We start from the raw sequence: 87,558 nt of genomic DNA, 5'->3' as shown, positions 1-87,558 counted from the left end.
ACGTCTTTGGAGGATCGTTCAACCGATCATTTTAGGCTTAACTGATCGGCATTAGGCTTAAGCCTCTATTTTTGTATGTGAATAGTCTCAATGACTTCAATTTTGCCCTGCCTCGGATCAATTTGCATTCAATATGCAACTAAGTACTATTTTTATCTAAATTGATCGGAAACCACGCCAGCGATAATTCCTGCCCACACACTCCGTCACTACTCTCTCCCTAACTCAGTCTTTTACCCACGGAGAGAAACAATGCAAACTTTACAAGGTCGCAAAACAAGAGGCTTTACTCTAATTGAATTAATGATTGTGGTCGCAATCATTGGCGTACTGGCTTCTATGGCGATTCCTGCTTACAAAGACTATGTTAGAAAATCTGAGGCAGCTTCAGCACTAGCGACGTTAAAAAGCCTCATAACACCCGCTGAAGTTTTCTATCAAGAAAACGGCACCACTTCTGCTGCAACCCTATCCAATTTAGGTATTGATAGTGGTGCCAATAATTTGGGAACCATAGCTTCAACAATTTCAGGTACCGGCTCTGCAGCCGTACCAACGCTAAAATTTACATTCGGCTTAGATAGCACAATGGGAAGCAGCGACACCATTACTTATTCTCGCAACTCTAGTACAGGCTGGTCTTGTTCAAAAGCGGGAGCTGTCCCTTCTTTAGACGGTTGTTCATAATCTATATGCAAACCAACCTTCCCGCTATCTTGCGCCAAGCAGAGCTTCTTGATACTACTCAGAAAGCTTTGCTGGATGAACGGCTTAATGTTTCAGGTCAAACGGCCCCTGAAGTATTGTTGGAGCTAGGTTGGTTAACGCCCACACAACTGCTCTCTCACCTTTCGAAAATATTTGCCTTACCCGTTATCGATTTCGCTAACTATGACTATCAAGCTGTGTGCAACAAGCTCGGCTTACGTGAACTCACTCACCGCTATTGTGCGGTTCCGCTTCGGCAAAGTAAGCACCAACTGCTCGTTGCAGTTGCTGATCCAACTAATGCAGCGCTCGAAGAGGAATTTCGCTTTGCGACCGGAAAACAAATAGAACTGGTGCTGGCAGATATCAAGCAACTCAAGGGGGCAATTCGTCATCTATATGGCACGGTAATATCCGGTGAGGTCTCAAGTCATACCAAAGAGATTAATGAGCAAGAGCTTGCCAGCCTAGTTGAATTGTCTGACGACGAACTAAGCAAGACTGAAAACCTAAACACTGACAACTCCCCCGTCAGTCGCTATATAAACCAGATCTTGCTTGATGCGATCAGAAAGCGCGCTTCAGACATACACTTTGAACCTTATGAAGCCTCTTACCGTGTGCGATTTCGTTGTGATGGCATCTTAATTGAGACTCAACAGCCAAGTCATACACTAAGCCGTCGCCTTTCAGCTCGATTAAAAATCATCGCAAAACTGGATATTGCAGAGCGACGCCTACCGCAAGATGGCCGAATCAAATTGCAGCTAAGCCCTGATACCGCTGTCGATATCCGTATCTCAACACTTCCGACATTATGGGGGGAGAAAATCGTTCTACGTCTACTCGATAGCAGCAATGCCGAATTAGATATCGACGTCCTTGGCTACAATCAACAGCAGCAAGCCTTATACCATCAGGCGCTTGCTAAACCACAGGGGATGATATTAATGACAGGCCCAACTGGAAGTGGCAAAACGGTTTCACTCTACGCAGGGCTAAAGCTTCTCAATACCCCCCTCGTCAACATTGCAACGGCTGAAGATCCTGTCGAGATTAATCTAGTGGGAATCAATCAAGTTCAAATCAATCCTAAAATTGGCCTAGACTTTGCGCAAGCACTTAGAGCTTTTCTGCGCCAAGACCCAGATATTGTCATGGTCGGTGAAATACGAGATCTTGAAACCGCTGAAATTGCAGTTAAAGCAGCACAAACAGGTCATTTAGTACTTTCAACTTTACATACTAACTCTGCCGCAGAAAGCATCATCCGCTTACAGCATATGGGTATATCCCCATTCAATATCTCTTCCTCTCTCAGCTTAGTCATTGCTCAGCGTCTAGCAAGAAAACTATGTCGGCACTGCAAGATTGAACACGCCTTACCTAGCGCGCTGTGTCAGCAGTTAGGTATCGCGGTACAAAGTGAAGTATTTACAGCCAATGAACAAGGGTGCAGTGAGTGCAATCAAGGTTATTCAGGTCGAACCGGTATTTATGAAGTGATGGACATAGACAACACCTTGCTACAACTCATTAATCAAGACGCAAATGCCAAAACCATCGAAGATGCTGCCAAAAAACGTGGGATGCAAACCTTAAAAGAAGCCGGAATTGAAAAACTACTCGCCGGCATCACTAGCTATCAAGAGCTGCAACGCGTGCTCTACTTATCGGTAGACTAGATGAAACCGCACTCTCGCAATCAACTTAAGCGCTACCGCTGGAAAGGGGTTAATCACAAAGGCAAACTCGTCTCTGGTTACACACTTGCTTTAAACGATCACGAAGTTAGAGAGCGGCTTAGTGAACAATCAATTCGCCTGAAAACACTAAAAAGGCGTTCGCTTTCTGTATTGACTCGTCTTACGCAAAAGATAAACAGAAAAGACATTACCTTATTAACCAGACAATTAAGCACCATGCTTGCGACAGGAATTCCTATTATTCAAGCATTAAACATCATCACTAAGGGGCACTCTAAAGCCGAGATGAGATCAGTCCTGAGTCACATCACTAAGCAGATAGAATCTGGGCATCCCTTATCTGAAAGCTTACGTAGTGCAAATCCCCTGTTCGACTCACTTTATGTCGACCTAGTCGCAACGGGTGAGCAATCCGGTAACCTGGCCGAAGTGTTTGCGCGAATCGCCAACTACAGAGAAAAATCTGAGCAACTCAGTGCTAAAGTTGTCAAAGCACTCATCTACCCAACGATGGTTATTTTGACTGCTTTATCCGTTGCCTACCTGATGCTCACTAAGGTGATTCCGCAGTTTAAAGGTATGTTTAATGGCTTTGGTGCACAACTACCTTGGTTCACCCAACAAGTGTTGCTCCTATCTGACTTTGCCCAAGCATATACAGGAATGGGACTAATGCTTCTCGCAGTAATATTTTATATGCTCAGAGTTGTCTTAAGAAAGTCGCGTCGAGCTCAGTTAATCCTGAGTCGTTTAACACTTAAAGCCCCTGTTATTGGCAAAATAATCATCAAAGCTTCAATAGCAAAATTTAGCCGTACACTAGCAACAAGTTTTAACGCAGGTATACCAATACTGGCAGGGTTAAAAGCATCGGCAAAAACCGCACAATGCAAGCACTATCAAAATGCTTTAGAGAGGGTGTTACTCGATACCACAACAGGAATGCCGCTCTACGTTGCGCTGCGCCATACTCACTGCTTTCCTGAGATGGTTCTACAGATGGTGATGATAGGTGAAGAATCAGGACGGTTAGGCGAAATGCTGCACAGAATTGCTGATGTTTACGAGTTTGAAATCGATAACACCGTAGATAATCTAGGTCGGATCCTCGAACCGATATTAATCATTTTTCTCGGCGTGGTTGTCGGCGGTCTCGTTGTCGCGATGTATTTACCTATCTTTAATTTGATGAGTGTCATAGGATAAGATACAGAGTTAACCTCTTTGAACTGAATGCTTTAAACCTAAGAGCTGCACCTATTTTATGGACATTTTTCATTACTACCCTTGGCTTTTTCCTATATTAGCAACGCTTTTCGGTCTTATCGTAGGCAGCTTTTTGAATGTTGTGATCCATCGCCTTCCCGTGATCATGGAACGCGAATGGCGAGCAGAATGTGCGGATAGCTTCCCTGAATACCAAATTACACCGCCACAAGGGACGTATAACCTTAGCGTGCCAAATTCAACCTGCCCGAAATGCAAGGCTCCTATTCGAATTATCGACAATATTCCGGTTCTAAGCTGGCTAATTCTCAAGGGGAAATGTCGTCAATGCAGCAACAAGATCAGTGCTCGTTACCCGCTAGTCGAACTTCTGAGTGCTGGGCTCTGTTTTGCTATTGCTTATCAATTTGAGTTCAGCTATTTCGCAATTGCACTCCTATTTTTCACCTTTACTCTCATCGCCGCCACCTTCATCGACCTCGATACCATGTTACTGCCGGATCAACTGACACTACCTCTGACATGGGCGGGAGTCGCACTTGCTCTATTTCAAATAAGCCCGGTCTCGCTGCAAGATTCGGTCATTGGTGCAATGGCAGGCTATCTCGCCCTATGGTCTGTGTACTGGCTTTTTAAACTTGCAACAGGCAAAGAAGGTATGGGTTATGGCGACTTTAAACTGCTTGCGGCGTTAGGGGCTTGGCTGGGTTGGCAGTATTTACCAATGATCATCCTCCTCTCATCACTGGTCGGTTTAGTCTTTGGTTTAATCCAACTAAAACTGAAAAGCCAAGGGATAGACAAAGCCTTTCCCTTTGGTCCGTATTTAGCCATTGCAGGCTGGTTAAGCATGATGTGGGGAAATGACATCCTCAACTGGTATTTCAGCAATTTTCTAGGAATCTAACATGACTCTAGTTATTGGTATAACGGGGGGGATTGCCAGTGGTAAAACAACCGTTGCAGACCTGTTCCATCAGAATTTTGGCATTGAAATTGTGGATGCAGACATCGTGGCTAGGCAAGTTGTTGAACCCGAGAGCCAAGGCTTAAAAGCCATTGAACAGCACTTTGGAGACAGTGTCATCCAACAAGACGGCACGCTAGATCGCGCTAAGCTTAGAAAAATTATCTTTAGTAACCCGAGCCAAAAAAAGTGGCTAAACCACTTGCTTCATCCGATGATTAGAACCGAGATGATGACTCAACTTGCTGAAGTTAAATCGGACTATGCTTTATTAGTCATACCTTTGATGGTTGAAAACAACCTACAATCTCTTGCAGATAAGGTACTCGTCGTCGATGTGGATGAAAAAACTCAAATTCAACGTACGATAGAACGCGACCATGTAGACGCAGCGCAAGCCAAAGCGATTCTCTCTTCTCAAGCATCACGAGAGCAGAGATTAGCCATTGCGGATTATGTGATTAAAAATAATACAGAAAACCAAAAACTTTTGTCTCAAATCACAGAATTACATAAAAAGTTCCTAGAAATCGGTAGGGAAAATCGGTGAGAATAAAGATTGAAAAATACAGAGCTGCATATTGATGACCACGCATTATTTTGAACATCCACTAAACGAGAAAACTCGCATCTACCTCCGCGTTGAAGCCTTGCTGAACCAACTGGATGTTGCTGCTCAGTTTAGTGATGATACGCAGCACCTGATTTTCTACCGCTCCTTATTCGATCTGTTAGAGATTTTCGAACAAATCCAACTTAAAAGTGAGCTGGCTAAAGATATTGAAAAGCAAAGATTAACATATCGCTCATGGCTCAATGTCGAGGGAGTTGATCAAGATATGCTGCAAAATATCTTAAATGAAGTCGATGCTGTACACAGTGACCTAATGGGTGCAGAGCGTTTCGGACAAAGTCTTAAGGAAGACAGGTTCCTAAGTGCTATCCGACAACGTTTCAATCTCCCAGGAGGTTCATGTTGCTTTGATCTGCCAGCACTTCATCACTGGCTTCACCTGCCACTTGAAAATAAAAAATCCGATGCATCCCAGTGGCTTTCAACCCTAAGACCACTTGCTGAAGCCCTTAAACTCTGGCTTAAGCTCACGCGTGAAACGGGTCACTTCCGCGTAATTCAAGCCAACTCTGGCTTCTATCAAAGTGATGCAGATGAAGCCAATATTCTCCGCTTAGAAATCCCAATGCACTTTGGTGTCTACCCTATGATTTCTGGGCATAAGAACCGCTTCGCTATAAAGTTCATTGAGTTTGAATCCGGTCAAGCATCAGTAGCTAACGTTGAGTTCAAACTCGCCGTGTGTAGCTAACAACATATTTCATATTCAAGCTATACTAAGCCCACACCTTTGTTTAAGTTCAGAGAAACACCATGTCTAAGATTACCATCGTCCCTTGCCCTCAATGCGGTCAAGACGTTAAATGGGGCGAGCAGAGCCCTTTCCGCCCGTTTTGCAGTAAGCAATGTCAGATGATTGATTTCGGTGAGTGGGCTGATGAAGAGAACACTATCCCTGGTGCACCAGATATGTCTGATGCAGACGGATGGTCGGAAGATCAGTACTAATAGATTCGAGAAGCGAGAACGCTGCGCTACGGGATTAAAGAGAAGCTGATGTGATTAGAGCATCGGCTTTTTTGTTTTTTGGAGAACTGGAGAACTGGAGAACTGGAGAACTGGAGAACTGGAGAACTTTTGGAAGGTTGGCATTTAGCATCAACCCTTTGATTTCAACAAGTTACCATATCATCTTCTAGAACGAGGTACGAGTCAGTTGAGGATCTCTTCAAGCTAGTCGATGAGTTATAGAGATTCCCACTCCTTCCTCCGTCAATATTCCCCCTCGTAGGGCTAAGCCCGCTCCCGCTTTCCAAAAGCGAAGCGTTCCATAGGACGAAGTCCGTTCTCGAATCTCGCCTCTCTATGCGAAGCGCAAAAAAAAGCGGAGACCAATTGGTCTCCGCTAATACTATGAGAACGCTAGTTATAGCATTACTTCTTAGCAAGTTTCTCTTTAATACGAGCAGACTTACCAGAACGCTCACGTAGGTAGTACAACTTGGCACGACGTACTGCACCACGGCGTTTAACTTCGATGCTATCAACAATTGGAGAGTGTGTTTGGAACGTACGCTCAACACCTTCACCGTTAGAGATCTTACGTACAGTGAAAGCAGAGTGTAGACCACGGTTACGGATTGCGATTACAACGCCTTCAAAAGCCTGTAGACGCTCACGTTCACCTTCTTTTACCTTAACTTGAACTACAACAGTGTCACCTGGTGCAAATTTAGGTAGGTCTGATTTTAGTTGCTCTTCTTCAAGAGCCTTGATGATGTTACTCATTTTAATAAATTCCTAGAATAAACTGATACTAAATTTAATAGGTTACTTAGCTCGACTCTCTTTAATGAATTCGGCCAGTAATTGTTCCTGTTCGTCAGTCAGAGCTAGGTTTTCCAGGAGTTCTGGTCTTCTTAGCCAAGTGCGGCCTAACGACTGTTTTAGTCGCCAGCGACGAATGTCCTTATGGTTGCCAGACTTGAGTACCGCTGGTACTTCTTTTCCATCTAACACCTCAGGGCGCGTATAGTGAGGGCAATCTAACAAGCCATTAGCAAAAGAGTCTTCTTCTGCTGACGCGAAATCTCCTAATACACCCGGAACAAACCGAGAGACAGAATCAATTAACGTCATGGCTGGTATTTCACCACCCGTCATCACAAAATCCCCAATTGACCATTCTTCGTCAACTTCAGATTGGATGATGCGCTCATCTACCCCTTCATAACGACCACAAATAAGAAGCAAGTTCTCGTTTGTCGCCAGCTCTTCTACCCCTTGCTGGTCAAGTTTTCGACCTTGAGGAGACAGGTAGATGACTTTCGTCTTACCTAGTGAGGCATGCTTGGCTGCCTGAATAGCATCGCGCAAAGGCTGCACCATCATTAGCATACCAGGGCCACCACCATAAGGTCGGTCATCAACAGTGCGATGTTTGTCGTGCGTGAAATCACGAGGATTCCATGTTTCAATCGACAAAAGACCTTTTTTAACCGCTTGACCTGTTACTCCAAAGTCAGTAACAGAACGGAACATTTCTGGAAATAGGCTAATTACGCCAACCCACATGTTTATCTCGCTCTGGTAGTTTGGAGTTTAGAATCCAGGATCCCAGTCAACTTCGATCCGTTGAGCTTCACGATCAATATTCTTGATCACTTGCTCTTCAAGGAACGGAATTAATCGTTCCTTTTGCCCAAAAGCATCTTTTAGATTTGCTTTAATTACGAGAACATCGTTGGAGCCCGTTTCCAGCATGTCAGAGACGATGCCTAGATCGTAACCTTTATCAGTTACTACGTGCATTCCAATCAAATCACGCCAATAGAATTCATCTGATGGCAATTCTGGTAATACGGCAGGGTCAATTGAGATTTCAAAGTTGGTCATGAGCTGCGCTTCTTCACGCACATCAAGACCTTCAAGCTTCACCACCAAACCTTTGTTATGGCGCTTCCAACTTTCTGCTTTGTACTCGACCCACTTTTCACCTTGCTTAATAAACCAAGGCGAGTAATCAAATATGCTTTCGGCATTGTCTGTGTAGGAAAAAACCTTGAGCCAACCGCGAATGCCATAAGTAGCACCAAACTTGCCTACAACAATCTTGTCATTGCTCATTGTTTCTTTACCTTTCATCGACATAAGCTAATTTCTACTTCTTAAAATAAGAATTAAGCCGCTTTTTGAGCGTCTTTAACTAGCTTAGCTACGCGGTCAGATAGAGATGCGCCTTGACCAACCCAGTGGTTAACACGATCTAGGTCTAGACGTAGACCTTCTTCTTGACCTTGAGCTGTTGGGTTGAAGAAACCAACTTTCTCGATGAAACGGCCAGTTGCTGCATTGCGGCTGTCCGCTACTACGATTTGATAAAATGGACGCTTCTTAGCGCCGTGACGTGCCAAACGAATGGTTACCATGTCGTCCTCTTTGCTTTCTCAAAAATAAAATTAACCCCAGAAACCATTTATCGCTAAACAGTTTGGGGCTCGTGCCAAAATAAAGCTCCGGAATTTTACTCTTATTCCGAAGCAATGCAAGGTATTTAGCTACTTTTTCACCAACAACTTTTCTTCTTCCAAAACAATTGGGGGATTCTAAGTTTGTGAGCTAGCTAACACCTTGAAATTTTTATTGCTGGGTGAAATTAGCGACCAAATGGATTGAAGCCACCGCCTCCCATACCGCCACCCATCATGCCTTGCATATTACGCATCATGCCTTTCATGCCACCCTTCTGCATTTTCTTCATCATCTTCTGCATCTGAGTGAACTGTTTTAGTAAGCGGTTAACATCTTGCACCTGAGTCCCAGAACCCGCGGCGATACGTTTTTTACGAGAACCTTTAATCAGCTCTGGACGCTGACGCTCTTTCATCGTCATTGAGTTGATAATCGCTTCCATCTGCTTAAACATCTTGTCGTCAACTTTATCTTTAACGTTGTCCGGTAAGTTGCTCATACCAGGTAGCTTATCCATCATACCCATCATGCCGCCCATGTTTTGCATTTGACCTAGCTGTTCACGGAAATCTTCAAGGTCAAAACCTTTCTTTTCTTTGAACTTCTTGGCTAGCTTCTCGGCTTTTTCAGTATCAACGTTGCGCTGTAGATCTTCGATAAGCGACAGCACGTCACCCATACCAAGAATACGAGATGCGACACGATCTGGGTGGAAGGGTTCTAGCGCGTCGGTCTTCTCACCAACACCCAAGAATTTAATTGGTTTGCCAGTGATATGACGAACAGACAACGCTGCACCGCCGCGTGCATCACCATCAACTTTGGTCAGAACCACACCCGTTAGAGGTAAGGTATCACCGAAAGCTTTAGCGGTGTTCGCCGCATCTTGGCCTGTCATCGCATCGACGACAAATAGTGTCTCAACAGGGTTAATCGCAGTATGTAGCTGTTGAATCTCAGCCATCATCTGCTCATCGACAGCTAAACGACCCGCCGTATCGACAAGCAGCACGTCGTAGAATTTCTTCTTCGCGTGGTCGATGGCGGCATTAGCGATATCAATCGGCTTTTGATCTGCTGAAGATGGGAAGAAATCAACACCCACATCTGAAGCAAGTGTTTCTAGCTGTTTGATCGCTGCAGGACGGTAAACGTCGGCAGAGACCACCAGCACTTTCTTCTTATCGCGCTCTTTTAATAGCTTTGAAAGTTTACCAACCGAAGTGGTTTTACCTGCACCCTGCAGACCTGCCATCAAGACTACCGCAGGGGGTTGAGCTGCTAGATTAAGCGCTTCGTTAGAATCCCCCATCACCGCTTCAAGTTCAGCTTGAACGATCTTAATGAACTCTTGCCCTGGAGTGAGGGATTTAGATACCTCAACACCTACGGCACTCTCTTTAATACGCTTAATAAACTCGCGTACAACAGGAAGTGCAACGTCTGCTTCAAGAAGTGCCATACGCACTTCACGCAACGTCTCTTTAATATTGTCATCGGTCAAACGACCTTTACCGCTGATGTTTTTCAGCGTTTTGGATAAGCGATCCGTTAAATTCTCAAACATCTTAGTCTCTTTACCCACACGGTTTGCAAGGGGCTCGCCAGTCAATATTGGCGAAAAATTACTATGAGTATACCTTAGCCAACCCATGCTTGACACCGCCTAGATGAACTTTGATATCTCAAGTCACGCAATTGAAAGTGATAAGTCATAGCTCAAGCCGTTGATGCAAGGTATAATTTGTTAAAAATTCACCAGCTCATAGAGAATAATGGACAACTTAATCGCCATTGTTGCCGCAATACTGTATCTACTAGCGATTGCAACCATAGTTCCGGGACTTGTACATCAAACAGGTATCCGCGTAAAAACTGTCTTCGTTAGTGCCATCCTAGCGTTGGCGTTTCATGCGTGGCTGCTCAGCGATCTTATCTTAGGTAGCTCCGGCCAGAACCTTAGTATTCTAAATGTCGCCTCACTGATTGGTTTTATCATCTCCTTAGTAATGAGTGGTGCTATGCTGAAAACTCGCCTTTGGTTCTTACTACCTGTGGTGTATAGTTTTTCAGCACTTAACCTCATAGCTGCTGCCTTCTTACCGAGTACTTTTATTACCCATCTAGAACAAGATCCTAAGCTGCTGATTCATATTTCTTTTGCTCTGTTTTCTTATTCAACCCTTACTATCGGTGCACTATACGCACTGCAACTCGCTTGGTTAGACCACAAACTCAAAGCGAAGAAGGCACTGGCAATAAATCCAAACCTGCCACCGCTTTTAATGGTCGAGCGACAGCTATTTAATATCATCTTGATTGGTAATTTATTGTTAACAGGTACATTGCTGACTGGCTTTGTTTTTGTGCAAGATATGTTTGCCCAAGGGAAAGCACATAAAGGCATCCTTTCTTTTATCGCGTGGGTGGTCTACTCAGTGCTACTTTGGGGGCACTATCAAAAAGGTTGGCGTGGCCGAAAAGTCACATGGTTTTCTGTCGCAGGTGCGACGTTGCTCACTTTGGCCTATTTTGGTAGCCGATTTGTACGAGAGATCATTCTTCGTTAGCTTCACTCGTATCAGCAAAGGTACGTTGAACGCACCTTTCTTTTACAATATCCAGTTCTATTTTGAAAATTGACTTAACCCCAAAATTAGGTCATAAATTAACCAAACATAACAAGGAAAAGATTGGCTTTGGACGACATTTCAACGGGTATCTTGTTTACGCTCCTCGCGTGTCTTATTGTTATTTCAGGATATTTTTCAGGTTCCGAGACAGGGATGATGGCTCTGAACCGATACCGCCTCAAGCACCTAGCGAATACTGGCCACAAAGGGGCAAAACGAGTTGAAAAACTACTCGATCGCCCTGATCGTTTAATCGGCTTGATTCTCATCGGCAACAACCTCGTCAATATACTTGCTTCAGCAATCGCTACCATTCTTGGTATGCGTCTATTCGGTGATCTCGGAGTCGCCATCGCGACAGGTGTTCTCACCTTAGTCATTCTTGTCTTTGCCGAAGTGACCCCTAAGACACTCGCAGCCTTGTACCCTGAGAGGGTTTCTTACGCGAGTAGCATCTTACTGACTATTTTAATGAAGGTTCTATCTCCATTGGTAATGTTGGTTAACTTTATCACCAATGGATTTATTCGCTTATTAGGGATCAACGCAGATCATGGCGGCGATGATCATTTAAGCTCTGAAGAGCTGCGAACCGTCGTGAATGAAGCGGGTAGCCTGATTCCACGTCGTCACCAAGATATGTTAATTTCGATTCTCGATTTAGAGCATGTCACGGTAAATGACATCATGGTGCCTCGTAATGAAATCACTGGTATCGACATCAACGATGATTGGAAATCGATAGTCCGTCAGTTAACTCACTCACCACATGGCAGAGTAGTATTGTATCGCGATCAAATCGATGAAGTAGTCGGTATGCTGCGTCTGCGCGAGTCTTACCGCTTGATGCTAGAGAAAAATGAGTTCACCAAAGAGACCTTATTACGTGCAGCCGATGAAGTTTACTTCATTCCAGAAAGTACTCCTCTGAACGTACAACTACTGAAGTTTCAACGTAATAAAGAGCGTATTGGTCTTATTGTCGATGAGTATGGCGACATTATTGGCCTGATAACATTAGAAGATATTCTAGAAGAGATCGTTGGTGAGTTTACTACCTCCATCGCGCCAAGCTTATCTGATGAGATCACTCCACAAGGCGATGGTAGCTTCTTGATTGAAGCCAGCGCAAACATTCGCGATATTAACAAGGGACTGAAGTGGACACTACCTACCGACGGACCAAGAACCCTCAATGGTTTGATTCTTGAGCATTTAGAAGATATTCCTGAGAGCCACCTTAGCGTTCAAGTCTCTGGTCACCCAATGGAGATTGTGGAACTAGAAGAGAACCGGATCAAACTGGTTAAAGTGTTCCCAGCATTAAAAGCCGAATAATTAGCTATTCTCTCACAACAAAAAAGCCTTGGAACAACTCCAAGGCTTTTTGCTATCAGCCTCAGGATTAATCTTCAGTCACACTAAATAGATTTTCCATATTTAGCCCCTGTTTGATAAGAATCTCTCTAAGTCGACGTAAACCTTCCACTTGAATTTGGCGTACGCGTTCACGAGTCAGATTAATCTCACGTCCTACTTCTTCTAAAGTCGAAGGCTCATAACCAAGAAGGCCAAAGCGACGTGCTAATACTTCTTTTTGTTTTGGATTCAGCTCATCTAACCAGTGGATCAACGAATTCTTAATGTCGTCATCTTGGGTAGAAACTTCTGGGTCAGAATTGTTGATATCCGGGATGATATCAAGCAACGCTTTTTCACCATCACCACCAATAGGGGTATCGACAGAACTGATACGTTCATTAAGACGCAGCATCTTACTTACATCGTCAACTGGCTTATCAAGTTGAGTCGCAATTTCTTCTGCTGTTGGCTCATGGTCAAGTTTTTGTGACAACTCACGTGCAGTACGCAGGTAAATATTCAACTCTTTAACTACATGAATAGGTAAGCGAATCGTGCGGGTTTGGTTCATCAACGCACGTTCAATGGTTTGGCGAATCCACCATGTGGCGTAGGTTGAAAATCTAAAACCTCGTTCTGGATCGAACTTTTCAACCGCGCGGATCAAGCCCAAATTGCCCTCTTCAATCAGATCAAGAAGTGCTAGGCCACGGTTGCTGTAACGACGAGATATTTTCACTACTAAACGAAGATTGCTTTCGATCATGCGTTTACGCGCTGCTTCATCACCACGTAATGCACGACGCGCATAGAGAACTTCTTCTTCAGCGGTAAGTAGTGGAGAAAAACCGATTTCACCTAGGTAAAGTTGTGTGGCATCAAGGCTTTTTGTCGATGCGTCAAACTCTTCTTTGGCTTCTTCAGCTTGAGTGGGTTTTGCTGGTTTTTCGGCTCGAAACGTTTCCATCGTTTCTTGACCGATTTCGAATTCTTCGACTTTCGTTGCTGTATTGCTGATACTCATAGCGCCTCCCCCTGGCGAGCTAGCAAGACATTACTACGTCTAATGTCGCTATTTTACCTAACAGTAAATTATTACGGTAAGTAGCGTTTTGGATTCACTGACTTACCTTGATAGCGAATTTCAAAGTGCAAACGAACGCTGCTTGTTCCTGAGCTGCCCATTGTTGCAATCTTTTGGCCTGCTTTTACACTTTGTCCTTCGTGTACTAGCAACCTGTCATTGTGTGCATATGCACTGAGGTAATTGTCGTTATGTTTTATAATCACAAGATTACCGTAACCACGTAGCGCATTGCCTGAATAAACGACGGTGCCACCTGCTGTTGATACGACGGATTGACCTCGCTGTCCTGCGATATCAATGCCTTTATTCCCTTGATCTCCAGCAGAAAAGTTTTTGATTACTCTCCCTTTTGTTGGCCATAACCACTTGGAAATTTTTTTATTGTTGGTCGTTGGTTTGCTAACAACCTTGTTAACATTTTGTTTACCTGTAGAACCAACATACTCCTTTGATTTCGATTGATCAACCTTCTTAGGAGGATCTTTTTTGGTCGTTTTGTGACCTGTCTTTGCTTGAGTTGAGCTAACCTTTTGATTCGAGTTTTTACTCGAACTTGACTTATTACTTGGAGTAGACGGTGTGGCTACCGCAGCGGCAACAGCCCCCGCCCCAGTGCCACCAAACGCCGGTGCAGTATAAGCAGGCTGCCAAAGCTTTAGTTTTTGACCAGGGTAGATGGTGTAAGGCGACTGTAATCCATTGTAATTAATAATTTCTTTTACATCTTTGTCTGTGACATAGGCTATAAAATACAGCGTATCGCCCTTTTCAACTTGATAGTAACTGCCTCGATAACTACCGCGCGAAACGGAACTGTAGTCTTTCTTTAATCCAGTTACTGGCGCAGGAGAGTGAGCAGCACATCCTATTAATGCACTGCAAAGAACCAAAACCAGAAGAAAACTAGACCATTGCTTCATTGTTACGCTAAATCACCCGCAACCAAAGGAACAAACCTCACCATCTCTATCACTTCAGAAAGGTACCCATCACCTTTTCGGGTTATCTTCAATAGCTGCTGCTCTTCAAGCCCGACTGGAATCACCATCACCCCACCTTCTGTTAACTGCCCCAGCAATGCCGAAGGTACAGATTCAGCGGCTGCCGTGACAATAATGGCATCAAATGGTGCGTTTGCACTCCAGCCTTGCCATCCATCACCGTGCTTAGTTGAAACATTATAGATATCGAGCTGTTTTAAGCGGCGTTTTGCTTCCCATTGCAAAGCTTTAATCCGCTCAATAGAAAATACGTGCTCCACCAACTGAGCCAATACTGCGGTTTGGTAACCGGAACCCGTCCCGACCTCCAACACCTTACTTTGTCTGGTCAAAGCGAGCATTTCCGTCATCTTAGCAACAATATAAGGCTGAGAGATGGTTTGCCCTTGCCCAATCGGCAATGCATTGTTGTCATAGGCTTGATGCATCATCGCTTGAGAAACAAACTGCTCTCTCGGTAAACGATAAATAGCATCGAGCACTTTCTGATCTTGAATGCCACTCGCGACAAGAAAGTCGATTAATCTGTCAGCATGTGGGTTTAGCATTGTTATTGTTCCTTTAACCAGTTATCCATACTTGTCAGAGATTCGTGCGCAGTCAGGTCAACTTGCAGCGGTGTTACTGATACGTAGCCTTGCTCAATCGCAAAGAAATCCGTCCCCTCTCCAGCATCTTGTTCTTTACCTGGAGGGCCTAACCAATAAATATCATGACCACGCGGATCTTTCTGCTTAATCATCGCTTCAGCGTGATGACGCGCACCCAGTCGCGTCACCTGAGTACCTTTTAACTGATAAAGCTCAACATCCGGAATGTTTACATTAAGTAGCCTATTGGTTGGGATGGGCTGGTTTTCGTGCTGGGTAACAAGCTGACGCGCAATCGCCGCAGCGGTATCAAAATGATGCTTGCCCACCAATGAAAATGCTATCGCTTGTACACCAAGAAAATGGCCTTCCATTGCTGCGGCAACTGTCCCTGAATAAAGCACATCATCACCTAAGTTGGCACCGTGGTTAATTCCGGCCAGTACGAGATCAGGTAAATCATCTTTCATCAACTCATTGAGTGCAAAGTGGACGCAGTCTGTTGGTGTCCCTTGAACTGAAAAAATCTTCGGTGAAATTTCAGTTACGCGTAAAGGTTGTTCTAAGGTCAACGAGTTGGAAGCACCTGAGCGATTACGATCGGGAGCCACTATGGTCACTTCAGCGATATCTCTTAACGAATCAGCCAAGGCATGAATCCCTTCAGCATGCACACCATCATCGTTGCTAATTAAAATTTTTAGTGGCTTATCATTCATTGATAGTGACGCTCCACTTCGAGCTCTTCAATTAGCTCTCGAACAATGGCAGTCGCAAAGCAGCCTGCATCTAAGGAGAACTTCAAGGTCACTTGGTCACCATTGACTTCCCAAGTGAGATCTTGAGGCATTAATGAAATCTCACGTCGCTCATGACGCATGCGATTACCACGAATCAAAGCCATTAGGTCAGGCTCTGCATCCAAATGCGGCTGCTCAAGCTCTAGTGCTTGTTCTTGAGTCGGTAAAGCATTGTCGCCCGCCATTGCGGCAGTAATTTGCGCTTGGCCTAAACTCAATTGCTCCGTCACACTAGCTAGATTGTCCTGCGTGATAGTCACTCGCTCATCACCTTGCAAAACAATGTCACCAATCACTGGTTGAGCGAAAAGGTCTTTCTCAATACGCTCTGATAGAATCGTGTTGAAGATCCAAGATCGGGCAGCAGACAAATAAAGGCTACGTTTGTTCTGGTTGCGAGTACGGACGTTATCCCGCCCCCAACGGCGAGCTTCGTTAAGGTTATTCCCCTGATTGCCAAAGCGTTGGCTACCAAAATAGTTTGGTACTCCTGTTTTAGCCACAGACTCTAAACGTGACACAACATCTTGCACATCGCTCACTTCAGTGATGGTCAGCGTAAATTCATTGCCAACCAAGTCACCCGGGCGCAACTTCTTGTTATGTCTGTCTGTCGCCAGTATTTCAATACTCGGATACTGAGTTAGGAAAGCACTAAAATTTGGCGTGTCTCCTTTTGGCAAATGGACACTAAGCCACTGCTCTGTGACTGCGTGGCGATCTTTAAGACCAGCCCAGCTCACATCTTTAGATTTGACACCGCATACTTTGGCTAATTCGTTAGCGACAAAGCTAGTATTTTCACCCGTTTTACGGATACGCACCATAAGGTGTTCACCGCTACCAGTGAAGTCAAAACCTAAGTTTTCGTTCACTTGAAAGTGTTCAGGCTCTACTTTTAGTTTGCCCTTTGCAACTGGCTTACCATTTAAGTAAGACAATGGAGATAAAATATCAGACATAGTTTTTTCCGTTACTTGGCAGCCTAAACAACTCAAGGCAACCAGTAATCTATTTATACTTTAATCAGCACCACAACCGCTGCAGTTGCAATACCTTCTTTGCGCCCTGTGAAACCCAAACGCTCAGTCGTCGTTGCTTTCACGTTCACGTTACCGATATCTGTTTCCAGATCTTGGGCAATCACCTGACACATGGATTCAATATGCGGCGCCATTTTAGGTGATTGCGCCATGATAGTGACGTCAGCATTACCAAGAATATAGCCTTGTTCTCGCACTCGGCGGTAAACATCGCGCAATAAATCTCGGCTATTGGCTCCTTTCCACTTGTCATCGGTATCAGGGAAATGACGACCAATATCACCAGCAGCGATTGCACCCAGCAACGCGTCACACAGTGCATGCAGAGCAACATCACCGTCCGAGTGGGCTATCAGCCCTTGCTCATAAGGAACATCAACACCACCAATTATAACAGGGCCTTCGCCACCAAATTTATGCACATCAAAGCCATGGCCAATTCGAATCATGAGTTATCCTTTGTTTCTATTTAGATAAAACTCAGCTAACGCTAAATCTTCTGGTTGGGTTATTTTTATATTGTCAGCGCGTCCTTGAACTAAGGCGGGCTTTTCTCCTAACCATTCCATTGCTGACGCTTCATCAGTGATGGCAACACCACTTGCGAGCGCCTTCGTCAATGCTTCTGTTAGCGGCTGAGTTTTAAACAGTTGTGGAGTCAGTGCATGCCACAATGCTTCTCTTTCGACAGTATGATCAATATTTTGCTCACTATCCGCTCGTTTCATCGTGTCTCTCACTGGCGCCGCGAGAATACCGCCCAACTGATTGTTATCAGCTTCTGTCATCAAACGATCGACATCTTCTAGCGCGAAACATGGCCGCGCCGCATCATGAACTAACGCCCATTCGGCAAGTTGATTTTGCTCGATGTACTGCAAAGCGGATAACACTGAATCTGCCCGCTCTTTCCCACCCGGCACTCGAATAACATTCGGGTTCTCTGCTAATGAAAGTTCTGGATAGTATGGGTCACCGTCTGTAATCGCGACGACAACTTTATTGACCATAGGATGGAGCAAAAGTTTTTCAACAGTATGCTCTAATACTGTATGACCTTGGATCTGGAGGTACTGCTTAGGGCGGTCCGCTTTCATGCGACTACCCACACCAGCGGCTGGGACAACAGCTACCACAGACATTTGACGGGTCGAAGACATTTAATTGTCCTCTCCAACGATACGATAGAAAGTTTCCCCTTCTTTGATCATACCAAGCTCATGGCGAGCGCGTTCTTCAATCGCATCAAGCCCTTGGCGTAAATCATCGATCTCCGCAAACATTTCATCATTGCGAGTTTTTAAGTTGCCATTAACTTGGTGCTGAACTTGAGTTTCAGCATTCACGGCCTGAAAATCGGAAATGCCATTCTTGCCGAACCACAGCTCAAATTGTAGCCAGCCTAAAACTAGGGTTAGGGTCAGTGCAAAAATCCGCATACCGTCAATCAAAGAAGAGAGATAAAGAAAGACCACATATATATCACAATGTCGCGGTGCAAGCGAGATTGGACTATGTGGTCTTAGTAAAGATTGTGTATCTGTTTGAGAGACTTAGTTCATCATCAAAAACGCGAACAAGCCGACACCTAAAATCAAACGGTAGATAACAAATGGTGTCATGCCCATGCGCGAAATAAGCTTCAAGAAGAAATGGATACAGATGTAGGCACTAATAAAAGAGGTCACTATACCTGTCAGCAAAAAGCCTAAGTGGATGGGTTCACCGCTAGTCACCAACTTGAGGCCTAGATATCCTCCAGCCAATAATATGATTGGGATAGACATTAAAAATGAGAAACGTGCTGCCGCTTCTCGAGTAAAGCCTAAATAAAGTGCTGCTGTGATGGTTGCCCCAGAGCGAGAGGTTCCAGGGATCATAGCCAAGGCTTGAGCAATACCAATAAATAACGCTTTCTTCCAGTCCGCCTGGTACTCATCATCTGCAAGCTTGGAATGCTTATCGACATACCAAAGCAGTATGCCAAACACGATAGTGGTCGTTGCTATCACCCAAGCACTACGTAAATACAGCTCAATGATATCTTTCATCAGCAAGCCAAATACACAAGCAGGAATAGTTGCCAAGATAATCATCCATGCTAACTTGGCTTCTTTGCTGCGCTCGCCTTTAAAAATCGAACCTAAGAATGCTGAGAGCAGGCTGATCACTTCTTTGCGGAAATAGATCACCACCGCAGCTAAAGTACCAACATGCACTGCGACATCAAACGCCAAGCCTTGATCTTCCCAACCCAGAATGGCCGATGGAAGAATCAGATGCGCAGAACTAGAAATAGGCAAAAATTCAGTTAGTCCTTGAATCAAAGCAAGAACAAAAGCTTCAAAATAACTCATTAAAATCTCATCACGTTTTCAGGTCTTGTGACCTTAGTCAAACCATAAGGGAATGGCTTCTAAATCAGTATCAAACGAGGCCTGTTGCCAAATTTGTTCAATCGTCCGACCATCCTGAGGTACCACTAATTGCGGACAAAGCTCAAACAGTGGCTTGAGTACAAAGGCATATTTGAAAATATCACCACGCGGTATCTCAGGCTTAGATGAACAAGTTTGATCACCAAATAGGATAATATCGAGATCGACAGTGCGAGGCTCAAACTTGCCAGCGTTCTCAGCTCGGCCCCATTTGAGCTCAATTTTACGCAGTTGTCGTGAAAATTCCGTTAAAGTTAACGAAGTTTTCATTTCTACGACAAGGTTGTAGAAAGCATTGCTATCAAAGCCAATTGACTCACACTCATAGATAGTCGACAAACGAATATCACAGCCTATCGCGCTTAGCTCAGTAATCGCGGCTTCGATATGTTTACGCCGCTCTATATTTGAACCAATACCGATATAGGTAGTGATCATGCAATGCCTCGCTCAATCACAACACCCACTCCCGCCGCCTGCGGGACTGCGCCTGGCTTGGTTAGACGAATCTTAATCCAAGGCACATTGAAGCGAGACATAATCAGTTCAGCCACCTCTTCTGCAACACGCTCAACCAACAGGAAGCGGCCAGCTTCAATGTGTGATAGTACCGCTTGACTAACCTGGGCATAATCGAGCGCATCAACCACATCATCACTTTTACCTGCAGGGCGATTGTCATGAGCCATTTCGATATCAAGCACCAGTTTTTGCTTGATCTCTTGCTCCCAATCATACACGCCGATTGTGGTAATCACTTCGAGTTGCTCAATAAATACTTTATCCATTTGTTGCTTCCTGTAGGGTCAGATACCATAGAGGTCGGATACCCAAGTTAAATAAAAAGTCGTACTATTTGCAGCTCAAACTGGACAGATTTTGTAGTTTGAGAGCGTCAAGCGCGATATGATATCAGTTACTTGCTTGGCTAACACCTGTTTCGGACGAGTTACTCTACTATGACCCCACTAGCACTGATAATGATCATCTTTGCCTACCTTCTAGGCTCGATCTCGAGTGCTGTGCTTATTTGCCGCGTATTGCGCTTACCAGATCCTCGCGGCGTCGGTTCCAATAACCCAGGGGCGACTAACGTACTGAGAATTGGTGGAAAAAAGGCAGCAGTCGCTGTTCTTCTGTGTGACATGTTGAAGGGCACTATCCCTGTCTGGGGGGGGTACTTCTTAGATATTGATCCTATCATTCTCGGAGTTATTGCGATTGCCGCTTGTTTAGGTCACATGTATCCGCTGTTTTTTCACTTCAAAGGCGGCAAAGGGGTTGCGACTGCTTTGGGTGCCATTGCCCCTATTGGGTTGGATCTAACTGGGATGATCATCGCAACATGGCTAAGCGTTGCCTTTTTGTTTCGCTACTCATCTCTTGCCGCAATTGTCACTGTCTTACTTGCACCGTTCTATACGTGGATGGTTAAGCCGCAATACACACTGCCCGTTGCAATGCTGTGCTGCTTGATAATTTTCCGCCATCATCAAAACATCAAGCGCCTGTTTGAAGGAACGGAACCCAAAGTGGGTGAAAAGAAATCGATATAGCGATATCGAATAAGTTTGAAAAACAGAGACTCCCGATCTCCTCCCTTATCCAAAGATTCACTTAGCCACTAATTACAAACAAGTAATTTAAAGCATATGAAACTTTGTATTTTATTGACTATATAGCACTTTATTCTAACCATTACGCTTGCCCTCAACAGCACCAATTCTATGCTCAAAAGGTTACCTCGACTCGGCCTAACCTAGACCTAAAGTTTATTAATTAACCAAGTATATGTTTCGTTAACATTTGGAGGTTTTATGAAACCGACAGCCCTAGCCTTTGCTATAAGTGCACTATGCGTTTCCGCTACGTACGTTCAAGCTAAGCCAGCAAAACCTGCCTTAGTCGACATTGAACCTGTAAGCTGTACTACTGACGTCGATGACCCAGTGTCAATGGTGGATGTGGAATGGATGTGGAGCTGGGAAACGGGTGGTGAAGACAGCCCCCCTCACACTAAATTTGGTGGTGACGCTGATCTCAATGTCACAGTCTCTGCAACAGATAATCTTGCAGAACCGACGGTCACCCTAACAGACTACCCGTTCTCTATTTCTTTCTCCGTAAGTATGCTTGATGAAGAAGAAGATCAAGCCAATGAGCTTGTTTATAGCTGTGAAGACCCTGAAATAGTCGATGATGTCATGAGCGCTAACTGTACTGGCTCACTCGAAATTTCAGAACTAGTCGAGCTAGCAAGCATGGGATTAAGCGATATGTTCCCTGAAGTTGAAGAGTGGGAAGAGGTGGAAGTGACCAGTGCCACATTGGATGATGTCAGAATAAAAGCAATGGATCCATCCGTTGGTGTCAAACGAATGAAGTACCAAAAATACCCGTTAGTCTCTTTATGCTTAGACGACGAGTAATCTAAAAATGCGAGCCCAGTGGGCTCGCTCTCTTTTGTTATAAAGTCTTAGCGAAAAAATTTATCAGCATTTTGCAAACAAAATCAGCTTGCTCTAGATTGGAAATATGGCCAGCTTTTGGAATCTGAATCAATTCAGATCCCGAGATAGTATCGTGCATCAGGTATGATTCGAGCACCGGGCGAGGTTTATCTTCTTGGCCTACCGCAATCAAAACAGGTAGAGCGAATTTATCGATCTCTTCAATTTGGTCACGACGGCCAAATATCATACGCCCTACACGAGCAACCTCAACCGCCTTATCACCTTTCAAACTGCGCAAAGACTCCATAAAACGTTCAACCAATTCAGGGTTATCTTGCTGTGCATTGTTAGCAAAAAACAGCGGTGTCACAGCTTCAACCAATGGTTCTGGCACGGCTTGTAGCTGGCTGATGGTATCGAGCATTCCAAAGTACTTCGCATGAGTTACTTCAGGTTCCAAGCCCACAAAGGTATCCATCAGTACCAACGATTTCACGCGCTGTGGTACTAAGCTCACTACTTCAGTTCCCCACATACCACCAACCGACAGGCCAACGATAGAGAAGGTTTCGATATCAAGATGATCCATTAAAGCCACAATCTGCTTGGCGTAGTCCGTTAAAGAACGCGTCGACTCAGGAGCAAAATCAGATTGACCATGTGCCCATAGCTCCGGAACAATACAGCGGTACTGCTGACTTAAAGCTTTAACTTGCGGTGCCCACATTTCACTATCCCAAAGATAGCTGTGACCAAAAACAATTACAGGACCTTGACCAATATCTTGATATGCCATTTCACGATTATCGACAACAAATTTTTTCATGGTTCTACCCATTGGTTATTTATATCAAACAAGAGCTTATCATTGATTGTCTTATCGACAGCTCTGAACACTAAAGTAAAGATAAACAAAAGGCCGCTACTTGAGCGACCTTCTTTATTGGGCCTGACCTTTATTTGACCGGCTCTAATTGATCAATTGGCCAGCGTGGCGTCGCTTGTACTGAAAGATCAGCCACTTCACCATTTTTCAAACGCTGCATACCCGCATAAGCGATCATTGCACCGTTATCCGTACAGAACTCAGTGCGTGGGTAGTAGACTTCACCACCGATTTTCTTCGCTAGCTGCTCAAGGTCAGCGCGCAGACGGCGATTCGCACTGACTCCACCTGCAATCACGATGCGTTTAAAGCCTGTTTGCTCTAGCGCTCGCTTACATTTAATCGTTAAAGTCGCACACACAGCCTCTTCAAAGGCTAAAGCAATATCGGCGCGAGTCTGCTCATCATCGCCATTGGCGGCAATAGTATTGGCAGTAAAGGTTTTGAGACCCGAGAAGCTCATATCAAGTCCAGGTCGATCAGTCATAGGACGTGGGAACTTAAAGCGGCCAGGCGTGCCTTTTTCTGCAAGCTTAGATAATAGAGGGCCTCCAGGATAATCTAATCCCATCAACTTAGCCGTTTTATCAAAAGCTTCTCCTGCGGCATCATCTATAGATTCACCAAGGATTTTGTACTCACCGATGTCTTTTACTTCAACCATCATCGAATGGCCGCCAGAAACCAAAACTGCGACAAACGGGAAAGGTGGCGGGTTGTCTTCAAGCATAGGAGCTAATAAATGCCCTTCCATATGATGGACAGGCACAGCAGGTACGCCCCAAGCATAAGCAATACTGCGTCCAATCGTCGCTCCAACAAGCAACGCACCAACTAAACCTGGACCAGCAGTGTAGGCAACGCCATCAATATCTTTGGGCGTTAAATTGGCCTCTGCCATTGCCGCTTTTATTAACGGTATGGTTTTTTTGACGTGATCGCGTGAAGCCAGTTCAGGCACTACTCCGCCATAATCAGCATGCAATTTAACCTGACTATATAATTGATGGGAAAGTAGGCCTTTCTCATCATCGTAAATGGCAATTCCTGTTTCATCACAAGAGGTTTCGATACCAATAATGCGCATGGTTTACCTTGGATGTCTCTGTCTATTATTCAAAATTGGCGCAATCTTACCGTGCCTTCGCCTATCAAACAAATTTTGTGCAAACTCTACCCAACAAAATACTTTACAAAGCTAGTGTGATCGGATTAAAATTCCGCACCATTTTTGATCAAGCTGAATGTAGACCTAGCTGCTAAGCTAAGTACTGTGAAGTCAGCATTAACGAATTAACCCCTGAGGTGAAAGGCATATGCCAGTAGTTAAAGTACGTGAAAACGAACCGTTCGACGTTGCACTACGTCGTTTCAAACGCTCTTGCGAAAAAGCAGGTATCCTTTCTGAAGTGCGTCGTCGTGAGCACTACGAAAAACCAACTACAGTTCGCAAACGCGCTAAAGCAGCAGCTCAAAAGCGTCACGCTAAGAAGCTAGCTCGCGAAAACGCTCGTCGCGTTCGCCTGTACTAATAGCTAAGTCCTAAAGGATTATAGTTATGGCTCTGATTGACAATCTCAAAGAAGAGCAAAAATTAGCGATGAAAGCCAAGGACAAAATGCGCCTTGGTACTATTCGTTTAGCTCTGTCAGCCATTAAGCAACGTGAAGTTGACGAACAGATCACTCTGGGCGACGACGACATTCTTACTGTGTTGACCAAGATGGTTAAACAACGTCGCGACTCTGTGGCTCAATTTGAATCAGCGGGTCGTCAAGATCTCGCCGATGCTGAGAAAGCTGAAATCACTGTACTTGAGGATTTTATGCCTCAACCGCTTACCGATGAAGAAGTCGCTGCTCTGATTGAAAGTGCATTGATTGAATCAGGTGCTGCGGGCATGCAAGACATGGGTAAAGTGATGGGTGTTCTTAAGCCTCAGATTCAAGGGCGCGCAGATATGGGTAAAGTAAGTGGTTTAGTTCGCTCTAAACTGACTTAACAGCCCAAACCAATTGCAACAAGCCGTGCTATCCTTCGGAATGCGCGGCTTGTTTGTATCTACCTTTTCTATTTGTTAGTGCGTTTTTCTAAGGTTTTATGGCAGGACACATCCCTCGAAGTTTCATTGATGACCTCCTCGCTCGACTTGATATTGTCGACATTATTGACGCTCGCGTAAAACTTAAGAAAAAAGGCAAAAACTACGGCGCTTGTTGCCCTTTCCACAACGAGAAAACCCCCTCATTTAGTGTTTCGCAAGATAAACAGTTCTACCACTGCTTCGGCTGTGGTGTGCACGGCAATGCCATCGATTTTATGATGGAATACGAACGCCTCGATTTTGTCGAAGCAATAGAAGAGCTGGCTTCTTATCTGGGGTTAGAAGTGCCAAGAGAGCAGCGCCAAGGTGGCGGCTTTCAGTCTAACCAACCCAAAGCAAACTCTGAGCAAAAGCGTAATTTGTATGACTTGATGGGCAGTATTGGTCAGTTTTATCGAGACCAGCTTAAGCAACCGAAAAGTAAAGACGCGATTAATTACCTCAAAGACCGTGGTTTGTCTGGTCAAATTGTGCAGAAGTTTGGTGTTGGCTATGTGGCAGATGAGTGGGATTTGGTTCGAAAGAACTTTGGTCAAACGCCGCAAACACAAGAGATGCTAGTCTCTGGTGGCATGCTGATCGAGAATGATAAAGGCAACCGCTACGACCGTTTTCGTGGTCGAGTAATGTTCCCAATTCGAGACCGTCGAGGAAGGGTAATTGGTTTTGGTGGTCGGGTTATTGGTGATGGCACACCAAAATACCTCAACTCTCCAGAAACACCTATTTTCCATAAAGGCAAAGAACTATACGGCCTCTATGAGGTGATGCAAGCCTACCGCGAGCCACTACAAATCTTGGTGGTAGAAGGTTATATGGACGTTGTCGCCCTCGCTCAATATGGCGTCGACTATTCTGTTGCTTCACTCGGTACATCAACCACTGGTGACCATGTACAACTGTTGTTTCGTCAAACTAACACAGTGGTTTGTTGTTACGATGGTGACCGAGCGGGTAAAGAAGCGGCCTGGCGCGCGCTGGAAAATGCGCTGCAATATCTGAAAACAGGTAATACGCTTAAATTCTTGTTTTTGCCCGATGGCGAAGATCCAGACAGCTACGTACGTAAGTTCGGCAAAGAAGCGTTTGAACAACAAATAGAGCATGCAACACCGTTATCTAGCTACTTGTTCGATAACCTGATAGAAATCCATAATTTGAATCTTGGCAGTCATGAGGGTAAGTCAGCACTACGTGCCCATGCCAGTGCATTGATTGATAAGATTCCCGATCCCTACTTCCAAGAACTACTAGAAAAATTATTGGATGAGCGTACTGGCTTTGACAATCGTCTACGTCAGACACGTAAGAAGACCAGCGAAACTCGACCTCAACCGCATAAAGAGATCAAACGTACGCCAATGCGCGAAGTGATCGCTTTGCTTATTCAAAATCCGAGCTATGCTGAAATGGTACCAGACCTCTCAACTGTGAGAGAGTTAACAGTACCGGGATTAAGTTTATTTGTTGAGGTGCTTGATTATTGTCACCAGCACCCCAATATCACTACGGGCCAGTTATTAGAACGCTGGCGAAATAGTAGCCATGAGGCACTCTTATCTCGTCTCGCTGGGTGGGAAATCCCCCTCGATGAAGATAATGAACAAGATATATTTTTAGATTCACTGGATAAGATTCTTGCCCAGTGCGTCGAAAAGCAAATTGAAAATCTGCAGGCCAAAGAAAGAAGTGTCGGTTTATCAACCGAAGAAAGAAGGGAGCTGCTAGCTTTAATGCTAGATTTAAAAGCGTAACCCTGTTCGAATAGTCAGCAATAAATAAATTTGTTAAGATGTGTGGTTTGCAACTCGCATACTAATTCCTTCACCAGATACTAAGTTGGATACCGTCTATGGATCAAAATCCGCAGTCACAGCTAAAACAACTTGTCATTAAAGGCAAGGAACAAGGCTATCTGACCTACGCAGAAGTAAACGACCACCTGCCAGCAGAAATCGTCGATTCAGAGCAGGTCGAAGATATCATTCAGATGATCAATGACATGGGCATTCGAGTAGTAGAAACTGCTCCTGATGCTGATGATCTTGCTCTGAATGATGACGATACAATTACCGATGAAGATGCAGCTGAAGCTGCTGCTGCTGCGCTTTCAAGCGTAGAAAACGAAATCGGCCGCACTACTGATCCAGTACGCATGTACATGCGTGAAATGGGTACCGTTGAGCTATTGACTCGTGAAGGCGAGATCGATATTGCGAAGCGTATTGAAGATGGTATTAACCAAGTTCAAAACTCAGTGGCGGAGTATCCAGGTACTATCCCATACATTCTTGAGCAATTTGATAGAGTTCAAGCTGAAGAGCTACGTCTAACAGACCTTATTACAGGCTTTGTAGACCCAGATGCTGATGAAACTGCTGCACCAACAGCAACGCACATTGGTTCTGAACTTGCTGAATCAGACCTTGAAGATGAAGACGCTGAAGAAGAAGACAAAGAAGAGTCAGAGGACGATGAGGAAGAAGAGGAAGATACAGGTATCGACCCTGAGCTTGCTCTCGAGAAGTTCACGGCTTTACGTAACACTTTCCAAAACTTCCAATTGGCTTGTAACGAGTATGGCAGCGAAAGCCCGAAAGCGACGCTTGCCCATGAAATGGTTATTGATGTCTTCAAAGAATTCCGTCTAACGCCTAAACAATTCGACTACCTAGTAGAAGAACTGCGTACTTCTATGGAACGCGTACGTACTCAAGAACGTTTAATCATGAAAGCGTCAGTTGAGTACGGCAAGATGCCGAAGAAGTCGTTCATTACGTTGTTCACTGGTAATGAATCAAGCGAAGCATGGCTAGACGAAATTCTATCTTCTGATAAGCCGTACGCTGAGAAGATTCGTCGTAGTGAAGATGATATACGTCGCTCTATCGCGAAACTGAAAGTGATCGAAGAAGAGACATCACTAACAGTACAGAACATCAAAGACATCAGCCGCCGTATGTCTATCGGTGAAGCAAAAGCTCGCCGAGCGAAAAAAGAGATGGTTGAGGCGAACTTACGTCTAGTAATCTCTATCGCGAAAAAGTACACCAACCGTGGTCTACAGTTCTTGGATCTTATCCAGGAAGGTAATATCGGCTTGATGAAAGCGGTAGATAAGTTCGAATATCGTCGTGGTTATAAGTTCTCAACTTACGCAACGTGGTGGATCCGTCAGGCAATCACTCGCTCAATTGCAGACCAAGCACGTACTATTCGTATCCCGGTGCACATGATCGAAACGATCAACAAGCTAAACCGCATCTCACGCCAAATGCTGCAAGAGATGGGTCGCGAGCCGCTACCGGAAGAACTGGCAGAGCGTATGCAAATGCCAGAAGACAAGATCCGTAAAGTACTCAAGATCGCGAAAGAGCCGATCTCAATGGAAACCCCTATCGGTGATGATGAAGATTCACACCTAGGTGACTTCATTGAAGATACTACGCTTGAGCTACCACTAGACTCTGCAACTGCAGGAAGCCTAAAAGTAGCTACTAAAGACGTTCTTGCAGGTCTTACACCTCGTGAGGCAAAAGTACTGCGTATGCGTTTTGGTATCGATATGAACACTGACCATACTCTAGAAGAGGTTGGTAAACAGTTCGATGTAACGCGTGAACGTATCCGTCAGATCGAAGCGAAAGCACTACGTAAACTTCGTCACCCTAGCCGCTCAGAAACTCTGCGCAGCTTCCTAGACGAGTAGTCTATTCTTTTTTAGCTTGGCTAAAATTGATGAAAAGGTGAGCACTAGCTCGCCTTTTTTGTTACTTATCGATTTAAGTGGATAAAATCTAAGCGCATTTACCCTAGATAGCGTCTAGACAGCTAGATCTGCATCCCCTATAATCATTGCCCTACATGGCCCCTTAGCTCAGTGGTTAGAGCAGTCGACTCATAATCGATTGGTCCGCAGTTCAAGTCTGCGAGGGGCCACCAAATTTAAAAAGGCGTAGCAGGTTAATACCTACTACGCCTTTTCGCTATATAGCGTTCTAATCACCTAAGTGATATTAGTTAGTAGAGCCCCTCTAAGGGATCTCTCTCCGGATAACGTTGAATAATGGATTTAAGTTGGTGCTGGTGATCACGTAAAGCATTGACGCAATCCGCATCCAGTTTGCCATCGCAGACCATCTTTTCTAACTCTAAAAGTGCATACGGTACTGACCAAGCTTGTTTGTAGGGCTTATGTGTCGTTAAAGCGTCAAATATATTAGCAACACAGACAATCTTAGCGCTAATAGGAATAGCATTGCCACTCAAGTGATGAGGGTAACCACTACCATCTAAAAACTCATAGTGATAGGAAACAACATCACGCATCAGTTGTGCACTTAGATGGTCAGATGCATTCAGATCATTGATAAACTGATTAACAATCTCTTCACCGTAAATAATATGTTTACGTAGAGTATCCGTTTCCTCCCAGGTAAGTGGCTGTTGTTTACAAAGCAGCTCTGGAGGAACCATCACTTTGCCCATATCATGATACTGAGAAAACAGAGTGAGATGTTCAACGAACTCATCATCAAATCCATAGTCGTCAGCTAACGCCAAAGCAATAATATTGGTGTAAGTGGAGACACGCTGCTTGTGGCTGAATGACTCCTTTTGGTAAACCTGAGAACGCGCAACCAGTTTGTTAGATTTATCTATTAACGCCGTGACTAACTGATACTCAGAGAATATGGCCGTTTCAAGAATTCTCAAGTATGGTTTTACAACCTCTATATCACTCGGACAAAATGCGTCTTTTTGGTGCGAATTAAGGAATATAAATCCTCTAAAGATCTGTTCTAAAAAGGTAGGAATAGCGACTGAAGAGTAGTATCCCTCCTCTATAAGGGAATTAACATGAGGAGATGGATGCAATCGACTAACGTCATTGAGAACCGCCGGAGACCTACTTTCGATACTTTTTTTTAAGTATGGTAGTGAGCTCAACGGAGCTTCATAGTGGGTTAGGCTCAGTGATAATGAAGAACTATCTGCATAGCTTCTAAGTAGGTGTTCACGCGCATCATACAGGGCAAAACACACTTTATCGAGTTTGGGGATATGGACCTGCATCCGCGTCTGAATGTCAGCTAATTGAGTGTTCAAACCGAACCGACATCTGCCAATCCCCTCAACTTTCCTTGTAGTTGTTTCCATCATGGTTCATCACTCTAGATTACATTACCGTAAGTGTAGATGTAGATCTCACTCTCATACCATGAACCTACTGATAAATTAAACACTAAATTGATCTAAAACAGATAAGCTCTTGTTTAACTGTTGATCTACTTCCAAACGGATTTGGTTTAGAGTGTAAATAGGTAGAAAGCACTCTCCTTATGCTCTCATTTTTACGATTCGCTGTTGCAATCCAATTCTGCTGATTAAAAACTTTTTGCTTTTTTTATCAAGTCATAGGCATTCTGAATTTCTTGCGCTTTTTCCTTAGCAACGTTCATCATTTCTGGTGGTAGGCCTTTCGCCATTAGCTTGTCTGGGTGGTGCTCATTCATTAGTTTGCGATAGGCACGTTTCACCGTTTTCGAGTCAGCACTGCCATCAACACCGAGTAGCTTGTAAGCATCACTTAACTGATCAGCGGTAGATGCTTGCTGCCAACTGCCGCCTGATTGATGTGATTGTCCCCCACCCGTTTGGCCTCCAAAGCCACCTTGTTGAAATCGAAACGCGGCCTCTTGCATCCGCAAACGTTGCTCAAGTTGCTCTGATGAAAAGCCGAGTCCTCGGGCGATCTTATGTAAAACATTGCGCTCACTAGGGTGAACATCGCCATCAGCAAACGCCGCTGAAATCTGCAGCTCTAAAAAAAACTGCATTAAGTCGAACCGACCTCCAGATGAGATACGCACTCGCTCTAGAACAGTCTCAAGCGGGAAGTCACTCTCTTTGCCTTCACGGAACGCATCCTGTGCCGCTCTACGCTGCTCACCATGAAGGTTCATACGCTCCATCATAGTCATGGCGAGTTGAATTTCCTCTCGCGTAACTTGACCCTTCGCTTTAGCGACATGCCCCATGACCGCAAATGCTGCTTTAAAAAACTCTTCCTGTCGTTCGGCCTGGCTTGGCCCACTGCCAAAGCTTGAGTGGAACCCTGCTTGACGTAAGCGGCGTGCTTTATCGAATTGGTGGCCTATAAATAAACCGAATGCAGCACCAAAAGGGCCTCCAAATAGGAAACCAAAGAATGTGCCGAGAATTTTGCCAAAAATATGCATTATGTGCTCTCAATCTCTGAATTTTTTCTTCACGTAGCGGTCTGATAGTGCCGTAAGCTGTAAATTACTTTATTATAAGGGCCGATTTATTTTTCATTCGGTCCCTATTCACCGGATATATCAAGTTCAACAGGATAGTAAAACTCGATGTTACGTTTCCAACGCACCTTGCTAGCCGCTTCAATCACTGCTGCTTTTGTAGTGCCTCTGACTCAAGCAGAAACTATATCAGACGATAGTGTGCAGGAACTGCCCACTATAGATCAATGCCTGATCAACGAACCTGAGGCAGAAAATCCTAATCAACTGCCTGTTAATGTTGAAGCAGACAGCTTAGAAGCCATAAACGGTGATAAAGCAACATACCGTGGCAATGTCGTTGTCGTTCAAGGCAAAAAACGCATGCTGGCTGACAACGTCACCATGCACCAACAAGAAAACATTGTTGTCGCTGAAGGCAATGTGACCTTCAGTGATGGTGAAGTAAAAACAATCTCTGAAAAAGCCACCAACAAACTCAACACTGAAGAAGTGACGCTTGAGAACACTAACTATAAATTCCTGTGTGAGCCTGGTCGTGGTGACGCGGTATACGTTGCGAAAACTGGCAAGGCAATATACGAAATTGAAGATGGTACTATCACTTCGTGTCCTGAGGGAGATAGCTCATGGCGCATGCGAGCTTCGAGCATTGATATTGACCAGAATGAAGAGCAAGCAACCTTCTACAATCCACGCTTTGAGATTGTTAACGTGCCTGTTTTTTATCTGCCATTCCTAACCGTACCGATCGGCGATACACGTAAAACTGGCTTCCTCTATCCAACAGTCTCATATGGCTCAAGTGATGGTTTCGAGATGGAAGTTCCAATCTACTGGAACTTAGCACCTAACTACGATCTAAAAACCACCTTTAAGCACATGCAGAATCGTGGCAATCAACTTGATAGCGAGTTCCGCTACTTATCCGATTTTGGTTATAGCACCCTTAAGTCTGAATACTTAGTTGATGACAAGAAAAATCCAGAGCTTGGCGACCGTTGGGGTTTTCAATGGCAACACTCGGGTATTTTCCAGCAAAACTGGAAGTTTGAAATCGACTACTCCAAAGTCAGTGACATCGGTTACTTTTCGGATATGGACTCCGGCATTGGTAAGCAAGAAGATGGACAGCTAATTCAAGAAGGCCGAGCCTCATACCGTTCAGAAAACTGGGACGCGTCGCTACTCGCGCGCGACTTTCAAGCCTTAACTCCAGGCGCAACACCCTATCGCTTACTACCGCAGCTTAGCTTTAATTACTACGCACCAGAGCTAATGCGTTATTTAGACTTCAATACAATTAGTCATATTTCTCGATTTGATACCGATGCCAAAGGCCAGCCTTCAGCAACTCGTGTGCATGTAGAACCAGGCTTGACGCTCCCGGTTGGTACAACCTGGGGAAGCTGGACAACTGAAGCGCGCCTATTGGGGACTTACTATCAGCAAGATTTAGAAGGGGTAGATACCACTTCTGGCAGCAAGGCAACCAACCCATATTACGGCTTAGAGGAAACTGTCTCGCGAATTATTCCAGAGTTTCGAACTCATGCAGGAATTGTACTAGAGCGAGATACTGTTATTTTTAACAACTACACTCAGACCCTCGAGCCACAGGTTCAATACTTATATGTTCCAGAAAAAGATCAGACTAATATTGGTAAGTACGACACCACCCTATTACAAACCGATTACTATGGCTTATTCCGTAGCCGAAAATACAGCGGCGTTGATGAGATCAAAGATGCCAATCAATTTAGTTATGGGGCTTCGACACGCTTTTTTGATGATGCCTACAAAGAACGCCTTAATCTCTCGTTTGGTCAAATTTTTTATTTAGACAGAGAGGACAAAGCGCCCGACTCTAAATCGAATTTCTCTGCTTGGGCGATAGAGATGGATTTTAACTATGACGACTACTTGTTCTATCATGGTGGAGTTCAATACGACATCGAGTCCAGTGAACTTCAATTAGGCAACAGCACATTAGAGTATCGCTTTAGTGACGGCTATATCCAAGGTAACTATCGTTATGTAACAAGAGAGTACATCGAAGCTACGTTGGGAGACAGTATTGGAAACCTCGACAATATTACTAAAGATGGTATTTCGCAAACTGGCCTATTAGCAGGCTATCAAATTACTCGTAATTGGAACGCCAGCGCACAGTATTTTTACGACTTGACAACCAGTAGCGCTCTTGAATGGATGGGGCAACTTAATTACACGTCTGATTGCTGGTATATTGGATTCACCTATAGTAAGAAGTTGCAAAGCGGCCTCCTATCCACCCCTCCACAGCCACTATATGAGAATAATTTTACTCTCAATTTTGGTATTATAGGCTTTGGTACTGCAATTGGTGCTGGTTCTGGCCTAGCAGGGCTTGATGACGCAGGTAACTCTCTAGGCTACGGTCGCCCATTCTCTTTAAGTAACTAATTTATTAGCTCGCTGCCTAACCATAGCGAGCTAATTATTTAATAGGATTTTCAATGAAATTTTGGAAACACACTTTACTTAGCTTGGTAACGGCAAGTGCAATGAGCACAGTGCAAGCTGAGCCAGTACCACTAGATAAAGTGGCAGTGATCGTTAATGAAGGCGTAGTGCTACAAAGTGATATTGACGTATCAATAAAAACGCTGAAAGCTAATGCCAAGAAGAATGGTCAACAACTACCAGAACAAGACATTTTAGTTGAACAGGTTACTGAGAAACTGATCGTTGATACCATTCAGCAACAAGAAGCGGAACGTATCGGTGTGCGTATTGACGATAACCGCCTTAATGAAGCGATTAAAGATATTGCCAAGAACAGCAATCAAACCGCAGAACAGCTTAGAGCGTCAATTGCAGAAGAGGGCTTAAGCTATGCGGAATTTCGTGAGCAAATTCGTAAAGAAATCGCTGCAAGTGAAGCACGGAATGCACTCGTGCGCCGACGCATCAATATCCTGCCAGCAGAGGTCGATAACTTAGCCAACATTCTTGCTCAAGAGACCAATGCGACAGTGCAGTATAAGATCGGTCATATTCAGTTGCGCGTCGATGATGGGGATGATAAACCAGCTATTGAAACAGAAGCCAATCGGCTAGTCGAAGAACTAAAAAATGGCGCTGATTTTAGCACTATGGCATACACCTATTCTAAGGGTCCAAAAGCACTGCAAGGTGGTGATTGGGGTTGGATGCGTAAAGAAGAAATGCCGACCATATTCGCAGATCAGATCAAACTGCAAAACAAAGGTAGTATTATTGGCCCGTTCAGAAGCGGCGTAGGCTTCCATATCCTCAAAATTGAAGATGTCAAAGGGCTAGAAACCATCGCTGTAACTGAAGTTAACGCTCGTCATATTTTGATCAAACCGACTGTAATTCTTAGCGATGAAGGCGTGCAAAACGATCTCAACGAGATCATTCGTCGTATCAAGTCTGGCGAATCTACTTTCGGTGAAATGGCTCAGCAATATAGCCAAGATCCAGGCTCAGCCGCGCAAGACGGTGAACTTGGCTACCAAACCTCTGATCTGTATGTTCCGGAATTTAAACACCAAGTCGATACTTTGCCAGTCGGTCAAATTAGCAAACCCTTTAAAACCGTTCATGGCTGGCACATTGTTGAAGTGATGGATCGCCGTGAAGTCGACCGTACTGACTCTGCACTAAAAAATAAAGCTTACCGAATTTTGTTTAACCGCAAGTTCAACGAAGAAGCCAGTGCTTGGTTACAAGAAATTCGCGCCAGCGCCTTTGTCGAAGTCATTGAGGAAGACAAGCAAGATGACCGTTAAACGCATAATTGTTACCGCTGGCGAACCAGCAGGGATTGGACCTGATCTAGTGCTCGCCCTCTCCACAGAAAACTGGAGCCATCAAATTGTGGTGTGCGCGGACAAGCAGATGCTGGCAGAACGTGCGACCCAGCTTGGTATTACAGTCGAACTGCTTGACTATCAAGCCGATAGTCAAGTCGTTGCTCAAAGAGCAGGTACACTGGTTGTCGAGCATATTCCTCTTGCTAATAGTGCTGTCGCTGGCCAACTCGATGAAGCTAACGGACAGTACGTATTAAAAACATTAGAAAGAGCCGCTTTGGGCTGTATGAATAGTGAATTTGATGCTATTGTCACCGGCCCTGTGCACAAAGGGGTGATAAACCGCTCCGGCGTGGCATTCAGTGGGCATACAGAATTTTTTGCTGAGAAATCAAACACACCACTGGTTGTGATGATGTTGGCAACTGAAGGCCTACGTGTAGCACTAGTCACGACACATATTCCACTTGCTTATGTGTCACAGGCAGTCACAAAAGAGAGACTAGAGAAAATCATCGAGATTCTACATAAGGATCTGATTGAAAAATTTGCAATCTCTTCACCCAACATCTACGTGTGTGGACTGAATCCCCACGCAGGAGAAGATGGCGTACTCGGTAAAGAAGAGATTAATACCATCACTCCAACGCTAGACAAACTGCGTCAGGAGAAAGGAATTAATCTTATTGGCCCTTTACCGGCAGATACCATCTTCAACGAAAAATATCTGCAAGATGCAGACGCAGTGCTAGGAATGTATCACGATCAGGTACTTCCTGTATTAAAATATAAAGGCTTTGGTCGCTCGGTGAATATCACCCTAGGCTTGCCATTTATAAGGACCTCCGTTGATCACGGCACCGCACTTGACCTTGCAGGGACGGGTAATGCGGACACAGGAAGCTTTAGAACGGCTTTGGCTCATGCGATAGAGCTAGTCGATAAGAAATCGAATTAACTTGAGAATACTATGAGAAACGATGTCCACTTAGGACACAAAGCAAGAAAACGCTTTGGTCAAAACTTCCTTAATGATCCGTACATCATTGATGGGATTGTCTCTGCAATCAACCCAAAACCAGGACAAAACCTGGTTGAAATTGGTCCGGGTCTAGGCGCGATTACCGAACCAGTAGGTAAGGAAGTTGATAAGTTTACTGTTATTGAGCTTGACCGAGATCTTGCTGAACGTTTACGCAACCACCCAGATTTAGGTGACAAGCTGACTATCCACGAAGGTGATGCAATGCGCTTCGACTTCACTCAGTTGGTAAAACCAAACAACAAACTACGTATCTTTGGAAACTTGCCGTACAACATTTCGACGCCATTGATGTTTCATCTTTTTGAGTTCCATAAAGACGTTCAAGATATGCACTTTATGCTACAAAAAGAGGTGGTCAACCGCTTAGCTGCTGGCCCTGGCACTAAAGCATACGGTCGTCTTACTGTAATGGCTCAATATTTCTGTAAAGTCGTTCCTGTTTTAGAAGTACCGCCAAGCGCTTTTGTTCCGCCACCAAAAGTAGACTCTGCGGTAGTGCGTTTGGTGCCTTACGAAGAGATCCCTTATCCAGTCAATGACCTAAAGTGGTTAGATCGCGTCTGTCGAGAAGGCTTTAATCAACGTCGTAAAACGGTTCGTAACTGTTATAAAGCTCTAATGAGCGCAGAAACACTAGAAGAGCTGGGCATCAACCCTAGTATGCGTCCAGAGAACCTGACGCTAGAGCAATTTGTTGATATGGCAAACTGGCTAGACGCAAAACACAGATAAGCACACTATATTAAGAGTGATAGATCTCAGATTTATCACTCTTTTTGACTTTGCATAGGAGTTTACATGGAAGCTACCCCTTGTATAAAAGTCCAAGTCCACAGCAAATACATTCCAGACCAATCTCAACCTGACGCAAAACGTTACGTTTTTGCTTATATCATTACGATAAAAAATCTTAGTCAACAAAACGTGCAACTTATCAGCCGACGCTGGTTAATTACCGATGCCAATGGGAAACAAATGACAATTGAAGGGGAAGGTGTAGTTGGGCAACAACCGTTTATTTCCGCAAGTGATGAGTACACCTACAACAGTGGCACTGTTATAGAAACACCAGTAGGTGTAATGCAGGGACAGTACATCATGCATGACGAAAATGGCAGCGAGTTCATCGCTGAAATTGACCCCTTTAGACTCGCTATCCCCAACATTCTTAATTAAGGTACAACCGTGGCAACATACATTGTCGGCGATCTACAAGGTTGTCTTGATGAACTGCTATTACTGTTAGATAAAGTCGACTTCGACTCGAAACAAGACACTTTATGGATTGCTGGAGACTTGGTCGCTAGAGGGCCAAAGTCTTTACAAGTATTGCGTTTTGTTCGATCTTTGGGTGATGCGGCCAAAGTGATCTTAGGTAACCATGACTTACACCTTCTAGCTGTCTCTTTAGGGTTGTTCAAAATCAAGAACAAAGACAAGACCGCGCCAATTTTTAAAGCTGATGATAAACAAGAACTGCTTGATTGGTTACGACAGCAACCTCTGCTCGTTGAACATAATGAGTTCATCATGTGCCACGCCGGTATTTCTCCGCAATGGTCTTTGGAGCAAGCCCGTCACGCAGCCAAAGAAGTCGAGGCAATCCTACATAGTGACGATTGGCCTTGGCTAATTGAAAACATGTATTCCAATCAGCCCGATCTTTGGACTAGCTCTTTACACGGTATCGAGCGTTATCGCTATATTATCAACGCATTTACCCGGATGCGTTTCTGCTTTACTGATGGCAGATTGGATATGGAATGTAAACTCCCTCCAAATGAAATCAACAGCGCTAAACTCGTTCCTTGGTTTAACGTTAAAAGCCGTGTCTTACTTGAAAAAACAGTGCTTTTTGGTCACTGGGCGGCGCTTGAAGGTTATGAAGGGGAAGAGGTGATTGGCCTTGATACTGGCTGTGTCTGGGGCGGTCATCTGACTATGCTGCGCTGGGAAGATAAGCAGTTTTTCACCCAAAAAGCGTTAGATAGAAAACTAGAAAACTAGAAAACTAGAAAACTAGAAAACTAGAATTGTGTCAGCTGTAGAAATCAACTCTAGTTTTCCGTAGTATTGACGTGAACTTAGTTCTTCCTCTCCAAAACTACAAAACGCATATCATAAGCATTCTTCTCGTCCGCAGCATAGCTTTCAGAGTAGATTTCAGAAAACTCATCACTCCATGCTGGGAACTGAGTATCGCCTTCAACTTGTGCTTCGATGTAAGTTACGTAAAGCTTATGTACATACGGTAGGCAAGCTTGATAGATGGTTCCACCACCAATAATCATTACCTCCTCCACACCTCCAGCGGTTTGTAGTGCTTCTTCAATAGAAGTTACTGTAGTAACGCCTTCAATCACTAGAGATGTATCACGGCTGATCACAATATTCTTCCTACCTGGCAGCGGGCGCCCAATCGAATCGTAGGTTTTACGTCCCATTACTACAGGTTTCCCCATAGTACAGCGCTTAAACCAAGCGAAATCAGCAGGAAGGTGCCACGGCATTTGATTGTCTTTTCCGATAATTCGATCCTGTGCCATTGCGGCGACCATACTAATGATCATTCACTACTCCTAAGGTTCTATACAATGGGTTTACGGCGATAGAATAGCAAGCCCGGCATAGCTAAGCCAACAGCGAGTCCAGCAATAATAAACATCGCTTTGAGGAAATTCTCCATCAACATAGCGACGAGCTCAGGACTGTAACCTCTATGGTTAAGCTCTACCAAGGCAATCATAGCTTTAAAGGCGAAGACACCTGGAACCATAGGAATTAGCGCAGCAACGGTAAACACTTTCGGGTGTGCTAAAAAGCGTGCCGACCAATGAATACCGACCATACTAACGATTATTGCCGCGAAGAAAGTTGCCCACTCAATGGGAATACCGAAATGCATCATCAAGTAACGCGAGCCATGACCAATAGCACCGCCTAATGTACAATAGATTAAGGCCTTGTGTGGAACATTGAACACTAATGCAAAACCAACTGCGGGGATAGCAGCAAACAGCATGTCATTGAGCAAGCCTAGTAAAAGATCCAATGAGATCATGCCACCCACCCCCAAACACCAACCAAGCTCATCGCTGCGACGATACCCAGACTTGTCGCCAATGTCAGTAAACTGGCCATAACAAAGCGTGCTATACCCATATTGATGTAGCCTTTGAGCATATCCGCTACAGAGTTGATCAAAGGAAAACCAGGGACGAGCATCAGAACGGAGGAGGCCATTACCAGTGAAGGAGAGTTACCCAGTTCATAGATAACGGCTTGTGCTGAAACAACAGTGGTCACAAATGCCGTAGCAGTAAAATTCATCAATGGATTGAAGTGGCGATGGCCAATTTCCTGTCTAACCACCATACCAACCGAAGAGGCAATAAAGGTCATAGTAAACACAACCCAATCTCCCCCGGCCAAACGGCTAAATGCGGCACATGACAATCCAATCATAAACACTACCAACCAACGGTTGTAACGCTCAGGACTAATCTTATCAAGCTGCTGCTGCGCCATAGAATAGTCGATAATACCACGTTCGAGCATAATGCAGATTCGTTGTACCTGCGTAATTGCCTGCATGTTGATGCCTCGATCAGGGCAACGGCGAGCAGTTGTAATGCAGTGCTCTTGATAAACCGTGGTGACCACCAATGAACTGGCTGATAGTGAAACTTCGACTTCATTCATTCCGGCGGCGAAGCCGAAGCGACGCATAAGATCGCCAACCAACGTACTTTCAGCACCATGAGCCAAAAGCATTTGCCCAGCTTGGGCGATTAAACGAGAAACGGCTCGTTGTTTGGATGCCATGATTCTATCCTACTCCTTTAGAATGCACCTATTTTGCAGACAAATGCTCAGGCATGATTTGATTTAGACACAAAAAAGCCGCAATAGATATTGCGGCTATGAATTTTATGTACTGTTAATCTCGGACGTAGACAACGTGACCGTCATCTTCTTCATCGTCCCAATCATCCCAGTCGTCGTCATCTTCGGTGATAACATCTTTACCTGCGATAGCATCTTTATGATAGTCATCCCACATGAAGTCGACTTTCTCTTCTTCAGAGATCTCTTCTTGCTCGCGAGGTAGTTGCTCCATAAAGTCAGCTAGCTTATAACAAAGCTCTTTAGTGCCTTGTTTGTTCACTGCAGAGATCTTGTAGTAGTCCTCTTCCCAGCCTAAAGCATCAAGAATATTTTCGATCACTTCGTTCGCTTCTTCTTCAGGCATCAGATCAACCTTGTTGAAGATCAGCCAACGCGGCTTGTCTGCTAGTTTCTCGCTGTATTGCTCTAGTTCATCAATAATGGTTAGCGCATTCTGCACCGGATCACTTTGATCGATCGGCATAATATCGATCATATGCAGTAAAACGCGGCAACGCTCTAGATGCTTCAAGAAGCGGATACCTAAGCCCGCCCCCTCAGCGGCGCCTTCAATCAGACCAGGAATATCAGCGACAACAAAACTCTTCTCTGGAACAACACTTACTACGCCCAAGCTCGGGATCAAAGTGGTAAACGGGTAGTCCGCCACTTTCGGCTTAGCGGCTGATACTGAACGAATAAATGTCGATTTTCCTGCATTTGGTAAACCCAACATACCGACATCAGCAAGTAGCAATAATTCTAAGCGAACTTCACGGATCTCACCTTTAGTACCTAGCGTCTTTTGGCGAGGTGCTCGGTTAACTGATGATTTAAAACGCGTGTTACCTAATCCGTGCCAACCGCCTTTAGCAACCATGACTTTTTTGCCATGTTCAGCGACTTCGGCCACGATTTCATTGGTATGAATATCAACTGCGCGGGTACCGACAGGCACACGGAGTACTTTGTCTTTACCACGTTTACCGGTACAGTTACCACCACGACCATTCTCACCGCGTTCGGCTTCATAGAAGCGCTGGAAGCGATAATCAATTAGCGTGTTGAGGTTTTCGTCAGCTTGGAGATAAATATCACCGCCATCACCACCGTCGCCGCCATCTGGGCCACCTTTCGCAACGAATTTCTCACGCCAGAAACTCACTACACCGTTACCGCCATCTCCGGCTTGAACTTTTACTACCGCTTCATCAACGAATTTCATCTCTTACTCCGCCCTTGTGCTACTTGTCGTAGCTGCGTTGCAAATATCATCTCAGTACATGACCGAATGATATAAATTCTAGCAGATTCCAATTTCAGATCGATCACCCGTAAACTGAGACCGTTCTGCCACTTAGGAATATATAATGAGGGACTTTTTTCAAAGTGCCTTAGTATCTATTCCTTTTTCCAAGCAACTGTTTGGCACCATAAATAAAAAACCCCGCCGAATCGGCAGGGCTTTTGAATTCAGCTTGAAAGCTAATAGAGTAATTAAACTAGGTTTAATTACTCAGCTTCGATGCTAACGAATTTACGGTTTTTAGGACCTTTCACTTCGAACTTCACTTTACCTTCAGTAAGAGCGAATAGAGTGTGGTCTTTACCGATGCCTACGTTAGTACCAGCGTGGAACTTAGTACCACGTTGACGAACGATGATGTTACCTGCAAGAACAGATTCACCACCGAAACGCTTAACACCTAGACGTTTGCTTTCTGAATCGCGGCCGTTACGAGTAGAACCACCAGCTTTTTTGTGTGCCATTGTTAAACTCTCCTAATCGATTAAGCGTTGATACCAGTGATTTTCACTTCCGTGAACCACTGACGGTGACCTTGTTGCTTACGAGAGTGCTTACGACGACGGAACTTAACGATTTTAACTTTATCGCCACGACCGTGTTGTACAACTTCAGCAACTACTTTACCGCCCTCTACTAGAGGAGCACCTACTTTAATTTCTTCACCGTTAGCAACAAGAAGAACTTTATCAAATTCAACAGTTGCGCCAGTTTCAACGTCTAATTTCTCTAAACGAAGGGTTTGACCTTCGCTTACACGGTGTTGTTTACCACCAGATTGGAAAACAGCGTACATATCTTACTCCGCTTTTTCCGCACAGCCGTATGCTATTTGAGCATCAAGGGTGTGCGCTAAACTAATCATCAATAGGGCGCAGATTCTACAGAAAGGTCGCACCTATGACAAGCCATATTTTGAAAAAATTGGCGAAAAGCTAATCGCCAATGAAAAGTGCCCAGATGATGCCCTTTAACCATGTATTAATCAACGTTTTTTAGTGTATTATTCAGCAATTAAAACAGATAAGAATACCTTACTCGTTCTAACTTCAGCCGGAATTACAATGGATTTTAAAGCTATCCAAGCGCTCACCGCCGATGACATGGCAAAAGTGAATGAAACAATTCACGCTCAGCTCAACTCTGATGTCTCTTTAATCAATCAACTGGGTTTCTACATCGTTAGTGGTGGTGGTAAGCGTATACGCCCTCTTTTAGCTGTATTATCAGCGAAAGCGCTGGGCTACAAAGGAGAGGCTCACACAACAGCAGCCGCCTTTATTGAATTCATTCATACCGCGACGCTGCTGCATGATGATGTGGTCGATGAATCAGATATGCGCCGTGGTAAAGCTACCGCCAATGCGGCGTTCGGTAATGCCGCTAGCGTATTAGTTGGTGACTTTATATACACTCGGTCCTTTCAAATGATGACAGAGCTAGGATCATTAAAGATCCTCAAGCTAATGAGTGACGCTGTAAACGTCATTGCTGAAGGTGAAGTGCAGCAATTGATGAACTGCAATGATCCTAACACTACCGAACAAAGTTACATGCAAGTTATCTACTCTAAGACTGCCCGCTTATTCGAAGCCGCTACTCAAATTGGAGCGATCTTGAATGAAGCCCCTGAAGAAGTAGAGCTTGCCTTACAGAACTATGGTAAATATCTCGGTACTGCGTTCCAACTGATTGATGATGTGATGGACTACACGTCAGATGGCAAAGAGATGGGCAAAAACGTGGGAGATGATCTCGCGGAAGGAAAGCCAACCCTTCCTCTTCTCTATGCAATGCAAAACGGTTCTCCACAACAGACCGAAATGATTCGCGAAGCTATTGAAAAAGCCAATGGTATGCAACGTTTGAACGAAATTCTTGAAGCGATGGAGCAGACTGGCTCCCTTGAATACACTCGTCAAAAAGCCTATCAAGAAGCAGACAACGCGATTGCTGAATTAAGCGTATTAGAAGATTCAGAATACAAGCAAGCTTTGATTACCCTTGCGCATATGGCAGTACACCGCACTAGCTAACTCGCAAAACAGAAATCGCACATACAACAACGGGAACCAAGTGGTTCCCGTTTCCCTCTATATAATAACGAGAGATTTCCAGATCAGCATAAACGAAGGCAACTTGACAGGTTACTAGACGACAAGTCTTTGTGCTCTAACGTACTATATAACCATACCCGCAATTTAAACCTAGCACTAAAGATTGAGATTTGATATCACGACAGTACATTTTGCGAGCAATATGGATTTTAGAATACCTAAATAATTCATTGTTACATGCTTTGGCAAATTCCTTCTCTAATTAGCCTTTGGTAATCAAAACGTCATAAGGTGATCATCTAACTCTCATCTCGCTGAAGCCTTTCTGCAACATCCCATACCTATCCTCATTTCGAACCACTACCATTTTGAGGATGCTATGGAAGTTTCTAGTCCGTTTCGTTTACCGAAAAAAACCCCATTTCGCTTAGGAGAGAGCTTTACTGAATGGGCAACTGGTCTCAATAAGCTCGATAAATTTTATGCTCAGCGCCCTGCTGGCTGTAATACTCAAGCCTTTCTTCGCTTCACTCTTGAAGTACTCGGTATTGACTACCAGGTGTGCAAAGGTTCGCTAAGCCATATTCCACAATCGGGTTCTACTGTGATTGTCGCCAACCATCCGCTAGGTTGTGTCGAGGGCGTGATTCTTGCCGAGCTGCTCCTTCAAATAAGAAGTGATGTTCAGATCCTAGCCAATCAATACCTAAAAACGGTTCCTGAACTTGATGAGCTCTTTATTGGCGTCGATGTATTCGAAGGACAGAATGCGCATAAAGCCAATCTAAAAGCCCTTCGAAAAGCACACCAGCATTTAAGTGAAGGCGGGCTATTATTACTGTTTCCTGCCGGAGAAGTATCACAGCTTGTGGATAGGAAAGCACTTCGTCTTGAAGATAAAGAGTGGAGCCGCTCCGTCAGCAGTTTGATCCGCAAGGCTCGCGCAACAACTATTCCCACCTTTATTGACGGTCAGAACTCACAACGCTTTTATCTTGCAGGTAAAGTACACCCACTATTACGTACCTTGATGCTTGGCCGAGAGCTACTCAATAAATCAAACCAGCAAATTCAGATCTCTATCGGCTCAGCAATTAAGTATAAAGAAGTGAACGGTCTCACCGATACACAGATCGTCAATTACCTCAGGTTAAACACCTACCTTTTGCAAAGTAGTACACTCATTCAACACCAGCTTTCTCACTCTGGCTCTGTTTTACCAATTGCCGAACCACTACCAATTAAAGATATTGAAGCGGATCTAGATGGCTTGCCCAAAGATCATTTAATGCTTTCAAGCGCAGAATTTGATGTTTACTGCACTACAGCCGATCATATCCCATCGTTAATGCATGAAATAGGGCGACTCAGAGAGCACAATTTTCGCCAAGTCGGTGAAGGAACAGGCCTAGATCTTGATCTCGATGAGTTTGATCGTGATTATTTACATCTGTTTATCTGGGATCGGGATAATCGGTGTCTAGTTGGCGCTTATCGTCTCGGATTGGTCGATAAACTCATTAGTAAACACGGAATTAAGGGCTTGTATTCACGAACCTTGTTTAACTTTGAGCAGCCTTTTATCGACACTATGGGTAAATCAATAGAAATGGGGCGTTCAGTGATCGATGAGAAGTATCAAAAAAGCATGGCTCCGTTGCTGTTGCTTTGGAAAGGAATCGCAGCATATGTTCAGAAGCACCCAGAATATACTCACTTATTTGGACCTGTGAGTATCAGTAACGACTACAGCGACCAAGCGAGACAACTTCTTGCACAAACGATGACGCTCCATCACTATGACGCCCAAAAGGCCGAGTTTGTCACCCCATCCAATCCATTACCAAGTACCAATCAAAACTGGAACACTAGCATGCTCACCGCCCTAGCAGACCTACAACTTTTGTCGCGAGTGATTGCCAGAATTGATGAAGGCAAAGGCGTGCCTGTTTTATTGAGGCAATACCTTGGGTTAAATGGAAAGCTAGTATCCTTTAATGTTGATCCAGCTTTTAATAACGCACTTGATGGCTTGATCATGGTTGATCTAAGAGATGTACCACTCAAAACCTTAGCGAGATATATGGGTGCTAACCAAGCTGAGGCTTACTTAAAATCCCATTATATTGAGATCTAGAAAATCATCACCTCCCTATTCCCTAAGTGCTGCGTGACCAAGGCAGCACTTTTGTTATCCAGATTATCTGCTTACAACACCTCACTATTCGCTCGATTACAATAGAAGCGACCTTTACGTCTAGGGAAATAAACTGGCTGGTAACATATTAATAGAGATAGAAAACCAAAATTACGTTCAGGATCAGTTAAAAATGAGATTGACGAAAAAAACAACAAGATAAAAGCTAGGTGAGATAACAAAACACCACAATAAGGAAGTCGCCTAGCTATGTTGCCATCAAAGCAGATACTGCGCTCACTAGCAGCAGGAACGCTCACTCTCACTCTTGCTATCAGCTCTTTTTCCGTGATCGCCGCAGAGAAAGTTTATCGCTTAAAACTCGCCGAAACTTGGGGCCCAAACACACCCATTCTGGGTGATGCAACCAAAAACATGGCAAAGCTTGCCGAACAGATGTCTAACGGTCGTCTTAAAATCCGCATTGATTCCGCTAATAAGCATAAAGCGCCATTAGGAATTTTCGATATGGTCAAATCTGGGCAATACGATCTTGGTCATTCAAGCTCCTACTATTGGAAAGGTAAAGTACCCAACACGTTATACTTCTCCTCTATGCCATTTGGCATGATCTCTACCGAGCAATATGCGTGGTTTTATCGCGGTGGCGGTATGGAGCTAATGGAAAAAGTCTACGCTCCACATAACCTTCTCTCCTTCCCCGGTGGTAACTCCGATATCCAAATGGGTGGCTGGTTTAAAAAGGAGATCAATTCAGTAGAAGATCTCAAAGGTCTCAAAATCCGTATTCCTGGTTTTGCTGGTGAAGTGATGGCAAAAGTAGGCGCCAAACCAACCAATATCGCTCCCGGTGAACTGTATACATCATTAGAAAGAGGTACTATTGACGCACTGGAATGGGTTGGTCCTGCATTTGATCTTAGAATGGGCTTTCAAAAAATCGCCCCATATTACTATACTGCTTGGCACGAACCTGGTTCAGAGACTCAATTCTTAGTCAACAAAAAGAAGTGGGATTCACTGCCTAAAGATCTACAAACGATCTTAGAAACCGCATTCAGAGTGGCTGCATTTGATATGTATACTCAGGCTGTCGATGCTAACGCCAACAGCTGGGCGACGATGAGTGCTGAGTATCCAAATATAAAGGTAAGAGATTTCCCACCAGAAGTGTTAAAAGCGATGCAAACAGCAACCGCCGAATTACTTGAACAGCAAGCCAGCAGCGACGCATTAGCGAAAGAGATCATTGAGTCACAAAAACAGTACTTAACTAAAGTACGTGCATGGACCGATATCTCTTCAAAAGCCTATCTAGAAAGTCACTAGTCAAAAAGGGCTGCAATTTGCGGCCCTTATTGTCGGAGGACATTAAAGTTTGAAACTTTTCTCTCGTGTAGAGTTTAGTACCAAGTAGCCTAGATAAAAGAAGGTAACAATAAAGTTTGAAACTAACTTAATGCCATAACTCTCTGCACAACAGAATTATGACAATAAAGTTTGAAACTTTAAGCATTGTAAGAGACCTTCCTTTCTAGGCACTTAGTCATTGGTCAACCCAGTCTCGCTTAGCAAACTTTTTGGATACAACGGAATAACGGACTCGTTTCGATTTAGTGCAAGAGCTCCTTTTAAATAAACAAAAGGGCTCCGCACTTACCTCAAGAGCCCAACTTCTTAATCGACTTTTAGTACTTATTATAAAGTTTCATCTGCCCTGTCTTATCAAAAGACACCACGTTAAAGCCTTTGTACTCCTGCCCTGGTCGTGCCATTCCCGGCGAATGCTGCGGCATACCGGGAGCGGCGATTCCTGAAATATTTTCAGGCCTTTCCTCAAGCAAACGCTTGATATCAGACTCAGGAACATGCCCTTCAATCATATATCCATCAATGACAGCTGTATGGCAGGACATCAGTTGACTAGGCATTCCAAACTCTTGTTTGACATAACTCCAGTCGCGAGCATGGTTAACATTCACTTCGTAGCCTTTCTTCTCCATAATTGCTGCCCATTCCTTACAGCAACCACACGTAGGCGATTTATAAAGCTCAATAACAGGCTTAGCAAAGACGTTAAAGCTCAAAATCAAAGATGAAAGTGCAATAAGTCTCAATTTTTTACTCATATAGTTACCTAACTAAAATCTATTTTACGTTAATACTGACGGCTTCATCGCCATAACTCAGCTCATACACTCCTTTTTCAGGAATCCACTCAAAGTGCTGAGTTTCATACGGCTCTACGCGCAGTGTTAAATGTTTACCAGCCAAAGGGGAGAGGTCAATTGACATTGACTCAAACGTTTTATTTAGTACCACCAATTGACTCTTCTCACCGCTATCTATAGAAACTGAGAGTAGCGCCTCTTTGGTGCCTTCATACATCCAATCCACTAACTGAAACGTTCCAAGATGCTCCATGTAATCTGCTAGATTTATCTTATCTTGTTCACTTAGTGCATCGCCTAAAAGCTTCATTGTTTGTTCATGCTCTAGGCTATATTTCAGATCATTTAAGGAGCTACCTCTGATGTTCCCACCAACGTTACCTCCCCCTTGACCGTATAGCCCATGACACGCAATACATCCATATCCACCTACAGTAAGAAAAGTGGACTCACCGGCTGAAATTGAGTCTTCTGAAGCATAGGTGAACAAACTCACACTAAACATACCCGCTAGCATGAATAAACGCTTTAACATCATCAGGTTCCTTTATAGCGTCTATAAACTCACTTTTTTAATCATGCCTGCTTCTGCATGCCCTGGAATATTGCATGCAAATTCAACCTTGCTATCCCCGTGGAAGTGCCAAATCAACTGCTTAGCTTTACCCGGTTTTACTGTAACTGCATTCCCAGAATCATGCATATGATGAGGCATTTTCTTCATCATTTCTCGATGTTCAAGTTGCTCTTTCGCTGAGCCAATAGTGAACTCATGATCAATCTTGCCAACATTCATAACCACAAATTGAACTACATCATTAGGTTCAATTTGTACTTCTTTTTTGAACTTGATTGTCATGTCATCTGCCAACACAACATGGACCACTTTGTCTGGTTTTGCACCTGTTGCTGGCATACCAACATCAGACATGCCTTCCATCGACATCATTGAATGATCCATTTTGCTGTGATCCATATCGTCATGATTCATATTACTATGGTCCATGCTCTCATGGTTCATAGAGCCGTGGTCCATCTTTGAGTGATCCATTATAGAGTGGTCCATTTCTGCCATTGCAGATGTTGCTGTAATTGACAGAAGTGCAGCAAGTAGTGTTTTTTTCATGTTCATATTGTGTTCCTTAGTAATTCATTCAAAAGTTTACGGGCCAAGTTCGTTCTTAGCCCGAATGTGTGTTTAGTCGTGTTTTAGTTCGCGTGTTTTCCAAAGCTTGAAAATCGCAGGAAGAACAAGAAGTGTGAGTAGCAGAGCCGATGCCATGCCACCAATCATTGGAGCAGCGATACGCTGCATTACCTCAGAGCCAGTCCCCTCACCGTACATGATTGGGATCAAACCGATAATAACAGTAAGTACCGTCATCATTACCGGGCGAACGCGCAAGCCAGCACCTTCTTGAATCGATTTACTCAAATCCTCTTCATTCAGTGATTTGCTCTGCTCTTTGGCATCCAATTTGGTGTAGTGCCAAGCTTGGTTGAGGTATACCAACATAATGACCCCAATTTCAACAGCAACCCCTGCTAGCGCGATAAAACCAACGCCTACCGCGATTGAGAAGTTGTAGCCGAGGTAATGCATGAGCCACAAGCCACCCACCATAGCTAAAGGCAGAGTCAGCATGATAATCATCACCTCACCTACGCGTCGGAAGCTGAAGTAAAGCAGTAACATGATGATGGCAATCGTGATCGGCACAACAACACCCAGACGCTCTTTCGCACGCTCCATGTATTCGTATTGACCTGACCATGCAATTGAATAACCAGCTGGCATATCAAGTTGCTCTGCAACCGCCTGTTTTGCTTCCTCAACGTAAGAGCCTAAGTCTCGACCATCGATATCTACAAACACCCAACCATTTGGACGAGCATTCTCTGTTTTAATCATCGGTGGCCCATCTTCATAGCGAACATCAGCCACATCAGCTAAGGCAATTCTAGCGCCACTAGGGGTAACCAATGGCAGTTGCTTTAGCTTAACGACTGAATCACGGTAATCTTGTGGATAACGGACATTAATTGGGTAACGTTCAAGACCCTCAATGGTTTCTCCAACATTCATACCACCGACAGCGGTAGAAACTACCTGTTGTACCTCTTTAATATTAAGACCGTATCGAGCTGCCGCTGTTCGATTGATATCAATAGTGACATAGCGACCACCGGCAACACGCTCTGCGTATACAGAAGCAGTGCCGGTAATATTGTTAAGAATAGGTTCTAGTTGAGCACCTATCTTCTCAATTTCGGCTAAATCACTCCCTGCGATCTTGATTCCAATTGGTGTTTTGATGCCCGTTGCCAACATGTCGATGCGTGTTTTTATAGGCATCACCCATGCGTTAGTTAAACCAGGAAATTGAATCAAGTCATCAAACTCTTTTCGTAGCGACTCAGTTGTCACGCCCTCACGCCACTGATCACGCGGTTTAAGCTGAATAACGGTTTCAATCATAGTTAAGGGAGCAGGGTCGGTCGCTGTGTCAGCACGACCGACTTTACCCCATGTTGTCTGTACTTCAGGTACCGTCTTAATTAATTTGTTTGTCTGCTGAAGCAACTCTCGCGCTTTACCAATAGAAATACCAGGATAGGTAGTTGGCATATACATCAAGTCACCCTCATCAAGAGGAGGAATGAACTCACTACCTAGCTTCGTTGTTGGGTAATAAGCAGACCCCATAAGAGCAATAGCCAATACAATCATGCTTTTCGGGTACTTCAGACTAATATTCAGTAAGGGCTTATAAAGGGCAATTAGACCTTTATTAATAGGGTTCTTGTTCTCTGGTAATATTTTACCGCGAATAAGATATCCCATGAGTACCGGCACTAAGGTAATAGCAAGGCCTGCTGCCGCCGCCATTGCATAAGTTTTAGTAAAGGCGAGTGGCGAGAACATCTTGCCTTCTTGGCCTTCCAATGCGAATACAGGAACAAAACTTAGCGTGATGATCAGTAGCGAAAAGAACAGCGGTGCACCAACCTCTTGCGCCGCATCACCAATCACTTGCCATCGGTTTTTGTCAGTCAATGGGGTTCGTTCAATGTGCTTATGTACGTTTTCTATCATAACGATAGCACCGTCTACCATTGCGCCTATCGCGATTGCAATCCCTCCTAACGACATGATATTGGCGTTGATACCTTGCCAATGCATGACAATAAAGGCCCCTAAAATACCGACAGGCAAACTTAGCGCGATGACCAATGATGAGCGAATGTGGAATAGGAACAACGCACATACAATAGCGACAACAATGAACTCTTCTGCAAGCTTTTTCCAAAGGTTCTCAACTGCTGCATTGATTAACGTAGAACGATCGTAAGTAGCCACTATCTCAACACCATCAGGCAAGCTACGCTGAAGCTCGTTTAGCTTATCCTTTACATTACTGATCACTTCGCTCGCGTTTTCTCCAAAACGCATGACAATTACGCCACCTACGGCTTCGCCCTCTCCATTTAGTTCAGAGATTCCTCGTCTCATCTGTGGTCCGAGGTCAATATCAGCAACGTCGCCTAACAATAGTGGAGATCCCTTTTTACTTACCTTGAGAGGAAGCGCTTTAATGTCATCGATACTAGACAAGTAACCAGTGGTTCGAACCATGTGCTCAGCTTCTGCAACTTCTACTACAGACGCGCCACTTTCTTGGTTACCATTTTGAATAGCCATATTGACTTGTTGTAAGGTAAGGTCATATGCGCGTAATTTAGCTGGATCAATTTGTACTTGGTACTGTTTAACCATACCGCCAACAGTTGCAACCTCAGACACCCCATCAACGGTTTGCAGCTCATATTTCAAGAACCAATCTTGTAAGCTACGCAGCTCTGCAAGGTCATGCTTTCCAGTTTTATCTTGCAATACATAATTATAAATCCAACCCACACCTGTCGCATCTGGCCCTAGTGTTGGCTTAGCGCTTGGGGGAAGGTTTGGCGCAACCTGACTTAAATATTCGAGCACTCGCGAACGAGCCCAATACATGTCTGTGTTGTCATTGAAGATGATATACACATAGGAATCACCAAAGAACGAATATCCACGAACAGTTTCAGCGCCAGGAACCGCAAGCATAGCCGTTGTCAGCGGATAAGTGACTTGGTCTTCCACCACTTGTGGTGCCTGACCTGGGTAACTTGTTTTTATGATCACTTGTACATCAGATAGATCAGGAAGAGCGTCAACTGGAGTATTCTTTACGCTATATAATCCGCCAAAGACTAAAGCAAAAGTCGCTACCAATACCAAAAAGCGATTATTGATAGACCATCGGATGATTGCACCTATCATTACTTATCCTCTCTTTTAACTAACTCTTTGAGAAGATAATCAGAGCCTTGTTTCTCCACTAGAAACCGAACTTTGTCACCCTCCTGAAAACTTGAGAGTTCAATATCACCACCGACTGAAAAGTTGAGCTCACCTGCGTCCCATGACCAATCAGCAACTGGGGCATGATTTAGTGTCACCATACCAAAGTCCGCCATTAACATAGAGACATCACCGTCTATCCATACTTCTGTATTTATGCTCAGCTCACTTACTTTGTAATCAACGATTTCATATTGACCTGATTCAGATTTTTTCATTTCAAAGTCGATCATTTTCCCTTTTGAAAGTGGTCCCATTTCAACCTGCTCTGACACCATAAAGTTCATGGTCATTCCTGGCCAATCCCACTCTGGAACAGGCTTATGATTAATCGTTAGCATCCTATGCCCAAGCATTGCATCAGTAATTTCACCTGTTGCCCAAGCCGTTTCGGCAGTCGGTTCGATGCCATTGATTCTTGATAGGTCGGCAGACTGACTTGACTCAGAGTCCAACATGAAGTGCGCTGATGTAACAACACGATCTCCTCGTTGCAATCCCTTTATGACCTCAATCTTGTCAGCGGCTTCACGACCAACTTCAATTCTGGCAGAGCGATATTTTCCTTCTCCCTCAGCCAGAACCACGCGAGTCATACCGCCAGAACGGATGACTGAGGAGCGTGGAATGGTTAACACTTCATCACTTGATACCGGTTTCAGTGCGACGTTAGCGAACATATTCGGCTTAAGTTCACCTTGTGGATTATCGAATCGAAGGCGGACACGCAATGTACGCGTACTAGGGTCAAGAATAGGATAGACATAATCCACTTCACCATTCCATTCTCCACCTGGTAAGGCATCCAACGTCATGGATGCTTGACTGCCTTGTCTAATCCAATGAGATTGACGCTCAAAGACTTCTGCATCTACCCATACTTGATTCAAAGGACCTGCGCTGATCACCGCTTGAGCTGGAGAAAGGTAGCCACCTTCACGAATATTGAGGCTTGCAATAACGCCGTCTGCCGGCGCTTTAATTTCAATGGTTTGTGACGCTTTACCTCGACGGGCGATAGATTTAATTTGATTGCGGTCAACCCCCAAAGTGATCAAACGATCGGTAGCACCTTGTATCATTCCTTTACGCTGGCTCTTATAGGCACTGATCAGTTCTTCTTGTGCTTTTACAAGCTCTGGGGAATACAGAGTGAACAGCGTGTCACCTTGTTTCACTTTTTCACCAACAGCATTGATATAAAGCTTTTCAACCCAACCCGATACTCGAACATTGGTCTGCCAAAGTTGACTCTCATCAAAGGCGACATAGCCGACAGTTTCGATGCGTGGTGCAAGCACTTCTTGCTGCACAGTATCTGTTTTAACGCCAAGGTTATTTTCAACAGCAGGATCAATTTTCACTGTTCCTGGCTTGTCGTTACTACCATTGAGATCATCAGCATAGACAGGAATAAGATCCATCCCCATAGGGGACTTTCCTGGCTTATCTCGCTGATAGTTTGGGTCCATCGGTGCGACCCAGTACAGAGGTTCATCACTTGATTTAGACTCAGAAGCTATCATTCCAACCATGTTATGGTTCATGCCTGAAAGGTAAATATTCGCTCCGAACCCCAATGCACCACCAACCAGTAGCGCTAGGCTTGCAACTTTAAATGTACTCATCTTGATTCCTTTATTATTGTTCTTTGTACTGAGTGTTTGGCGCAGAAACTTGATATTCGAAACCACCAAGTAACATGGATAACTTGCTATTGACCTGGTTCATATCGGTGATTAGGCGAGCAAGCTCCATTTGAAGAGCCAATTCATCGGTTGATGCAGTGATGACATCACCAAACTGAGCAGTATTGTTCTGATAACCGCGCTCAACCGCTTCAATGCGGGCTTTGGACTGAGGTAATAAGCGCTCTTGGTAGCGCTGAATGCGTTCAATGAGATTCATTCTGTCCGTCATTAATGCGTTTACTTGGGCGTTCATTTGAGCGAGCAGCGTATCTTTTTGATACTGCGCTGCGCCCACTTGGTATTGAGCGGCCGCTACATTTTTATCTTGGCGGTTATCAGTGAACAAAGGGATATCCATAGTAAGATAGGCACTCAGCAAATCTGAAGCTGGCTCACCTTTCATGTTGTCAGATTGACGGTAGGCATACATCACTTCGACACCAAATTGTGGTGTATAAGATTGTTCAGCAACCTCCACTTGGGTGCGATTGGCAGAGATGTTGGCGTCAGCCATTTGCGCCATAGGATGTTGGTTAAGCAGTGAGTAGTACTGAGTGTTGCTGGTTTGCTGCTCTAAAAGCGTATTCAAACGCGACCAGTCTAATTGATAGCCTGCCTGATTCGAATCAATGGAACGGTGATTTAACCACTCTGAGCCTAGCCATTCTGATAACTGAGCTACAGCTCGATTTTGCATTTGTTGATTCGATTGCAGCTTTTCGTCGAGTTTGTTGACTTTAAGTTGGGTGTTAAGCAGATCTTGCGCTTCACTCTTACCAATTGAGTAATTGGTTTGAATATACTGCTCCATCTCTACCATGAGACGTTGATTAGATTCAATCAACGTTTCTGCGTATTGAAGGTAGCCCAGCTCCAACCATAGTTGAGTAATACTATTCGCCACTTCACGTTCACGAACTTGAACCTGATAGGCCATACCATCGGCCTGTTGATTCGCTTTACGTTGGTTAAGATCTAACGTTGCACCCCGTTCAAACTGTTGCATTAATCCAACAGAAATGTTCGTCATGGGATCTTCGTCAAACTTAAATGAATCCACAGGTAAACCGCCAAAGCCCACCTTAAGTTTTGGATCCATGAGAGTCGAGCTTGCAACGCCCGTTTCACGCATCGCCTGTGACTGCGCAGCATATTGAGAGCGACTCGTATCATTTGCTAAAGCCGCTTCAATTAGTGCATTCAACTGCTGCGTCGAAGCTGAGATAGTTTGTGGAGTCGCGTTCGACCCCGAATGTGACAGGGCAGGCATTGCATAAAGTGCAATTGCAAACCCAAGGCTCAGGGGGTTAAATGCCCTGAAACCGTTTAATTCAATACTCATTGTTGTTTATCCACGATAAAACGATATGGACATACCTCAACTTCTGCCTTCCAGCAGATAGAATTGAGAGCTAAATAGTTATGATAGTTGAATTAAACAGAGGGTGGACGCAGTAAGCTCTGAATACGAGTTACTGTTACGCCTATTTTGATTGGGTGACGCAGAGCCTGTTCAGGTTCAGAGATGCTGATTAATCGAGAAGATGAGAGTGGAAAAAATACGCTAGTACACACACTTTTACAGCAGTCCCCACCAGAGGTAGATGAACCATCGCAATGAGTAGAACTATCGCTCTTTGTCATCTCTATATCCATCGGTGGGCAGCCTATCATCGCATGATGGCTTGCTGTAGTCTCAGACATTTCCATCGAGTCATGGTGAGAACGTTGGGTTTGAATTGAAGAGGACGATATTGCACTCATATCCATCATTGGCATACTCGAGACGTAGCTCGACATCAACATCGCTAAGATGCTGATAATCAAAATACTTGTTTGTCTCAAAGAGTCTGTCATATCGTACCTTTTCACTACGCGTTCATAATACATTATAAAAACTGATGAACAATAGTGATATTTCAAATTTATTGGTGTTAAAGATTATTGAAAATAAAGACGAATTCAGTTCGCTCATCCTTCGCATTTACTAAGATATCTCCGTGATGTGCTTTCATGATAGCCTTAGCTATAGGAAGTCCTAATCCAGCCCCAACACTTCCGTTATGGGCACGCGACTTATCTGAACGATAGAACCGTTCAAATATATAGGGCAAAGAGCTCAAAGGTATAGGCTCACCAACATTGCTGATTATCACCTTGTTGCTCGTTTCTGATTCGGAGATTACTACCGATATATCCGTATTATGGAAGCAGTGCCTCAACGCATTAGACAACACATTACCAAATGCTCGTTGAAGCATATCTTTGTCACCGAACAGAGTCGAGGAACCATCTAGGGTAAATCGAACATTTTTTTCTTCTGCCAACACATCATAATATTCAAGCAAAGGGTTGATTACTTCTCTCAACTCTAACTCTGCATCGGTCTTGTGCAGAAGCCTATTCTCTGATTTAGCTAGGTATAATGTATCTGAAATGGTCTTATTGAATCGCTCTAGCTCTTCGATGTTTGATACTAGAATGTCTTGATACTCTTCAACGGAGCGCTCTATACCAAGTGCCACTTGAGTCTGGGTCAAGATATTGTTCAACGGTGTTCTTAACTCATGAGCAATATCTGATGAAAACTCACTCAACCTGAGATAACCTTCTTGCAACCTCTCTAGCATTTCATTTTGAGAAATAATTAAGTTGCTTAACTCCTTTGGAAGTGAGTCACTTGGTATACGAATGCTGAGGTTGCTAGTATTCACTTGCTCGATATACTCTTTTAATTGTTTCAGTGGCTGTAACCCATTTCTAACAATGATTAATGCATAAGCACCCGATAAACTCAGTGTTAAAACTAATGTCCAAAATAGAATGGTATTTAGCTTGTCGAAAAACAGCTTGTGATGAGTCACATTCATTGCGAGCACGATCGCACCGTTTTCTACCTCAGGATAATCGAACTTAAAAGCATGAAAACGGTTGTTGCCTACACTCCATTCATATGAAGAGCTACCTATCAGCTCAGATGGAAGGTCAATAGCTTCATTGTTCGTTTGCACCACCTGTTGATTGTTTAATATCCAGGCTGAGATATCCCATGACTGGAACAAGTCTAGATCTCGCTCAACAGTACTTATTAAAGGAAGGAGTTTTGTTTCTAGGTGCCTATAGTCCTGCTCATTAAAATGGTTCTTGATAGCGTGTTGGATCGTTAAAGCAAACACGACTAAAACTACAAAAGAGGCTGTGACAAACATAAACACCAATTTGCGTGCAATTGATTGATTTAGTAATTTTTTCATTCTACGGCGTCATCAAGCTTGTACCCCATACCTCGCACGGTCTGGATAAGTTTGTTCTGATAAGGCTTGTCGATTTTCGTCCTCAATCTTTTCACTGCTGCATCAATGACATTCGTATCACTATCAAAGTTCATATCCCAAACAGCGGACGCTATCTGAGTGCGAGTGACAACTTGACCCCTCTTCGTAAATAAATATTCCAGCAAAGAAAACTCTTTTGCCGTCAGAGGGATCGTGTCATTGTTTCGAGTCGCCTTTCGTTTAAGTAAGTCGAGGCTCAAATCAGCAATACTTAGAACAGACTCAGTTTTGACCGTGGTAGTTTGGTGACGTAATGCATTTTTGACTCTTGCAAGCAATTCGACAAAGGCAAAAGGCTTAACAAGGTAGTCATTCGCTCCAAGTTCAAGTCCTTTCACTCGATCTTCAACCTGATCTTTAGCTGACAAAATAATGACAGGTGTAGATATTTCACTGCTGCGAAGTGTCTGCAATAACTGCCACCCATTCAACTTTGGTAGCATAATGTCTAAAACAATGAGATCATATTCATAAGTGGTCGCTAAGTACAACGCATCAACACCATCGGTAGATAGATCTACAGTGTAGCCTGATTCAATTAGGCCCTTTTTAAGATAAGCTCCAGCTTTCTCTTCATCTTCTACAACGAGTAATTTCATATAAGAAAAATGCCTTCATTTCCTTGGATGTTATACATCGAGCTTGTGATTATATGATGGGTTAGAAATTTGATTTTTCGTATTATTATCAAACAACAAAACGTTTTCTATGACAGACGTAACACCATTTCCTTCTTGTGACACACATAGAGTATCTAGTAATGCACCAACCAAACTCTGAGTATGGCTATGACCAATGAAAACATCTAGTTGGTAATGTGTATTTAAAGCATGGGTATCAATTAGGTTTGCATGACTTCCACGCCCTTGTACTTGATAAATCGTGAAGTTTCGCACCCCTTCCTCTGCGAGAACTGATTCAATATCCTCAAGCTTTTGTTCCTGAAATATTACCGAAATTTTATCAATCATAGTTGCTCCTTAGCTCCTAGAACAAATTGATGCTCTAGGAGCTCTGCTGAGATTAGTTGTTGCTATCTCGTTCTTGATAATGAACATTAAGATGTACTTTGGCTACATACTCTATCTGACCTTGATTATTCAATCTTTCCTGAACAGTTACATACCCTCCATCTTTCAGGTGAGTAGAATTTCGAGCACTACCATAAGTTCTTACAGGGACCAGAGCTGTACTTAAATCTCGCCCGCTCATATCCTCAAATTCTGACAGTTTTTCCAGCCCTAACGTGTATGCTTGCTGTTTAGAGCTCACGGCATCAATAGAGACAGTTTTATGATCAACTCGACTTACATAATTGCCACCGGAATACAATGGTTGTGCAAATGATGCGGCACTAGTAAGTATAATAGAGCTAGTTAATAGAGTTTTGACTAATAGATTCATTATTATTTCCTTCTCTGTTTGGATGCTCTTAGTTTATCTAAACCAGTGTGACCGTTTTCGGCACTCAAACATGACATTTTTGTCATATTAAGATTTAGGAGGGAGACAATCGATAAACTTTTAACCGCAATAAAATCAAGCAACCCCAAAAATAGCCTTGCAGTGATTGCGATGAATCCTGTGGCTCTAAACGATAAAGAGCCGCCCAGTTAGCTCTGGCGGCTCTTTTTTACTCGAAAAAGTAAAGGGGATCTCTTTTTCTGATTACGAATATTTCATTGGTTCAGCTACTCATCATTTTTTTGCACTCTTCTGGCATGTCTTCCATGTTCATGCTTTGCATCATTTGCATGTGTTCCATCATTCCTTCGTGATCCTTCACTTGATCCGTATGAGGTCGATTAGCATGTACTTTCTCATTTTGAACGGCATGGTGGTCTCGATGCTGATCATCGATGGAACTTGTTGCTAGCACTGGCATCGCAACTAGACCACTTAATAACACTGATACATATAACTTTTTCATAAAATCACCTAACCCTTACTTATGCTTTGAACTGTTGATTGTTTTCAATTTTTTCCACCGATTGCTCGTTGGCTTCGGAGCCTTTCTTTTCACTCGGCATCATCATCTTCATCATTAAACCATGCATCGCTAAACAGATGATTAATGGAACAATCGCACTACTAAGGTATGCCCAACTAAACATCTCTTGGCTAGAAGAGAGAATAAATAATGGAATACCCACCATTAGTAACGCGCATAGAACCATCATCCATCCATGACCTTTATGATGACCATTCTTGTGACAATCTGATTTTTTGCTTTTCATTCTCTTGCTCTCCAAAATAACTTTAACTCGTTTAACTGAGATTCAGTTTATCGCAACGTTTAGATCAGGAGTGGGGAGGGATTCATGACAGTTTTGTCATCTTAGCCCTTTAAAACTACCAAGCGATTGGCGTTGGACTCCACCGTAAAAGAAGAACGCGGATATTGCTGCTTCGGCAATGCTTAGCTCTACCGTCATACGGGGCTATACTTCACAATATAAATGGAGCTGTTGTGTTTTTTTATATCCACAAATAGCTTGAAAATCTGCCAACCACGAAACAAGTAAACATAACACGTGTACTTTGATTACAGATGAATCTGCACATTTCGTTACTGTTTGTTTTGTGTTCAAAGTAGAATACCAACCTGCCGGTAAAGAGCTAATCTACTCCAGTGATTTCAACTGCTATTTGGCAACAACTTGGTAAAGCTTGACCGTTCCTGATTAAGTTTTTCATTTTCGTTTAATCTTGTGCCTGCAATGAGCTTTAATAGCAAAAGTGTTTCCCGATATCAGTCAAGATTAAACGCTTTGAAGTGATCGAAAGCGTTAGAATAATTTATGGTATAGCGATTTTACAGGCATGACTGTGATGTTTTTATTTTTTGAAAATCAATGAGATAGAAAATTGTTATGATTGTTTCTTTGTTTGGGGACCTTAGCCCGATTAAGCAGGCTCAGTACTCTGTCTTTCAGACTGTCTCGCGCGGTCAATCAAAGTCCTGGCATCTGCCAGCACTACTCTTGTAGGCTTGGCACTAGACATTAAGGGTAGGCCCTTTTGCAGGTAATTGTAGGTGCTTTCTTTATCCTCATTAAGCAGCTGTTTCATAGTTAGTTACGTGAAGTTGGTTACCTTGATGATGGTGCACATTAAGTTCTGTTCTCAAGCTCGTTGTAATGGGTTCAAGGGTATTTCGCTAGAAGATGACATTTTTATCATCTTCACGTCATGTAGGCATCAGGTGTGCCTATCTATGCTGTCTCTATGTCAAAAGACAATCTAGGAAAAATTATGAAACAGCCCCAAAACCCGCTCAATCTGCCTCGGCGGCGCTTTGTACAAGGACTGGCTGCGGGTGGTGTAATTCTGGGTGTCTCTCCCATACTGGCTTCAGCCCGCTCACCCGTCCCCACTACGTTAAACGGCAGTGTACCCGAACTGTCCGGTACCGAGTTCGATCTGGTAATTGATGAAACCCCAGTCAATTTTACTGGCAAAGCTCGCATGGCTACCACCATCAACGGCTCCATTCCAGGGCCTACCTTGCGCATGCGCGAGGGCGATACCGTCACCATTCGCGTCACCAACCGCCTGAAGGAGCCTACCTCCATTCACTGGCACGGCATTATTCTTCCCTTTGAGATGGACGGCGTGCCTGGCATCAGCTTTGCTGGCATTCCGCCCGGCGAAACCTTTACCTACCGTTACACTCTGGAACAGAGCGGAACTTACTGGTACCACTCTCACTCGGGCATGCAGGAACTGACCGGCATGTATGGTGGCTTGATTGTGGAGCCAACTGATGCTGATTCCATCAGTGCCAATCGGGAACATATGGTGGTTTTGTCGGATTGGACCGACGAAAACCCCATGCGGGTGTTCGGCAAACTGAAAAACCAGGGCGATTACTACAACTTTAACCAGCCAACGGTGGTGGATTTCTTTCGAGACATGGCCAGTGTCGGCCTCAGCGCATCGCTGGAAAAGCGACAGATGTGGAACAACATGCGTATGAGCCCCAGCGATCTAGCTGACCTGTCCGCGGAAACTCTGACTTATCTAATGAACGGTACCACGCCCGCCGGCAACTGGACAGGGCTGTTCAAGCCCGGGGAACGGGTACGGCTGCGATTTATCAACGGTGCTGGCAATACATTTTACGATGTGCGTATTCCCGGTCTGAAGCTGACTGTCGTGCAGGCCGACGGTGTTAACGTGAAGCCTGTGATGGTGGATGAATTCCGTTTTGGACCTGGAGAAACCTACGATGTGTTGGTAGAGCCCACCGCCGAGGCTTATACTCTGTTTGCCCAGTCCATGGACCGAACTGGTTATGCCCGGGGAACCCTAGCTACCCGCAAAGGGCTGAGCACGATAGTACCGCCACTGGATGAACCTCAAGCCCTGACCATGGCCGACATGATGGGCAATATGGATCATGGTGCTATGAATGGTATGGATCACAGTGCCATGAATGGTATGGATCACAGTGCCATGAATGATATGGCGAGCATGGACCATGCTGCCATGACTAGTAGTTTGGCAGCCGCTAGCAAGGAAGTCCGTCACGCCCGCACCGAATATGGCCCTAGCGTCGATATGCGAGTCGAAATGCCGCGAACCAACCTTGATGACCCCGGTGTAGGCCTGCGCAATAACGGCAGACGAGTACTGACCTTAGCAGATCTGCGCACTCCTAGTGGCCCCATGGATCCTCGCCCACCCGAGCGGGAAATTGAATTGCATCTCACAGGCAATATGGAACGCTACACTTGGTCGTTCGATGGCGTCGAGTTTGGGGGATCCACACCCATTCATCTAAGCTACGGTGAGCGGGTGCGCGTCATCCTGCACAACGATACCATGATGACACACCCCATGCACTTACACGGTATGTGGAGCGAGCTGGAAAGCCCTAGCGGCGAGTTTTTGTGCCGTCGGCATACCATACCAGTTCAGCCAGCCCAGCGTATCAGCTTTCTGGTCACCGCCGATGCACTAGGTCGCTGGGCCTGGCATTGTCATCTGATGTTCCATATGGACGCGGGCATGTTCCGCATGGTGGTGGTGTCATGAGTAAACAGAGAGCGATGATGAAACATTTATTGGGCGTGTTGGCGCTGACCGCTTTTCCTGCTCTAGCCCAAGTAGATCACGGCGAGATGAAAATGCAAGGCGGACAACCGCCAGTCGATGCCCGTGATCCTCATGCTTACTCCGGCGGTTACAGTCTGGACGAAGGCCCTTATGCTCTACCAGGTCCTCGCCAACTGAAATTGGCCGACGAGCATCTGTTTTACGGGGTACTGGCTGACCGGCTGGAGCGGCTGGAGCGGCTGGACAACGGGGATGACCAAGTGCTGGCTTACGAGGTTAACGCTTGGGCTGGCCGTGACTACTCCCGCGTAGTGTTGAGAGCGGAAGGCGACATTGAACACGGAAGGCTGGCCGAAGCGAGTACCGAGTTACTGTGGCGTCATGCCTTGACCGGGTTCTGGAACCGAGACTTAGGAATACGTTATGACGCGGGTCATGGCCCAGGCCAAGGCTGGCTGGCCGCTGGTGTGTCGGGTCTTGCACCCTACTGGCTGGAGCTGGGCGCTACTGCCTATCTAGGCTACGATGGCCAGACTGCATTAGTGCTGGAGGCAGAATACGAGATTTTATTTACCCAACGGTTAGTTTTGCAACCGGCCATTGAACTCACTGCTTATGGCAGTAACGATGCTGAGCGAGGTCAAGGCAGGGGGCTCTCGGATGTGGTGACCGGTGCCCGGTTGCGCTATGAGATAAGTCGGCAGTTCGCTCCCTATTTAGGCTGGGAATGGCAGGCTTCCCTAGGTGAACGCGCGAATCAACTCAGGGAAGAACATGAGGCAACTCAGGAAAATCGCTGGGTAGCCGGGATCAGGTTCTGGTTTTAAAGCGACAAAGACTAATTTTTATTTATTAGGAGTATTAACCATGAAAACTACGTTACTGGTTTTAATTCTGTCATTATTGCCCGGCCTAGCACTAGCCGCGGGTGAACATGGCCATCATGAAGGCAATAACTCTGCTTCCATCCAACAGAGCACGCATGGAATGGGCCGGCCCGGTCAGCCGGCCGAAGTCAACCGAACCATTGTGGTGGAGATGGGCGACGATATGCGTTTCACTCCTGCCACCATTAAGGTAAAGGTCGGAGAAACTGTACGCTTCTTTGTAAAAAATGCTGGCAAGCTTAATCACGAGCTGGTGTTGGGCAACCTCGCCATGTTGAAGGAGCATGCCGATATGATGCGTGACATGCCAGGCATGCAACACGTCGAAGCCAATATGCTGAACCTCAAGGCCGGTCAGAAAGGGGGATTAGTGTGGCATTTTGATCAAGCCGGCACTGTGGACTTTGCCTGCTTGATCCCAGGGCATATGGAAGCCGGCATGAAAGGGCAAGTTCAGGTTTCACAATAGCTAATAGACCTTCCTTTAGGAGGACCTGTTAGTATGGGGGACGCTAGTCTGAAGACTTCAGTGCAAAAGCAAGTCATCGGATTTATGCCGCTGAGGATACGGTTTGGTGCGCCCTTCTGGAACGATAAAAACGACTCCAGTGCTCAAGAGGTAACGGCATCCCATCAGAATTTGTCTAAACTCGCCCTGCAGCATTCGTCATCCGGATGATATAGTGTAGCGCTTGCGGACGCAATCGGAGTTAGAAATGGAACCGGGCACTTAGCAAATAATGCCTGTCTTTTGTGGCATTCAAATCCTGTACAATTCCGCCCTCAATCACCCACTGCTGATGAACCCGCTGTAATCCAGTAGCATCCCCCAATCGGGCCGGTTAGCTGGAGACAATCGATATTGCCAAGACACATCATAACGACCACTGGCGGGGCGATCTTCAATGCCCGCCTGGTACACGGCGTCAACATCAAATGCATTGCGAGCCTGAAAGTGTGTAAACACAAATCCGGCCTGGAAAGCTCCGTTTCGACCATTTTCAGTCGGAATAATGGCACCTCCAAGCAGCCCCAACCGACTGGTACCAGACCGACGGTCTTGCTGCCACAGGATATGCCGGTACAGGATCGATAAATCACCTTGCTGATCTGTACCGCCAGGTGACAATCGATAGGGTAATCCCAGTAATAAGGTTTGGTTTGCACTCAAACCGTAAGCGACATTAGCTGATAAGACATTGGTATCAACATCCTGACTGTGTTCATACACAAAGCGGACTACTGCTCCATCTTTTTCAACCGGTAGCGCCACTAATGATCGCAACCCCATGCCATGGACAGGTGCAACAGCGCTCAACAGACAGCTTAAACCCAGGACAGCAAGAACGTTATTCTTTGTTTTCTTCATCACTGATAACCGTGACTTTGACCGGCGTAAAACCCGCATCCAGTATAGCTTGCTTAATGGTTTCAACGTTCGGTGTATCGCCATCTGTTTCAAGGCGAACTTTGTTGGCTTTCAAGCTGACCTGAACCTTGAAAACCGAAGGCATAGCCGTTAGTTTACGCTCCAGACTATCGACACAAAAAGCGCATGTCATGCCATGGACCTCGACCTCAAGCGTCTTCGCAAAAGCAGTCTGAACCATCATCATCGCTATCGCCAATAACCTAAGTGTCAACCATCGTTTCATTTTACCCCCTCCTACCAGAAAGCCTGCCGAATCGGCAGTAGTAAGTAGCTGAAGAAAAATCCAATGCTCTAGATACTGACGCTGATCCAGAATATCCACCGATTCCAACGTTTGGTTTTCTGGCAGAGTGCTGCCAACGTCGGATCGGTAGGACACCTCTGATTCGGTCGCCAAATCATCCAGGCCAGAAACAACAGTAATAGTGCCGACAAACTTAAAGTCCCTAGCTTGTGTTCGGCAAGAAATAGTAACCCCGGAACGTTGTAGTTCAGGCTGGCCATCGCAGCACCAAACCCTAAAGACACCATCAGCACCGGTAAAGCACAGCATATTAAAGTGCTGCTGGTTACGAACAGGGTCAGCCATCGTATCCAGGATTTATCTGGCAGGTTACTCTCCACGGCAACACCCTCCCATAGACTCGGATGTGCCTTGAAGTTGGATCGGTGGACAAGGCACTGAGCCATAGGAACAGAAAACACAACAGTCCCCAGACTTCGGTTTAAGTAAAACATGGCAATTTGAGCATTCGTGAAACCACTGGCACGCATCCAGAGGCATGGTGAGTATTTCCTGATATCCACAATCTGGGCAGGTCAGTTCTGATTGCTCTACAAGGTCTTTCATCAATAATCGCCTGGTTCGTTGATAGATGTCTGTTAGTATAAAACCTATAGTTACTACAGGTTCAAGGTACAATGAAATGAATTCGCCCCAATTTTCAATCGGCCAGGTCGCCGAACGTGCTGGATGTAAGGTGGAGACTGTACATTACTACGAAAAAACCGGGCTGATGCCTGATCCGCCACGAACTGAAGGCGGCCATCGCGTATATGCCTTGTCGCATGTTAAGCGGCTCAATTTTATTCGCCGCAGCCGCGAGCTAGGATTCAGCATCGAGCAAATAAAAGAATTACTGAAATTCATTGATGAGCCAGACCACTATTGTGGCGAGGTGAGAGCAATGGCAATGTTACAAGCCAGAGCTGTCCAGCAGAAAATAGACGATCTGCAAAGGCTTAAAAAGGCATTAAATACGATGGTTAGCCAATGCAAAGGAAATCGTTATTCTATTGATGACTGTCCGATTATTGATGCGCTTTATGTAGAGAAATAGCGTGAGAGAAGGGTTTTACTGTAACTCGTCGTTTTCGAGGGTGCTCCACAGCCACAATGTGCAGGCTCGAGTTCTAGTCAAAAGGACTCGCGACAACGGTAATAGCCATGATGTTAAAACCATTGCCGCAATTATGAAGTGAAAGGAATTATCTCGCGGCAAATTATCGCTTTGTTTATGGATATACTAGAGCCTGCGACTCTGGTCCGTGATGCGTTGTTGAAACAACCCAATACGAGTCGAGATGCACCAAACATTCAATACATTGAGCTAATTATACTCCGATTAGGTGGCCTCTGAACCCAATCAATCTCGAATAGCTAATAATCTTGCCTATTCAAACTAGCGAAAACCACGCCAATTAGTTGTATTAGTATTGACACTATGATTATACACCTGAAAAAAAATCAATTTCCAAGTACAGTATACTGCCAAAATAGGTGATAAAATTTTCAATGAGTATGACCTCTTGTAGCAATATGTACTACAAGAGGTGTAATATCGCATCTAATTATTACTGTCGCGTTCTTGATAATGTACTTGTAAATGGACTTGAGCGACATACTCCATTTGTCCTTGACTATTTAGCCTTTCTTCGACTGTGACATATCGCTGTTCTTTAAGGTGGGTTGAGTTTCTATTACTACCGTAGTTTCTAACTAACATAAACTCTGACTCGAGCTCTTTTCCGTTCATGCCCTCTAACTCTGCTAACTTTTCCGCACCTAATTTATAAGCGAGCTCCTTAGAGCTAGTTGCTTGTGTCAATACTGTTGCATGATTAACTCTACTCACGTAGTTACCTCCCGAATACAAAGGCTGAGCGACAGTCACTGCACTAGTGAACAAAATAGAGGTAGTCAGAAGAAGCTTGTTAAGAGTATTCATATGTCTTTCCTTTTTGGTGTTGATGAATTCAATTTAGCACCTTCGTTCTGACTCTATTGGTATCCATTTATGACATCTTAGTCATAATTGTAACTCCGACCACGTTTCCTTTATTAATACGTAAGACAAACTCAACTTAAACTAATGTAGAGGCGTCTGTCGAAAGTTACACCAATAAGCTGTAGAACCTGAATTACCAAAACTAGTAACGGTTGCTTATATAGCCTTTTCTACCTTTCCAAAAATCAGCAGCTAGTGAGCCCTTTATTTGCTAAATCTAAAGCAAAGGCTACTTTTCAGTTGTAAAGTAGCTCTTTGTCCAATGGGGATAGGAAGGCCTTCCCATTATATAAACACCCTCATGCTCTCCAAATAAATTCAACTCAGTTAACTGAACCTCAGTTTATCGCAACGCTTAGATCAGCAATGGAGGGGCGGATTTATGGCATTTTTATCTTCTTAGTTTTTTTTCTTACCCCAAAACCACCAGACTATAAACACGGTTGCTGTAAGACCTAAAAAATTAACTAACATGGTATTACTCCTCATTGGTTGTAGGGGCTGAAGGTGGGGTATATAAGCGCAATCGGTTCGCATTGGTTACGACGGTAACAGAGGACAGTGACATCGCTGCCCCAGCGATGATCGGACTTAATAGCCACCCTGTGAACGGAAACAGAAGCCCTGCAGCCACGGGAATACCTAAGCTGTTATAGATAAACGCCCCCCACAAGTTCTGCTTAATATTCTTCATTGTGGCAGTACTGATCCCAATCACATCTGAGATACCGTGGAGTGAGCTGCGCATCAAGGTAATATCGGCACTTTCAATCGCGACATCCGTACCACTGCCAATAGCAAAGCCAACGTCTGATTGAGCAAGTGCTGGCGCATCATTGATACCATCACCGACCATGCCAACAACATGCCCTTTCGCTTGCAACTGCTTAATCCAGTGAAGCTTATCCTCAGGCATCAATTCCGCGTGATATTCATCAACATTCGCGAGTGATGCCACCGCTTTCGCTGTATTGTGATTATCCCCTGTTAGCATCACGACATGGATGCCTTGCTGGTGAAAACGATTTATCGCACTTCGAGCATCATCTCGAATCGGGTCACTGATACCGAACAGCGCTTGCACTTGATCGCCTATCGCAAAATACACCACTGTGTTGGCTTCTTGCTCCCACTGAAAAGCATACTCTGCTACCGATTCAACATTGACGTTAAACTGGCTCATCAGCTTGCGATTGCCAAGCAACACGCGTTGACTCGCATACTGAGCCTGAATACCAAGTCCAGTTAATGACTCAAAATCTGACACTTCTGGTAGGCTCGCTTCATCATGTACCTCACTTTGAGTAAATGCGATTAACGCTTTCGCTAGTGGATGGTTAGATCCCTTCTCCAAAGCATTGACCAGAGGCAGCAGCTCTGAATCTTCTGACAACGAGACAAAATTGGTTACTTCAGGTTTACCTTGAGTAATCGTGCCAGTTTTATCCAATACGACGACATCCAATTCACTGGCTCTTTGCAGCGCTTCACCATTTCGGATTAGCCCGCCAAACTCGGCTGCCTTACCGACACCGATCATAGTAGAAATCGGCGTTGCAAGACCAAGTGCACATGGGCATGCGATGATCAACACCGAGGTTGCTGCCACAATCATATAAACTAAGGAAGGTTGAGGACCAAAGTTATACCAAGCCAGTGCTGTAAGAATCGATAGAATCATCACGGTTGGTACAAACACTGAAGACACTTTATCGGCTAGCTGACTGATTGGTGGCTTTGAGTTTTGCGCGTTCGACACCATGCTGATGATCTGAGCAAGAACAGTATCACTGCCCACTTTCTGAGCCTCAAAAACGAAACTTCCGTGGTCATTAATTGTCCCGGCAGACACTGAGCTGCCCACTTGTTTAACCACAGGAATAGGCTCTCCAGTGAGCATAGACTCATCAATCGTTGTTTCACCCTCTGTAATCACACCATCAACTGGGACCTTTTCACCGGCTCTAACGCGAATCAAGTCGCCTGCGATAACTTGTTCAATCGGTAAAGACATCTCTTTGCCGTCACGAATCACCATGGCAGTTTTGACTCTCAAGTCAAGTAAACGCTTAATAGCCTGCGAAGTTCTGCCTCGCGCCTTTAACTCAAGCGCCTGTCCTAAATTGATTAAGCCAATGATCATGGCTGTAGCTTCAAAGTAGAGATGCCTTGCACTTTCCGGTAGCCACTGCGGCCCAACAACGACCACCATTGAATAGAGCCAGGCGGTACCCGTTCCCAGCGCTATCAACGTATCCATGTTCGCATTACGGTTCAGAAAGGCCTTCCAAGCTCCAGTAAAAAAGTGCTTACCCGCACGGACTAAAATGAAAAATGTCACTAAGCCTACGGCCAACCATAGTAACTGCTCAGATTGCGTATTGACATTCATTGGTCCGCCGAACAGACCGTATACCATCAACGGTACGCCAAGACCAAGACCAATAACGCTTTGTTTTACTTTAAAGCGATACTCCTCAGCTTCACGCTCTTCTTTGAGGTCACTTGCTAACGCCTGATCGACAATTTCTTCTGCGTCATATCCTGCGCCTCGTATCGCCTCAATAAGTACGCTGGCAGGCTGACTTGAAACCACGGTCGCCGTGCGATTAGCAAAGTTCACGTCAACAGAGTCGACTCCTGACACCGATATAAGCGCACCTTCAATCGTATTAACACAACTTGCGCAAGTGACACCAATTAATGACAGCTCAATACTGACATCCACCGCCTGTGTTGTTTTCACTTTATTCGATTTAATGACGTCCGTAGTTTGTGGTTGTGTGTCATCGGTATTACCGCTATAACCCAGTTCGGCTAATACGCTTTCAATGTCATCGCCGTTCAAACTGCCATTCACCACCAATGTTTGTTTGTCTAAATCAACAACTACCTGAGCGGAGGCATCCAGTTCAACTATTGCTTTAGTGATTTTACCCACACAGTGTTGGCAAGTAACATTAGATACTGATGTACGATACTCTTGTTGCGTAGGTATTGAAGCTGCATATCCTAACTTTGCAATGACTTCTATCGCGCTTTCCGGCATTAACGTGGTAATAAGCTCTGCTCTATGTTTGGTATCATTAATAGTGAAAGATACATCAGGGTCTCGTTCACGTAACCCATCTACAATTTTAGCGACACATCGGCCACAATTAATGCCGGAAAGTGCTAGTGAATACTGTGTTGTGTTCATGTTAGTTTTCCTCGGGTAGTACTTGATGGTGCTTCTCAGACCAGTCTTCGATTAGGCAACACAATGCGTTGCCGTTGGGATCCATATCCGGTTTTTTATCCCACTCTGTGTAAGTCGCTTCCATCATGGCTAAATGGCGCTGGTATTCTTCGATTTTTTGCTTGGTTTCTACAATTTTATCAGTCAGCATTTGCCTTACAGCAGGGCAAGGAGTCAGTCCTTGCTCAGAGTAATCAATGATTTCTTGAATCTGACTAAGACTAAAACCAATAGCTCTTGCATGAGAAATGAACTTCAGGCGATTAACCGCACTTTGGTGGTATATCTTGTAGCCATTGTTAGGATCTCGCTCTGCATAAAGAAGACCTTTTCTGGTGTAAAACCTGACTGTTTCAGCAGTCACACCTGCTGCTCTCGCAATTTCAGTTGTCAACATAATCCATGCCTCTGAAGGTTTAGTGCACATGAAACTTTGTTCGTTTTATGTTGCTAGCCAAAAATAAATGCGACTAAAAATATAATCACAAACAACCCAATAAACAGTTTAAGTAACAACTTAGGGTCACTGCTCCCACCGTTTGGGGCTTTGTTACAACAACTCATAACTATCTCCAATTCGTTACCAATGTGTATTAGTTGTAGCTTAAAACCTATGTGTTAGACATAGGTCAAGCGTATTGAGAAAAAATTCAAGAGGAATGTTATTGGTGAGGGATAAATTGGGATCTAATTGCAATAATGTAATGAACATTAACTCTAAATGATCTGGAGGCTCTCCGGATTCAGGTAGTGCCACGAATCGCTTAACCACATAGCTAAAAACACTAGAGTTTCTCAGCAACCCTCCCTGCCCAATCTAAGATTGATTCGATTGGAATACCTGTCGGGTGCCCTTCTACTGACTTAGGGTGAGATATACCAATATGCTTTTTGAAGCCAAACATGGCATCCATTTCTTGTGTTGGCCATCCAAGAGACTTTGTCACCACGCCTATTTTAATTCGAGAAAACTGTTCTTTCCAATTACGAGTATCGTTCTGCCGCACGCATTTGGTTGAGATCCATTTATTCAGGCCTGTTACATCTATCTCAATCAAGTAATTAATATGGCCGTTCCGTTCAACGACAACGCAACGAATCGTTCTCTTGGCACCAGAGTCAATCAGGTGACATTTACTACGCCCAACCTGATCCAGCTCGTGAGTATAAGAATCAATGATTGTACAGGCGTATTTTTCCTCTAGCATTTGCACCATCATGTTAAAGGCCGTAAAGCGAGAGGCATACTCCTCAGACCTATCAGTACCATCTTGCATACCTCCACCCATGTCTGCCGAAGGTATCTCACCATTACTGCCAGGCTCATTGGTACTGACCTTATCACCAGCTTTCTTAGCTGCATCTTTGCTTCTATCTGGTCGATGACTCCTTTTGGGTGTTGTTGCTTTCGACGTTGAAAAACTATTTTTAAACCTTACTGAGCAGGTATTTTCACCTAGCAAGAAGGCGTGGTTAGCATCGGACGCCTCGCGATCATCATCGATAATATGATCTTCTGGGCGCTCATACGGTTCCGGGCCTTCACCACCACACGTTGGTTTTTGACCTTCATCTGGATGCGTAAAAGACGGGTTATGGAAGTAGACCCGAGACGGCATTTGAGCATTAATTTCAATATCTGTGATCTTTTCCACCAGAAAATAGCGACCACTTGCATCAAGCCTGCCTTCGTATTCGAAAGACCATCCAGCCATTTGTGGCGGATCAAAGTGAAATAGCCAACGCTTATACCCCGCAGACACATCTCGTTCCTTTTCGACGTTGAAATATCTAAAAATCGACTCAAATGAACGCTTTGCATTGCTATCAATAAGCAACCAGCTCAACATTGCTCTCGTTGCTGAATCATTGAATGCCGAAGGAGGAAAGTTTGATGTTTGCAACACTTCGATATTGGCATAGTCCTCCTTGGTGTTTACTTCGACCTTGAAGTCTGTAAGCAAACGAGAAGACATTAATGACGCTCGCGATAAGTACGAGCTGGCATAAAATAGGACCCTTGCCAGCTCAAGCTGAGGAATAACCAGTGTAGGGGCAGCGCCTCGGTCTAATATAAATGCATGTTGCTCTGACTCTTTCTTTCTCAAAGACTCTGCTGACTCTGAGTCAGGGAACTCACTCAAACTACTGTGTCGAAGGAACTCATTACTTCTAAATTTGTGACTTCCTCGTTTAGCGTAACTTTCTGATAACCCTCTTTGATTAATTATTTTTCCTCGATACAAAGCAGGAACGTTAGAAAATGCAGTCGCATGAAAATTATTTTTCTGCTGTGGTGGATAGCACCAAACTTCAATTGAAGGCCGGTAAGACGAATCACTTGTTCGTACTAATACTTTACCTGTATGGACTATACGTACATCATCGTCACACTTGTAAAACCTAGCTCCCATATCATTTCCTTATTTGATGTTTGATCCTATAACTACCCAGTCGAGCAAATCGTCAACGATTGGCAGTATTCTTTCTTTCGGGAGACTTGCTGAACGCATCAATTTCCAGCGACTCATTCCTGAACCTGTTTTTGATTTTGCAATTACTGCCATGACTAGCCGACGAGCTTGAAACTCAAAGACGCTTTCTTGATACCGATTCACAGTAAGAGATAGTAAGGGTAATAAGTTCAGTTTTTTGCTCACCGAGCCGTAATCATCTAGCTGCTTAAGTAAGAAATTTTTGCTTCTTCGAGGGCCATCAATAACGGTATCTAATCGTTCGACAATCCTAATAAGCTGCTTAGTTAGTGAGCGGTCTCTTGCGTTCCAATCTACTTTTTTCTGCCTTACATGAGATTGGGATTGATGGACTCGATTGAAAGCTAATAGCCAATCTCTATCATTTCGGTAAAGCCAAGCATACAGTGCACCGCCACCTCGAAGTTTGCGTGCTTTCTTAATCGGGGTCTTCCCTATTAAGTCACGCCACTGATTACGTTTTTTCTCATTAGAGTTTGGCACAAGATGAACGTTGTCCTTCGAGAAGGATATCGTCGCTCCCTCTTTTGATTTTACTTCTTTGATGATTTCACCAACCGACATTTCGGGAATAAAAGCAGACCAAACCATTAAGTGCTGTAGGTAGCTAAAAGCTTTACGATGACGGCGAAACAACGTGCGAAGCCAGTTAGTATCTCTATCAGAATTGATGGTTAGCTCAGGGGTAACGATCTTGCTTACAACTAAGTCTGCAATCTTATCGTGAGCAACCTGTTTAGGACCTTTTCCACACCCAAAGTCGTGTGCTAGATGATTGTAGAAAAGGCTCCATTGATGCTGAGTCGGGGAGTCTTGGGCTGGTAAACACATGACCTCTTTAGCTTTGCTAGCTAAGTAAGCAAACCGCTGCGCTGTTACATTATGGTCGTTACATAAAAGGGGCTGACATCGTATTCGGCTACATGCATGGTACGTGTGCCTACTGTCATGGTAAGAGGTTGTCGATTGACTTAGAAGTCCATGCTTAGGGCAGTAAGGTAAAGATGGCAAAAACCACAATCTAGACCAATAACTTTCCCCATATTTTTGCTTTTGTTCCGCGACACAAGCTGGGCAAACACAAAAGTTATCCGACGTTTTTACAATAGAAGCTGGGGATCCTAGCATTAGATGAACAGAGCCCTTAGCGCAACGTTCCATTCGCTCCATCGCTCTAATCCTAATGCTTTCATCAACAAAAGGAGCGTAAATCGGGAACATTGTATGTTCATAAATAAGCTGTTGGACGTCAAATCGTCCCGTATTAATGAGCAGCTCTGATATCGACGATAAATGACTAGGCAGATCAATTGTCGCAATCACTTTTCTGTCACCAAACACTTCACTTAGTAGCTGTTTAGAGCTTGTTATCGCACTGCGAATTCCAGCTCTAGCTACCAAGCTATAGATTAATTCATCTGGGTATGGCACAGGGAAGCAGCGCAATATTAAACCACCTTTTCTAGCAATGACTGAATGTCTAAAATCAAACCCGACTTTGACATTGCGGTGTACACTTCGCTATCAGAATCAGATTGAGAGTGAACAAACCTCAAATCCTCACTATCAAGGGTATGCCATTGCGTCTGTTTAATTGAGGATGCCCTCTTGCCCTTACTTGACTTAGCCTCTGTTTTAGATTGTGTCTGTTCAGGGCTAATGAGTTGCTCATGTACCAGTGGCAGTAAGCTGATCCACGTCAAATCAGGATGTAGATCAAATAGCTGTCGTATTACAGGAGCCAAAAACGTTGAATCAAACTCATCTTTTAAGGCCATATATACACGCCGCTCTTCATCGGTTCTGAGTTGTTGATATGCAAACTCCTCCGGCGTCTGCTGAACAGTTGTTGCTACCTGTTTTTGCAGCTCAAGCAACCTTTTATCAGTGTTGCTTAGTTTAAGATCTGAAAACTTAATCATTTCTTCGGCATCACCCGAGCGAAGAGCTGCTAGCATTGGGTGAACAGGTTTTAATTCATCCTCGTAAACCTGTTGCATTAATTTAGGTGTGATCCTTTCTACTTTTGTCGCGATTGCTCTCAGCTGACACAAGACATATAGCTTAACCACAATATCCAAGACACCTTGGCTTAGGTCATACCATAGAGAACGAATGTCATCCGACAACACCTCATCACGTTTTTGTAGCCATTGAAGAGTCCATAACTTATCCGTGAGCGCTTTCCATTCTCTTCCTTCTTCCATTGGATCCCAAAAAATCGCTCCAAGACCAGAGCCTCGCCTTGCAGATCTCATATCAGCCTCAAATATCTCGCGGGCTCGTGGTGTTCCAACCAAAATCACAGGAAGGCCAATGGTATTTACTAATGTCACAAAGAAATTAAGCATTTTCTCAGAGCCACCAGAGCGAGAACGGCTAAGGTGCTGTATTTCGTCAATAATAAGAACACCAACTGCATGAGCGTTTGCAACCTGAGCCATTGCAGCTAAAAGTGTTTCAATACTCGGTCTTTTGCTCATCGAGTATTGTCTTTCGTAGTTGGATGTCCCTAATGCTCTATCCATCGCACGAAAAAAGTTCAAGCACAGCTCTTTCAGTGATCCATCATGGGAGCAGTCAATTTTTAGATAAACGACTTGCTCAAGATTTCTGTCAGGGTGGTAAATAACTTGAGGGTATAACGACAAAAGCTGCTTGATCGCCGTTGTTTTGCCATTTCCGCTACATCCAATCAATGTCATGCTTTGGGCTGTAGAACTAACTTCCGTGAACTTTATCGCCTTCAAATCACCAGATAAAACACGCTCGTAACCATTTTGTATATGTCTTGCCCAATCACCTGTTTCGGGATTTCTTCCAACATAGCCACGCCGTATCATCAATGAAAGTCGTTCATGCAACTGTATGTGCTGACTGAGGGGCTGGAAAAAATCATCAATAACACGACAGATACTATGCGCTCTTTCGATGCCATTTCGATGGATATCTTCTGCGGCACACCTTAACGAGCCCTTCAGAGCAATCGAGTCGTCTAGGAAACTATTTATCGGTGGTAATGCCTCTATCAGCGGGTTATTTCGATAAACTGAGAGCGTAGCACTTTGATAGACGGCTACTACACGATGATCTTGGCTTTTCTTCATCAGTTATCATCCTCATCATCAAATAGCTCCGGAATGAAATCAGGCAGTTGATAACTTTCCTCCTCTCCCTTTATAGGTATCACCGACGCGACTTCTTCTTGTTTAGCCCTAACTGGCTGTATTGCTAACTCCTTTCTCTCTTGCTCTCGAACATTCCGTTTATTGCCTTTGATGTCATTTATCTTTTGCGCGTTGCTCAGTGTACTGGTTTTACGATTCTTTGTAGCTTTCTTCAGTTTCTTTTCAAGAAGATCATCAAAATCTCGTTCTACGGTTGCAAATTGATACTTAGCTTCAGCTAAAGTCTGCTTTTGAGCTGCTTGACGTTCCCATACTTGATACCAAGTTAGATCACGGAACTCTCTACTTCGACTAGAAAGATCACAAACCCAAAATGTATTTTTTCCTTCTTCAGGAAACAGATATATGTGATTAGCAGAACCAAGCTCATAGGCTGCAAATAGTTTTTTAGGTCTAGATACTTCCGAAGAACGGTGCATCCAACCTGTCTGAATAATTTCTTTTCCTGTGTAGGTTAATCCCCATAACTTTACGCCTAACTCGGATACAGTGACCTTTTGACGCGGTAACAGCAGTATCTTTGCAATATCCGTATCGATGGCTCGTAAGCGCCCAGTGCGATGCTGTAGTCCCCATCTCCAAAGCTCAATAGGGATCGATGGAAGGCCTTCTGGCATATCAGGAGCACGATCGTACTTTTCTAACGGTTTGTTTAAGTTGTGAGCAAGTATTGAATAGAGCAGTATTTCAATAAAATCTGATCTCGCCACAGCAGCTTCAACTCTATAATCTCTTTCACCATGCTTCTTAACCTTGTTACCAGTTACGACACCTGGCATATAGGGCTTAAACTTAGCTTGCAACGTGCCAAATGATCTCTCTACGATACCTTTGGCGTCACCCCGTCGAGGGGGAGCACTTTCAAGGCGAACTCCTATAGCATCAACCAAATAATTGGCTTGATGGCTCATCAATTCACCGCGATCGGCTAACAGAACATCAGGAATACCTACACATGGCCACTGCTCTTCAGAAATATCGATACCATATTCTGCACAGGCTTTTACTTTGCTATCAAAGCTGCATATCAGTGCCTTCATTGCAACGGGAAAAGATGGGTTATCGAAACCGATATAAAAGCCAGCAACCATGCGGCTAAAAACATCAATGACCATATAAATTGTCGGCCGACCAATAACCTTGTCCGGGTCATCGTCATCTACTAGGTAAATATCGGCGATGGTAGCATCAATTTCGTATCGACTACCTGGGCCTAACGCTTGCTCGGTAGCTGTGCCATGAAGTGGTCTAACGTCTTTGTTGTAATTTCCTTGAGGCGTCTGAACAGTGAGCTGAGTGGCCTTTGTATACTCGGTTTTGTAAAAGTATTGAAACTGACGAAGTGTCGGAATTTCATGCTCTTCAGCTTCAGGGTGTTTGAGCTTGTAAGCCTTAGTAAACTTGATATACGAATACCGAATTGAAAAGCCTTTATCGTTCATCAGATACTTATCACAAATGATTCGAAATTGCTTTCTGACACTTTCGGTTACAGGCTCTCCGCGACCAATGCCATATATCCTCTGTCTACCAGCTTTGCTAGTCGTGAAGTTTCTTCTTTTTCCACCTGCACCAGAGTTTTTATAATCAGGTAAAAGAGCATTCTTAATCTGACCCCTTTGCCAATAGCGCCTTAAGAGTCGATAGATCGTAGGTTTTCCTTTACCCGATTCAGCAATAACCTGATTAAGCCTGCTCGCTCGAACTCGCTTGTCAAATGCCTCTTCGCCTTCAACGATAGGCTTTATCAGTTCATAGTTGCGTTGGCTTTCCAAATAACTACTAGATGCTTCGTCCCAAGACTCACCTTGGAGGTATGAGTAGGGGTCAGGGATCTTTTCTAAACGCCCCTCATCAGTCCAATTGAAGCATTCATCAAAATAGACTCTTTCAGGTAAACCTTTGTTCTCATCAATAGCAATCCAATAGAAGTAGCTTGTCTCAGTAAAAAGAATGCGATAAGGCTTGCCATCAAATGATAGGGTTTCATTAACTCGCCACATAGCTGTGCCCCTCATCAAAAGCTACACCTCTAAATACAAGGTCTCTTGCTCGCAAGCTATGGAAAGGATATCGAATATCAAACGTGATAAGCCTAGCAGCGCACATCAATCGAAGATCGAACATAGAGTCTCCTAACTTCTGTCCATAAGCCAACTCATATTCTTTTGCAATTTCAACCACTTTTTTGTCAGGAATGCGAGAGAAATAAGCTTTCATGTGGTTAAACGTTAGCAAAAGCTCATCGGTAATCAATTCATCGAAATACCCTTTGACGCCATATAGCCACTCAATATTATCCACAACGACTTTATCTATTTCTTTTTCCGTGACTAGGAACCACGGGATCTTTTTTAACTGCCAATAACGACGTTCAATTTCAAGTTTTTCGATAGTTCTTGAGTCTTTAAGAGCATTTTTATACTTGGCTTGGATAACAAATCTAGGCTGAACTTTAGAAGAGGTGTTGACAAAAAAGTCTGACGACATCACTTGATTAACCCCATTTTGTGCAGGGTGCCAAAGCTGATGTTCCTGGCAGATATTTAGCGTGTCATCCCTATTGAGTGGAAACTGCTCACGAATGTCAGTTACGGCAGGGTTATGATCAAGAAGGAGAAAAATAGCGAATTCAAGGTCCGATAGCACATGATGAATGCGGCTCGTTAGGTGAGAGTAGACTCTTTGAGATCTACCTTCGGATGGAACCTCATTCACGTACAGCCACGGTTTATAGTTAGAAAGCTTTCCTGAACCTCGGCCTTCTTTAATCCGCCTGATGATTTGTTTTTCAGTTAAAACATACTTTGATTTTGCCATAACAAAAACCCGGTTAACTTTTAATCAGCTTAACCGGGTTTAAAAAGTTTTCAACTTTAATGTCTTAGTTTCAAACTTTATTGTTTAGTTTCAATCTTTATTGTCTTACGACACTTATTCAGATACCAATCTTGTCGTTACTCAACCGTTACTGCTTTCGCTAGGTTACGTGGCTGGTCGACATCCGTCCCTTTAATCAAGGCAACGTAGTAAGAAAGTAGCTGCATCGGAATGGTGTAGTAGATCGGCGCAGTGATTTCGCTGACGTGTGGCATTGTGATGATCTTCATGGTCTCATCCGCTTCAAAGCCAGCATCTGCGTCTGCGAATACATACAGCAAACCACCACGAGCACGAACTTCTTCAACGTTCGACTTTAGCTTTTCGAGCAATTCATTGCTTGGTGCGACAACAACAACTGGCATATCTGCATCAATCAGAGCTAGTGGGCCGTGCTTTAGTTCACCCGCAGCATACGCTTCAGCGTGAATGTAAGAGATCTCTTTCAGTTTTAGAGATGCTTCCATCGCAATTGGGTAAAACTCACCACGACCTAAGAATAGTGTGTGGTGCTTATCTGCAAAATCTGTAGCCAGTTCTTCGATATCTTTCTCGAAAGACAGTGCTGCGTTGATTTGCTGTGGCAGAGCATGTAGCGCGGCTACGATCTCTTGCTCTTTCTCTTTGCTGACGCGATTTTGTTGCTTACCTAACGCAGTCACTAACATTAATAATGCAGAAAGCTGAGTTGTAAAGGCTTTAGTCGACGCGACACCGATTTCTACACCAGCACGTGTCATAAAGGCAAAATCAGATTCACGAACCAGCGAAGAGCCTGCAACGTTACAAATCGTCATTGCTGCCATGTAGCCTTTCTCCTTAGCTAAACGCAGTGCTGCCAACGTGTCAGCAGTTTCACCAGACTGAGAAAGCGTAATCAAAAGGCTATTCGGACGAGTCACAAACTTGCGGTAACGGAACTCAGAAGCAATTTCGACATCACAGCTAACGCCAGCAATATCCTCAAACCAGTAACGTGCGGTCATACCTGCATTGTAAGAAGTACCACAAGCAACGATTTGTACATGCTCGACTTTACTTAGAATTTCGGCCGCGTTGACACCGATCGCTTCCGTCACGACAGAATCTGCCGTGATACGGCCTTCCATTGTATTGATTAGTGCTGTCGGTTGCTCGTAAATCTCTTTTTGCATGAAGTGGCGGTACTGACCTTTATCACCGGCATCATGTTCAGCGTTAGACTCAGTAATCTCTCGTTCAACACGCTCACCTTCAGCATCAAAAACCGACACATCACGGCGAGTGATTTCAGCGACATCACCTTCTTCTAGGTACATAAAGCGACGAGTCACATTAAGTAGGGCAAGCTGATCAGAGGCAAGGAAGTTCTCACCAACACCTAAGCCAATTACGATTGGGCTGCCTGAGCGAGCGACAACAATACGTGAAGGGTCTTTACGATCTAATGCAACGGTACCGTAAGCACCTTCAAGCTGTTTAGCTGTATTTTGTACCGCCTCAAGTAGCGTCTCTGAGGTACGCAGTTCCCACTCAACCATATGAGCAATCACTTCAGTATCAGTTTGAGATTCAAACACGTAACCACGAGATTTTAGCAATTCACGCAGCTCTTCGTGATTTTCGATAATCCCGTTATGCACAACTGCGATGTCACCGGACATGTGTGGGTGAGCGTTCGCTTCAGAAGGTTCGCCATGTGTTGCCCAACGAGTATGCGCAATACCAGTCCCACCAACGACTGTCGCTGAATCTACCGCGTCGGCTAGCTCTTGCACTTTACCTAAACGGCGAACGCGAGACAGGTTCGACTCACCATCAACAATCGCCACACCCGCAGAGTCATAACCACGGTATTCAAGGCGACGCAATCCTTCGACTAAAATTTCAGCGACATCTCGTTGTGCAACAGCACCGACGATTCCACACATATTCAACTCCAATTTATTGATTCCGATTTGGCAGCAAGCAAAGGCCATATTCGGAGAAGTAAGATTAAAAAATTAGTTTAACGTTATGCACAAAGCACTTTAACGCCATGAGATTCAATTTTTGTTTTTAGTTCTGGGTCTAAATCTTTGTTAGTAATTAAGATGTCGATGACTTCCCAGGCTAGCTCTAAGTTAGGTATCTTTCTGCCGATCTTTTCAGACTCAACCATCACTATCACTTCTCGGGACACTTCAGCCATAACCTTGCTTAGACCAACAAGCTCATTGAACGTGGTCGTCCCACGGTCAAGATCCACACCATCAGCACCGATAAACAGCTGGTCAAAGTCATATGATCTTAGGGCAGACTCAGCAACTTGCCCCTGAAAAGACTCCGAGTGAGCATCCCAAGTGCCACCCGTCATTAATAAAGTCGGTTCACTTTCAAGCTCGTTAAGCGCGTTAGCAACATTAAGAGAATTTGTCATCACGACTAAGCCGCGCATGCCATCAAGCATTCTGATCAGAGCACCTGTTGTACTGCCACTGTCGATAACAATACGGTTATGCTCACGGATCAGCTTGACCGCAGTCTCTGCCAGCTCATTCTTTCGAATCGAAACATTCTCATTCATTTCGTCACTAACGACTTCTTTTGGTAATGCAATCGCACCGCCATAACGACGAAGAAGCTGACCATTTTTCTCTAAAGAAGCTAAATCCTTTCTAATTGTGACCTCAGAGGTTTCAAATTGAACGGAGAGTGCTTCGACACTGACCTCTCCTTGCTCATTGACCAGATTAGAAATCGCGTGCCTTCTTAGTTGAGTGTTTCGTTTCGACATTTTATGAACATATATAAGTTTCGAACTGAAAGAAATTATAGTCAAGTCGAAACATTCATGTCCATTTATTTCGATCCAAAAAATTAATAAATAGCGCAAAAACCTTGTCCTAAGACAATTCTTAAGCAGTGATATTGAAATCATTAGGTGGTAGAATTCGCACCCTAAAAGAAAAAAAATTACAGAATTGACCGTTATTTTTTTGCAATCTGGCCACTATATCCTAGTGTTGTCACAAAAATACGGCATTGAATGGCATCAAGTTGGTCATAAAATGACTAAACTATGTGAAAGACTTTCAGTTCTGGAGCCAACTAGATGTATTGCTGTCATGAAGAGTTGGCAGGCACAAAATGCCTATTCGACAGCCTTGGTTTCAGACCAATAACCGACTTTCAAATTGTAACTATATCGACCGGAGAGTATCTTCCATGAAAAAGACCAAAATCGTATGTACGATTGGCCCTAAAACTGAATCTGTAGAGAAGTTAACTGAACTAGTAAACGCAGGTATGAACGTAATGCGCCTGAACTTCTCTCACGGTGACTACGAAGAGCACGGCACTCGTATCGCGAACTTCCGCAAAGTAATGGAAGAGTCTGGTAAGCAGCTTGCTATTCTTCTAGATACTAAAGGTCCAGAAATCCGTACTATCAAACTAGAAAACGGCGATGACGTTGATCTAGTCGCTGGTCAAGAGTTCACTTTCACAACTGACATTTCAGTTGTAGGTAACAAAGACAAAGTTGCAGTCACTTACGCAGGTTTCGCAAGCGACCTAAACGTAGGCAACACTATCCTTGTAGACGACGGTCTAATCGAGATGGAAGTACTGGCAACTTCTGAAACTGAAGTTAAGTGTAAAGTTCTTAACAACGGTGCTCTAGGCGAAAACAAAGGTGTTAACCTTCCTGGTGTTTCTGTAAACCTACCTGCACTATCTGAAAAAGATAAGAACGACCTTAAATTCGGTTGTGAGCAAGGCGTTGACTTCGTAGCAGCTTCTTTCATCCGTAAAGCATCTGACGTTCAAGAAATCCGTGAAGTTCTTGCAGCAAACGGTGGCGAGAACATCCACATCATCTCAAAGATTGAAAACCAAGAAGGTGTTGATAACTTCGACGAAATCCTAGAGCTTTCTGACGGCATCATGGTTGCTCGTGGCGACCTAGGTGTAGAAATCCCAGCAGAAGAAGTAATCTTCGCGCAGAAGATGATGATCGAGAAGTGTAACCGTGCACGTAAGATGGTTATCACAGCAACTCAAATGCTTGATTCTATGATCAACAACCCACGTCCTACTCGTGCGGAAGCAGGCGACGTTGCTAACGCAGTAATGGACGGAACTGACGCAGTTATGCTTTCTGGCGAAACAGCTAAAGGTAAGTACCCAGTTGAAGCGGTCACTATCATGGCTCAAATCGCGAACCGTACTGATTCAGCACTAAAAGCTGAGCTAGGTTCTCGTCTAGACAGCCCACGTCTACGCATCACTGAAGCTGTGTGTAAAGGCGCGGTAGATACAGCAGAGAAGCTAGCAGCTCCGCTTATTGTTGTTGCAACAGAAGGCGGTAAGTCTGCACGTTCAGTACGTAAATACTTCCCAACTGCAAACATCCTTGCACTAACAACTAACACTAAGACTGCTGCACAGCTAGTTCTAACTAAAGGTGTAACACCAGTAGTTGTTGATTCTATCACTAGCACTGATGCGTTCTACGTGGCGGGTAAAGAGCTTGCTTTAGAATCTAACTTAGGTAACAAAGGCGACATCGTTGTAATGGTTTCAGGCGCACTAGTAGCTTCTGGTACTACAAACACTGCTTCTGTACACGTTCTATAATAAAACGCATACAACTGCACATTCTATTAAAGAGGGCTTATGCCCTCTTTTTTTATATATTCCACTTGCTTGAGCATTCCGTACGCTATATTATCAATCAACTCTCAGTACCACATACTGTTTAAAATACTTAGATTTCACTAAGCCAGTAGATAAGGAATGCATCGTGTCTAGCCCGACATTAACAGATAAAGTCGCTAAATTGATTGCTCATGATATCTTGCATGGGCTACTTCAACCGGATGAAAAGCTGGTGGTTGCCGATCTAAAACAGAAATACGACGTCGGTGCGTCACCAATTCGGGAGGCGCTAGTACAGCTTTCTTGGAGCAAGTATGTAAACTTACAGCCACAAAAAGGTTGTTGGGTTGCACCCATTGATATCGATGAAATGAATGATTTGTATGAGAGTTTACGCTTTGTCTCGTCGGTACTGATTAAACAAGCCATTGAAAATGGCGATGAGAATTGGGAGTTGGCGGTGCTAACTTCATTCCATAAACTTTCACGTATACAGCATGCTAAACAGGGTTTTAACTGGCAAGAATGGGAAGAGCGTCAACATCTGTTCCACATTGTCTTATTAGAAGGGGCACGTTCGAAAAATATGCTCGGGTTCTTTAGCGACCTCATTATTCAGATCAAACGTTATCGCTACTACGCAATCGTGAACGGTTTAGAGCATGACAGTTCTTGCTTAGATGAGTATGAGCAAATTATGAAGTTGGTTTTAGCTAAAGATTCTGAGCAAGCAGCACAAAGACTTGATGCCCATTTAGAACACCATAAGCAACAAATTCAAACCATTATTGATAAGCAATCGGTAGCGGCATAGGCAAAGACAGTTAAGCAAAAATTTTAAGCGACATCTTCACCACCAATACGAGCAACAAAATCAGTCTCATGCAATGTCTCTTGAAGCATCTTTGCTACATTGGCGATCACGCGATCGCCTTCATCATGACCAAGTTCATCGTTAATTCACTTGAAAAACTCGATATCAAGCAAGGCTAAAAACGCTTGGGGTTGAAGGATATTGCGCTAATAATCTCGTATGACGACTCAACTCCAGTTCAAATTTCCGACGATTCCACAACTGGATTGGCCCGTCAGATTCACTTAATATACGTAAGCGCTCTTCAAGATCTTTGCGATTAGAAATAATAAAGAAAAACAGAGAGAAAAAGATCAGCGTAGTGGTGAAAAAATAGGATTAAAGCCCCTACTCAAATAAGTAGAATAGAGGCAATCTGACCATATTGCATCAGTCGATCTTATAGATCACATCAACACTGTCACGAATCACAATCGTCGAGTCTTGGTAACTGCTCGATTCGGTTCTCGCATCCATAGCCATAGAACGCATTAAGACAGGTTGATGACCCGACATTTTGTAGTCAATACGCCATACACCGTTAAGATCTTTTCCAAAGCCTTCAGCAAGGGACTGTGCTTTACTATTCGCATCCTTGATCGCAGCCATTCGTGCTTGCTGTTGATACTTAGCTTGATCTTTTACCTTTAACTGAATGTTATCGACTTGATTGATCCCAGAACTTAATGCCAGATCCAGGTATTGGTTCAGGTCTGATAAGTCTTCTACTGTGACTGTAATACTGCGCGAGGCACGATAACCGACTAATTCTGGTTTTCCGTCTTTCGGGTAATGGTATTGAGGTGTGATGTAAAGGTTGGAGCTCGTCACATCCTGTTTCTCGACTCCTTCTTCATTCAACGCATCGAGAAATGTGCGCACAACTTTATCAACTGACTGTTTTGCTTGCTCTGCCGTCATGGTTGATTCAACTACCTTAACTGAGAACTGCGCCATATCAGGTTTGGCAATCACTTCACCGTAACCTGTGGTCGATAGATGAGGAAAATCAGGCGAACTTGCCAAAGCGCCAAAACTCAGCGTAGTTAATGACAATGCTGCAACAACAAAAGGGATCACTTTCATACTCAATTACCATATCGAATTAACTGCATACATCATAGATAACAGCATCATTTTGACCAAGTGCTTAGCCAAAATATGACAAAGAATTAACTCAATCTACTTAGGGAGTTTCTCATGGCTATAGTCAAGAATCGCTTGTGTCACCTGCTGTAAGATCCCACTCTCTAACTGCCAATGGTGCCAATACATTTGAAAACTCAGCTGAAAGCCTGGCATCAAATCAACCAAACGTCCTTGTTCTAATTCTTGAGCGATTTGTAACCTAGGAATCAAACAATACGCCACACCCAGCAAAGCAAGATTGACGAAGGCCTCTGAACTCGCAACATGATGGTGAACAATGGATTCTGGAGAGAGGTTGAAATGCTGCTTGAGAAAAAGGTGATGCATCTCGTCATATTGATCAAAAGAGACCGCAGGCGATTGTTTTAAAGCTTCACGCGTCACTCCTTTGGCAAAATAACGCTCGGCAAAGTCTGGGTTTGCGACACAGACGTAATCCATACGGCCCAGATATTGACTCTCACATCCAGAAATAGAAGTAGGCTCCCAGCTAATTGCCCCGGTCACCTCTCCTTTTCTTAACTTTTCTAGCGTACGACTTTCAAGATCAACCGAAAGATTAAACTCCACTTTCTTTTGTTTCATAAGCGGAGTGAGAGCTGGCAACAGCCATGTTGCTAGGCTATCAGCATTGGTCGCAATAAAAACTTGAATAGGCCGCGCATTTTCTTGATTGGTTAACTCAGGCAACACTTCGCGTTCCAGCATTTGAACTCGATGATAGAAACCCATTAATTTTTTGCCCGTTGTCGTCAAGCGTAACGGTTTTTCTCGTATCAATACTGGTTTAGCTAGAAATTTTTCTAGCTGCTTAACACGTTGTGAGACAGCTGACTGTGAGATATACAACTCACTTGCAGCCCGTTCAAAACTACCTTGACTGACAACTGACTCTAAGGCTTCAATCCATTTGTAATCTAAACCTCTCACTGTGCTTCCTTAATTCCTCAATCATCCAGGCAAAATTATTAACATAACTTATCATTAATTAAAATCATTAATTTTACTTATCAACCTAGCTTAATTATCTTGCCGATATTGAAATTGAATAACACATTGGAGTAAAGGCAGTGAATGCATGGTTAGTTTTACAAGGGTTTGGGCTTGGTGCCAGTATGATCATTCCGATTGGCGCACAAAACGCTTACGTACTCAATCAAGGTATTAAACGCCACCACCACCTGACTACAGCCACTATCTGTAGTGTGCTTGATATTGTCTTTATCTCGCTAGGAATCTTCGGTGGTGGTGCTCTGCTATCGAAAAATGAAACCTTGCTCATGCTTGTTACTTTAGGTGGCATCGCTTTTCTCGCGGTTTATGGTTCGCTGTCGCTCAGAAGTGCATTTGCAACTCAAGAGGAAGAAACTCAACTCAACCAAACATTAAGAGGCAAGCGTGCTGTCATTCTAGGTGCTCTAGCAGTGACGGTACTTAATCCTCACCTCTACCTCGATACCGTAGTGATTCTCGGCTCGATAGGCGGGCAATTTGAAGGCCAAGATCGAGTCGCGTTTGCCATCGGAACCATGATGGCTTCACTGGTATGGTTTTTTTCTCTTTCTATTGGCGCGGCAAAGCTGGGGCCGACATTGTCACAACCTCGAGTCAAGCAAGGTATTGATATTGCGGTTGCGATTATGATGTACGTGATTGCCGCATTGCTGGCAAAAGAGTTACTCAATCAATTAGCGTAGGTGGGGAATGAATAAGCTTGAAGAGATCTATCAATTCAACAAACAACTACTAAAACAGTTAAACGTTGATTACCAAGAGTGGCAGCACGAACCTATATTGGATTTTGCCACCGACGAGAAGGTGGCGGAACAATTAGGTTGGACAGGCACCCATAGTAAAAGCCTATTTCTCAAGTTTAAAGGTTCAGGCTATGCATTACTCTTAACCGACAAAGACAGCCGTTTAGACACTAAAGGGATTAGAGCCCTAACCGGGAAACGACCTTCGATAGTCAGCAATGACGAGATGATTGCGCAGATTGGTTGCGTACCGGGAGCGGTGTGCCCTTTCGGTTTACCCACTGAAGTAGAGATTATCGTTGATAGCAAACTGTATCAACACAATGAGATTCTTTATACACCTGGCAAACCAGAGGTGACTATCGGCATCCCAGCCAACCAATTAAAAACGGTCTTGGGTTCGCTGCAGAATAAGGTGCTAGAAATGTAAAAAGCGAGGCAATTAGCCTAATGCCAGTCAGTTAAGCTGACTGGCTTTTTTCTTATTAGGGTATTTTTTGCT

General features: G+C 44.2%; 86 protein-coding genes, 1 tRNA gene and 2 pseudogenes. 33 read left to right on the top strand and 56 right to left on the bottom strand.

What is annotated here, in order from left to right; genetic code table 11:
* The first annotated feature begins 252 nt into the window (after positions 1-252).
* The 7 genes from APB76_RS05270 to yacG all read left to right on the top strand — a co-directional run bounded on the left by APB76_RS05270 (position 253) and on the right by yacG (position 6,190).
* Positions 253-687, top strand: coding sequence for a type IV pilin protein (locus tag APB76_RS05270; RefSeq protein WP_049845619.1), 435 nt, complete (start codon positions 253-255; stop codon positions 685-687).
* 5 nt (positions 688-692) lie between these two features.
* Complete coding sequence (gene pilB / locus APB76_RS05265; protein ID WP_054963185.1) at positions 693-2,393, top strand: type IV-A pilus assembly ATPase PilB; 1,701 nt, start codon at positions 693-695, stop codon at positions 2,391-2,393.
* Positions 2,394-3,620: a type II secretion system F family protein gene (locus APB76_RS05260; RefSeq protein WP_054963186.1), complete on the top strand. Its 1,227-nt coding sequence runs from the start codon at positions 2,394-2,396 to the stop codon at positions 3,618-3,620. It abuts the gene before it with no gap.
* A gap of 58 nt (positions 3,621-3,678) precedes the next feature.
* On the top strand, positions 3,679-4,548 hold the full coding sequence (locus APB76_RS05255) for a prepilin peptidase (protein WP_054963187.1): 870 nt from the start codon (positions 3,679-3,681) through the stop codon (positions 4,546-4,548).
* 1 nt (position 4,549) lies between these two features.
* On the top strand, positions 4,550-5,158 hold the full coding sequence (coaE, locus tag APB76_RS05250; protein WP_049845615.1) for a dephospho-CoA kinase: 609 nt from the start codon (positions 4,550-4,552) through the stop codon (positions 5,156-5,158).
* Positions 5,159-5,192: 34 nt separating this feature from the next.
* The gene (gene zapD, locus APB76_RS05245) at positions 5,193-5,933 is read left to right on the top strand and encodes a cell division protein ZapD (RefSeq protein ID WP_054963188.1); all 741 of its coding nucleotides are present in this window, start codon (positions 5,193-5,195) and stop codon (positions 5,931-5,933) included.
* A 62-nt stretch (positions 5,934-5,995) separates the two neighbouring features.
* Entirely contained in the window at positions 5,996-6,190 is a 195-nt protein-coding gene (gene yacG / locus APB76_RS05240) for a DNA gyrase inhibitor YacG (RefSeq protein ID WP_049845613.1), read from the top strand.
* Between the two features lie 426 nt (positions 6,191-6,616).
* Here yacG and rplS read toward each other — a convergent pair whose 3' ends face one another.
* The 5 genes from rplS to ffh form a co-directional block, all read right to left on the bottom strand.
* Positions 6,617-6,970 carry a 50S ribosomal protein L19 gene (gene rplS / locus APB76_RS05235; RefSeq protein ID WP_049845612.1) on the bottom strand — a complete coding sequence of 118 codons (354 nt, stop codon included), beginning with the start codon at positions 6,968-6,970 and terminating at the stop codon, positions 6,617-6,619.
* Between the two features lie 42 nt (positions 6,971-7,012).
* Positions 7,013-7,756, bottom strand: coding sequence for a tRNA (guanosine(37)-N1)-methyltransferase TrmD (gene trmD / locus APB76_RS05230; protein WP_054963189.1), 744 nt, complete (start codon positions 7,754-7,756; stop codon positions 7,013-7,015).
* A 27-nt stretch (positions 7,757-7,783) separates the two neighbouring features.
* Positions 7,784-8,332 carry a ribosome maturation factor RimM gene (rimM, locus tag APB76_RS05225; RefSeq protein ID WP_054963190.1) on the bottom strand — a complete coding sequence of 183 codons (549 nt, stop codon included), beginning with the start codon at positions 8,330-8,332 and terminating at the stop codon, positions 7,784-7,786.
* 29 nt (positions 8,333-8,361) lie between these two features.
* On the bottom strand, positions 8,362-8,610 hold the full coding sequence (gene rpsP, locus APB76_RS05220; RefSeq protein ID WP_004410028.1) for a 30S ribosomal protein S16: 249 nt from the start codon (positions 8,608-8,610) through the stop codon (positions 8,362-8,364).
* 227 nt (positions 8,611-8,837) lie between these two features.
* Positions 8,838-10,220, bottom strand: coding sequence for a signal recognition particle protein (ffh, locus tag APB76_RS05215; RefSeq protein ID WP_049845609.1), 1,383 nt, complete (start codon positions 10,218-10,220; stop codon positions 8,838-8,840).
* A gap of 208 nt (positions 10,221-10,428) precedes the next feature.
* Between ffh and APB76_RS05210 the strand changes: the two genes are divergently transcribed.
* Positions 10,429-11,223, top strand: a complete 795-nt coding sequence (locus APB76_RS05210; RefSeq protein ID WP_049845608.1) for a cytochrome C assembly family protein — start codon at positions 10,429-10,431, stop codon at positions 11,221-11,223.
* Between the two features lie 129 nt (positions 11,224-11,352).
* Complete coding sequence (locus APB76_RS05205; protein WP_049845735.1) at positions 11,353-12,624, top strand: HlyC/CorC family transporter; 1,272 nt, start codon at positions 11,353-11,355, stop codon at positions 12,622-12,624.
* A gap of 67 nt (positions 12,625-12,691) precedes the next feature.
* Here APB76_RS05205 and rpoS read toward each other — a convergent pair whose 3' ends face one another.
* The 11 genes from rpoS to folB form a co-directional block, all read right to left on the bottom strand.
* The gene (gene rpoS, locus APB76_RS05200) at positions 12,692-13,672 is read right to left on the bottom strand and encodes an RNA polymerase sigma factor RpoS (protein ID WP_049845607.1); all 981 of its coding nucleotides are present in this window, start codon (positions 13,670-13,672) and stop codon (positions 12,692-12,694) included.
* 71 nt (positions 13,673-13,743) lie between these two features.
* Positions 13,744-14,655 (bottom strand): murein hydrolase activator NlpD, encoded by a 912-nt coding sequence (gene nlpD / locus APB76_RS05195; RefSeq protein WP_049845606.1) that lies wholly within the window; start codon positions 14,653-14,655, stop codon positions 13,744-13,746.
* Between the two features lie 2 nt (positions 14,656-14,657).
* The gene (locus tag APB76_RS05190; RefSeq protein WP_049845605.1) at positions 14,658-15,284 is read right to left on the bottom strand and encodes a protein-L-isoaspartate(D-aspartate) O-methyltransferase; all 627 of its coding nucleotides are present in this window, start codon (positions 15,282-15,284) and stop codon (positions 14,658-14,660) included.
* Between the two features lie 2 nt (positions 15,285-15,286).
* Positions 15,287-16,045, bottom strand: coding sequence for a 5'/3'-nucleotidase SurE (surE, locus tag APB76_RS05185; RefSeq protein WP_054963191.1), 759 nt, complete (start codon positions 16,043-16,045; stop codon positions 15,287-15,289).
* Positions 16,042-17,088, bottom strand: a complete 1,047-nt coding sequence (truD, locus tag APB76_RS05180; protein ID WP_054963192.1) for a tRNA pseudouridine(13) synthase TruD — start codon at positions 17,086-17,088, stop codon at positions 16,042-16,044. The genes surE and truD overlap by 4 nt, the downstream gene beginning before the upstream one ends.
* Before the next feature lie 53 nt (positions 17,089-17,141).
* Positions 17,142-17,618 (bottom strand): 2-C-methyl-D-erythritol 2,4-cyclodiphosphate synthase, encoded by a 477-nt coding sequence (gene ispF / locus APB76_RS05175; protein ID WP_054963193.1) that lies wholly within the window; start codon positions 17,616-17,618, stop codon positions 17,142-17,144.
* Between the two features lie 3 nt (positions 17,619-17,621).
* Positions 17,622-18,329 (bottom strand): 2-C-methyl-D-erythritol 4-phosphate cytidylyltransferase, encoded by a 708-nt coding sequence (ispD, locus tag APB76_RS05170; RefSeq protein ID WP_054963194.1) that lies wholly within the window; start codon positions 18,327-18,329, stop codon positions 17,622-17,624.
* Entirely contained in the window at positions 18,330-18,608 is a 279-nt protein-coding gene (gene ftsB, locus APB76_RS05165) for a cell division protein FtsB (RefSeq protein WP_004742582.1), read from the bottom strand.
* A gap of 114 nt (positions 18,609-18,722) precedes the next feature.
* Complete coding sequence (locus tag APB76_RS05160; protein WP_049845600.1) at positions 18,723-19,526, bottom strand: undecaprenyl-diphosphate phosphatase; 804 nt, start codon at positions 19,524-19,526, stop codon at positions 18,723-18,725.
* A gap of 33 nt (positions 19,527-19,559) precedes the next feature.
* The gene (folK, locus tag APB76_RS05155) at positions 19,560-20,045 is read right to left on the bottom strand and encodes a 2-amino-4-hydroxy-6-hydroxymethyldihydropteridine diphosphokinase (protein ID WP_054963195.1); all 486 of its coding nucleotides are present in this window, start codon (positions 20,043-20,045) and stop codon (positions 19,560-19,562) included.
* Positions 20,042-20,395, bottom strand: a complete 354-nt coding sequence (gene folB, locus APB76_RS05150; RefSeq protein ID WP_054963196.1) for a bifunctional dihydroneopterin aldolase/7,8-dihydroneopterin epimerase — start codon at positions 20,393-20,395, stop codon at positions 20,042-20,044. The genes folK and folB overlap by 4 nt, the downstream gene beginning before the upstream one ends.
* A 171-nt stretch (positions 20,396-20,566) precedes the next feature.
* On the opposite strand from folB, the gene plsY reads away from it, so the two are divergent.
* Both plsY and APB76_RS05140 read left to right on the top strand, forming a co-directional pair.
* Positions 20,567-21,163, top strand: a complete 597-nt coding sequence (plsY, locus tag APB76_RS05145; protein WP_049845597.1) for a glycerol-3-phosphate 1-O-acyltransferase PlsY — start codon at positions 20,567-20,569, stop codon at positions 21,161-21,163.
* A 261-nt stretch (positions 21,164-21,424) separates the two neighbouring features.
* Positions 21,425-22,036: a hypothetical protein gene (locus APB76_RS05140; RefSeq protein ID WP_054963197.1), complete on the top strand. Its 612-nt coding sequence runs from the start codon at positions 21,425-21,427 to the stop codon at positions 22,034-22,036.
* Between the two features lie 37 nt (positions 22,037-22,073).
* Here the strand turns inward: APB76_RS05140 and APB76_RS05135 are convergent, their stop codons facing one another.
* Positions 22,074-22,886 (bottom strand): alpha/beta fold hydrolase, encoded by an 813-nt coding sequence (locus tag APB76_RS05135; RefSeq protein WP_054963198.1) that lies wholly within the window; start codon positions 22,884-22,886, stop codon positions 22,074-22,076.
* Between the two features lie 130 nt (positions 22,887-23,016).
* Positions 23,017-24,033, bottom strand: coding sequence for a tRNA (adenosine(37)-N6)-threonylcarbamoyltransferase complex transferase subunit TsaD (tsaD, locus tag APB76_RS05130; RefSeq protein WP_054963199.1), 1,017 nt, complete (start codon positions 24,031-24,033; stop codon positions 23,017-23,019).
* Between the two features lie 229 nt (positions 24,034-24,262).
* Between tsaD and rpsU the strand changes: the two genes are divergently transcribed.
* The 5 genes from rpsU to APB76_RS05105 all read left to right on the top strand — a co-directional run bounded on the left by rpsU (position 24,263) and on the right by APB76_RS05105 (position 28,992).
* Positions 24,263-24,478, top strand: a complete 216-nt coding sequence (gene rpsU, locus APB76_RS05125) for a 30S ribosomal protein S21 (protein ID WP_001145625.1) — start codon at positions 24,263-24,265, stop codon at positions 24,476-24,478.
* Positions 24,479-24,504: 26 nt separating this feature from the next.
* Positions 24,505-24,948 carry a GatB/YqeY domain-containing protein gene (locus APB76_RS05120; protein ID WP_054963200.1) on the top strand — a complete coding sequence of 148 codons (444 nt, stop codon included), beginning with the start codon at positions 24,505-24,507 and terminating at the stop codon, positions 24,946-24,948.
* Positions 24,949-25,046: 98 nt separating this feature from the next.
* Positions 25,047-26,804 (top strand): DNA primase, encoded by a 1,758-nt coding sequence (dnaG, locus tag APB76_RS05115; protein ID WP_054963201.1) that lies wholly within the window; start codon positions 25,047-25,049, stop codon positions 26,802-26,804.
* 98 nt (positions 26,805-26,902) lie between these two features.
* A complete protein-coding gene (gene rpoD / locus APB76_RS05110) occupies positions 26,903-28,759 on the top strand; it encodes an RNA polymerase sigma factor RpoD (protein ID WP_049845591.1) in 1,857 nt (618 codons plus the stop codon).
* Positions 28,760-28,916: 157 nt separating this feature from the next.
* Positions 28,917-28,992: transfer RNA gene (locus tag APB76_RS05105), tRNA-Ile, on the top strand.
* Positions 28,993-29,070: 78 nt separating this feature from the next.
* Here APB76_RS05105 and APB76_RS05100 read toward each other — a convergent pair.
* Together APB76_RS05100 and djlA are read right to left on the bottom strand one after the other, a co-directional pair.
* Positions 29,071-30,213, bottom strand: coding sequence for an HD domain-containing phosphohydrolase (locus APB76_RS05100; RefSeq protein WP_237767879.1), 1,143 nt, complete (start codon positions 30,211-30,213; stop codon positions 29,071-29,073).
* A 224-nt stretch (positions 30,214-30,437) separates the two neighbouring features.
* On the bottom strand, positions 30,438-31,292 hold the full coding sequence (djlA, locus tag APB76_RS05095) for a co-chaperone DjlA (protein ID WP_054963202.1): 855 nt from the start codon (positions 31,290-31,292) through the stop codon (positions 30,438-30,440).
* A 147-nt stretch (positions 31,293-31,439) separates the two neighbouring features.
* On the opposite strand from djlA, the gene lptD reads away from it, so the two are divergent.
* From lptD to apaH, 6 genes are all read left to right on the top strand, one after another.
* Entirely contained in the window at positions 31,440-33,776 is a 2,337-nt protein-coding gene (lptD, locus tag APB76_RS05090) for an LPS assembly protein LptD (RefSeq protein WP_054963203.1), read from the top strand.
* Between the two features lie 53 nt (positions 33,777-33,829).
* Positions 33,830-35,128: a peptidylprolyl isomerase SurA gene (gene surA, locus APB76_RS05085; RefSeq protein WP_054963204.1), complete on the top strand. Its 1,299-nt coding sequence runs from the start codon at positions 33,830-33,832 to the stop codon at positions 35,126-35,128.
* Entirely contained in the window at positions 35,118-36,110 is a 993-nt protein-coding gene (gene pdxA, locus APB76_RS05080; protein WP_054963205.1) for a 4-hydroxythreonine-4-phosphate dehydrogenase PdxA, read from the top strand. Before surA ends, pdxA begins: the two co-directional genes overlap by 11 nt.
* Positions 36,111-36,122: 12 nt before the next feature.
* A complete protein-coding gene (gene rsmA, locus APB76_RS05075; protein WP_049845568.1) occupies positions 36,123-36,929 on the top strand; it encodes a 16S rRNA (adenine(1518)-N(6)/adenine(1519)-N(6))-dimethyltransferase RsmA in 807 nt (268 codons plus the stop codon).
* A 66-nt stretch (positions 36,930-36,995) separates the two neighbouring features.
* On the top strand, positions 36,996-37,373 hold the full coding sequence (apaG, locus tag APB76_RS05070; RefSeq protein WP_049845567.1) for a Co2+/Mg2+ efflux protein ApaG: 378 nt from the start codon (positions 36,996-36,998) through the stop codon (positions 37,371-37,373).
* Positions 37,374-37,382: 9 nt separating this feature from the next.
* A complete protein-coding gene (gene apaH / locus APB76_RS05065; protein WP_054963206.1) occupies positions 37,383-38,204 on the top strand; it encodes a bis(5'-nucleosyl)-tetraphosphatase (symmetrical) ApaH in 822 nt (273 codons plus the stop codon).
* Positions 38,205-38,281: 77 nt separating this feature from the next.
* Here the strand turns inward: apaH and folA are convergent, their stop codons facing one another.
* The 6 genes from folA to rplU form a co-directional block, all read right to left on the bottom strand.
* Positions 38,282-38,767 (bottom strand): type 3 dihydrofolate reductase, encoded by a 486-nt coding sequence (gene folA / locus APB76_RS05060; RefSeq protein WP_054963207.1) that lies wholly within the window; start codon positions 38,765-38,767, stop codon positions 38,282-38,284.
* Positions 38,768-38,784: 17 nt separating this feature from the next.
* A complete protein-coding gene (locus tag APB76_RS05055) occupies positions 38,785-39,258 on the bottom strand; it encodes a threonine/serine exporter family protein (protein ID WP_054963239.1) in 474 nt (157 codons plus the stop codon).
* Complete coding sequence (locus APB76_RS05050; protein WP_054963208.1) at positions 39,255-40,022, bottom strand: threonine/serine exporter family protein; 768 nt, start codon at positions 40,020-40,022, stop codon at positions 39,255-39,257. The genes APB76_RS05055 and APB76_RS05050 overlap by 4 nt, the downstream gene beginning before the upstream one ends.
* Positions 40,023-40,137: 115 nt before the next feature.
* Positions 40,138-41,310 carry an Obg family GTPase CgtA gene (gene cgtA / locus APB76_RS05045; protein ID WP_054963209.1) on the bottom strand — a complete coding sequence of 391 codons (1,173 nt, stop codon included), beginning with the start codon at positions 41,308-41,310 and terminating at the stop codon, positions 40,138-40,140.
* A gap of 287 nt (positions 41,311-41,597) precedes the next feature.
* Positions 41,598-41,855, bottom strand: coding sequence for a 50S ribosomal protein L27 (gene rpmA / locus APB76_RS05040; RefSeq protein ID WP_004409945.1), 258 nt, complete (start codon positions 41,853-41,855; stop codon positions 41,598-41,600).
* A 20-nt stretch (positions 41,856-41,875) separates the two neighbouring features.
* Positions 41,876-42,187: a 50S ribosomal protein L21 gene (rplU, locus tag APB76_RS05035; RefSeq protein ID WP_049845561.1), complete on the bottom strand. Its 312-nt coding sequence runs from the start codon at positions 42,185-42,187 to the stop codon at positions 41,876-41,878.
* A gap of 268 nt (positions 42,188-42,455) precedes the next feature.
* Here rplU and ispB point away from each other — a divergent pair, with 268 nt between their 5' ends.
* The 3 genes from ispB (at position 42,456) to APB76_RS05020 (ending at position 46,935) form a co-directional block, all read left to right on the top strand.
* Positions 42,456-43,427, top strand: coding sequence for an octaprenyl diphosphate synthase (gene ispB, locus APB76_RS05030; protein WP_054963210.1), 972 nt, complete (start codon positions 42,456-42,458; stop codon positions 43,425-43,427).
* A gap of 400 nt (positions 43,428-43,827) precedes the next feature.
* On the top strand, positions 43,828-45,585 hold the full coding sequence (locus APB76_RS05025; protein ID WP_054963211.1) for a lysophospholipid acyltransferase family protein: 1,758 nt from the start codon (positions 43,828-43,830) through the stop codon (positions 45,583-45,585).
* Between the two features lie 270 nt (positions 45,586-45,855).
* Positions 45,856-46,935, top strand: coding sequence for a TRAP transporter substrate-binding protein (locus tag APB76_RS05020; RefSeq protein ID WP_049845558.1), 1,080 nt, complete (start codon positions 45,856-45,858; stop codon positions 46,933-46,935).
* Positions 46,936-47,294: 359 nt separating this feature from the next.
* Here APB76_RS05020 and APB76_RS05015 read toward each other — a convergent pair whose 3' ends face one another.
* The 13 genes from APB76_RS05015 to APB76_RS04955 all read right to left on the bottom strand — a co-directional run bounded on the left by APB76_RS05015 (position 47,295) and on the right by APB76_RS04955 (position 59,445).
* Positions 47,295-47,735: a DUF411 domain-containing protein gene (locus tag APB76_RS05015; protein ID WP_042521808.1), complete on the bottom strand. Its 441-nt coding sequence runs from the start codon at positions 47,733-47,735 to the stop codon at positions 47,295-47,297.
* Between the two features lie 19 nt (positions 47,736-47,754).
* A complete protein-coding gene (locus APB76_RS05010; RefSeq protein ID WP_042521807.1) occupies positions 47,755-48,312 on the bottom strand; it encodes a hypothetical protein in 558 nt (185 codons plus the stop codon).
* A gap of 21 nt (positions 48,313-48,333) precedes the next feature.
* Positions 48,334-48,903, bottom strand: coding sequence for a copper-resistant cuproprotein CopI (gene copI, locus APB76_RS05005; RefSeq protein ID WP_054963240.1), 570 nt, complete (start codon positions 48,901-48,903; stop codon positions 48,334-48,336).
* A 72-nt stretch (positions 48,904-48,975) separates the two neighbouring features.
* The gene (locus APB76_RS05000) at positions 48,976-52,101 is read right to left on the bottom strand and encodes an efflux RND transporter permease subunit (RefSeq protein WP_054963212.1); all 3,126 of its coding nucleotides are present in this window, start codon (positions 52,099-52,101) and stop codon (positions 48,976-48,978) included.
* Entirely contained in the window at positions 52,101-53,810 is a 1,710-nt protein-coding gene (locus tag APB76_RS04995; RefSeq protein WP_054963213.1) for an efflux RND transporter periplasmic adaptor subunit, read from the bottom strand. Before APB76_RS04995 ends, APB76_RS05000 begins: the two co-directional genes overlap by 1 nt.
* A gap of 13 nt (positions 53,811-53,823) precedes the next feature.
* Positions 53,824-55,209, bottom strand: a complete 1,386-nt coding sequence (locus APB76_RS04990; RefSeq protein WP_392392190.1) for a TolC family protein — start codon at positions 55,207-55,209, stop codon at positions 53,824-53,826.
* A gap of 98 nt (positions 55,210-55,307) precedes the next feature.
* On the bottom strand, positions 55,308-55,730 hold the full coding sequence (locus APB76_RS04985; protein ID WP_054963215.1) for a hypothetical protein: 423 nt from the start codon (positions 55,728-55,730) through the stop codon (positions 55,308-55,310).
* A 77-nt stretch (positions 55,731-55,807) separates the two neighbouring features.
* On the bottom strand, positions 55,808-57,127 hold the full coding sequence (locus APB76_RS04980; RefSeq protein ID WP_054963216.1) for a heavy metal sensor histidine kinase: 1,320 nt from the start codon (positions 57,125-57,127) through the stop codon (positions 55,808-55,810).
* The gene (locus APB76_RS04975; RefSeq protein ID WP_054963217.1) at positions 57,124-57,807 is read right to left on the bottom strand and encodes a heavy metal response regulator transcription factor; all 684 of its coding nucleotides are present in this window, start codon (positions 57,805-57,807) and stop codon (positions 57,124-57,126) included. The genes APB76_RS04980 and APB76_RS04975 overlap by 4 nt, the downstream gene beginning before the upstream one ends.
* A gap of 30 nt (positions 57,808-57,837) precedes the next feature.
* Positions 57,838-58,179: a P-II family nitrogen regulator gene (locus APB76_RS04970; protein ID WP_054963218.1), complete on the bottom strand. Its 342-nt coding sequence runs from the start codon at positions 58,177-58,179 to the stop codon at positions 57,838-57,840.
* A gap of 52 nt (positions 58,180-58,231) precedes the next feature.
* On the bottom strand, positions 58,232-58,612 hold the full coding sequence (locus tag APB76_RS04965; RefSeq protein WP_054963219.1) for a DUF3316 domain-containing protein: 381 nt from the start codon (positions 58,610-58,612) through the stop codon (positions 58,232-58,234).
* A gap of 283 nt (positions 58,613-58,895) precedes the next feature.
* Positions 58,896-59,138: a hypothetical protein gene (locus APB76_RS04960; RefSeq protein ID WP_054963220.1), complete on the bottom strand. Its 243-nt coding sequence runs from the start codon at positions 59,136-59,138 to the stop codon at positions 58,896-58,898.
* 19 nt (positions 59,139-59,157) lie between these two features.
* On the bottom strand, positions 59,158-59,445 hold the full coding sequence (locus APB76_RS04955; protein WP_054963221.1) for a hypothetical protein: 288 nt from the start codon (positions 59,443-59,445) through the stop codon (positions 59,158-59,160).
* Positions 59,446-60,463: 1,018 nt separating this feature from the next.
* Here APB76_RS04955 and APB76_RS04950 point away from each other — a divergent pair.
* Genes APB76_RS04950 through APB76_RS04940 form a run of 3 tightly spaced genes read left to right on the top strand, consistent with a single transcriptional unit; the run spans position 60,464 to position 63,625 of the window.
* Entirely contained in the window at positions 60,464-62,248 is a 1,785-nt protein-coding gene (locus tag APB76_RS04950; RefSeq protein WP_054963222.1) for a copper resistance system multicopper oxidase, read from the top strand.
* On the top strand, positions 62,245-63,096 hold the full coding sequence (locus tag APB76_RS04945; RefSeq protein ID WP_237767878.1) for a copper resistance protein B: 852 nt from the start codon (positions 62,245-62,247) through the stop codon (positions 63,094-63,096). Before APB76_RS04950 ends, APB76_RS04945 begins: the two co-directional genes overlap by 4 nt.
* Positions 63,097-63,136: 40 nt before the next feature.
* A complete protein-coding gene (locus APB76_RS04940; protein ID WP_054963223.1) occupies positions 63,137-63,625 on the top strand; it encodes a cupredoxin domain-containing protein in 489 nt (162 codons plus the stop codon).
* A 318-nt stretch (positions 63,626-63,943) separates the two neighbouring features.
* Here APB76_RS04940 and APB76_RS04935 read toward each other — a convergent pair whose 3' ends face one another.
* The 3 genes from APB76_RS04935 to APB76_RS23480 are packed head-to-tail and all read right to left on the bottom strand — an operon-like array spanning position 63,944 to position 65,438.
* Positions 63,944-64,525 carry a hypothetical protein gene (locus APB76_RS04935; RefSeq protein ID WP_054963224.1) on the bottom strand — a complete coding sequence of 194 codons (582 nt, stop codon included), beginning with the start codon at positions 64,523-64,525 and terminating at the stop codon, positions 63,944-63,946.
* A complete protein-coding gene (locus APB76_RS23220) occupies positions 64,506-65,177 on the bottom strand; it encodes a heavy-metal-associated domain-containing protein (protein WP_202816233.1) in 672 nt (223 codons plus the stop codon). Before APB76_RS23220 ends, APB76_RS04935 begins: the two co-directional genes overlap by 20 nt.
* A gap of 24 nt (positions 65,178-65,201) precedes the next feature.
* Positions 65,202-65,438, bottom strand: a complete 237-nt coding sequence (locus APB76_RS23480) for a GDCCVxC domain-containing (seleno)protein (protein ID WP_074181691.1) — start codon at positions 65,436-65,438, stop codon at positions 65,202-65,204.
* A 76-nt stretch (positions 65,439-65,514) separates the two neighbouring features.
* Here APB76_RS23480 and APB76_RS04925 point away from each other — a divergent pair, with 76 nt between their 5' ends.
* Positions 65,515-65,928 carry a MerR family transcriptional regulator gene (locus tag APB76_RS04925; RefSeq protein ID WP_054963225.1) on the top strand — a complete coding sequence of 138 codons (414 nt, stop codon included), beginning with the start codon at positions 65,515-65,517 and terminating at the stop codon, positions 65,926-65,928.
* A gap of 507 nt (positions 65,929-66,435) precedes the next feature.
* Here APB76_RS04925 and APB76_RS04920 read toward each other — a convergent pair.
* The 11 genes and pseudogenes from APB76_RS04920 to APB76_RS04875 all read right to left on the bottom strand — a co-directional run bounded on the left by APB76_RS04920 (position 66,436) and on the right by APB76_RS04875 (position 81,432).
* Positions 66,436-66,816: a DUF3316 domain-containing protein gene (locus APB76_RS04920; protein ID WP_054963226.1), complete on the bottom strand. Its 381-nt coding sequence runs from the start codon at positions 66,814-66,816 to the stop codon at positions 66,436-66,438.
* A gap of 538 nt (positions 66,817-67,354) precedes the next feature.
* Positions 67,355-70,075 (bottom strand): heavy metal translocating P-type ATPase, encoded by a 2,721-nt coding sequence (locus APB76_RS04915; protein ID WP_054963227.1) that lies wholly within the window; start codon positions 70,073-70,075, stop codon positions 67,355-67,357.
* Between the two features lies 1 nt (position 70,076).
* On the bottom strand, positions 70,077-70,511 hold the full coding sequence (locus APB76_RS04910; RefSeq protein WP_054963228.1) for a MerR family transcriptional regulator: 435 nt from the start codon (positions 70,509-70,511) through the stop codon (positions 70,077-70,079).
* Between the two features lie 388 nt (positions 70,512-70,899).
* A complete protein-coding gene (locus APB76_RS04905) occupies positions 70,900-72,528 on the bottom strand; it encodes a Tn7-like element transposition protein TnsE (protein ID WP_042522403.1) in 1,629 nt (542 codons plus the stop codon).
* A 9-nt stretch (positions 72,529-72,537) separates the two neighbouring features.
* Positions 72,538-73,440 carry a TnsD family Tn7-like transposition protein gene (locus tag APB76_RS23250; RefSeq protein ID WP_237767880.1) on the bottom strand — a complete coding sequence of 301 codons (903 nt, stop codon included), beginning with the start codon at positions 73,438-73,440 and terminating at the stop codon, positions 72,538-72,540.
* 156 nt (positions 73,441-73,596) lie between these two features.
* Positions 73,597-74,040 (bottom strand): annotated as a pseudogene (locus APB76_RS23245) (TniQ family protein); the annotation flags it as partial.
* Positions 74,041-74,057: 17 nt separating this feature from the next.
* Positions 74,058-75,716: an AAA family ATPase gene (locus APB76_RS04895; protein ID WP_054963230.1), complete on the bottom strand. Its 1,659-nt coding sequence runs from the start codon at positions 75,714-75,716 to the stop codon at positions 74,058-74,060.
* Entirely contained in the window at positions 75,716-77,800 is a 2,085-nt protein-coding gene (locus tag APB76_RS04890; RefSeq protein WP_054963231.1) for a DDE-type integrase/transposase/recombinase, read from the bottom strand. The genes APB76_RS04895 and APB76_RS04890 overlap by 1 nt, the downstream gene beginning before the upstream one ends.
* A complete protein-coding gene (locus tag APB76_RS04885) occupies positions 77,787-78,617 on the bottom strand; it encodes a heteromeric transposase endonuclease subunit TnsA (protein WP_042522411.1) in 831 nt (276 codons plus the stop codon). The genes APB76_RS04890 and APB76_RS04885 overlap by 14 nt, the downstream gene beginning before the upstream one ends.
* Positions 78,618-78,754: 137 nt before the next feature.
* Complete coding sequence (gene glmS, locus APB76_RS04880; RefSeq protein ID WP_054963232.1) at positions 78,755-80,587, bottom strand: glutamine--fructose-6-phosphate transaminase (isomerizing); 1,833 nt, start codon at positions 80,585-80,587, stop codon at positions 78,755-78,757.
* Between the two features lie 83 nt (positions 80,588-80,670).
* Positions 80,671-81,432 (bottom strand): DeoR/GlpR family DNA-binding transcription regulator, encoded by a 762-nt coding sequence (locus APB76_RS04875; protein WP_054963233.1) that lies wholly within the window; start codon positions 81,430-81,432, stop codon positions 80,671-80,673.
* Between the two features lie 431 nt (positions 81,433-81,863).
* Between APB76_RS04875 and pykF the strand changes: the two genes are divergently transcribed.
* Positions 81,864-83,276, top strand: coding sequence for a pyruvate kinase PykF (gene pykF / locus APB76_RS04870; protein ID WP_054963234.1), 1,413 nt, complete (start codon positions 81,864-81,866; stop codon positions 83,274-83,276).
* Positions 83,277-83,442: 166 nt separating this feature from the next.
* Positions 83,443-84,111 carry a GntR family transcriptional regulator gene (locus tag APB76_RS04865; protein ID WP_054963235.1) on the top strand — a complete coding sequence of 223 codons (669 nt, stop codon included), beginning with the start codon at positions 83,443-83,445 and terminating at the stop codon, positions 84,109-84,111.
* A 26-nt stretch (positions 84,112-84,137) separates the two neighbouring features.
* Here the strand turns inward: APB76_RS04865 and APB76_RS22815 are convergent.
* The 3 genes and pseudogenes from APB76_RS22815 to APB76_RS04855 form a co-directional block, all read right to left on the bottom strand.
* Positions 84,138-84,438 (bottom strand): annotated as a pseudogene (locus APB76_RS22815) (GGDEF domain-containing protein); the annotation flags it as partial.
* 102 nt (positions 84,439-84,540) lie between these two features.
* Positions 84,541-85,236, bottom strand: coding sequence for an oxidative stress defense protein (locus tag APB76_RS04860; RefSeq protein WP_049845545.1), 696 nt, complete (start codon positions 85,234-85,236; stop codon positions 84,541-84,543).
* A 96-nt stretch (positions 85,237-85,332) separates the two neighbouring features.
* Positions 85,333-86,229 (bottom strand): LysR family transcriptional regulator ArgP, encoded by an 897-nt coding sequence (locus APB76_RS04855; RefSeq protein ID WP_049845544.1) that lies wholly within the window; start codon positions 86,227-86,229, stop codon positions 85,333-85,335.
* A 140-nt stretch (positions 86,230-86,369) separates the two neighbouring features.
* Here APB76_RS04855 and APB76_RS04850 point away from each other — a divergent pair, with 140 nt between their 5' ends.
* Complete coding sequence (locus APB76_RS04850) at positions 86,370-86,996, top strand: LysE/ArgO family amino acid transporter (protein ID WP_054963236.1); 627 nt, start codon at positions 86,370-86,372, stop codon at positions 86,994-86,996.
* A 7-nt stretch (positions 86,997-87,003) separates the two neighbouring features.
* Positions 87,004-87,486: a YbaK/EbsC family protein gene (locus APB76_RS04845; RefSeq protein ID WP_054963237.1), complete on the top strand. Its 483-nt coding sequence runs from the start codon at positions 87,004-87,006 to the stop codon at positions 87,484-87,486.
* The last annotated feature ends 72 nt before the right edge of the window (positions 87,487-87,558 follow it).

Source organism: Vibrio bivalvicida (assembly GCF_001399455.2).
Lineage (GTDB): Bacteria > Pseudomonadota > Gammaproteobacteria > Enterobacterales > Vibrionaceae > Vibrio > Vibrio bivalvicida.
This window is presented reverse-complemented; position numbering and strand designations above follow the sequence as displayed.

Coding starts and splice junctions, on each gene's coding strand:
- APB76_RS05270 (WP_049845619.1), top strand. CDS start 253: ATGCAAACTTTACAAGGTCGCAAAACAAGAGGCTTTACTCTAATTGAA.
- pilB (WP_054963185.1), top strand. CDS start 693: ATGCAAACCAACCTTCCCGCTATCTTGCGCCAAGCAGAGCTTCTTGAT.
- APB76_RS05260 (WP_054963186.1), top strand. CDS start 2,394: ATGAAACCGCACTCTCGCAATCAACTTAAGCGCTACCGCTGGAAAGGG.
- APB76_RS05255 (WP_054963187.1), top strand. CDS start 3,679: ATGGACATTTTTCATTACTACCCTTGGCTTTTTCCTATATTAGCAACG.
- coaE (WP_049845615.1), top strand. CDS start 4,550: ATGACTCTAGTTATTGGTATAACGGGGGGGATTGCCAGTGGTAAAACA.
- zapD (WP_054963188.1), top strand. CDS start 5,193: ATGACCACGCATTATTTTGAACATCCACTAAACGAGAAAACTCGCATC.
- yacG (WP_049845613.1), top strand. CDS start 5,996: ATGTCTAAGATTACCATCGTCCCTTGCCCTCAATGCGGTCAAGACGTT.
- rplS (WP_049845612.1), bottom strand. CDS start 6,970: ATGAGTAACATCATCAAGGCTCTTGAAGAAGAGCAACTAAAATCAGAC.
- trmD (WP_054963189.1), bottom strand. CDS start 7,756: ATGTGGGTTGGCGTAATTAGCCTATTTCCAGAAATGTTCCGTTCTGTT.
- rimM (WP_054963190.1), bottom strand. CDS start 8,332: ATGTCGATGAAAGGTAAAGAAACAATGAGCAATGACAAGATTGTTGTA.
- rpsP (WP_004410028.1), bottom strand. CDS start 8,610: ATGGTAACCATTCGTTTGGCACGTCACGGCGCTAAGAAGCGTCCATTT.
- ffh (WP_049845609.1), bottom strand. CDS start 10,220: ATGTTTGAGAATTTAACGGATCGCTTATCCAAAACGCTGAAAAACATC.
- APB76_RS05210 (WP_049845608.1), top strand. CDS start 10,429: ATGGACAACTTAATCGCCATTGTTGCCGCAATACTGTATCTACTAGCG.
- rpoS (WP_049845607.1), bottom strand. CDS start 13,672: ATGAGTATCAGCAATACAGCAACGAAAGTCGAAGAATTCGAAATCGGT.
- nlpD (WP_049845606.1), bottom strand. CDS start 14,655: ATGAAGCAATGGTCTAGTTTTCTTCTGGTTTTGGTTCTTTGCAGTGCA.
- APB76_RS05190 (WP_049845605.1), bottom strand. CDS start 15,284: ATGCTAAACCCACATGCTGACAGATTAATCGACTTTCTTGTCGCGAGT.
- surE (WP_054963191.1), bottom strand. CDS start 16,045: ATGAATGATAAGCCACTAAAAATTTTAATTAGCAACGATGATGGTGTG.
- truD (WP_054963192.1), bottom strand. CDS start 17,088: ATGTCTGATATTTTATCTCCATTGTCTTACTTAAATGGTAAGCCAGTT.
- ispF (WP_054963193.1), bottom strand. CDS start 17,618: ATGATTCGAATTGGCCATGGCTTTGATGTGCATAAATTTGGTGGCGAA.
- ispD (WP_054963194.1), bottom strand. CDS start 18,329: ATGTCTTCGACCCGTCAAATGTCTGTGGTAGCTGTTGTCCCAGCCGCT.
- ftsB (WP_004742582.1), bottom strand. CDS start 18,608: ATGCGGATTTTTGCACTGACCCTAACCCTAGTTTTAGGCTGGCTACAA.
- APB76_RS05160 (WP_049845600.1), bottom strand. CDS start 19,526: ATGAGTTATTTTGAAGCTTTTGTTCTTGCTTTGATTCAAGGACTAACT.
- folK (WP_054963195.1), bottom strand. CDS start 20,045: ATGATCACTACCTATATCGGTATTGGTTCAAATATAGAGCGGCGTAAA.
- folB (WP_054963196.1), bottom strand. CDS start 20,395: ATGGATAAAGTATTTATTGAGCAACTCGAAGTGATTACCACAATCGGC.
- plsY (WP_049845597.1), top strand. CDS start 20,567: ATGACCCCACTAGCACTGATAATGATCATCTTTGCCTACCTTCTAGGC.
- APB76_RS05140 (WP_054963197.1), top strand. CDS start 21,425: ATGAAACCGACAGCCCTAGCCTTTGCTATAAGTGCACTATGCGTTTCC.
- APB76_RS05135 (WP_054963198.1), bottom strand. CDS start 22,886: ATGAAAAAATTTGTTGTCGATAATCGTGAAATGGCATATCAAGATATT.
- tsaD (WP_054963199.1), bottom strand. CDS start 24,033: ATGCGCATTATTGGTATCGAAACCTCTTGTGATGAAACAGGAATTGCC.
- rpsU (WP_001145625.1), top strand. CDS start 24,263: ATGCCAGTAGTTAAAGTACGTGAAAACGAACCGTTCGACGTTGCACTA.
- APB76_RS05120 (WP_054963200.1), top strand. CDS start 24,505: ATGGCTCTGATTGACAATCTCAAAGAAGAGCAAAAATTAGCGATGAAA.
- dnaG (WP_054963201.1), top strand. CDS start 25,047: ATGGCAGGACACATCCCTCGAAGTTTCATTGATGACCTCCTCGCTCGA.
- rpoD (WP_049845591.1), top strand. CDS start 26,903: ATGGATCAAAATCCGCAGTCACAGCTAAAACAACTTGTCATTAAAGGC.
- APB76_RS05100 (WP_237767879.1), bottom strand. CDS start 30,213: ATGATGGAAACAACTACAAGGAAAGTTGAGGGGATTGGCAGATGTCGG.
- djlA (WP_054963202.1), bottom strand. CDS start 31,292: ATGCATATTTTTGGCAAAATTCTCGGCACATTCTTTGGTTTCCTATTT.
- lptD (WP_054963203.1), top strand. CDS start 31,440: ATGTTACGTTTCCAACGCACCTTGCTAGCCGCTTCAATCACTGCTGCT.
- surA (WP_054963204.1), top strand. CDS start 33,830: ATGAAATTTTGGAAACACACTTTACTTAGCTTGGTAACGGCAAGTGCA.
- pdxA (WP_054963205.1), top strand. CDS start 35,118: ATGACCGTTAAACGCATAATTGTTACCGCTGGCGAACCAGCAGGGATT.
- rsmA (WP_049845568.1), top strand. CDS start 36,123: ATGAGAAACGATGTCCACTTAGGACACAAAGCAAGAAAACGCTTTGGT.
- apaG (WP_049845567.1), top strand. CDS start 36,996: ATGGAAGCTACCCCTTGTATAAAAGTCCAAGTCCACAGCAAATACATT.
- folA (WP_054963207.1), bottom strand. CDS start 38,767: ATGATCATTAGTATGGTCGCCGCAATGGCACAGGATCGAATTATCGGA.
- APB76_RS05055 (WP_054963239.1), bottom strand. CDS start 39,258: ATGATCTCATTGGATCTTTTACTAGGCTTGCTCAATGACATGCTGTTT.
- APB76_RS05050 (WP_054963208.1), bottom strand. CDS start 40,022: ATGGCATCCAAACAACGAGCCGTTTCTCGTTTAATCGCCCAAGCTGGG.
- cgtA (WP_054963209.1), bottom strand. CDS start 41,310: ATGAAATTCGTTGATGAAGCGGTAGTAAAAGTTCAAGCCGGAGATGGC.
- rpmA (WP_004409945.1), bottom strand. CDS start 41,855: ATGGCACACAAAAAAGCTGGTGGTTCTACTCGTAACGGCCGCGATTCA.
- rplU (WP_049845561.1), bottom strand. CDS start 42,187: ATGTACGCTGTTTTCCAATCTGGTGGTAAACAACACCGTGTAAGCGAA.
- ispB (WP_054963210.1), top strand. CDS start 42,456: ATGGATTTTAAAGCTATCCAAGCGCTCACCGCCGATGACATGGCAAAA.
- APB76_RS05025 (WP_054963211.1), top strand. CDS start 43,828: ATGGAAGTTTCTAGTCCGTTTCGTTTACCGAAAAAAACCCCATTTCGC.
- APB76_RS05020 (WP_049845558.1), top strand. CDS start 45,856: ATGTTGCCATCAAAGCAGATACTGCGCTCACTAGCAGCAGGAACGCTC.
- APB76_RS05015 (WP_042521808.1), bottom strand. CDS start 47,735: ATGAGTAAAAAATTGAGACTTATTGCACTTTCATCTTTGATTTTGAGC.
- APB76_RS05010 (WP_042521807.1), bottom strand. CDS start 48,312: ATGTTAAAGCGTTTATTCATGCTAGCGGGTATGTTTAGTGTGAGTTTG.
- copI (WP_054963240.1), bottom strand. CDS start 48,903: ATGAAAAAAACACTACTTGCTGCACTTCTGTCAATTACAGCAACATCT.
- APB76_RS05000 (WP_054963212.1), bottom strand. CDS start 52,101: ATGATAGGTGCAATCATCCGATGGTCTATCAATAATCGCTTTTTGGTA.
- APB76_RS04995 (WP_054963213.1), bottom strand. CDS start 53,810: ATGAGTACATTTAAAGTTGCAAGCCTAGCGCTACTGGTTGGTGGTGCA.
- APB76_RS04985 (WP_054963215.1), bottom strand. CDS start 55,730: ATGACAGACTCTTTGAGACAAACAAGTATTTTGATTATCAGCATCTTA.
- APB76_RS04980 (WP_054963216.1), bottom strand. CDS start 57,127: ATGAAAAAATTACTAAATCAATCAATTGCACGCAAATTGGTGTTTATG.
- APB76_RS04975 (WP_054963217.1), bottom strand. CDS start 57,807: ATGAAATTACTCGTTGTAGAAGATGAAGAGAAAGCTGGAGCTTATCTT.
- APB76_RS04970 (WP_054963218.1), bottom strand. CDS start 58,179: ATGATTGATAAAATTTCGGTAATATTTCAGGAACAAAAGCTTGAGGAT.
- APB76_RS04965 (WP_054963219.1), bottom strand. CDS start 58,612: ATGAATCTATTAGTCAAAACTCTATTAACTAGCTCTATTATACTTACT.
- APB76_RS04960 (WP_054963220.1), bottom strand. CDS start 59,138: ATGAAAAAGTTATATGTATCAGTGTTATTAAGTGGTCTAGTTGCGATG.
- APB76_RS04955 (WP_054963221.1), bottom strand. CDS start 59,445: ATGAAAAGCAAAAAATCAGATTGTCACAAGAATGGTCATCATAAAGGT.
- APB76_RS04950 (WP_054963222.1), top strand. CDS start 60,464: ATGAAACAGCCCCAAAACCCGCTCAATCTGCCTCGGCGGCGCTTTGTA.
- APB76_RS04945 (WP_237767878.1), top strand. CDS start 62,245: ATGAGTAAACAGAGAGCGATGATGAAACATTTATTGGGCGTGTTGGCG.
- APB76_RS04940 (WP_054963223.1), top strand. CDS start 63,137: ATGAAAACTACGTTACTGGTTTTAATTCTGTCATTATTGCCCGGCCTA.
- APB76_RS04935 (WP_054963224.1), bottom strand. CDS start 64,525: ATGAAGAAAACAAAGAATAACGTTCTTGCTGTCCTGGGTTTAAGCTGT.
- APB76_RS23220 (WP_202816233.1), bottom strand. CDS start 65,177: ATGGCTGACCCTGTTCGTAACCAGCAGCACTTTAATATGCTGTGCTTT.
- APB76_RS23480 (WP_074181691.1), bottom strand. CDS start 65,438: ATGAAAGACCTTGTAGAGCAATCAGAACTGACCTGCCCAGATTGTGGA.
- APB76_RS04925 (WP_054963225.1), top strand. CDS start 65,515: ATGAATTCGCCCCAATTTTCAATCGGCCAGGTCGCCGAACGTGCTGGA.
- APB76_RS04920 (WP_054963226.1), bottom strand. CDS start 66,816: ATGAATACTCTTAACAAGCTTCTTCTGACTACCTCTATTTTGTTCACT.
- APB76_RS04915 (WP_054963227.1), bottom strand. CDS start 70,075: ATGAACACAACACAGTATTCACTAGCACTTTCCGGCATTAATTGTGGC.
- APB76_RS04910 (WP_054963228.1), bottom strand. CDS start 70,511: ATGTTGACAACTGAAATTGCGAGAGCAGCAGGTGTGACTGCTGAAACA.
- APB76_RS04905 (WP_042522403.1), bottom strand. CDS start 72,528: ATGGGAGCTAGGTTTTACAAGTGTGACGATGATGTACGTATAGTCCAT.
- APB76_RS23250 (WP_237767880.1), bottom strand. CDS start 73,440: ATGTGTTTACCAGCCCAAGACTCCCCGACTCAGCATCAATGGAGCCTT.
- APB76_RS04895 (WP_054963230.1), bottom strand. CDS start 75,716: ATGAAGAAAAGCCAAGATCATCGTGTAGTAGCCGTCTATCAAAGTGCT.
- APB76_RS04890 (WP_054963231.1), bottom strand. CDS start 77,800: ATGTGGCGAGTTAATGAAACCCTATCATTTGATGGCAAGCCTTATCGC.
- APB76_RS04885 (WP_042522411.1), bottom strand. CDS start 78,617: ATGGCAAAATCAAAGTATGTTTTAACTGAAAAACAAATCATCAGGCGG.
- glmS (WP_054963232.1), bottom strand. CDS start 80,587: ATGTGTGGAATCGTCGGTGCTGTTGCACAACGAGATGTCGCTGAAATT.
- APB76_RS04875 (WP_054963233.1), bottom strand. CDS start 81,432: ATGTCGAAACGAAACACTCAACTAAGAAGGCACGCGATTTCTAATCTG.
- pykF (WP_054963234.1), top strand. CDS start 81,864: ATGAAAAAGACCAAAATCGTATGTACGATTGGCCCTAAAACTGAATCT.
- APB76_RS04860 (WP_049845545.1), bottom strand. CDS start 85,236: ATGAAAGTGATCCCTTTTGTTGTTGCAGCATTGTCATTAACTACGCTG.
- APB76_RS04845 (WP_054963237.1), top strand. CDS start 87,004: ATGAATAAGCTTGAAGAGATCTATCAATTCAACAAACAACTACTAAAA.